112 protein-coding genes (2 of these 112 cut by a window edge) are annotated in these 115,343 nt (G+C 38.4%); 39 read left to right on the top strand and 73 right to left on the bottom strand.

Annotated elements, in window-relative coordinates; all coding sequences use genetic code 11:
* From ftsL to MUN87_RS00785, 9 genes are all read right to left on the bottom strand, one after another.
* Window positions 1–2, bottom strand: a 2-nt sliver of a protein-coding gene (gene ftsL / locus MUN87_RS00825) for a cell division protein FtsL (RefSeq protein ID WP_244744782.1). 379 nt of this gene lie to the left of the window's left edge; only 2 of the gene's 381 nt are visible here; only part of the start codon is in view: it crosses the left edge, with 2 bases visible at window positions 1–2; the stop codon falls past the left edge of the window.
* A gap of 15 nt (window positions 3–17) precedes the next feature.
* The gene (gene rsmH / locus MUN87_RS00820; protein WP_244744773.1) at window positions 18–977 is read right to left on the bottom strand and encodes a 16S rRNA (cytosine(1402)-N(4))-methyltransferase RsmH; all 960 of its coding nucleotides are present in this window, start codon (window positions 975–977) and stop codon (window positions 18–20) included.
* Window positions 978–1,000: 23 nt separating this feature from the next.
* Window positions 1,001–1,432 (bottom strand): division/cell wall cluster transcriptional repressor MraZ, encoded by a 432-nt coding sequence (gene mraZ / locus MUN87_RS00815; RefSeq protein WP_244744764.1) that lies wholly within the window; start codon window positions 1,430–1,432, stop codon window positions 1,001–1,003.
* Between the two features lie 860 nt (window positions 1,433–2,292).
* The gene (bshC, locus tag MUN87_RS00810; protein WP_244744755.1) at window positions 2,293–3,918 is read right to left on the bottom strand and encodes a bacillithiol biosynthesis cysteine-adding enzyme BshC; all 1,626 of its coding nucleotides are present in this window, start codon (window positions 3,916–3,918) and stop codon (window positions 2,293–2,295) included.
* A 95-nt stretch (window positions 3,919–4,013) separates the two neighbouring features.
* Window positions 4,014–4,409, bottom strand: coding sequence for a DUF3397 domain-containing protein (locus MUN87_RS00805; protein ID WP_244744744.1), 396 nt, complete (start codon window positions 4,407–4,409; stop codon window positions 4,014–4,016).
* Window positions 4,410–5,433: 1,024 nt separating this feature from the next.
* Complete coding sequence (locus tag MUN87_RS00800) at window positions 5,434–7,014, bottom strand: IS3 family transposase (protein ID WP_244744742.1); 1,581 nt, start codon at window positions 7,012–7,014, stop codon at window positions 5,434–5,436.
* Window positions 7,015–7,266: 252 nt separating this feature from the next.
* Window positions 7,267–7,719 carry an RsfA family transcriptional regulator gene (locus tag MUN87_RS00795; protein ID WP_244744740.1) on the bottom strand — a complete coding sequence of 151 codons (453 nt, stop codon included), beginning with the start codon at window positions 7,717–7,719 and terminating at the stop codon, window positions 7,267–7,269.
* Between the two features lie 496 nt (window positions 7,720–8,215).
* A complete protein-coding gene (gene rpmF, locus MUN87_RS00790) occupies window positions 8,216–8,389 on the bottom strand; it encodes a 50S ribosomal protein L32 (protein WP_244717802.1) in 174 nt (57 codons plus the stop codon).
* A gap of 33 nt (window positions 8,390–8,422) precedes the next feature.
* On the bottom strand, window positions 8,423–8,950 hold the full coding sequence (locus MUN87_RS00785; protein ID WP_244744739.1) for a YceD family protein: 528 nt from the start codon (window positions 8,948–8,950) through the stop codon (window positions 8,423–8,425).
* Between the two features lie 184 nt (window positions 8,951–9,134).
* Here MUN87_RS00785 and MUN87_RS00780 point away from each other — a divergent pair, with 184 nt between their 5' ends.
* Window positions 9,135–10,340, top strand: a complete 1,206-nt coding sequence (locus MUN87_RS00780) for a nucleotidyltransferase (protein ID WP_244744737.1) — start codon at window positions 9,135–9,137, stop codon at window positions 10,338–10,340.
* A 19-nt stretch (window positions 10,341–10,359) separates the two neighbouring features.
* On the opposite strand, the gene MUN87_RS00775 is transcribed toward MUN87_RS00780, so the two are convergent.
* A complete protein-coding gene (locus MUN87_RS00775) occupies window positions 10,360–11,388 on the bottom strand; it encodes a SepM family pheromone-processing serine protease (protein WP_244744735.1) in 1,029 nt (342 codons plus the stop codon).
* A gap of 142 nt (window positions 11,389–11,530) precedes the next feature.
* Between MUN87_RS00775 and spoVV the strand changes: the two genes are divergently transcribed.
* Entirely contained in the window at window positions 11,531–12,721 is a 1,191-nt protein-coding gene (gene spoVV, locus MUN87_RS00770; RefSeq protein ID WP_305037426.1) for a dipicolinic acid transporter SpoVV, read from the top strand.
* Here spoVV and coaD read toward each other — a convergent pair.
* The 7 genes from coaD to MUN87_RS00735 all read right to left on the bottom strand — a co-directional run bounded on the left by coaD (window position 12,718) and on the right by MUN87_RS00735 (window position 17,275).
* On the bottom strand, window positions 12,718–13,203 hold the full coding sequence (gene coaD, locus MUN87_RS00765; RefSeq protein WP_244744733.1) for a pantetheine-phosphate adenylyltransferase: 486 nt from the start codon (window positions 13,201–13,203) through the stop codon (window positions 12,718–12,720). The two genes, spoVV and coaD, sit on opposite strands and share 4 nt — an antisense overlap.
* Window positions 13,196–13,765, bottom strand: a complete 570-nt coding sequence (rsmD, locus tag MUN87_RS00760; RefSeq protein WP_244744724.1) for a 16S rRNA (guanine(966)-N(2))-methyltransferase RsmD — start codon at window positions 13,763–13,765, stop codon at window positions 13,196–13,198. The genes coaD and rsmD overlap by 8 nt, the downstream gene beginning before the upstream one ends.
* Window positions 13,766–14,704: 939 nt before the next feature.
* Complete coding sequence (locus MUN87_RS00755) at window positions 14,705–14,980, bottom strand: YlbG family protein (protein ID WP_244744714.1); 276 nt, start codon at window positions 14,978–14,980, stop codon at window positions 14,705–14,707.
* Window positions 14,981–15,011: 31 nt separating this feature from the next.
* Window positions 15,012–15,455: a YlbF/YmcA family competence regulator gene (locus MUN87_RS00750; RefSeq protein ID WP_244744712.1), complete on the bottom strand. Its 444-nt coding sequence runs from the start codon at window positions 15,453–15,455 to the stop codon at window positions 15,012–15,014.
* Window positions 15,456–15,516: 61 nt separating this feature from the next.
* Entirely contained in the window at window positions 15,517–15,750 is a 234-nt protein-coding gene (locus MUN87_RS00745) for a YlbE-like family protein (protein WP_244744708.1), read from the bottom strand.
* A gap of 10 nt (window positions 15,751–15,760) precedes the next feature.
* Window positions 15,761–16,165 carry a spore coat protein YlbD gene (ylbD, locus tag MUN87_RS00740; protein WP_244744706.1) on the bottom strand — a complete coding sequence of 135 codons (405 nt, stop codon included), beginning with the start codon at window positions 16,163–16,165 and terminating at the stop codon, window positions 15,761–15,763.
* 69 nt (window positions 16,166–16,234) lie between these two features.
* Window positions 16,235–17,275 carry a CAP domain-containing protein gene (locus tag MUN87_RS00735; protein WP_244744704.1) on the bottom strand — a complete coding sequence of 347 codons (1,041 nt, stop codon included), beginning with the start codon at window positions 17,273–17,275 and terminating at the stop codon, window positions 16,235–16,237.
* 153 nt (window positions 17,276–17,428) lie between these two features.
* Between MUN87_RS00735 and MUN87_RS00730 the strand changes: the two genes are divergently transcribed.
* Window positions 17,429–17,794 (top strand): YugN family protein, encoded by a 366-nt coding sequence (locus MUN87_RS00730; protein WP_244744702.1) that lies wholly within the window; start codon window positions 17,429–17,431, stop codon window positions 17,792–17,794.
* Between the two features lie 111 nt (window positions 17,795–17,905).
* The gene (ytvI, locus tag MUN87_RS00725) at window positions 17,906–18,961 is read left to right on the top strand and encodes a sporulation integral membrane protein YtvI (protein WP_244744700.1); all 1,056 of its coding nucleotides are present in this window, start codon (window positions 17,906–17,908) and stop codon (window positions 18,959–18,961) included.
* Window positions 18,962–19,971: 1,010 nt separating this feature from the next.
* On the opposite strand, the gene MUN87_RS00720 is transcribed toward ytvI, so the two are convergent.
* From MUN87_RS00720 to cyoE, 7 genes are all read right to left on the bottom strand, one after another.
* Window positions 19,972–20,427, bottom strand: a complete 456-nt coding sequence (locus MUN87_RS00720) for a DUF420 domain-containing protein (RefSeq protein WP_244744687.1) — start codon at window positions 20,425–20,427, stop codon at window positions 19,972–19,974.
* A 20-nt stretch (window positions 20,428–20,447) separates the two neighbouring features.
* Window positions 20,448–21,347 carry a cytochrome c oxidase assembly factor CtaG gene (gene ctaG / locus MUN87_RS00715; RefSeq protein ID WP_244744685.1) on the bottom strand — a complete coding sequence of 300 codons (900 nt, stop codon included), beginning with the start codon at window positions 21,345–21,347 and terminating at the stop codon, window positions 20,448–20,450.
* 172 nt (window positions 21,348–21,519) lie between these two features.
* Window positions 21,520–21,843 (bottom strand): cytochrome c oxidase subunit IVB, encoded by a 324-nt coding sequence (gene ctaF / locus MUN87_RS00710; protein ID WP_244744684.1) that lies wholly within the window; start codon window positions 21,841–21,843, stop codon window positions 21,520–21,522.
* Between the two features lie 3 nt (window positions 21,844–21,846).
* Window positions 21,847–22,467 carry a cytochrome (ubi)quinol oxidase subunit III gene (locus MUN87_RS00705; RefSeq protein ID WP_244744682.1) on the bottom strand — a complete coding sequence of 207 codons (621 nt, stop codon included), beginning with the start codon at window positions 22,465–22,467 and terminating at the stop codon, window positions 21,847–21,849.
* On the bottom strand, window positions 22,467–24,326 hold the full coding sequence (ctaD, locus tag MUN87_RS00700; RefSeq protein ID WP_244744680.1) for a cytochrome c oxidase subunit I: 1,860 nt from the start codon (window positions 24,324–24,326) through the stop codon (window positions 22,467–22,469). The genes MUN87_RS00705 and ctaD overlap by 1 nt, the downstream gene beginning before the upstream one ends.
* A gap of 17 nt (window positions 24,327–24,343) precedes the next feature.
* Window positions 24,344–25,447, bottom strand: a complete 1,104-nt coding sequence (coxB, locus tag MUN87_RS00695; protein ID WP_244744678.1) for a cytochrome c oxidase subunit II — start codon at window positions 25,445–25,447, stop codon at window positions 24,344–24,346.
* Window positions 25,448–25,531: 84 nt separating this feature from the next.
* On the bottom strand, window positions 25,532–26,467 hold the full coding sequence (gene cyoE, locus MUN87_RS00690; protein WP_244744677.1) for a heme o synthase: 936 nt from the start codon (window positions 26,465–26,467) through the stop codon (window positions 25,532–25,534).
* 385 nt (window positions 26,468–26,852) lie between these two features.
* Here cyoE and MUN87_RS00685 point away from each other — a divergent pair, with 385 nt between their 5' ends.
* Window positions 26,853–27,734 carry a COX15/CtaA family protein gene (locus MUN87_RS00685; RefSeq protein ID WP_244744666.1) on the top strand — a complete coding sequence of 294 codons (882 nt, stop codon included), beginning with the start codon at window positions 26,853–26,855 and terminating at the stop codon, window positions 27,732–27,734.
* A gap of 491 nt (window positions 27,735–28,225) precedes the next feature.
* Here the strand turns inward: MUN87_RS00685 and ftsW are convergent, their stop codons facing one another.
* On the bottom strand, window positions 28,226–29,416 hold the full coding sequence (gene ftsW / locus MUN87_RS00680) for a putative lipid II flippase FtsW (RefSeq protein WP_244744663.1): 1,191 nt from the start codon (window positions 29,414–29,416) through the stop codon (window positions 28,226–28,228).
* A 139-nt stretch (window positions 29,417–29,555) separates the two neighbouring features.
* Window positions 29,556–29,846: an Fpa/YlaN family protein gene (locus MUN87_RS00675; RefSeq protein ID WP_439649639.1), complete on the bottom strand. Its 291-nt coding sequence runs from the start codon at window positions 29,844–29,846 to the stop codon at window positions 29,556–29,558.
* A 283-nt stretch (window positions 29,847–30,129) separates the two neighbouring features.
* Between MUN87_RS00675 and MUN87_RS00670 the strand changes: the two genes are divergently transcribed.
* Both MUN87_RS00670 and MUN87_RS00665 read left to right on the top strand, forming a co-directional pair.
* Window positions 30,130–30,582, top strand: a complete 453-nt coding sequence (locus tag MUN87_RS00670; RefSeq protein ID WP_244744652.1) for a hypothetical protein — start codon at window positions 30,130–30,132, stop codon at window positions 30,580–30,582.
* 176 nt (window positions 30,583–30,758) lie between these two features.
* A complete protein-coding gene (locus MUN87_RS00665) occupies window positions 30,759–31,346 on the top strand; it encodes a YhcN/YlaJ family sporulation lipoprotein (RefSeq protein WP_244744650.1) in 588 nt (195 codons plus the stop codon).
* A 311-nt stretch (window positions 31,347–31,657) separates the two neighbouring features.
* On the opposite strand, the gene MUN87_RS00660 is transcribed toward MUN87_RS00665, so the two are convergent.
* On the bottom strand, window positions 31,658–31,918 hold the full coding sequence (locus MUN87_RS00660; protein WP_244744637.1) for a YbyB family protein: 261 nt from the start codon (window positions 31,916–31,918) through the stop codon (window positions 31,658–31,660).
* Window positions 31,919–32,056: 138 nt separating this feature from the next.
* Here MUN87_RS00660 and MUN87_RS00655 point away from each other — a divergent pair, with 138 nt between their 5' ends.
* Window positions 32,057–32,263, top strand: coding sequence for a YlaI family protein (locus MUN87_RS00655; protein ID WP_244744635.1), 207 nt, complete (start codon window positions 32,057–32,059; stop codon window positions 32,261–32,263).
* Between the two features lie 24 nt (window positions 32,264–32,287).
* On the opposite strand, the gene MUN87_RS00650 is transcribed toward MUN87_RS00655, so the two are convergent.
* On the bottom strand, window positions 32,288–32,671 hold the full coding sequence (locus MUN87_RS00650; protein ID WP_244744632.1) for a YlaH-like family protein: 384 nt from the start codon (window positions 32,669–32,671) through the stop codon (window positions 32,288–32,290).
* 117 nt (window positions 32,672–32,788) lie between these two features.
* Here MUN87_RS00650 and MUN87_RS00645 point away from each other — a divergent pair, with 117 nt between their 5' ends.
* Entirely contained in the window at window positions 32,789–32,962 is a 174-nt protein-coding gene (locus MUN87_RS00645) for a DUF5325 family protein (protein ID WP_244744629.1), read from the top strand.
* 32 nt (window positions 32,963–32,994) lie between these two features.
* On the opposite strand, the gene MUN87_RS00640 is transcribed toward MUN87_RS00645, so the two are convergent.
* Entirely contained in the window at window positions 32,995–33,798 is an 804-nt protein-coding gene (locus MUN87_RS00640) for an inositol monophosphatase family protein (protein ID WP_244744612.1), read from the bottom strand.
* 142 nt (window positions 33,799–33,940) lie between these two features.
* On the opposite strand from MUN87_RS00640, the gene MUN87_RS00635 reads away from it, so the two are divergent.
* The gene (locus MUN87_RS00635; RefSeq protein WP_244744610.1) at window positions 33,941–34,561 is read left to right on the top strand and encodes a DUF1054 domain-containing protein; all 621 of its coding nucleotides are present in this window, start codon (window positions 33,941–33,943) and stop codon (window positions 34,559–34,561) included.
* Window positions 34,562–34,606: 45 nt separating this feature from the next.
* Here MUN87_RS00635 and MUN87_RS00630 read toward each other — a convergent pair whose 3' ends face one another.
* The gene (locus tag MUN87_RS00630; protein ID WP_244744607.1) at window positions 34,607–34,876 is read right to left on the bottom strand and encodes a UPF0223 family protein; all 270 of its coding nucleotides are present in this window, start codon (window positions 34,874–34,876) and stop codon (window positions 34,607–34,609) included.
* A 145-nt stretch (window positions 34,877–35,021) separates the two neighbouring features.
* Here MUN87_RS00630 and MUN87_RS00625 point away from each other — a divergent pair, with 145 nt between their 5' ends.
* Window positions 35,022–36,491: an aminotransferase class I/II-fold pyridoxal phosphate-dependent enzyme gene (locus tag MUN87_RS00625; protein ID WP_305037455.1), complete on the top strand. Its 1,470-nt coding sequence runs from the start codon at window positions 35,022–35,024 to the stop codon at window positions 36,489–36,491.
* A gap of 108 nt (window positions 36,492–36,599) precedes the next feature.
* On the opposite strand, the gene MUN87_RS00620 is transcribed toward MUN87_RS00625, so the two are convergent.
* The 6 genes from MUN87_RS00620 to MUN87_RS00595 form a co-directional block, all read right to left on the bottom strand.
* Window positions 36,600–37,535: a polysaccharide deacetylase family protein gene (locus tag MUN87_RS00620; RefSeq protein WP_244744596.1), complete on the bottom strand. Its 936-nt coding sequence runs from the start codon at window positions 37,533–37,535 to the stop codon at window positions 36,600–36,602.
* Window positions 37,536–38,327: 792 nt separating this feature from the next.
* Window positions 38,328–39,737: a dihydrolipoyl dehydrogenase gene (lpdA, locus tag MUN87_RS00615; protein ID WP_244744593.1), complete on the bottom strand. Its 1,410-nt coding sequence runs from the start codon at window positions 39,735–39,737 to the stop codon at window positions 38,328–38,330.
* Between the two features lie 3 nt (window positions 39,738–39,740).
* The gene (locus MUN87_RS00610) at window positions 39,741–41,030 is read right to left on the bottom strand and encodes a dihydrolipoamide acetyltransferase family protein (RefSeq protein ID WP_244744583.1); all 1,290 of its coding nucleotides are present in this window, start codon (window positions 41,028–41,030) and stop codon (window positions 39,741–39,743) included.
* 30 nt (window positions 41,031–41,060) lie between these two features.
* Window positions 41,061–42,038: an alpha-ketoacid dehydrogenase subunit beta gene (locus tag MUN87_RS00605; RefSeq protein WP_244744581.1), complete on the bottom strand. Its 978-nt coding sequence runs from the start codon at window positions 42,036–42,038 to the stop codon at window positions 41,061–41,063.
* A 3-nt stretch (window positions 42,039–42,041) separates the two neighbouring features.
* Window positions 42,042–43,124 carry a pyruvate dehydrogenase (acetyl-transferring) E1 component subunit alpha gene (gene pdhA / locus MUN87_RS00600; protein WP_244744578.1) on the bottom strand — a complete coding sequence of 361 codons (1,083 nt, stop codon included), beginning with the start codon at window positions 43,122–43,124 and terminating at the stop codon, window positions 42,042–42,044.
* 787 nt (window positions 43,125–43,911) lie between these two features.
* Window positions 43,912–44,556, bottom strand: coding sequence for a YkyA family protein (locus MUN87_RS00595; protein ID WP_244744576.1), 645 nt, complete (start codon window positions 44,554–44,556; stop codon window positions 43,912–43,914).
* 170 nt (window positions 44,557–44,726) lie between these two features.
* On the opposite strand from MUN87_RS00595, the gene def reads away from it, so the two are divergent.
* Complete coding sequence (gene def / locus MUN87_RS00590; protein ID WP_244744574.1) at window positions 44,727–45,281, top strand: peptide deformylase; 555 nt, start codon at window positions 44,727–44,729, stop codon at window positions 45,279–45,281.
* A 46-nt stretch (window positions 45,282–45,327) separates the two neighbouring features.
* Here the strand turns inward: def and MUN87_RS00585 are convergent, their stop codons facing one another.
* Complete coding sequence (locus MUN87_RS00585; protein ID WP_244744555.1) at window positions 45,328–46,104, bottom strand: Cof-type HAD-IIB family hydrolase; 777 nt, start codon at window positions 46,102–46,104, stop codon at window positions 45,328–45,330.
* Between the two features lie 427 nt (window positions 46,105–46,531).
* Here MUN87_RS00585 and MUN87_RS00580 point away from each other — a divergent pair, with 427 nt between their 5' ends.
* Together MUN87_RS00580 and rnjA are read left to right on the top strand one after the other, a co-directional pair.
* Window positions 46,532–46,741, top strand: coding sequence for a DNA-dependent RNA polymerase subunit epsilon (locus MUN87_RS00580; protein ID WP_244744553.1), 210 nt, complete (start codon window positions 46,532–46,534; stop codon window positions 46,739–46,741).
* A 3-nt stretch (window positions 46,742–46,744) separates the two neighbouring features.
* Window positions 46,745–48,412 carry a ribonuclease J1 gene (rnjA, locus tag MUN87_RS00575; protein WP_244744550.1) on the top strand — a complete coding sequence of 556 codons (1,668 nt, stop codon included), beginning with the start codon at window positions 46,745–46,747 and terminating at the stop codon, window positions 48,410–48,412.
* A gap of 619 nt (window positions 48,413–49,031) precedes the next feature.
* Here rnjA and MUN87_RS00570 read toward each other — a convergent pair.
* The 3 genes from MUN87_RS00570 to MUN87_RS00560 form a co-directional block, all read right to left on the bottom strand.
* Entirely contained in the window at window positions 49,032–49,706 is a 675-nt protein-coding gene (locus MUN87_RS00570; protein WP_244717913.1) for a potassium channel family protein, read from the bottom strand.
* A gap of 90 nt (window positions 49,707–49,796) precedes the next feature.
* Window positions 49,797–51,635, bottom strand: a complete 1,839-nt coding sequence (locus MUN87_RS00565) for an ABC transporter ATP-binding protein (RefSeq protein WP_244744541.1) — start codon at window positions 51,633–51,635, stop codon at window positions 49,797–49,799.
* 18 nt (window positions 51,636–51,653) lie between these two features.
* Window positions 51,654–53,405, bottom strand: a complete 1,752-nt coding sequence (locus tag MUN87_RS00560) for an ABC transporter ATP-binding protein (protein WP_244744534.1) — start codon at window positions 53,403–53,405, stop codon at window positions 51,654–51,656.
* A gap of 167 nt (window positions 53,406–53,572) precedes the next feature.
* Here MUN87_RS00560 and MUN87_RS00555 point away from each other — a divergent pair, with 167 nt between their 5' ends.
* Window positions 53,573–54,406: a mechanosensitive ion channel family protein gene (locus tag MUN87_RS00555; protein ID WP_244744532.1), complete on the top strand. Its 834-nt coding sequence runs from the start codon at window positions 53,573–53,575 to the stop codon at window positions 54,404–54,406.
* 206 nt (window positions 54,407–54,612) lie between these two features.
* On the opposite strand, the gene MUN87_RS00550 is transcribed toward MUN87_RS00555, so the two are convergent.
* From MUN87_RS00550 to cbpB, 3 genes are all read right to left on the bottom strand, one after another.
* Window positions 54,613–55,728, bottom strand: coding sequence for an N-acetyldiaminopimelate deacetylase (locus MUN87_RS00550; protein WP_244744530.1), 1,116 nt, complete (start codon window positions 55,726–55,728; stop codon window positions 54,613–54,615).
* 958 nt (window positions 55,729–56,686) lie between these two features.
* Complete coding sequence (gene dapD, locus MUN87_RS00545; protein ID WP_305037425.1) at window positions 56,687–57,406, bottom strand: 2,3,4,5-tetrahydropyridine-2,6-dicarboxylate N-acetyltransferase; 720 nt, start codon at window positions 57,404–57,406, stop codon at window positions 56,687–56,689.
* A 69-nt stretch (window positions 57,407–57,475) separates the two neighbouring features.
* A complete protein-coding gene (gene cbpB, locus MUN87_RS00540; RefSeq protein ID WP_244744528.1) occupies window positions 57,476–57,916 on the bottom strand; it encodes a cyclic-di-AMP-binding protein CbpB in 441 nt (146 codons plus the stop codon).
* 171 nt (window positions 57,917–58,087) lie between these two features.
* On the opposite strand from cbpB, the gene MUN87_RS00535 reads away from it, so the two are divergent.
* From MUN87_RS00535 to MUN87_RS00525, 3 genes are read left to right on the top strand one after another with little or no spacing between them, the layout of a single operon-like run.
* Window positions 58,088–58,939: a metallophosphoesterase gene (locus MUN87_RS00535; RefSeq protein ID WP_244744526.1), complete on the top strand. Its 852-nt coding sequence runs from the start codon at window positions 58,088–58,090 to the stop codon at window positions 58,937–58,939.
* A gap of 16 nt (window positions 58,940–58,955) precedes the next feature.
* Window positions 58,956–59,522: an SCO family protein gene (locus MUN87_RS00530; protein ID WP_244744518.1), complete on the top strand. Its 567-nt coding sequence runs from the start codon at window positions 58,956–58,958 to the stop codon at window positions 59,520–59,522.
* A 60-nt stretch (window positions 59,523–59,582) separates the two neighbouring features.
* Entirely contained in the window at window positions 59,583–60,056 is a 474-nt protein-coding gene (locus tag MUN87_RS00525) for a YkyB family protein (RefSeq protein WP_244744516.1), read from the top strand.
* 857 nt (window positions 60,057–60,913) lie between these two features.
* On the opposite strand, the gene MUN87_RS00520 is transcribed toward MUN87_RS00525, so the two are convergent.
* Window positions 60,914–61,225 (bottom strand): hypothetical protein, encoded by a 312-nt coding sequence (locus MUN87_RS00520; RefSeq protein WP_244744513.1) that lies wholly within the window; start codon window positions 61,223–61,225, stop codon window positions 60,914–60,916.
* A gap of 110 nt (window positions 61,226–61,335) precedes the next feature.
* Here MUN87_RS00520 and MUN87_RS00515 point away from each other — a divergent pair, with 110 nt between their 5' ends.
* Window positions 61,336–62,490, top strand: a complete 1,155-nt coding sequence (locus MUN87_RS00515) for an aminotransferase A (protein WP_244744511.1) — start codon at window positions 61,336–61,338, stop codon at window positions 62,488–62,490.
* 136 nt (window positions 62,491–62,626) lie between these two features.
* On the opposite strand, the gene MUN87_RS00510 is transcribed toward MUN87_RS00515, so the two are convergent.
* The gene (locus MUN87_RS00510) at window positions 62,627–62,812 is read right to left on the bottom strand and encodes an aspartyl-phosphate phosphatase Spo0E family protein (protein ID WP_244744508.1); all 186 of its coding nucleotides are present in this window, start codon (window positions 62,810–62,812) and stop codon (window positions 62,627–62,629) included.
* Between the two features lie 828 nt (window positions 62,813–63,640).
* On the opposite strand from MUN87_RS00510, the gene MUN87_RS00505 reads away from it, so the two are divergent.
* From MUN87_RS00505 to MUN87_RS00495, 3 genes are read left to right on the top strand one after another with little or no spacing between them, the layout of a single operon-like run.
* Complete coding sequence (locus MUN87_RS00505; RefSeq protein ID WP_244744506.1) at window positions 63,641–64,798, top strand: zinc-ribbon domain-containing protein; 1,158 nt, start codon at window positions 63,641–63,643, stop codon at window positions 64,796–64,798.
* A gap of 18 nt (window positions 64,799–64,816) precedes the next feature.
* Window positions 64,817–65,950: a S1C family serine protease gene (locus MUN87_RS00500; RefSeq protein WP_244744504.1), complete on the top strand. Its 1,134-nt coding sequence runs from the start codon at window positions 64,817–64,819 to the stop codon at window positions 65,948–65,950.
* 14 nt (window positions 65,951–65,964) lie between these two features.
* Window positions 65,965–66,642, top strand: coding sequence for a hypothetical protein (locus MUN87_RS00495; RefSeq protein ID WP_244744502.1), 678 nt, complete (start codon window positions 65,965–65,967; stop codon window positions 66,640–66,642).
* Between the two features lie 744 nt (window positions 66,643–67,386).
* Here MUN87_RS00495 and MUN87_RS00490 read toward each other — a convergent pair.
* Window positions 67,387–67,836 carry a hypothetical protein gene (locus MUN87_RS00490; protein ID WP_244744500.1) on the bottom strand — a complete coding sequence of 150 codons (450 nt, stop codon included), beginning with the start codon at window positions 67,834–67,836 and terminating at the stop codon, window positions 67,387–67,389.
* 152 nt (window positions 67,837–67,988) lie between these two features.
* Here MUN87_RS00490 and MUN87_RS00485 point away from each other — a divergent pair, with 152 nt between their 5' ends.
* From MUN87_RS00485 to spoVAE, 4 genes are read left to right on the top strand one after another with little or no spacing between them, the layout of a single operon-like run.
* Window positions 67,989–68,441, top strand: a complete 453-nt coding sequence (locus tag MUN87_RS00485; protein ID WP_244744498.1) for a hypothetical protein — start codon at window positions 67,989–67,991, stop codon at window positions 68,439–68,441.
* A 14-nt stretch (window positions 68,442–68,455) separates the two neighbouring features.
* Window positions 68,456–68,893, top strand: coding sequence for a stage V sporulation protein AC (spoVAC, locus tag MUN87_RS00480; RefSeq protein WP_244744490.1), 438 nt, complete (start codon window positions 68,456–68,458; stop codon window positions 68,891–68,893).
* A 15-nt stretch (window positions 68,894–68,908) separates the two neighbouring features.
* Window positions 68,909–69,913: a stage V sporulation protein AD gene (gene spoVAD, locus MUN87_RS00475; RefSeq protein ID WP_244744483.1), complete on the top strand. Its 1,005-nt coding sequence runs from the start codon at window positions 68,909–68,911 to the stop codon at window positions 69,911–69,913.
* Between the two features lie 18 nt (window positions 69,914–69,931).
* Window positions 69,932–70,282: a stage V sporulation protein AE gene (spoVAE, locus tag MUN87_RS00470; RefSeq protein ID WP_244744461.1), complete on the top strand. Its 351-nt coding sequence runs from the start codon at window positions 69,932–69,934 to the stop codon at window positions 70,280–70,282.
* Window positions 70,283–70,607: 325 nt separating this feature from the next.
* Here spoVAE and MUN87_RS00465 read toward each other — a convergent pair whose 3' ends face one another.
* Complete coding sequence (locus tag MUN87_RS00465) at window positions 70,608–71,573, bottom strand: quinone oxidoreductase family protein (RefSeq protein WP_244744453.1); 966 nt, start codon at window positions 71,571–71,573, stop codon at window positions 70,608–70,610.
* Complete coding sequence (locus MUN87_RS00460; protein ID WP_244744451.1) at window positions 71,574–72,050, bottom strand: DUF6884 domain-containing protein; 477 nt, start codon at window positions 72,048–72,050, stop codon at window positions 71,574–71,576.
* A 671-nt stretch (window positions 72,051–72,721) separates the two neighbouring features.
* Here MUN87_RS00460 and ilvB point away from each other — a divergent pair.
* The 8 genes from ilvB (at window position 72,722) to MUN87_RS00420 (ending at window position 82,418) form a co-directional block, all read left to right on the top strand.
* The gene (gene ilvB / locus MUN87_RS00455) at window positions 72,722–74,458 is read left to right on the top strand and encodes a biosynthetic-type acetolactate synthase large subunit (protein WP_244744449.1); all 1,737 of its coding nucleotides are present in this window, start codon (window positions 72,722–72,724) and stop codon (window positions 74,456–74,458) included.
* The gene (gene ilvN / locus MUN87_RS00450) at window positions 74,455–74,979 is read left to right on the top strand and encodes an acetolactate synthase small subunit (RefSeq protein ID WP_244744439.1); all 525 of its coding nucleotides are present in this window, start codon (window positions 74,455–74,457) and stop codon (window positions 74,977–74,979) included. Before ilvB ends, ilvN begins: the two co-directional genes overlap by 4 nt.
* Window positions 74,980–75,032: 53 nt before the next feature.
* Window positions 75,033–76,064 (top strand): ketol-acid reductoisomerase, encoded by a 1,032-nt coding sequence (ilvC, locus tag MUN87_RS00445; protein WP_244744431.1) that lies wholly within the window; start codon window positions 75,033–75,035, stop codon window positions 76,062–76,064.
* Window positions 76,051–77,580, top strand: coding sequence for a 2-isopropylmalate synthase (locus MUN87_RS00440; RefSeq protein WP_244744422.1), 1,530 nt, complete (start codon window positions 76,051–76,053; stop codon window positions 77,578–77,580). Before ilvC ends, MUN87_RS00440 begins: the two co-directional genes overlap by 14 nt.
* Window positions 77,581–77,597: 17 nt before the next feature.
* Complete coding sequence (leuB, locus tag MUN87_RS00435) at window positions 77,598–78,668, top strand: 3-isopropylmalate dehydrogenase (protein WP_244744420.1); 1,071 nt, start codon at window positions 77,598–77,600, stop codon at window positions 78,666–78,668.
* Window positions 78,669–78,751: 83 nt separating this feature from the next.
* Window positions 78,752–80,170, top strand: coding sequence for a 3-isopropylmalate dehydratase large subunit (gene leuC, locus MUN87_RS00430; protein ID WP_244744418.1), 1,419 nt, complete (start codon window positions 78,752–78,754; stop codon window positions 80,168–80,170).
* A gap of 25 nt (window positions 80,171–80,195) precedes the next feature.
* Window positions 80,196–80,780: a 3-isopropylmalate dehydratase small subunit gene (leuD, locus tag MUN87_RS00425; RefSeq protein ID WP_244744415.1), complete on the top strand. Its 585-nt coding sequence runs from the start codon at window positions 80,196–80,198 to the stop codon at window positions 80,778–80,780.
* Between the two features lie 948 nt (window positions 80,781–81,728).
* A complete protein-coding gene (locus tag MUN87_RS00420) occupies window positions 81,729–82,418 on the top strand; it encodes a TraR/DksA C4-type zinc finger protein (protein ID WP_244748059.1) in 690 nt (229 codons plus the stop codon).
* A 44-nt stretch (window positions 82,419–82,462) separates the two neighbouring features.
* Here MUN87_RS00420 and MUN87_RS00415 read toward each other — a convergent pair whose 3' ends face one another.
* The 11 genes from MUN87_RS00415 to MUN87_RS00365 form a co-directional block, all read right to left on the bottom strand.
* Window positions 82,463–83,065 carry a DUF421 domain-containing protein gene (locus MUN87_RS00415; protein WP_244744413.1) on the bottom strand — a complete coding sequence of 201 codons (603 nt, stop codon included), beginning with the start codon at window positions 83,063–83,065 and terminating at the stop codon, window positions 82,463–82,465.
* Window positions 83,066–83,093: 28 nt separating this feature from the next.
* Window positions 83,094–84,122: a spore photoproduct lyase gene (gene splB, locus MUN87_RS00410; RefSeq protein ID WP_244744411.1), complete on the bottom strand. Its 1,029-nt coding sequence runs from the start codon at window positions 84,120–84,122 to the stop codon at window positions 83,094–83,096.
* Window positions 84,122–84,364 (bottom strand): transcriptional regulator SplA domain-containing protein, encoded by a 243-nt coding sequence (locus MUN87_RS00405; protein WP_244744394.1) that lies wholly within the window; start codon window positions 84,362–84,364, stop codon window positions 84,122–84,124. Before MUN87_RS00405 ends, splB begins: the two co-directional genes overlap by 1 nt.
* Before the next feature lie 943 nt (window positions 84,365–85,307).
* Complete coding sequence (gene deoC / locus MUN87_RS00400) at window positions 85,308–85,973, bottom strand: deoxyribose-phosphate aldolase (RefSeq protein ID WP_244744392.1); 666 nt, start codon at window positions 85,971–85,973, stop codon at window positions 85,308–85,310.
* A 12-nt stretch (window positions 85,974–85,985) separates the two neighbouring features.
* Window positions 85,986–86,390, bottom strand: coding sequence for a cytidine deaminase (locus MUN87_RS00395; RefSeq protein ID WP_244744389.1), 405 nt, complete (start codon window positions 86,388–86,390; stop codon window positions 85,986–85,988).
* Between the two features lie 22 nt (window positions 86,391–86,412).
* A complete protein-coding gene (locus MUN87_RS00390; RefSeq protein ID WP_244744387.1) occupies window positions 86,413–87,225 on the bottom strand; it encodes a purine-nucleoside phosphorylase in 813 nt (270 codons plus the stop codon).
* Between the two features lie 14 nt (window positions 87,226–87,239).
* The gene (gene deoB / locus MUN87_RS00385) at window positions 87,240–88,418 is read right to left on the bottom strand and encodes a phosphopentomutase (RefSeq protein WP_244744385.1); all 1,179 of its coding nucleotides are present in this window, start codon (window positions 88,416–88,418) and stop codon (window positions 87,240–87,242) included.
* A gap of 23 nt (window positions 88,419–88,441) precedes the next feature.
* A complete protein-coding gene (locus tag MUN87_RS00380; protein ID WP_244744383.1) occupies window positions 88,442–88,606 on the bottom strand; it encodes a XapX domain-containing protein in 165 nt (54 codons plus the stop codon).
* Window positions 88,607–88,671: 65 nt separating this feature from the next.
* On the bottom strand, window positions 88,672–89,973 hold the full coding sequence (locus MUN87_RS00375; protein ID WP_244744380.1) for a pyrimidine-nucleoside phosphorylase: 1,302 nt from the start codon (window positions 89,971–89,973) through the stop codon (window positions 88,672–88,674).
* Between the two features lie 90 nt (window positions 89,974–90,063).
* Entirely contained in the window at window positions 90,064–91,260 is a 1,197-nt protein-coding gene (locus MUN87_RS00370) for a NupC/NupG family nucleoside CNT transporter (RefSeq protein WP_244744378.1), read from the bottom strand.
* A gap of 255 nt (window positions 91,261–91,515) precedes the next feature.
* Complete coding sequence (locus tag MUN87_RS00365) at window positions 91,516–92,241, bottom strand: GntR family transcriptional regulator (protein ID WP_244744376.1); 726 nt, start codon at window positions 92,239–92,241, stop codon at window positions 91,516–91,518.
* Between the two features lie 228 nt (window positions 92,242–92,469).
* Here MUN87_RS00365 and htpG point away from each other — a divergent pair, with 228 nt between their 5' ends.
* The 3 genes from htpG (at window position 92,470) to MUN87_RS00350 (ending at window position 96,806) form a co-directional block, all read left to right on the top strand.
* Window positions 92,470–94,350: a molecular chaperone HtpG gene (gene htpG, locus MUN87_RS00360; RefSeq protein WP_244744374.1), complete on the top strand. Its 1,881-nt coding sequence runs from the start codon at window positions 92,470–92,472 to the stop codon at window positions 94,348–94,350.
* 321 nt (window positions 94,351–94,671) lie between these two features.
* On the top strand, window positions 94,672–96,609 hold the full coding sequence (locus MUN87_RS00355; RefSeq protein WP_244744371.1) for an aconitate hydratase: 1,938 nt from the start codon (window positions 94,672–94,674) through the stop codon (window positions 96,607–96,609).
* A gap of 20 nt (window positions 96,610–96,629) precedes the next feature.
* Window positions 96,630–96,806 (top strand): hypothetical protein, encoded by a 177-nt coding sequence (locus tag MUN87_RS00350; protein ID WP_244744369.1) that lies wholly within the window; start codon window positions 96,630–96,632, stop codon window positions 96,804–96,806.
* Window positions 96,807–96,911: 105 nt separating this feature from the next.
* On the opposite strand, the gene MUN87_RS00345 is transcribed toward MUN87_RS00350, so the two are convergent.
* From MUN87_RS00345 to MUN87_RS00305, 9 genes are all read right to left on the bottom strand, one after another.
* Window positions 96,912–97,952 carry a lactonase family protein gene (locus MUN87_RS00345; RefSeq protein WP_244744367.1) on the bottom strand — a complete coding sequence of 347 codons (1,041 nt, stop codon included), beginning with the start codon at window positions 97,950–97,952 and terminating at the stop codon, window positions 96,912–96,914.
* Between the two features lie 102 nt (window positions 97,953–98,054).
* Window positions 98,055–98,153 carry a DUF3918 family protein gene (locus MUN87_RS00340; protein ID WP_244744365.1) on the bottom strand — a complete coding sequence of 33 codons (99 nt, stop codon included), beginning with the start codon at window positions 98,151–98,153 and terminating at the stop codon, window positions 98,055–98,057.
* A gap of 74 nt (window positions 98,154–98,227) precedes the next feature.
* On the bottom strand, window positions 98,228–98,485 hold the full coding sequence (locus tag MUN87_RS00335; RefSeq protein WP_244744357.1) for a hypothetical protein: 258 nt from the start codon (window positions 98,483–98,485) through the stop codon (window positions 98,228–98,230).
* Window positions 98,486–98,557: 72 nt separating this feature from the next.
* A complete protein-coding gene (locus MUN87_RS00330; protein ID WP_244744355.1) occupies window positions 98,558–99,094 on the bottom strand; it encodes an RNA polymerase sigma factor in 537 nt (178 codons plus the stop codon).
* Between the two features lie 42 nt (window positions 99,095–99,136).
* A complete protein-coding gene (locus MUN87_RS00325; protein ID WP_244744353.1) occupies window positions 99,137–100,846 on the bottom strand; it encodes a hypothetical protein in 1,710 nt (569 codons plus the stop codon).
* Window positions 100,821–101,720 carry an ABC transporter ATP-binding protein gene (locus MUN87_RS00320; protein ID WP_244744351.1) on the bottom strand — a complete coding sequence of 300 codons (900 nt, stop codon included), beginning with the start codon at window positions 101,718–101,720 and terminating at the stop codon, window positions 100,821–100,823. Before MUN87_RS00320 ends, MUN87_RS00325 begins: the two co-directional genes overlap by 26 nt.
* Window positions 101,695–102,099 carry a GntR family transcriptional regulator gene (locus MUN87_RS00315; protein WP_244744349.1) on the bottom strand — a complete coding sequence of 135 codons (405 nt, stop codon included), beginning with the start codon at window positions 102,097–102,099 and terminating at the stop codon, window positions 101,695–101,697. The genes MUN87_RS00320 and MUN87_RS00315 overlap by 26 nt, the downstream gene beginning before the upstream one ends.
* Before the next feature lie 1,178 nt (window positions 102,100–103,277).
* A complete protein-coding gene (ltrA, locus tag MUN87_RS00310) occupies window positions 103,278–104,573 on the bottom strand; it encodes a group II intron reverse transcriptase/maturase (RefSeq protein ID WP_244744339.1) in 1,296 nt (431 codons plus the stop codon).
* Between the two features lie 595 nt (window positions 104,574–105,168).
* A complete protein-coding gene (locus MUN87_RS00305) occupies window positions 105,169–105,777 on the bottom strand; it encodes an alpha/beta hydrolase (protein ID WP_244744337.1) in 609 nt (202 codons plus the stop codon).
* Between the two features lie 156 nt (window positions 105,778–105,933).
* Here MUN87_RS00305 and MUN87_RS00300 point away from each other — a divergent pair, with 156 nt between their 5' ends.
* Window positions 105,934–106,548, top strand: coding sequence for an NAD(P)-binding protein (locus MUN87_RS00300; RefSeq protein ID WP_244744335.1), 615 nt, complete (start codon window positions 105,934–105,936; stop codon window positions 106,546–106,548).
* 856 nt (window positions 106,549–107,404) lie between these two features.
* Here the strand turns inward: MUN87_RS00300 and MUN87_RS00295 are convergent.
* The 5 genes from MUN87_RS00295 to nirB (MUN87_RS00275) all read right to left on the bottom strand — a co-directional run bounded on the left by MUN87_RS00295 (window position 107,405) and on the right by nirB (MUN87_RS00275) (window position 113,589).
* Complete coding sequence (locus MUN87_RS00295) at window positions 107,405–108,454, bottom strand: anthranilate phosphoribosyltransferase (RefSeq protein ID WP_244744334.1); 1,050 nt, start codon at window positions 108,452–108,454, stop codon at window positions 107,405–107,407.
* Complete coding sequence (locus MUN87_RS00290; protein WP_244744332.1) at window positions 108,426–109,193, bottom strand: sirohydrochlorin chelatase; 768 nt, start codon at window positions 109,191–109,193, stop codon at window positions 108,426–108,428. Before MUN87_RS00290 ends, MUN87_RS00295 begins: the two co-directional genes overlap by 29 nt.
* Window positions 109,194–109,205: 12 nt before the next feature.
* Window positions 109,206–109,982: a uroporphyrinogen-III C-methyltransferase gene (gene cobA / locus MUN87_RS00285; protein ID WP_244744330.1), complete on the bottom strand. Its 777-nt coding sequence runs from the start codon at window positions 109,980–109,982 to the stop codon at window positions 109,206–109,208.
* Window positions 109,983–110,842: 860 nt separating this feature from the next.
* Window positions 110,843–111,172, bottom strand: a complete 330-nt coding sequence (nirD, locus tag MUN87_RS00280; RefSeq protein WP_244744327.1) for a nitrite reductase small subunit NirD — start codon at window positions 111,170–111,172, stop codon at window positions 110,843–110,845.
* Window positions 111,173–111,189: 17 nt separating this feature from the next.
* Complete coding sequence (gene nirB, locus MUN87_RS00275) at window positions 111,190–113,589, bottom strand: nitrite reductase large subunit NirB (protein WP_244744325.1); 2,400 nt, start codon at window positions 113,587–113,589, stop codon at window positions 111,190–111,192.
* Window positions 113,590–113,825: 236 nt separating this feature from the next.
* Between nirB (MUN87_RS00275) and nirB (MUN87_RS00270) the strand changes: the two genes are divergently transcribed.
* Window positions 113,826–115,343 carry the 5' portion of a nitrite reductase large subunit NirB gene (gene nirB, locus MUN87_RS00270; protein WP_244744318.1) on the top strand. Its footprint extends 819 nt past the window's final position, so the window shows 1,518 of its 2,337 coding nt (coding positions 1–1,518); it begins with the start codon at window positions 113,826–113,828; its stop codon lies beyond the right edge, outside the window.

The raw sequence follows: 115,343 nt of genomic DNA, 5'->3' as shown, positions 1-115,343 counted from the left end.
ATCGTTTTTCCACCCTTCTAATGATTATTTTCTTCTTTATCTTCTTTTACTTTTTCAACTATTCTAAGTTTCGCTGATCTCGAACGTCTGTTTTCATCGAGTTCCTCTTGTGAAGGTAACAATGGTTTTCTGTTCACCAGTTTAAATGCCGGTTGAAATTCCTCAGGTATAATCGGAATGTTCTTCGGAACTTCTTTACTTGAGCTCCATTTTTTAAAAGTTTGTTTACAAATACGGTCCTCTAAAGAATGGAAAGTAATAACAGAAATTCTACCTCCTATTGATAAGAGGTTGCCTGCCTGGTTCAAGGCATCTTCAAATACTTGCAATTCATCATTTACTGCGATTCGGATAGCTTGAAAAATACGTTTGGCAGGATGTCCGCCCTTTCTTCGGGCAGGAGCCGGTATAGCTTCTTTGATTATCTCGACTAATTCGTAAGTTGTTTTGATCGGGGATTCCATACGGTGAGCTTCTATTTTACGTGCAATTTGCTTCGAAAATTTTTCTTCACCATATTGAAAGAAAATCCTTACTAAATCTCCATATGACCAATGATTGACAACGTCATATGCTGATATATCACCACTTTGATTCATACGCATATCTAACGGTGCATCATGTTGATAACTAAAACCTCGTTCACCTCGATCTAGTTGTGGCGAGGAGACTCCTAAATCAAACAGCACGCCATCGACTCGATCAATCTGCAATTGCTGCAATTCTTCTTCCAAATAGCGAAAATTCTGTTGCACAAACGTAATCTTATCTTGATATTCGCTCAGTCTGTCTTTTGCAGCTGTTATGGCGTCCTCATCCTGGTCAAATGCAATCAAACGCCCAGCATCACTTAGTTGCTTTACTATGTATTCAGAGTGGCCGCCGCCACCTAAAGTACAATCCACGTAAATACCGTTCGGATCAACATTAAGACCATTGACGGTTTCTTCTTTTAATACCGTATAATGTCCAAACATGGAGTTACTCCTCTCTTGGTGTCTTATAAATCAAAATCCATCATGTTTTCTGCAATTTCAGCAAACGATTCTTCTGATACATCGACAAATTCATTCCATTTTTCTTCTGCCCAGAACTCTACTCGGTTAGATACACCGATTACTGCACATTCCTTTTCAATACCTGCATACTTACGTAATGGGGCAGGTATATTTATTCTTCCCTGCTTGTCCAGTTCACATTCAACTGCACCTGAAAAGAAAAATCTGGTGAATGCACGGGCATCTTTTTTCGTTAATGGTAATTTTTTGAGTTTTTCTTCAAGCTGGTGCCATTCGTCCATCGGGTATGCAAACAAACATTGATCTAAACCACGGGTAACAACAAATTGATCTCCCAGATTCTCTCTGAACTTGGAAGGAACAATAATACGCCCTTTTGTATCAATGTTATGCTGATATTCTCCCATGAACATACCATAGCACCCACCTTCTATCCTTATCCTACCACATTCCCCACTTTCCTCCACTAAAACTTCAAAAAAATAACCATTTTTTAAGAAAGCGCGTGATATCACGGTTTACAGCGGCCTTTGCCACATCATTCGATAACCAATTCACACGGTTTTTTCCTAGAAAAATAGGGTTCCGATTAAGAAAAAGTGACGAAAGTGGTGGGAAGTGGTACATGTGGAATAAGATACTCGGTAGCACAAATTTACAGCAAACGGGCCTCAATTAGAAAACCCTGGAATAACCCGCCCCGTCCTAATTAATTTTTACAAACACCTATAATATGGATTATGTAAACTAGCGGCTTAGTGGTGATTTTGAAATATTATGTATGGTATGATACCGCTCCGCTGATGTATAGCTCGACAGCTAGGATATGAAGCATTATCTGCAAGATTCACAGCATAATTGATGAAATACATTGCCTAGCACAACTTCTATTTGCTGTTACATACGTTGTAGCACTTCCCTAAAGCGCAGGAAATAGGCGGAGGCTCCCGTGGAATCAGCGCGAGCTGAAGATCCATTTAGTTTGTGCCTGTGTCCGCAAGTATCGCTTCGAAGTGAGCTTCCTCGGCACAAGGCAGCAAAGATGCTGTTCATATAGTAGCCTGCCCACAGGAGGCGGAGCCTATTTCTGGACCTTTACAAAAGCAGATAAGATATATCAAAATGACCATTCTGATATACAGCCTAAGTTAACATAATCCATATTATAAAAACCTACTTTCCTATTTAGCGTGATTACTTCTATGAGTGTACGTATATACTTTCTTTTCTTATAAAAAAAGACAATCGGCTTTTTCACCGATTGTCTTATTGTTTATACATATACGATATAATGTTGTTCTTTCCAATCAAAAGGATAATGATTAATTTCATGAAGCCAATCGAATCCGTTCTGATTGATGAAATAGATAATATTCCACATTCGCTCTTGCAGCCCACCTTCTGGTTTTAAATGAAGCTGGATATAATCAAATTCTTGCAAGTTAAATTGATGTTTTTTGGACAGCTCTTGATTCAACCTATTTGTTAATTCGTCCACTCGATTTAATAGTAACTGCTCATTTTTTTCTGCGTATTGCTGTACATCGTTGGACATTGCCTTTGCAGCACCTTGAATTGGCTGATGCCCTTGCGAGATCATTTGCTTCAATTGTTCTGTCATTTCCGTAATGGGCACATGCTGCTGAGCAGCTAACCAATTTTGTTTGTAGGACTGTACTCCTCCATTAATCGCAGAAGTTGTAGCAATATTATATTTTTTAAGCAGCTTCTCAACACGTTCTTCTACTAAAGTCAATGACACTCTCGGCAGTACCGGAGGCATGGTTAGAGAAATGCTGTGAAAAGCTTTTTTCAATAACGACCAGTATGCTGCTTCACTTGGACCCGCAAAAAAAGCCAACGTAGGGAAAACCATTTCCTGCATCAAGGGTCTCGTCACGACATTGTTGCTCAATCGTTCTGGTTCTTTTTCCGCTATGTGCAATAATTGTTCCGTTGAATACTTACATTCTCCGTTTTTTCCAACCCATATATCTTCATCAGCTTTCTGCAAAAGGACTCTGTCGCCACGCTCTACAATAAACAAATGCGCGTCTTGCTCACCTGTATCCACGCTTACATGATAGCCTTGCGCTCTCATCGATTGTAACGAATGATATGCATAGCGACTTATGTCTTTCTGATTATTTATAATATCTTGAAAGTACGGAGTTTCTAACTTTCGCAATTTCGGATTCCCCGAATCAACCAGTATAATGCCAGTATCCTCAAATAATTCATGTATAAAAGATGCGAAAAAATCAACAAATGTTAGTGATTGATCAAGTTTATACTCCAGGCTCTGGTAAAGCTTTTTCGTATAGGCGGTTTCACGAAGGGCTCTGAATGTAGTTTTTAACCAGTCTCGCGCAGTTTCTTTGTCAAGCGTACGACTTGATACCGAGACTTTCTCGTTCAAAGGATTAGCAATCGGGAATTTATGTAATTTCGTTGCTTCTGGCAAAAACAAATGATTAACCTCATCAAAATCATGATCTTCACCGGCAATCCAGAACACGGGTAACACTGGAACATTCAATTGTTCTTCTTGTTCTTTGGCAAACGCTACTATCGATATGATCTTATTGATGGTATATAAAGGTCCTGTTAGTATCCCTGCTTGCTGTCCACCAATGACCACAACACTTTCTGGATCTTTTAGCTTTTCTATGTTCTGACTTGTTAAAGCAGATGCAGACCATGCGTGGTTCATATCCTTTAACAAGTCAGAAAGAACCTCTCTTTGAAATGAACGTTCCTTCAAGTCAACGAGACGTTGTCCGTATACATTATTATCATACGGATTATAATCAAAATGATCTAATAATTCTTTCACACCATTTTGATAATCAGATATAAATTTATTTTGAAAATCGAGTCTATGGGATTCGATGCGCATTACTGAACTGCTCCTTTATTTATCAATATATACAATAGTAATCCACTAGTATTGTACATAAAGCAAGCGATAAAAGCACATAATTTGTTTATGACCTAGGACAGATCAATAAATACGACACTAATTTGATAAAATAAACCATAACAGATAGATATGATATGTAAGACGAAAAATAATAAAAAAGTCGACTTCCAAAATCGTTTACAAACTTGACGAAAGACAATATCCGTATATTTTCTCCAATGAATAAAGACACATATCATCAGAATAGCGATAAGAATAAGTGCTATGTATGCGATAGGATTCACTGAAAAAATAGAATAAACAATAGCTGCAACAGAACCAACATATAAGATGGTGGTTGAATCAATTGCAAAATGAAAGGAGAATTTCCGTTTTTTAACTAGCCTGTAGGTCAATAAGTATACAAACAAAGTTATGGCCGTGGGCAATGTTACCATTAATGCAAATAAATAATAAAAGCCTTCCACCAAAATCACCCCTTTCGACTCAGTACCCGCGCAATTTTCTGTTACTTTTGGTTTGTTCCTTTATATTATATAGGACTTTTTCACTCATGCAAGCCCCTATATGAAAATTCTCTTTATAATGTGCTGTATCCTATTTCCCGATTAACGAGGTATTAAAACTAGTGTTATGGAACAAAGGGGCAAGCGCCCGTTTAGAGACGTAGCGAGTGGAGCGAATCAACTGAGATAAAGGAATCACGGTGAGCTTGCGAATCGATGATGACTTATCGTAGGGCGATTTCGCGAAGTCGCCTAGTCTCTGGGCGTTGGAGCCGGACGTGGCCGTTTCTGTCAGCGAACATCATATAGCCCAAAATTTATACTTTCTTGACTCATAAGAAAAGCCAGGCAAAACCCGCCCGGTCCCAATCGAAATAAATTATATACAACTACCTATAATATGGACTAGATAAACTTAGGCTGTATATCAGAATGGTCATTTTGATATCGTTTATCTGCTTAGCAAAGCTCCGGAAATAGGCTCCGCGTCCTGTGGGCACGGCTTCAGCTAGGCTAATACTTGAAAAGCTTCTTTGCTGCCTTGCGCCGAGGAAGCCCACTTCGAAGCGATACTTGCAGACACAGGCACAAATATAATGGATCTTCAGCTCGCGCTGATTCCACGGGAGTCTCCGCCTATTTCCTACGCTAAAGGGAAGTACTACAACGTTCGGAACAGCTAGAAGCAATGGTTCTAGGCATTATGTTATTCAAAAGCTGATATTTATTGTGCATTCAATATTCTAGCAATTCCAGAATTTGTAGAGCCAAAATCCTAGCGTAGGCCAACCACGGAGACTCCCGCGGGATCAGGCAGGTGCTGGAGATCCACAACGTCTGCACCTGCGTCTACTAGTAACACTTCGAAGTAGGCTTCCTCGGTGCAAGGCAGCAGAGAAGTGATTCTTGTAGTAGCCTAGCTTCAGCCGTGCCCCGCAGGACGTGGACCTCCCCCTGTCAAGTAAACAACTAAAATAATAAAAGACTAAGCTACTGTATTTTCAAAACATTCCATCGGGGTATAACCATTTAATGTTAGTTGTAAACGTTCATAATTGTAAAAGTGAATATACTCCATAATGGCTTGTACTAATTGAGAAAAGGTTTGATATTCTTGTTGATGTAGATAATATTTTTCGCATTTTAATGAACTCCAAAAGCCCTCCATCGGTCCATTATCAATACATTTCCCTGGACGCGACATACTATGTTGTAGTCCTGCATTCTCCACGATTCGTTTAAATCCATACGAGGTATATTGTACGCCTCGATCCGTGTGAATGAGAGGGTGCTCGCCGTCTGATAACTCGTTTAAAGCCTCAATCAACGTATCAAATACCAATTCATTGTTATTCGCTCTTCTTATCTTAAATGCCACAATTCGGTTTTCGTTTAAATCTAATATGGCGCTTAAATAAGCTTTGTTCCCTTTTCCGTACTTAAATTCTGTCACATCTGTTAACCATTTCTCATTCGGCTTATCTGCGTGAAACTCGCGATTTAAGATATTCGCTGCTGTGTGCTCAGGTCTTGATGGTATATAGGATCTGGTTTTTCGTCGTATAACTGCTTTTATCCCTTCAATATCCATTAATCGATAGATACGCTTGTGATTGATCGGATGCTCAAATTTTCTTTTTAACTCGCTAGTCATTCGCAGATAACCAATTGCTTGATCCCATTCATCGTACAACTTACGTATCTCTTGTAACAATTCTCGATTAAACTGATCTTCCTCTGTATCTTCTCGGATTAGCCACCTGTGATAGGCACCACGATTAACCCCTGCCACCTCACACAATAGACAAATCGAAAAGGCCGTTTCTTTTTGTAGTTGTTGAATCACCTGATAGAGATGCTCATGACGTACTCTAGTTATCGTCGTGACCACCTCCTCTCCTAGCTCGTCCCACTTTTTTAAGAAAGCCACCTCTGCACGCAATCTTTCATTTTCCTTATCTTTTTCTCGATTTTCACGCTTTAGTTTCTCCTCTTTCGTTAAATCAGCCCATGATTTTGGTTTTCCACGTCGATCCTGAAGTCCATCCCAGCCTTTAGCTTCAAATTTCCGTATCCATTGATATACCTGTTGATAAGAAACACCATACATGTCAGCGGTGTATTGGTAATCCTTATCATGATATAACGCAAATTTCACGATTTCAATGCGTTCTGTCATCGCTGTTGGTCGTCTTTTAACCGTCATAGAGAATCCCCTTTCTTCAGCACGTGCTTGTCTCTCCCTATACCGATTATACTTTTTCAACCAATTCCTTAAAACCGATGCATCTGATATATCATGCATTTCTGTCACTTCTCGAACTGAATAGTTCCCAGATAAATAATCTCGGATGGCTTTACGTTTCCGTTCCTTCGAATAATATTGAATCTCGCCTTGTTTATTTAAACCTTGTTTTCCTTCTTTTTCTACGATTTTGGCCCATTTCTTAACGGTAGAATGATGCACACCGTATTTTTTCGTCATCTTCTCCAACACACGGCCTTCATTTTTATATTCTTGAACCACTTTCCATTTGAATTCTGTTGAATAATATGGACGTCCCACAATTTGTTTCCTCCCTTTAACAGTTTATTTTTTTTATTTAAGCTGTCTACCCTAAAGGGAGGTTATCAACGCGAAGTGGTTGGACGGAGCGGTATTCTAGCACATTAAATATCTCAATATGGATGCTTAGTTAAATCCATATTACAGGAATCAGCCTCCTGTTCAATATGATTACTGCTGTGACGGCACTTTTATGCTTTTTCGACTTATAAAAAAACCTCATCAAATCGATGAGGTTTCTTCGCGTATGAATTATGATTGCTTTAGTTTTTCCATCGCATGATATACGGAATCAGTAAAACTTTTATATTTCGTAATAGACTCTCTTAATTGTTGATTTTCCGCGATCATCGATTGCAATTCTTCCTGATGGCTATTATCCTGATAAAATTTTTGCAACTGCTCTAATGTTTGGATTACTTCATGAATATTGGGCTGCTCTTGTGATGACATATTCACGTTCTTTTGAGTTGTAAATGTAATTTTTTTTCTGTTTTGTTTGGCTAAGTGAATGGCTTCTTCATATTGCTTACGTAATGTTGCATTCCAACGAAATCCGCAAGCTGCAGCAGTTCGCGATAATTGCTTGCCCACTTCTTTAAATGCTTCCAATTGTGTATTTCCTTCTCGGATAAACCGTAATACTGTTTCTGCAAGCAATACATCTTCATCACTTGACCAGGCATCCTGACGATTTCCTTGCACAGCTCCACCTCCTCTATTCTTGATATAATGTATGCGAATAATAGAAGAGATAGACATATTGTTTTTATGAAAAAAAGACTATCGCAAACTTCAGCCATTTCATTCGTTCCTGCCACTTGCTATTTTACTAGTAAGGTTGTCTTATCCTTTAAGTTTATCTAATACGATTTATGTAATGCTAGTTCTGTATAATGTTGTGGTAATTTTGATATGTTAATAGTACTTAGCAAAGCTCCTGAAAATTGCTCCGCGTCCTATGGGCACGTCGATCGGTAAGCACTTGAAACATTTCAAAATGACCCCTGATCAGTATTGCTTATTTAAAATATTGGTATCCACCTCTTCTGCTAGCGAAGACTGTAGACTTTCTTATACTTGGTACATTCAACATTTTCACTACCTTGCATTATGTATTATAAAATTTTCCTATCGCATAAACAAAAAAATAGTGCAGGAGATCTCTTCTCCTGCACTATTGGCTGTACAACATATCTAATTATTGTTCTACTACTTGTTTGCCATCATATTGTCCACATGATTTACAAACATGGTGTGGTTTTGTTAGTTCACCACAGTTAGAACATTCTACCATTCCTGGTACGTGTAATTTTTTATGAGTACGACGTTGGTTTTTTACCTTTTTTGAAGTTCTTTGCTTAGGTACTGCCATCCGTTACACCTCCTTTAAAAGAGAAGTAAAGATTTACTCTTTACTGTTATCCTCATTACTATTGTCATCTAATAAAGATTTTAGCTTTTCAAGGCGAGGATCCACTTTCTCAGATTGTTCTTGTTCTGTTACAAGTGTCCATCCGTTGCCTTCAGTCAGTGTGTTTGCGTCCAGTTTATCCTGATCTGCAAATACTCTGATAGGCATTTCTAATAATACATTTTCCTTGATAAATGGCGTTAAGTCAAGTACTTCCCCATTTACTAAATGCACTTCCTCTTCCTGATGGTAGTAAGTGGTAGTAAATGATTCGATAGCATGGACAGCGAAATTGTACGGTACATCTACCAAAGTCCGGGCACAAGGTAGAATCATCGTTCCTTTAATTTGAAAATCACAGGTAATATCCTCACCGTCCACTCTAGCAGTGCCCTCCACTAGAACCGGATCAATTCGACGAATATCATTTTCTAAATCAGCCAGATCAGAAATGTCTACCTCTTCCTGGAAAGAAACGGGTTCTCCCTGCGATTGTTTTAATTTTTGGATAAATAATTTCATTACATTCACCTCAAGGCAACAAGAAATATTTTAAAAGGAATTTAGCTTTTTGTCAATATATTTTCTTTACACTGACAACTTTTATTGATCTATATGATATACTACGGTTGATCATACAGTTATATTTAACATTTACCTCAACAATCATTCGATAAAACATAAAATGTGAACAAAGGAGGTCGCTATGAAAAGCTGTGGACTAATCGTAGAATATAACCCTTATCATAACGGACATCATTATCACTTTCAACAGGCAAAAGAAATTACTGGGGCAGATTGCGTCATTGCAGTAATGAGCGGGAACTTCCTACAAAGAGGCGAACCTGCATTGACCGATAAATTCTCGAGAGCAAGAATCGCAGTAGAACAAGGCATAGATTTAGTCGTAGAACTCCCTTACTTTTACGCTGTTCAACACAGTGAACTATTTGCCAAAGGGGCCATTCAAATTCTAAACAGTTTACAGGCGGATGCCGTTTGTTTTGGTAGTGAGCATGGTCAGATTGATGAATTTAAACAACTGTATCAAACTATTAGGCACCGTCAGCATGACTACCAGGAAACCGTAAAAGTTGCATTACAGGAAGGACTTTCTTATCCGAAAGCGAACGAGATAGCTTTTTATCAAGTCAGTGATCAACAGGTATCGCTCGACTTTACCAAACCTAATAATATGTTGGGTTATCAATATGTGAAGAATATTTATGATCTTAACAGTTCGATCAAACCTGTAACGATAACGCGGGTTCAGAATAATTATCATGACATTGAAATTAACGATTCGATTGCAAGCGCCACTAGTATCAGACAAGCATTACTGTATAATGAAAACTCTATTGATAATGCCGTTCCCTTTTTCACGAATCAGGTAATAGCACAATACAAAAATGAGCATGAAAGATGGCATCATTGGCAAGCCTACTTTCCACTATTAAAATATCGTGTATTAACAATGACCACAGCTGAATTGCAAGCAATCCATGGTATAAAAGAGGGAATTGAAAATCGTATTGTAGAAACTGCAAAATTAGCCAGTACGTTTCAGCATTGGATGGAGCTGCTAAAAACGAAACGCTATACTTGGACAAGTTTACAGAGAATCTTCACCCATATTCTGACCAATTCACAGAAGTCTGAAATAGAGAGCCTGTTATCCGATCATCATCCAAAGGGCTTTCGTATCCTAGCAATGTCTAAACAGGGGCAGGAATATTTACGATACAAAAAGAAATCGATCGATATACCTTGGTTTACTAGTAATAAACCACCCTATCCCTATCATTTAATGGATGAACGAATTGACCATGCGTACTACAGCATCTTGCCAGTTAATTCTCAACAACATTTAGCTAAACAACCTTATTCGCGACCAATTATAAAAGACGCCTAACAAAAGGCGTCTTTTTCTATTATGATAATTCTTCTAAATATGATACGGCTTCTTCAAACGTATCGACCGGGACGACTTTCATATCTGTACCAATCTCTTCCGCCACTCGTTTGGCTACCTGATAATTTGAATCTTCGCTGTCATTTTCATTAGGCGCAAAAAAGATGTCACAGCCAGAACGGTCCGCAGCTACGACTTTCTTATCAATTCCGCCGATTCTGCCAACATTTCCGTCGTAATCAATTTCACCAGTTCCAGCAACTTGATAGCCTTTGGTTAAATCTTCATCTGTTAACTGGTCATAGATTTCAAGTGAAAACATTAATCCAGCACTCGGGCCACCAATATCTCCACTTGAGAAATTCACTTCCGGAGACACCGCTACGCTTCTGTTAGTTACGAGCTGGATGCCGATACCAGGTTTACCATCTAGCGCTTCTAAAGCTTGAAGGGTGATGTCCTTTTCCAATGTTTCGTCATTACGTTTTATCGTAACGTGAATTTGGTCACCGTTGTTTTTTGATTTTACATATTCAATTAAATCATTGGCTTCTTTTATAGCATTTCCGTCTATTTCTGTAATCTCATCACCTGTTTTAAGTTTTCCATCCGCTGGCATGTCAGGTACTACAGACACAACATAAACACCGTCATAATCAATCGTAATCTTCTCTCCTGCCGCTTGATATGCTACTACCATAGACGCTTCCTGTGAGCTCTCCATCATTAATAACTGAATTTGATGATATTCCTCATTCGTCATTCCCTCCTGCAATACATCTTCGATCGGGAGAATGTCGTTATAATCTCTAAATTTTGCCATGATATATTGAAAAGGTGTAGCCTGTCCTCCCCGGATTGTAACCAGGTGCATATCTCCATCTCCTTCACTGTCTTCGGCACCATCTACCTGCACGACTGGATTTAAAGGGTCTGCATTACCTGGGCTGTGAATATAATAAGGCAGTTGATAACTGAATAAAAAAAAGATGGCGATAACGGCCACTATAAACCCTATAATTCTTAATTTTGATTTTGATCGATACATATCATCCCTACTTTCCGGTTTCTTGTCATAATCTTTGTATACTATTGCGTATATTTTACTAATACACGAGTTTTAAAACACTACATATTTTACTACTCAAACTATTAAAGGTACAGAAAAGTGCTATAAAGGAGTGCAAATTTTGAAGCAGAAACTCTACTCCATTATGTATGCATCACTAATTGTTTTATTAGCCGTTATGATAATCAGCTTTCCACAAGTTGTATTAAAAGCAAGCCAGCGAGGATTGGAAGTGTGGTCAAATGTGGTTTTCCCTTCCCTGCTTCCCTTCTTTATTGTAGCAGAATTGTTAATTGCTTTTGGAGTTGTACATTTTATCGGGGTTTTATTCGAGCCGGTCATGCGGCCATTATTTAATGTTCCGGGTGTAGGAGGTTTTGTTTGGACAATGGGAATGGCTAGCGGTTATCCTTCCGGAGCAAAATTTACAGCAAGATTAAGACAGGAGAATCAATTAAGCCAAACAGAAGCAGAACGACTGGTTTCATTTACGAACGCTTCCAATCCATTATTTATTATCGGTGCTGTTTCCATTGGTTTTTTTCATAATCAACAACTGGGAATATTATTAGCCATTACCCATTATACGAGTAACTTTCTTGTTGGGATCTGTATGCGGTTCTATAAATATAACGAACGAGAGAAATTTAAACTGCAGCACCTTTCTTTCCGTAAAGCATTTGCTCATTTACATCGAGCACGTCTGAAAGAAAACAAACCTCTAGGAAAAATATTAGGTGATGCGGTCCAGCATTCTATTCAGACTTTACTCATTATCGGCGGTTTTATTATTTTATTTTCCGTTTTAACGGAAATATTAAGACAAGTTCACGTAGCTGATATTTTAGCAAGCGGATTAGCTTATATCCTTCAACTGCTACATTTACCTGTTGAAATGGCTCTCCCATTAATGACCGGGTTCTTTGAAATTACAATAGGAGCAAACGAAGTATCTGCTACTGATACGTCATTGCTAATCCAGGCAATTATTGTTTCCATCATTCTTGCATTTAACGGTTTTTCTGTACAAGCCCAGGTTGCTAGTATTCTGGCCGAGACCGATATCCGGTTTGCTCCTTATTTCTTTGCACGCTTGTTACACACCGTAATTGCCAGTATCACGGTGATTATACTCTATGTACCCTTATATAAGAATCAAGTTGCTTCACAAGAACCTGCAATGACAGCTTTTTCTCAATTTGTTGTTCAACCTGCTGAAAAAGCCTATCTCGCATTTGGTCATATTGGGTTTATGATTACTTTCTGTGGCTTGTTCGTATATTTAATACTCTTATTAAATAATAAGCGTTAGAGATGTTTATATTTGTTTCGCAGAGCCTCTTCTACTACTGTAGGTACTAGGTCTGATACACTCGCATCATATTTGGCTACTTCTTTAATCATACTGGAACTTAAAAAAGAATATTGATTGTTTGTCATCATAAAAAACGTCTCAATTTCTTCATTTAATTTTCGGTTCATCGAAGTAATTTGCATTTCATACTCAAAGTCTGTTACTGCCCGAAGTCCTCTCAAGACGGCTTGGGCATTTTTTCTTTTGGCATAATCCATTAATAAGCCACTGCAGGCATCAACAGACACATTTTCAATATCTTCGGTCGCTTTCTGTAACAGTTCCACGCGTTCTTCGACTGTAAATAACGGTTGCTTTGACTGATTATTAAAAACGGCAACAATCACTTCGTCGAATACTTTTGCTCCTCTTCTGATAATATCTAAATGTCCGTTGGTTACTGGGTCGAAGCTTCCTGGACAGATAGCCAATCTACTCATCTTCATTCACACCTTTTCTCAGAATCGTTATTTGCGTTGTGTTGTTATAAGTTTCACTTTTCATTACATGATAGCCAGAGGGAATATTCCCTAATTCCGTTTTAGGATCATGTTCACATATAATGAGTCCGTGTTCTTCCATTATATCCAATTCTGTTATCGTCTTTAACAACTTTTGATAAGATACCTTATGATAAGGTGGATCCAGAAAAATGAGATTAAATGAAAGTTCTCTTTTTTTGATTGCTTTCAATGCACGAAAAGCATCATTGCGATATATTTCTACTTTATTCTGTAAATGAAGATGGTTGATGTTCTGATGAATAACAGAAATCGCTTTTGGCTGAATATCGACCAGAATCGCTCGATCAATACCTCTGCTGATCGATTCAATCGCCAATGCTCCACTGCCGGCAAATAAATCTAAACAAGTACCCCCTTCAAAGAATGGCCCAATCATCTGAAACAAAGATTCCTTTATTTTATCGCCTGTTGGGCGGGTTAACTGATTCGGTACCGGCTGGATTCTGTTACCCTTTAAATCTCCAGCAATTACTCTCAAACGCTTTCCCCTCTTTTCGTTAATTAAATCTACCTTACTATAGCACGAATAGAAACAAATTCTCAAATTCATAAGTATAAAAATAATCAGATATGTACAAACTTTAATTAAAGCAACAGAATATGGTTGCTTTTAATTCGGAGAAGACTTACATTTCCCCATAAGTTCTTCCTCCGGTTTCTCCTCTCCCTTTATCTTTTTATTTTCTTGTGTCAAGAAAATAAAAAGAGCCTGCAGTTAAGGTAACTGCAGGTTTTTTTTATAAGTAAAGAAAGTATATAAGTACAGTCGTAGAAGTAATCATACTGAATAGGAAGATGGGTTCCTATAATATGGATTATGTAAACTAGCCATCACTAGCCAAGCATCCATTTTGAGATATTTAATATGCTGGGATACCGCTTCAGCCAACCACTCCGCGTCCTGCGGGGCACGGCTGAAGCTAACTTTGTGAAGAAGGTCGCTTCACAAAGTGGATCTCCAGCACCTGCATAATCCCGCGGGAGTCTACGTGGTTGGCCTCCGCTGATGTATAGCTCCACAATTTATGCGGCAGCTAGGATATGAAGCACTATCTGCAAGATTTACACCATAATTGATGAAATACATTGCTAAGCACCACTGCTTCTAGCTGTTCCAATCGTTGTAGTACTTCCCATAAGCGTAGGAAATATGCGGAGACTCCCGTGGAATCAGCGCGAGCTGAAGATCCACTTGTTAAAGAAAATTCTTTTCTTTAACAAGTTAGCTGAAGCCGTGCCCACAGGACGCGGAGCATATTTCCGGAGCTTTGCTAAGCAGATAATCTATATCAAAATGACCATTTGGCAATACAGTCTTTGTTAACATAATCCATATTATAGGAACCCTTCATGTTCAAATAAGATTATTGCTGTGACTGATAAAAAACCCGAGCTAACTATATAGCCCGGATTTTGGTTAAATTCCCATTTTATAATCGTACTCTTTCTCTTTGTCGACGACTTTGCTTTCGAAGTCAGTCTTGATATATGGCTTATAAGATGGTTCTGCTTTGGTTACATAAGATAATTTTAACAACGACTCGTATGTATCGTCGAATCGTTCCTGATCCACATAAATCATCGCATATTTTAATTTCTTGGATACATGAATCATATGCCCGTATCTTTTAAGATGCTTTACATGCTTCATTTGATGGAACCATACAATTATGCCTTGTCTTTTGGTAATCAATGCTTTTAGCCTCCTTCATACCAGGCTCTAGCTATGAAGCCTTACAGCCACAGCCTCCTCCACCAGAACCACAGCCACAGCCGCCATCTGTTAGAGCTGCTCCATCCATTGGAACCTTCACTTTATCACTTACACTAAACGCTACTAACTGACTGATTTCATCTAGCAGTTTTTGCAGGTTGGTTTCTGCTAATTTATATGTCGCAATCGTATCATGCATATCCATTTCCCGTTTGACAACACGGATTTCCTTCATGATTTTACTATAGTCCGGATGGTATCTGCCGAAACGTTCCACCTCATCATACGATTCTTTCATGTTGTTGAATTGGTTTATTAAATGCTGTGCCTCCTGGTCATTTTCCATCCGCTGCTTCGCTTGATCAAACTCCTGCTTCACATCCGAATCGAGCACCATTTGGCCCAATGCTTCAGATTTATCTAAAAGGTCAATAACTTCCAAATTTGCAAACACGATATTACACCTCCATACTAACATCATATCAAGTTTCTGGAAAAATGAAAAGAGGCAGGTTCTAATCGTTCCAAGAACCTGCCATTTGCATCAACATTCTGATCATTTGAATATTTTGCTGTGTTCGCGCTAAACGTTGCGGTACTGTCTTTCCGTAAAATTGTTTTGCTTCTTTTTCCATTTCGCTCACACGCTCAGGATTTCTTGTTAAATATCGATACCAATCCGGATTTAATCGGATAAAACGCCATAAATCGCTTCGCTGTTGAATATAGCGATAGGTTTCAGGCTCCATAGCATCCCTCCTAATCCTTTGGATGAAAGAAGAATTGATCAGAGGACTGACCTGTGCCTGATTGATTTTTACTTCTGAACTGCTTAAACTGCCCGATTAAAGTCAAAACATTGTCGATTGCACCATTTAAATCATTAATATGGGTTTCCACTTTATTGATATCAAGTTCTTCAATATGTTTCCACACTTTTTGATACAATTGATTGCTTGTCGACTCCTCTTCGCTATTCTCGCTATCCTTCTTCACCTTTTTCTGATAGTTTTTCCACGATGGATCATCATCACCTAGCAGCATATATTGTTCATAGGCTTCCTGCATCGTCATGTTCCCTTGCCTTACTTGTTTTAGTAACAATGGGTGGTCTTGAATAAACAGTTTAAATTGTTGCACAGAAGGGTTAGAAGAATTCTTCATATTCTGCACTCCTCTCACACAACGTAACTATTGTAATATATGCGTTTGTACCGATCCGTGTGCCATTGACTACTTTTCGATAAAATTTTGTGTATAGAAGGATTGATACACACCAACACCTAAATGGGTATATTCTTCTTTAAGCAATGCATCACGATGGCCCTCACTATTAAGCCATCCGTGTATAACAGCAGGAGCGTCAACATAATGTGCAGCAATATTTTCTCCAGCTGATTTATAGTATGCATCTGCGGCTACTAATCGTTCTTGCAATCCATCGCCATTTAAACTGTAATGAGAAAAATAATTTTCTTTTTGCATGTCCTCGCTATGCGTCTTAGCAGCAACTGCGGCATGTTCATCCCATTCCAAAGTAGCAAGTTGATGATGTTTCCGGATGATATTGGTTAAATCAAATATTTGTTGCTCTAATCCTTTTTCCATTGTTATTCTTTCTTCTTCATCAGGTTCTTGTATCTCTTCCAGCTCTCCCCAATAATAAAGTTCATACGGTTTCATCATTTCCAGGACTTCCTTATTCAATACTCGGATACCTGCTAGTTTTTCTGTGTATAAGTCAATATAAAGCTGAGCATATACATTGTCATTCAATTTTATGACTGGTCTTTCCTTCAAATCATTTTCGGTTAGTTGGAATCGAATCTGATCAAATTCTATCTCTTTTTCAAAAGGATATAACTCCTTTATTTCTTCTGCTGTTTGACCAATTTTAATCGGTTGAAAATCTAACTCGTCTGAATTCGAATACATACTGACCAATTGCTCGTCTTTAACAGCAACCTGAATGTACGTATTCTCTGATTGATATATCCACCATTCGAATCCATATACGGAAGGGTCCTTGCGGTCGGGTTCTCCGTATTTCTCAGTGAAATTGCTAATATCTCTATTTAGTAATTTCCATAATGCATGCTGTTGGACAATGAGACTGTGGTCTTCAGCAAATTGCACCTTCTCACTTTTTACTTGTTTCGTCTTTTGGTGATACAACACCATTTTTTCTGGCTCATTTTGTAGGTTAACATAAAGAATACTCGCTAAAACTATTAAAGATATGGCGGCAATAAAGATAATTACTTTTACTTTCATTTTAATTCACCTACTATTTACTCGGATTTATTACAATATATGCTGCTCTATTTTTTTCATGAAAGTTTTTAATAGGGAATGTCTAATTTAATTGCATCTTTCTCCAATTCATACTATTATAGGTTTAGTGATATTTTTAGATGAGGTGAAAGTATGAAGATTACAGACACAGGATTTGAAGATGTAGTTGTAGATTTGAAACCATTAGATCATGTAATGGAAAATGCTAATTTTATCCGCGCAGGGCAGTGGGATTATGAACGTGTAACATATGATTATAAAATCGGCTCTCCGGAAACAAATGTTACGTATTACATAAGAGTGCAAGGGTATGCACTAGAAGGTGATGTAGATCGTGGTGACGCTGTGATCAAATTATTAACACCATTGATTGGAAAGCATTATTATCCTACCGGTATCGAGTACGGTGAAAAAGAATCCTTTCCTACTACAACATTAGAGAGAGCGTCTAAACTATTAAAAAGTGCAAAAGCTAATTTGGAACCGTTTATAAAGTAAGGATCCCCGTACATATGAAAACGGCTGTATAACGGATGCAGCCGTTTTTCATCAGCCTTCCCTAGTAGCATCATCTCGTTGTTTTTAGAAAGGAGACAGATTTGTAATTAAATGAAAAATCCCAACAAAAAGAACATAAAACTAATTTTTATTATCTTATTGATACTGGTAGCTGCATATTTTGTTCTACCTGTTTCACTCCCGATCATAATAGCCTTCATTACCGCTTTAATGCTAAACCCTTTAGTTAGAGGCATTATAAAAAAACTTAAATTAAACCGACAGCTAGCAGTTACGATTGTGTTTATTTTGTTCATTCTTGTCATCAGTACTATTGGTACTTATGCTGTAGCGAAAATTATCGGTCAAGTCGTCAGTTTTACGGAAAATATCCCAACTTACATAAAACAAATCAATAACCAATTAACAGAATGGGAATCTGACCTAGATCATGTTACACAAGATTTACCGGAACAACTAGTGACACAAGTAAAAACACAAATAGAAACAACTACTATCGATTTAGGCAACAACCTTCGAGAAAAACTAAATATTGATAAAGTTGCTAATGCATTAAGTAAGGTACCTGAATATTTAGTTAGTCTTATCGTCTATCTGATCGCTTTATTTATGTTTATGCTTGAAATTCCTCGATTAAAAGCGATCGGATACAGTCATTTAAAAGAAACTACTGCAAAAAAAGTGAAATTTATGAATGATCGATTGTCTTACGTTATTCTTGGATTTTTTAAAGCACAGTTTCTAGTAAGTATTATCATATTTATAGTATCTTTGATCGGATTGTACATCATTGTACCGGAATATGCCCTAATTATGTCGTTAATCATATGGATTATCGATTTTATACCTATTATTGGTTCCATAGCAATACTAGGACCATGGGCTCTCTATTTGCTAATTATGGGTGACCTGTTTGTCGGTGGTCAATTAGCAATCCTGGCCATTATTCTATTAGCAATTCGACGAACAGTAGAACCGAAAGTAATGGGTAAACAAATTGGATTATCTCCACTTGCCACTTTAATATCCATGTATATTGGACTTAAGCTACTGGGTATTCTAGGATTCATTGTTGGACCTTTACTCGTCATTGCTTTCAACTCCGCTAAAGAAGCTGAGATTTTTAAGACTAATTTTAAAATTTAAATTAAAGAAGACTATCACTTGTTAGGTGGTAGTCTTTTTTTTGAGGCAAGAAAGTATAAATTTTAGGCTATATGATGTTCGCTGACAGAAACGGCCATGTCCGGCTCCAGCGCCCAGAGACTAGGCGACTTCGCGAAATCGCCCTACGATAAGTCATCATCGATTCGCAAGCTCACCGTGATTCCTTTATCTCAGTTGATTCACTCCACTCGCTACGTCTCAAAACGGGCGCTTGCGCCTTTGTTCATATGGATAATGTTAAGATATGCTGTATTGCAAAATGATCATTTTGATAGATTTTATTTGCTTAGCAAATCTCCATCTCTACCATGTTTTTTACCAGCCATCGCCACGAAATTTACCACTTGGCGTCTATGCGTTTACCAAAAGAAAACCGTTGTTAAAGCACAAAAGCCTAATTCTTATTATTTTGCTCTAAAGAATTAGGCTTTTGATCATTTGCAATGACCGATTATATAATTTTCATTATTTGTTGAACCGTAGGGATATACTGCGAAGTAACAGGATGTGTGCTCTTAAACCTTGAGACCATTTTGAAACGTTCTTAGTGTTATGATACCGCTCCGTCCAACCACTCCGCGTCCTGTGGAACGCGGAGCATATTTCCGGAGCTTTGATAAGCACAATAAAAATGTCATAATCACCAAATGGAAACACAATTTTACAGCATTAGATAGATTCTTACTTAGCATAAAATAGATACACCGCCAAATTGTCATTACTGCGCAGTATGTTCTACTACGTAATCTAACATAGACATAGCACTATGTGCATAATTGAACTTGGAAGGTGCGAATTCCTAGCACATAAATAAAGTATGACTTCAATCAGTGGGGGTATTACGGACGGTTAGCACTGTGATAAATAAATCATTTCAAAATAATCCCTCCTCTTCTGTCAGTTAACATAATTGGTACTATAGGAGCCTTCTTTTAAATATTAGTGATTGAACAAGCACAAAAAAAGACTGAGCGGTTGCTCAGTCTTTTTTATGTACCTAAAATTGCCTTTATTAAACTAGTTGTTTTGCCACCGTCATAGATGACGTATAGCAATAGATAAACCGCAACACCTGTGATTGCTGTAAAAAACCATATAATACTTGTTACAGGGCCTATTTTTTGGTGCTTCGTGATATTTCGTTTAAAAGCTAAAACAAGGGTAATCACTCCAAAAACCGCTCCTGTTGTGGCGAGGAAAATATGAAATATTAAGAAAATCGTATAGTAAAGCTTAATATCATCCGGCCCGCCAAAGCTGGTATTGCCGATAAACACCGTACGTGACATATAGATAATGAAAAACGTCAATGCACTATAGGCAGCAGCAATCATTACTTTTCGATGTTGCTTGTATTTCTTTTTTATTACGAGACGCCATCCAATTGCCACTAGAATTGCACTCAAAATAATAAAAAAGGTACTAAGCGTTGGTAACAAATGCATTCCAACCAATCCTTCCCAAATTATATTTGTCCTGTGTGATGGTTGCTAGGTAATGGATCCACTTTATCTGCACCACTTCTAAACCACGGAAAGAAAATTTTGGCTAAAATACTTCCGAAAATGATTTCTTGAGTTATTTTCATTACGATGCCACCAAGTTGTTGATCCTCCACTATTCCTAGTGGTGAAAACATTTCCGGACCATTGATAGATAAACCACTTAGACCGGTTAGTACATCTCCAGGTACACATAAAGAAAGAGCTTGTACCCAACTGCCCCCGGCACCATATGTCGCATATAAGCTGTCTGTCGCAAATATGATCAATGCACAGGCAGGTGTAATCAAAATTCCATTCGCACAAATATAACCAATTTTCAGTAATGGCTGCATCGTATCCATTTCCTTAAGAGGCGTATAAATAGGCCACCACATAAGGAATGCTGCCAATAATATGGTTAACGAAATAGACGTATGTGCAACATCATTTGCTTTAGCAAAATCAAAAATGACTGGAATATGATAGAAAGAAAATAACCCATTAAATACTAGTAAAGAGATAAGCGGTTTGGTTAACAGTCTTAATACACTGCTTAAACCCGGTATATTAAATACTTTTCGCCAAAACCATGCTGGTATTCCCCGAATCATTAGAATCGGAAATAACAAATAATACAATGCCATCTGAATCATATGAGATGTAAACATGATGTGTGACAATAAATCAATCGGAGACCCTTTGATAACATACAATAAGGCAATACCTGTATAGAAAAGGGTTATTTGTCTTCGATTTGCTTTCTTGTCATCATTTCGTCTTACAAACAGCCAAAAATATAATACGGCCAGTAAAACAATAAAAAGTAAATAATATGGACTCCATAATGCTCTGAACCCAAAAATCTGTATGTCTTGCCACATATTGAGATCACTCCATTTTTTATCCTTGCAACTTACATTTATTATATCGGACTTCTATCAGTCATAAAACAAAGTCGAGCATTTTTTTTCAACAATTTAATGAACAATTCGTTATCATTCCATATTGTTAAAAAAGCTTGAAAGGTACTCTGGTACCCTTCAAGCTTTGACATTACCACCAAACAAGAACAACTAATGCAAGAATTGTTAGAAATGCAGCAAATACACCGCCATAAAACATTAATGCTGGGAGCTCATGGCCTTTGTGGCTCATATGCATGAAGTAATACAATTGAAAGCCAACTTGAATAGCTGCTAATACTAAAATGACCGGGATGACAAATAATCGATCCAGCTCTGCCAACACCATTGCAAAAGAAATAAGTGTGAAAACAATCATTAAAGCGAATGTGATTACTTGCTGTTTCATTTCTTCTTTACGTTTCTGCTTTTCGTAATCAAATTGCTGACTTGTTTCTGATACTTTGTCTGTCATTGTTTACAGCACCCCCATCAGATAAACTACTGTGAAGATAAATACCCAAACAACATCGATGAAGTGCCAGTATAAACTAGCAATGTAAAACTTAGGTGCATTGTACAGGTTCAAGCCACGTTTAGCATTACGAACCATTAGCGAGATAAACCATAATAGACCAAACACTACGTGCCCACCATGGAATCCAACAAGTGTGTAAAAGGCTGAACCAAATGCTGATGAGCGCATCGTAAATTCATACTCATGAATATAATGATTAAACTCATACAACTCAAAGCACAAGAATCCGAGACCAAGTGCAACGGTAATTCCAAGCCATACCATCATCTTCTTGAAATCATTGTTTTTCATATGATACATCGCATATACACTTGTTAAGGAACTAGTCAGAAGAAGCATCGTCATAATAAATACCAATTCAAGACCAAATAACTCTTCTGAACTTTTTCCACCGTTTGTTGAGTCATTCAATGCTAAATATGTCCCGAACAAACTGGCAAATAAAACGGACTCACCACCAAGGAAGAACCAAAAACCGATGAATTTATTTTTCCCTTCCAAGGTCGCTTTCTCAGGATTATGAGGCATATGCTTCGGATTTAGTACATCGTGTTCACTCATTATTCCTCAGCCTCCTTCTGTAAGTCTTCCTTGTGGATATGATATCCGATATCGTCCTTCACGGAACGAGTTAACATCGCACCTAAGGCGATACCCATACCGATAAAAATTAAAGTTAACCATGATAAATCATGTTTTTGATAAATAAAACCAAAGCCAGCAATAAATAATCCGACTGAAATGACAAATGGCAAGAAAGAATTATTTGGCATGTGGATATCGCCAATCGGTTCTGCAGGTGTCATTCCTTTACGTCCTTCTGTTTTCTCAACCCAAAGCGGATCCAAACCACGTACTAATGGTAACTGTTTAAAGTTATAAAATGGTGGTGGTGAAGGAATAGCCCACTCCAATGTACGTGCATCCCAAGGATCACCGCCAACTCTTTCGTTTTTCATAGTAGTTTTTACAATATTGATTAAAAGGAAGATCGTACCGACACCCATTAAAAAGGCGCCAATTGTACTTACTAAGTTACCTAAGTCTAATCCTTGATTTTCTAAATACGTCCAATAACGTCTAGGCATACCCATTAATCCTAGGAAATGCTGAATAAAGAACGTCAAATGGAAACCGATGAAGAAAAACCAGAATGTAATTTTTCCAAGCTTATCATCTAAGATAGTACCAAACATTTTTGGCCACCAGTAATGTAAGCCAGCTAACAAGGCAAATACTACCCCACCAACGATTACATAGTGGAAGTGCGCGACTACGAAATACGTATCGTGGAACTGATAGTCAGCAGAAGCCGCTGCAACCATAACCCCAGTCATACCACCAAGTGTAAAGGTTGGAATAAAGCCTAATGCCCAAAGCATTGGCGTATTGATCTCAATAGAGCCACCCCAAAGTGTAAACAACCAGTTAAAGATTTTAATACCGGTTGGAACAGCGATTGCCATAGTGGCAACTGCAAATATTGAGTTAGCTGCTGGACCCATACCTACTGTAAACATGTGGTGCGCCCACACCATAAATCCTAAGAAACCGATAAGTACAGTTGCAAATACCATTGCTGTATAACCAAACAAACGTTTTTTAGAGAAAGTAGAAATAATTTCACTAAAGACACCAAATGCTGGTAATGCCAGAATGTATACTTCCGGGTGACCAAATATCCAGAATAAGTGTTGCCAGATTACGGCATTCCCACCCATATTTGCTTCGAAAAATCCTGCACCAAACAAACGATCAAACATCATTAGGAATAAACCGACAGTCAATGCTGGAAAGGCGAATAGGATAAGTGCGCTTGCCACAAATGCTGTCCATGTGAATAGAGGCATACGCATATAAGTCATTCCTGGTGCACGCATATTAACAATCGTTACTAAGAAGTTAATACCACCCATTAGCGTACCTGCACCCGAAATTTGCAGACCTAATACGTAATAGTCTACCCCTTCACCTGGAGAAGTAGTAGACAGTGGTGCATAAGCTGTCCAGCCAGCATCTGCAGCTCCACCTGTAAACCAACCTACGTTCAGCATAATTCCCCCGAAAAGGAATAACCAGAAGCCTAAGGAATTCAAAAATGGAAACGCAACATCACGAGCTCCTATTTGTAACGGTACAACAGCATTCATAAATGCAAATATGAGCGGCATTGCTGCCAAGAAAATCATCGTGGTACCGTGCATCGTAATTAATTCATTATAGAAACCTGCACTTACAAAATCGTTCATCGGCTGCACTAATTGCCATCTAATAGCTAATGCTTCTAATCCACCAACAAGGAAGAAAAAACCACCAGCAATTAAATACATAATAGCAATCTTCTTATGGTCTACCGTTGTTAAATAGTCCCATAATGTAGCGCCGAAGCTCTTCTTGTTCGTAGCTACCAATGTACTCAATTTAAATAAACCTCCCTTTAGTTACCCTGTCCTTCTTGTTCTCTAAAATCTTTCACACTATCTACTGGTTCGTCAGTAGCTTTTAATTCCATGAGGAAATCAGCAATTTTCTCAACATCTTCTTCACTAATTGTACTCATACCCTCATCGTCTAAATATTCTGCATCCATCATACCGTTACCTGGTTTTATTTCTCCAGGATTCATGATCCAATCAACCAACGCTTCTTTACTGTAATGTTCTATACCAGCAATCATCGTGCGATTATCGAAATCAGCCAGGTTCGGAGCGATAACCGGATTGGTTGCACTCGCATCAATGGCATGACAGCTAATACAATTATTATTGAACAGCTGCTGTCCTTCCTGAGCCGATGCAGATTGTGCAGTGTATTCAGGATCGGTATTTTTCATTCCATCGATCCACTGATCATATTCTTCTTGACTGACTACTACGATTTTAAAGTCCATCAATGAGTGTGAATCCCCGCAAAACTCGGTACATTTACCCCAATACACACCTTCTTCAAATGCTTGAATGTACATCGTGTTTTCGTTTTCAGGACTAACATCCATCTTACCTGAAATAGATGGTACCCAAAATGCGTGAATAACGTCACCTGATAGCATGTTCAGATAAACTTTCTGATCTACTGGAATATAAAGTTCCTGACTTGTTTGAACTTCTTCATTTGCATATTCGAAATTCCACCAGAACTGCATACCTTTAACGTTTACATTAATACTGTCTTCTTTTTCACCTTCATCAGCTAAATCATATGTACTAGCAATTGTAGGCACTGCGATAATAATTAAAAGCAGAATTGGAATAACTGTCCAAACTACCTCCAACGTTTTGTTCCCTTCTGTTTGCACAGGAATTTGATCTTCTTGTCCTTTTTTACGGCGGAATTTTAATACTACATAAATGTAGATTGCCATAACAACAATAAAGACAACAATCATAACGAGTATTGAAATAATAATGACATTAAAGGATTGCTCTGCCCCATACCCTTTAGGTACTAACGCTGTTAAATTATCCTTACCACATGCTGTAAGCACCATGACTAAAAAGGAAAAAATGGACAAAGTTCGGATTTTTCCCATCCAATCTTTCATGTTTGACCCTCTCTTTCTTTTGTAAGCTTAGTATTATTTAGAAAAACTTGAAAAATTCAAGTTAGACTGACAATTTTTTCTTCATTATAACAAATTACTTGGAAAAGTTATAATAATCATCGAAAGAAATACGATAGTCAAATATAGTAATGAATAGATAAACATTTGATTTGACCATTTTTTGTCATCTTTCATATATAACCCTTTTATCGATAGGGCCAGCCAACCGATATTTAATAGCGTTGCTAAAATAACAAAAATTAATCCTATTTCGTGTAACAAAAATGGGATCGGTAATAAACAGATAATATAAACCAGCATTTGGCGTTTGGTTATCTTTACACCATATACAACTGGTAACATAGGAATATTGGCGTTGCGGTATTCATCCTCTTTCTTCATGGCAATTGCTAGAAAGTGTGGTGTTTGCCAAATAAAGATTAACAAAAACAAAATCCAGGCTACACCGTGAAGATCAGGATCAACAGCAGACCAGCCGATTAACGGCGGAACAGCTCCCGACAAACTGCCAATTGCAGTGTTAATAGTATATTTCCGTTTAGACCAGATCGTATACAGCACTACGTAACTAAACCAACCAATAAAACCGAAAATTGCGGTTTGGACAGACGCAAGAGATAAAATTAATATACCGATTACAGATAGCGCTACCCCAATAATTAAGACGTGCGTTATGTATATCGAACCTGTCACGGTTGGCCGATTTCTTGTACGTTTCATTACTTGATCAATATCACGATCATAATAATTATTAATGACGCACCCGCCAGCGATAACAAAAGCAGTCCCAACAAGTGTTACCAATAAGAGATGCCAATAGTTTAAAAAGGAGGTATTAGTATAATATAAGGCTAACCAAAATCCTGCAAAAGCAGTCATCGTATTCGAATTAATGATACCAACTTTCATTACAGATTTAAGTTCGGACCATTTGTACCAATACTCATTCGTCTGTGAAGATAAAATCGATTCCTGCGTTGTAAATTCTATTTTATCCATCTATTGTTGTACCCTCCTTTCTAACTTTTTCAAATTTTGCATAACGCGAAGTTTACTGGTTTTTTAACCAAGTAAATACAATTTTTTATCAAACAATGATATTGTACCATGTATTTGCATGCTTCGCTATTTAAGTTCCAGAATGATTTGAAAATGTGACATTTCTGTGAACGTTTGTGACAAAATCAAACTTATCGACACGAAAGTATATTAATTTGTTATAATAGACAAGATTTTGATTAGGAATCAGCCAACATCCACCCTATTTATTTCTAGCATAATACATAATTATTTTGCAAGCGTTTTTTGGGAAAACTTGAAAAAACATTCATGCTACTTTTAAATAGAATGGAAACTTCTATGGTTAGACGAGGTGTACCAAAATATGAAATTTTTAAAAATGTTATCGGTCCTTTCCACTTTAGTAATGATATTCGTGTTAATCGGTGGAGCTTTAGTGACGAAGACAGGATCAGGAATGGGCTGTGGCGCCAATTGGCCATTCTGTTATGGTGATTGGTCGTTAGAAATGTTTATTGAATTAAGTCATAGGGTTGTTTCGGCCGGCGCCGGTTTTCTCGTATTACTACTATCTATTTTATCTTGGCGTAAGATTGGCCACATTCGTGAAACAAAATTTTTAGCCTTTGTGTCGATATTTTTTCTCGTGCTCCAAGGCTTAATTGGAGCTGCGGCAGTAGTATGGTCACAATCCGATTTTGTATTAGCTCTGCATTTCGGGATATCACTTATTTCGTTTGCGGCAGTATTGTTATTAACACTGCTTATCTTTGAAATTGATCATAAATTTGACGCTGATTCCCTTACGATAAGTGCTAAATATCGTAAGCAGTTTCTCTGGTTAGCTCTTTACCTAATGTTCGTTGTTTATTCGGGAGCTTTAGTGAGGCATATTGACTCGAGCCTAGCCTGCCCGGACTGGCCAATGTGTGTAAATAACCAGCCTTTTAACTTTGATTTTCATCTGGGCCAATGGGTGCAAATGGGGCATCGGTTACTTGCTGGCATAGCATTTGTTTGGACTTGGATTCTGTTCTTTACCATTAAACGTGATTACCCGTCCAGTCGTGTTATGTATAACGGATGGAAGATCAACACGATCTTGATTACAATACAAGTTTTGCTCGGCGCACTAATTATATTCACAGTTGGAAATCTCTTTGTTGCCCTATTACACGCCTTAGTACTCAGCTTATATTTCGGTATATTATGTTATTTCTTACTATTATCGTACCGAAGCTTATAGAATATACCAAAAATCGGGTTTTGTTCATTCATGCCCGGTTTTGTTATGGCAAAAAATAATTTTCTTTTCATTGCCTTATGTAAATCTACTGGAGTGAATTTGCTAGCAAAACTGATTACATAAATAATAATGAAGTAGAAGGTTACTGCGCAGTAAAAAGACTTTAGCGATGAGATCATTTTGAAATAGATAATGTGCTGAGATATCGCTCCGTCCAACCACTCCACGTCCTGCGGGGCCTATTTCCAGAGCTTTGCTTAGTATATTAAAAATGTCAAAATGATCCACTCGGAATAAAGAGTTCTCCTGATTATTAGATTCCTGCTTTGTCGCTATCTGAATTAAAGTTACTTCACAGTATATCCATACTTCACATAAAAAGCCGAACATTACACGACTCTTGATTGATGAGAATTCGTGTTATGTTCGGCTTTGCATTAGCTAAGATTCTTTCGTCTCAGCATCTTTGTCATATAAGTCCCATCCCTATTTCAAGATGAGAAATTTCTTTTGAATCTTTTTGTTACTGGACTTGCTTTCGTTTCTTCACTTTCTGTTAAGACGGTTTCTTCACTAAAACGCTGATAATTAACATGACGGGCAATATTATTTAATATCCCCATAGAAAATAGTAATACCAGTAAGGAAGAGCCACCATAACTGACAAATGGTAACGTAACACCTGTAATAGGTAATAAACCGGAGATCGCACCTAAGTTAATACAGGCCTGGATTCCAACCATAGAGGATATTCCTATCGCTAACAGGCTCCCAAAAGGGTTTTCGCATTTCTTTGCAATAAATAGTCCTCTTAAGACAATGACGCTAAGCGCTGCAAGGACAAACAGGACACCAAATGCACCTAATTCTTCTGCAACGACCGCCATTATAAAATCACTTTCTGCCTGCGTTAAATAGCCAAGCTTTTGAATACCTTGTCCAATTCCCAGACCGGATACTCCACCGGTACCAATGGCTATGTAAGATTGTATCAATTGATATCCACTATCATCTGGATCTTCAAACGGTTGATAAGCACCAGTGAATCGAGAAATCTTTTCATCCGTTGACATTTGTACACCTACTGCAACTAATACGAGCAAACCAATAAGCATCAGCAAGGACAAGTGCTTGAACTTAATTCCTGAACTGAATATGATCGTGCAGGCAATAGCGAAGACAATCGCTGCAGTCCCCACATCCGGCTGCATAATAATTAATCCAAGTAATGCACAAGTAATCACTAGTGGTGGTAATACCCCTTTAAAGAAATCACCGATATAAGCTAATTTTTTAGTGTAAATAGAGGATAGGTAGATAATCAAGCCTATTTTCACAAATTCAGCGGGCTGAATGGAAAAAGGTCCGATTATAATCCATGATTTGGATGAATTAAGCGTCGCCCCCATAAATTCAACGGCGAATAATGCCAGAAACATAATCAGAACAATCCATTTGGAAAGCTTCTGATAAAACGTATATTTAAAATAGCTGGCAAACACAAATACTACCAAGCCCAGAACGAGCCATATCCCTTGTTTTAGTGCCATATAGTAGGCTGGATCATCCTTCATAACCGATGTGACCATACTCGCACTGTAAATCATCACAATACCAAAGCACGCCAGTACAATTGGTGACAGCATTAACAGAAAATCAAATGTTTTCTTTTTTTGTTTCATAAACAGATACCTCGGAATCTAGTATATTGTTCAAACTTATTCTATCATAATATCATGTATGATTAATATAGGACATTATAAATAGGAGAAGCAAGCTAGTAAAACAAAAACCTTGCCTATGATGGGGCAAAGTTTTCAGTTATCGTCTATAATGTTGTTGTGACGCCTCATGCAGTACATTCAGCTGCTTTTCCAGATTATCTAAGAGCACTTTACCATCCTCTTCCCTAATCAGTTCCAGGCGGACAGCGAAATCTATTTCTTTTGATAAACCAAACATTTGTGTATCAAGTACTTCTTCATATAAAGGGCACTGTGGCATCGTTAAGTTATCTATTTGAACTTTAATTAATTGCAATATTTTATCCGCATCAGCCTTCAAAATTGCATAGGCTTGCTCTTCTTTACTTACAGCCACTTCAGGTATCAACTCAAATCCCCTCCGTATTCATACTTCTATTAGTAATAATACCTTGATCCTAGCAAAAATGCAAGATAGGACACTAGTTAACAAGTTTAATATTATGTATATGTACGAGCAAGATGAATATTTATATAAGATTTTGTAATGATCGGTTCATTTCCTTTATAAAACAGTCAGATCCTATCGTAATTTTTGATCCCTTTGTTTCTATCCGCACCTTGATAAATGCATTTTCTCCAATTGTCTGCTATCCTTAATAGTAACGCAACAATGAATGAGGTGAGAATGAGTGATTATACAAATTAAAGGAAAAGTAAAGTACCCGATTACGTTAGATCCGAGTGTCTGGATTTTTGATGACAGAAAAGTAAAGTTAGAGAATGCGTTTTCGGAAACGTCTGAGGAAGAAAATAAGGTAGAATCAGGAAGTAAATTAAATAAGCCCCCTGTGAATCACAGTGTAAAAAAATACAATAAAAAAGAATTGTTGGCTTATTCGTATGTTATGCCTATTCGTGAATTTGTGGAAAATGCCGAAATAAATGAAAGCGCCACGCAAGTAAATATCATTACAACGGAGGATACATATACTATTTCTGCGGAAACTTTATTAGCTTCGTTTTTATTGTTCTCTATTGATGGCAAACAGATTAAAGAAGACGGTCCTGCCCATTTGTATTATGGTGATGGGTCCAATCAGGAAAACCCTGTAAAAGCTATTCAAGCAATAGAATTTATCTAAAAGCCTTCAGTCAAAATCAGATGTAAAAGTACTGATTGGTTATCAAGCAATATTTTTTAATTTCAGACGTTTTGTCAAAACAGCAGTAAAAAACTTTTGAACCCTTCTTTTTTTCTCATGAGTATATTTTTTTGAATTAGACAAAAAATATACATAGGAAAAGGAGGGTTTTAAAAATGAAATATCTGATTTTTATCTGTTTCAGCCTCGTTTTACTTGGTTGTCAACAAGATGTACAAGATAACGATTTAGCTCAAAATACAGATGATCTTGGTGCTGTTCAAGTTAAAAACTCTGATCCAACGCCTAGCGATGATATGGATAATCAGGAAAAAGCGCAATATTTAGCAAATATAGCGAGCCAAGTTCCGAATGTCAATGATGCAACCGCCTTGATAACGAACCGTGGGGTGATCGTCAGTATTGATGTAGATGAAGATCTTGATCGTTCTCGGGTTGGTACAATTAAATATGCCGTTCTCGAAGCGTTAGAACACGATCCATACGGTAGAAAAGCTATAATCATTGCAGATGCTGATGTATTTAAACGACTACAGGCAATGGGAGAAAAAATACAAGAGGGCCATCCTATTGAGGCATTTACCGAAGAGATAGCAAATATTACCGGTCGCTGGATGCCTGAACTACCGTTAAATGAAAAGCAAACGGAAAACATCGATCAGAATAAACAGATTATGGAAGACCAAGAAAAACAGGAAATGGAAGAAATTAATGATGAACAATCCAATCATCAGAAGGATTAATATATGCAAGCCAGCGACTGAGCGGCATCGACTGAGATAAAGGAATCACGGTGAGCAAGTGATGCCGATGCAGGAAGTCGCCTAGATTACGGGCGCTGAAGCTGGACACGGCTGTTCCTGTCAAAAAGTGTACGAATCTAAAAAATTTAAACTTTCTATACTCATCAGAAAAACTCGACATTCGCCTCGTCTATTAGCGAGTGTCGAATTTTTTATTCTAAATTCACTACGTCACGCTAACATTTTTGCAGTTAAAAAGAAGCACCCTGCACGCCACAGTGCAGGGTGTTTCTTTTATTGAAAACGACCTCTTATTGTTTTACTTTATTATAATAATCGACGCCAAACTGAGATCCTTCTGCAACCATATCTGCATTTTCTAATTGATCTTTACCAGGATCACCAGCTTCCTCAATCGGTAAGTCCGTATTTTCTGTATTCAAATAATCTTTAACACCTGACCATTTATCCATGAGCATTGTCCGCTTATCCTTATCCATTAACATATAAGAAATAGTAGCTACTCCAGCTGCTGCACCAACCATCCCGATCATATTTCGTTTTTGCATCATTATCATCCTTTCGTGTATTCTTAGTATAGCTATACCCTTAGTATCACCAGTCAAACATTTATTATGACCTATGGTAAATACCAAATTTATGTTACAATTATAGTAATGAAATTATTTTCATGACTTAGAGGTGAGACAATGCGAGTAAAATGTGTCATATGTGATAAAATAAATAAAATAGATAACGATTGCCCACAAGCCAAAAAATTGCGCAACCGCCTAATCCACACTTACCTATGTCCAGAGTGTGATAAACGAATAGAAGAAAATACAATGAAGCGGCATAAAACAGGAAATTTTAAATTATACCGAAAAAAAGAAGTACAAGACCAGTATTTATCCTAATTATAAAAAAAGCTGAACAATTGCTCATTGTTCAGCTTTTTTTTGATTATTATGTTTTCGTTCTTGAAATAACCTTAATCGATAAACCCCCATGACCACAGCTATGATAAATAAACTTTCAGCCAGTGGTAAGTTTAAGCCAAAAATTAAAGTTAAAAAGAACATACCAACAAATAATAAAATATAGATGATGAATGATTGTAGAGGTGATAATTTCTTGGCAAATCCAAATTTATAAGCTAATATTGCCAGAACAACTACGGTCAAGTACAAGAAGAAAAAACCTCTAATTATACTAGCCATTTCTGTTTCATTTGCTATATTAACCTGCCCACCCAGATCCTTCATAAAAAAATCCGCAACTGGCCATAAATTATTCGGTACCTCTATTACAGTTCCTGATTGCATATGTAACCTCCAAAAATATACATTCAAACAAATCTATTATACTTTAAACGACAGATAAATACAATTTCATAATAAATTATGATATGCTGTTTATAGCGATATTTTAATTGAGGTGACATGATGAAATTCCAGCTATCCAAATTTTTACTAGCGTTAACAGTAATCTTGTGCTTCAGCGCAGCTGGTGTCGGCATTGCGTTAAGAAGTGCTTGGTTTATTCTAATTGCCCTATTAGCAGGGTTTGCAGTGATGGGCTTTGGTATATCCTTAAAGAAACGAGAAGCAAGTTAACATACTAGCATTTATTCACTGCTAGTATGTTTTTATTTTAATTCAATGTAATCAGACAATAGCCGCTCTGTAATCTGATTATTACAAGTCAGAATCGTGTTTTTCTCCAGCAAATTTACCGGCTGTTGGTTGGCTTGCATGGTGACCCCACCAACTTCGTTTACAAGAATCATACCCGCAGCAAAATCCCAAGGTGCCAGTCGCATGGTTAAGTAGGCATCAATAATCCCTTCAGCTACGAAGGCAAATTCTAATGCGGCAGAACCATATGACCTCGCGCCTCTGCTATCAAGCACTAACTGCTGTACCTTTTGTTCATTAATTCTTTGATTTTTACAAGCTAATGAGCTATTCATCGCGATAATGCTCGTTTCTAGCGTGACATCTTTACTTAGAGATGGCAACCGCTTATCGTCTTTAAACGCCCCTTCCCCTCTCTTCGCACTATATAATACGTCTTCCATAACATTATAAATGAGACCAATTTCACCAACACCTTCAAAGAAAATGCCTATGGATATAGCAAAATTACGTTTCTGATGGACAAAATTCATCGTTCCATCAATTGGATCAATAATCCACACTGTTCCGTCTAAATTCTCTATTTTGTCACCATATCCTTCTTCCCCTACAATCTTATGGTCCGGGTATGTATTCCGAATCTGTTGAGCAAAATATTGTTCAGTAGAACGATCCACTTCTGTAACCAAGTCATTTGCGTTAGATTTTGTATCAATTTGATACTGATCATCTATCTGATTACGAATAGAAGCACCTGCTTCGTAAATCCAACTTGTTGCATGTTTATATATTTCTTGTCGAAGGGCTGTATTCATAAGCCATCCTCCATTCCAAATAATGTACTTCTATTTTAGCAAATTTTCTGTGTATTTAAAAACCTAGTGTATTCCTTTGCAATTACATAATAATTAGTATAAACTAATAATGATAATAATTAGAATAGAAAGGTGAAAATTTATGACGTTCCGTGGATTTAGCAAAACAGATTTTGCAACATTTCAATTAGAAGGTCTTGAAGAAAGAATGGAAGCAATACAAGACCGTATTCAGCCAAAGTTTAGATATATATACGAAGCGATAGAAGAAGATTTAAGGTCGATAGCCGGGCATGATATGCACCTCCATATCGCCAGACATGCAAGACGAACCGTAAATCCACCAAAAGACACGTGGTCAGCCTATTGTCATGATAAAAGAGGATATAAGAAACATCCACATTTCCAAGTAGGATTATGGGACGACCATGTATTTATTTGGTTAGCCTTTATTTATGAGTTGCCCCACAAACAACAAATAGCTGAGAAATTCTTACAGGAGATAACGGATATCGAAAATACTGTACCAGATCATTTTGATATTTCGCTTGATCATATGAAAAACGAAGCAGCCAAACTTAGTGAAGTTGATTTACAAGATGGTTTAGAACGATTCAAAAAAGTAAAAAAAGGTGAATTCCTAATTGGCAGACGTATCGATGCTAATGATCCATTGCTTCAGGATGGTGATGCGTTTATAGAAACAGTTCGTGATACAATCCATACGCTTGCACCACTTTATCGTTCGTCCATGAATGTATAGAAAAAGCAGAACCCCTCTGTGCTCCTGCACTTGAGGGGTTAGTCTTTACATTTTAATGGTATCCTGATTACCAAGATCTTTCGCTTTTTTAATGACACGAAAAGGTGTATATCCTGACTGCTTTTCAAATTGCTTATCTAATTGTTTCTCTTCACTTTTTGAAGGAACAATTTGCTTATAACGATTATACGCTGCTACCAGATCTTGTTTTTGAACACCTTTTTCATATGCTTTTTCAATTAAGGAAAAATAATTGACGACATCTACAATTTCTTCTGTCGTCCAGGTTTCATCAATAGGATAACTGTAATTCATTACAAACACCTCTTTATTAGCTTCGTTCGTATTTTAACATGTACGTTAAGGAAAGTATAGCTAAATAGCTAGCTATTCATCGTTTGATTTGCTATAATACCTTGTGCTTTCAATTTCAACCGGTAAAGGAGTTTCGATGACAGGCATGAATCAATTAGATACACCACTTTTTAGTGGATTAATACAACATATTAGAAACAATCCTGCAGCTTTTCATATTCCAGGTCATAAAGGCGGCAAAGGTATTGACCCTGAATTCCTTGAGTTCATTGGTCCTAATGCTTTAGCTATCGACTTAATTAATATCGAACCTTTAGACGATCTGCATCATCCTAAAGGAATGATAAAAGATGCACAAGATTTAGCGGCAAAAGCCTTTGGTGCTGATCATACTTTCTTCTCTGTTCAAGGAACCAGTGGTGCGATTATGACGATGATCTTAAGTGTTTGTGAACCTGGTGATAAAATTATTGTACCTAGAAATATTCATAAATCGGTGACTTCAGCTTTAATTTTTTCAGGAGCAATTCCAATCTTTATCCACCCTGAAATTGATCATCAGCTTGGTATTTCACACGGTATTACTCCAAATGCCGTTAGCAAAGCATTGCATGCACATCCTGATGCAAAAGCAGTATTAGTTATTAATCCTACTTATTTCGGTATTTCAGCTGATCTTAAGGAAATTGTTCGAATATCACACGATCATCACATACCTGTTCTCGTCGATGAAGCGCATGGTGTACATATTCATTTTCATGAGAAGCTTCCACTGTCTGCTATGCAAGCAGGTGCTGATATGGCTGCTACTAGTGTTCATAAATTAGGTGGCTCCATGACGCAAAGCTCTGTCTTAAATGTCAGAGAAGGACTTATCAATCATGAAAGAGTACAAACTGTCATGTCCATGTTAACAACCACATCGACTTCTTATATATTGCTTGCTTCATTAGATGTTGCAAGGAAGAGATTATATCAGTATGGCAAACAGTTGTTACACGACGTTCTCCATTTAGCTGCGTATACAAGGAACAGCATAAATCAAATGGAGAACCTTTATTGTCCCGGTGAAGAAATTTTAGGAACAGTGGCAACCTATGATTTTGATCCGACTAAGATCATTATATCGGTAAAAGATTTAGGTATTACCGGACATGATGCAGAAGTCTGGTTACGGAATCATTACAACATTGAAGTAGAACTATCGGACATGTACAATATTTTATGCATTTTAACTACTGCTGATACCGAAGAAGATGTCAATTATTTATTACAAGCATTATCTGCTTTAACAAAGTCTTTTAGTCAGACAGCAAATGAACGGGCAGTACATGTTTCGATTCCTGAAATTCCGCTCTTAGCCGTAAGTCCGCGAGAAGCATTCTATGCGGATTATGAAATTATACCACTTGCTGAATCAGCAGGCAGAATAAGTGCGGAGTCAATCATGATCTACCCACCAGGGATTCCAATCTTTATCCCAGGTGAAATCATTTCAGAAGACAATTTAGCGTATATATTCAAAAATGTTGCATCGGGGCTACCTGTTCAAGGCTTGCAGGATGAAACGCTAACTACTATTCGAGTGTTAAAAGAACGCGTTGCATTTAAATAGTTCATAGCATTATAGTAATTTCTCACACACTTTTACCCATCTTCATTACTTTTATATGACAAAAACGGTTCTGATATATAGCATTTGCTAATCAGAACCGTTTTATTGTTATTCCGGTAATTGAATTGTTTCTGGATCTGCCATTTCATATCCTTTGTCACGTAAACCTGTCACAATATCTTTTAGTGCTGCTGCTGTCCAATCTCTATCATGCATTAAGAGAATAGCACCAGGTTTTAGCAAAGAATAATCAATGTCTATTTCCGGAGCTTCACCAGATACCATCGCCTTCGTCAATTTTTCCTGATCCATGTATGGTTCAAAATAGTCGTAACCGTAAGTCCAATTCATTAATAACATACCTTGTTCTTTTACATATTGCTTGGCAAAATCCGTATTGTCACCATGAGGAGCTCTAAAGAATTTAGGTTTCTCTCCAATGATTTCTTCTATTAATTGGCTCAGTTCAAGAATTTCTGTTTTCTGCTTTTCTTCTTTCACCACTGATAACTGTTGATGATTATATGTATGGTTCCCTATTGTAAATCCCATTTCATAAATTTGTTTTAATTCATTCTTTCCTTCCTCTGATTCAAGAAAATGACCATTGACAAAAAAGATAGCGGGAGCATCCAATTCTTTCAAAGTTTTAGCCATTTCCACCGCATGTTCTTCTGGTACGTCATCAATAGTGAGCAACACTACTTTTTCATTAGTACTTTCTTTAATTGGCTCTAAGCTCCAATTATCTGTTATTCTATAAAGAGTTTCTTTTGGCTGTTCTTCTTCTTTTTCTACTTCCTCAGTATCTTCACTTGTACTTTCTGAGTTGCTTTCATTTTCATCAGTAGCTTCCTCATTTGAGGTTTGTTGCGAGTCATCTTCGGTATCATCACCGTTAGCGCTATCTGATTGATTCCCTGCCTCGACAGCTTGGTCTTCTCCCTCTTCATTTTCACTACTTGTCTGATTTTGATCATCACCACAAGCTACGATAAATAGCAATAAACCGAATAGCATAATTGTTATGTATTTTTTTAACACATTTTGTTCCTCCTTTAACATAGTGATTGTCCACTCCTTTATTCTAACCCAAAAAGCACCTGGGATTGAACCGAAATGTTTAGTTTTACAAAAATAAGGAAAATAGTATGAGGTAATCCCGCCCAGTCCTAATTAACTTAATTAATAAACCACTTCTTATAATATGGATTATGTCAACAAAGGCTGTATTGCAGAATGATCATTTTGATATATTTTATCTGCTTAGCAAAGCTCCAGAAATAGGCTCCGCGTCCTGTGGGCACGGCTTCAGCTAACTTAGAAAAGAAAATTCTTTTCTTCCCTAAGTGGATCTTCAGCTCGCGCTGATTCCACGGGAGTCTCCGCCTATTTCCTACGCTTTAGGGAAGTTCTACAACCATTAAAATAGCTATAAGCAGTTGTGCTAGGTATTATAAATCATCAAAAACGGTGGCTAATCCATGCAGGTAACGGTCCATATCCTTCCTGTCAAATTAGTTGTAGAGCATCATACTAGCGCAGGCCAACCACGTAGACTCCCGCGGGACAGGCAGGCGCTGAAGATCCACTTTGTGAAGCGCCCTTCTTCACAAAGTTAGCTTCAGCCGTGCCCCGCAGGACGCGAAGTGGTTGGCTGGAGCGGTGTCATAGCACACATAATATTTCAAAATCACCACTAAGCTGCTAGTTAACATAATCCATATTATAGGAACTAAACTTCATGTTCAATATTTTACTGCTGTGACTGCACTTTTTTCCTTTCTTGGCTCATAAAAAAGAGCCTGCAACATTGCAGACTCTTTTCATTTTTATTTATTTGGTAATATGGATTGGTGTACCCATTGCAACTTCCGCTGCTTCCATTGTGATTTCACCTAATGTAGGGTGAGCATGGATTGTTAAAGCTAAGTCTTCAACTGTCATACCAGCTTCGATTGCAAGACCAACTTCAGCAACCATATCACTAGCATTTGGACCAGCAATTTGACCACCGATAATTAATCCGTCATTTTTGCGAGTGATCAGTTTAAGGAAACCTTCACCAGCATTTAAGGAAAGTGCACGACCATTAGCTGCGAATGGGAATTTAGAAGCTGCTACATCATAACCAGCTTCTTTCGCCTCTTCCTCATTGTAACCTACTGTTGCTAATTCCGGATCAGAGAAAACTACTGCTGGAATAGCTAGATAGTCGATTACAGAATTTTCACCAGCGATAACTTCTGCTGCAACTTTACCTTCGTAAGATGCTTTGTGCGCAAGTGGAGGTCCAGCTACAATATCACCAATTGCAAAAATGCTATCAACATTTGTTCGGCACTGATCGTCGATATTGATTAGACCTTTGTCCGTCATATCAATACCAACTTGCTCAAGACCTAATTCATCTGTATTTGGCTTACGACCAACTGTTACTAATACATAATCCGCGTCAACCGTTTCTTCCTTACCATTGGCTTCATATGATACTTTCACGCCATCTTTCGTTTCTTCTACACCTTTAGCCATTGCTTCAGTTACAATAGTAACGCCTTTGCTCTTAAGCTTTTTCTTCACAAGGGCACTCATTTGTTTTTCGAATCCACCAAGAATATCTTTCATACCTTCAAGAATCGTTACTTCTGTACCGAAGTTAGCATATGCAGTACCTAACTCTGTACCTACATATCCACCACCGATTACAACAAGCTTCTTAGGAATATCTTTTAGATTAAGAGCGCCTGTTGAATCAAGGACACGATCAGAGTATTTGAAAGTTGGTAACTCAATTGGACGAGAACCTGTTGCAATAATACAATGCTTGAATGTGTAAGTTTGTGAATTTTTGTCATCCATTACCTTCACAGTATTTTTGTCAACAAAGTAAACTTCGCCTTGTACAAGATCGATTTTGTTGGCTTTTAATAAACCAGATACACCACCGGTTAATTTATTGACAACAGTACCTTTCCATTCTTGTACTTTTGAGAAATCTACTGAAACATTTTCAGTTTTGATTCCTAATGCTTCATCACCATGGGCATGTTCTGCTTTGTGACTAGCTTCAATTAAGGCTTTTGAAGGAATACAGCCTACGTTTAAACATACGCCACCTACATTACCTTTTTCTACAACTGTTACTTTTTGACCTGTCTGTGCAGCACGAATTGCGGCAACATATCCCCCAGGTCCTGCTCCAACTACAAGCGTATCTAATTCAACTGGAAAATCTCCAACTACCATTTATTACCCCTCCATCATAATTAATTGTGGGTCTGCTAATAGACGTTTGATTTGATTCATTGCCATTTGTGCTGTAGCACCATCAACAATACGGTGATCGAAGCTTAATGATAATGCAAGTACAGGTGCTACGACAATTTCACCATCACGAACAACCGGTTTTTCAGCAATACGACCAATACCTAGAATAGCTGCTTCCGGGTAATTAATTACAGGTGTAAACCATTGTCCACCAGCTGATCCGATGTTAGAAATAGTACAAGATGCACCTTTCATTTCATTCGGAGCAAGTTTCCCTTCTCTTGCTTTACCAGCTAATTCATTAATTTCACTAGAGATACCGAAAATGGATTTAGCATCTGCATTTTTTACTACTGGTACTAACAGACCTTTTTCTGTATCTGCAGCAATACCAATATTATAGTAATGTTTGCTGACGATTTCATCTGTTTCATCATCAATAGATGCATTTAAAATTGGATATTTGTTTAAAGCAGAAACTAATGCTTTTACTACATATGGTAAATAAGTAAGTTTTACATCTTGTTCTGCTGCAACTGGTTTAAACTTCTTACGGTGTGCAACTAACTCTGTTACATCGATTTCATCATGTAATGTAACGTGTGGCGCTTTATGTTTAGAATTAACCATTGCATTTGCGATTGCTTTACGAATACCACTCATTTTCTCACGAGTTTCAGGGAATTCTCCTGCTGGAGCTGCCGCTGATTGAGAAGATTGAGCTGCATCTGTTGATTCTGCTGCTGATTCTTGTGTATCAGCTTTTTGACCACCATTTAAGAAGGCGTCAATATCGTCTCTTAATACACGGTTATTTTTACCTGAGCCTTGGACTTCTGCAATATCCACATTGTTATCACGAGCATATTTACGAACAGAAGGCATCGCAATAACGCGGTTGTTTTCATCCTTAGCTGCTGGCTTTTGTTTTGTTTCACTGTCTGAGCTTGTATCTTTTTCTTCTTTTGCTTCTTCTTTAGGTGCTTCTTCCTTCTGTGAGTCATTATCATCAGAAGCCCCTTCATCTTCATAACCTTCAGCATCGATGGTAATGATTGTTTCACCAACTGTCGCTACAGAGCCTTCATCGAAATGAACCTCTTTAACCGTTCCGTCAACTGGAGATGGAATTTCCACGACAGCTTTGTCATTTTGCACTTCACAAATAACGTCGTCTTCTTTAATTTCTTCCCCAGCTTTTACAAACCACTTTACAATTTCACCTTCATGGATACCTTCACCAATGTCAGGCAATTTAAATTCAAAAGCCATTCAAATGACCTCCCGTCTCGTAATATTGTTTTAGAAATTGATGACTTTGTTTACTTTTTCGATAATATCGTTATAGTTTGGTAACCAAACTTCTTCTGCTTGTGTGAAAGCATATACTGTATCAGGAGCAGCAACTGTTAAGATCGGTGCTTCTAAGTGTAAAATTGCACGCTCTTGAATTTGAGCTACAACATAAGAAGCCATACCAGCTTGACGTTGTGCCTCTTGAACAAATACTACACGATTGGTTTTCTCAACAGATTTTATGATCGTCTCGAAATCAATTGGCATTACAGTTCGCAAGTCGATAACTTCTGCATCGATACCGTCTTTTTCTAGTTCTTCTGCTGCTTTAAGTGAAGATTGTACCATTGCACCGTAAGCAATTAATGTTACGTCGTTACCTTCACGTTTAATATTCGCTTTTCCTAATTCAAGCGTATACTCATCTTCAGGTACTTCTTCACGGAAAGAACGATATAGCTTCATGTGCTCTAAGAACACAACTGGGTCGTTATCGCGAATAGATTGAATTAATAAACCTTTTGCATCATACGGGCCAGAAGGAATAACTACCTTCATACCTGGCTGTTGCGCAATAAGTCCTTCTAATGAATCCGCGTGAAGTTCAGGCGTATGAACCCCGCCACCAAATGGTGAACGAATTGTCACCGGTGCATTCATTGTGTTACCAGAACGATAACGCAAACGTGCCATCTGACCGTTAATAGCATCCATAGCTTCGTATACGAAACCGAAGAATTGGATCTCAGGTACCGGACGGAAGCCTTGTGTAGCAAGTCCAAGTGAGATACCTGCAATGCCTGACTCTGCTAGCGGCGTATCAAATACACGGTCTTCACCGAATTCGTCCTGAAGTCCTTCCGTAGCACGGAATACCCCACCATTTTGACCAACGTCTTCACCGTATACAAGTACATTTTCATCATTTTTCAGTTCTGTTCTTAATGCATCAGTAATTGCTTGGATCATTGTCATTTGAGCCATGATTTACTTCGACTCCTTTGCTTTAAATTCTTCCATTTGTTCCTGCAAGTGAGCTGGAAGTTCTTCATACATGTTACCGATAAGATCCGTCACTTTTTGTTTTGGTTGTTCATCGGTTTTCTTAATTGCTGCTTTAATTTCTTCTTTTGCTTTATCGATTACTTCGTTTTCTTCTTCTTCAGACCATAAGCCTTTTTCTTCTAAGAATTTACGGAAACGAACGATTGGGTCTTTCTTCTCCCATTCGCTATCCATATCTTCGGTACGATAACGAGTTGGATCGTCACCAGCCATAGTGTGTGGACCATAGCGATATGTTAAAGTTTCGATTAATGTCGGACCTTCACCGTTGATTGCACGTTCTCTTGCTTCTTGCGTTGCAGCATAAACAGCAAGCACGTCCATTCCATCAACTTGAATACCTTCGATACCAGCAGCAACTGCTTTTTGTGCTAGTGTCTCAGCAGCAGTTTGTTTCTCAACTGGAACTGAAATTGCAAATTTATTATTTTGCACAACAAAAATAGCTGGAGCTTGATAAGCACCTGCAAAGTTAATACCTTCATAGAAGTCACCTTGGGAAGTACCACCATCACCTGTATAAGTAATCGCAACAGATTTGCTGCCGCGTTTTTTCATACCTAGTGCTACACCAGCTGCTTGTGTATACTGTGCACCAATAATAATTTGTGGACTTAATGCATTAACACCTTCTGGCATTTGGTTTCCATGATAATGACCACGGGAGAATAAGAATGCTTGGTATAGCGGAAGGCCATGCCAAATCAATTGTGGAACATCACGATACCCAGGTAAAATAAAATCTTCTTTCTCCAGAGCAAATTGTGTCCCTAGTTGAGAAGCCTCTTGTCCTGCAGTTGGTGCATAGAAACCTAAACGACCTTGACGGTTTAATGCAATAGAACGCTGATCAAGAATTCTTGTATACACCATACGATACATAATTTCTTTTAAATCTTCATCTGAGAGTTCAGGCATAGCATCTTCGTTAACGATCTTGCCGTCTTCATTCAGAATTTGAAACGTTTGGAACTGTTCTTCAATATTTTCAATTGTACGTTTCAACAGAATTCACCTCTTCCTTTCTCAATACCTAATTTAATTTATCAAAATTAGCTTTCCCAAAAGATTAAAAAATCTGTACCAAAGTCATTATTAATGCTTTACCCTTTTCGATCAATATTTAATCAGCTTATGTAATTAAAAACTGTTACATAAGATCCGGTAATTAATATTGGTACAATTTTGGCTCATATACAGTTTAGCTTATTGAAAGCAGTTGGTCAAACACTTTGCAATAATTAATAATATTTTCCTCAAGAACTATACAGGATGCTTTACCGCTAAAATGTAAGCGGTTTACATTGATCTGTTTCATTTTCTTTTAGCATCTGTACTATAAATTGTTTATTAAATAAGCGCATAAATCAACAATTAATTCATCTATTAAGATACATCGTTACTTCCATAACCAGGAAAAACCGTGCTATTAAATCGCACTAAATTCTAATTTACATATTATGAGAAGCCATTTCACGTAATTAAGCAAGAATACGTTTCACTTCTGCTAGATGTGTAAAGACATTTTTGAGCATTTTAGAGAAACCAGGCATATCCCGCCCGGACCTAATGACTTAATTAATAAACAACTTGCTATAATATGGATTATGTCTAGCCATTGCTAGCAGAGCATCCATATTGAGATATTTAATGTGCTAGAATACCGCTGGTTTTCACCTTTATATACGTTGCAGCAATAAGCACTAGTGCTTCGCATTAACCTCAATAATTCTCAGTTGGGACTGTACCTTTCATTCTTGACAAATAAAAAAGCCTTCGGAGTCCGAAAGCTTTACTCATATACTACATTTAATTCGACTGCATCATAAAAATTCTGTTTTAATTGATTGTATGTATCCGTTAATTCGTTAAAATTAGTATTGTGCTCCATAACTTTATCGTAAGATTGATTTACCGTTTCGATTTGACTACGGAGGTCTTCTTCTTTTAAATCTTCTTTCTTAAACAATTCGTATAATTTCTGATCTTGTTCCAATGAACTCACATATGCATCATGTAACTGCTGATAAGCTTCGTAGCGTTGTTCCATCGTATCTACAAGCTCTTGTGCTACTTTTTTCGGTTCTTCGTCTAAATCTTCTACATACTCTTTTACTTTTGTAAATTCTTCTTCTGCTTTGTTCATACTATCCAATTCTGTTTGTAACAATTGCTTACGTTCTTCAATGGTAGCAATTGCTTGATCTGATAGTGACGTAATTTTGTCCATTTCATCAGCTGACAGTTCGATGATTTGATTATACAAATCCTGTTCTTCCTGCTCCAAGGCTGAGAAAGGCTCTTGCTGTTCTGCGAATGGCTGCTCTAATTCTACTGTCTGTTCAAGGTGTTCGTACATGTCATTAGCAACTGAGTCTCCACTGCATCCTGCTAAAAACAATACAAGCAAGAAAGTAGCCAGTAATAATCTCCTCATATTCCCGAAATCCTCCTAAAAACAACATCATTGTTTAATAAGTCAATTCATTATAACATAAAATTACATATCATTTGTATAATTCTAAGAAATGAATATGCGAATTCTATATTTTTTATGCATTTTTCGATATGATAGTAATTACGAATATGATGAAAAGGAGCAATGCAATGATTACTATGGATGACATCGTCAGAGAAGGTAACCCGATCCTGACGAAATCAGCAGAAGAAGTAGCTTTACCCCCAACAAAAGAAGAAAAGGAAACGTTAGAAGAAATGCTGCAGTTCCTTCAGAACAGTCAGGACGATGAAATAGCAGAAAAATACGGATTGCGTGCAGGTGTTGGGTTAGCTGCACCACAGATCGGTATTTCAAAACGGATGATGGCCGTTCATTTTCAAGATTTCGATGAGAATGAATATAGCTATGGCCTGTTTAATCCCAAAATTGTAAGCCACTCTGTTGCGCTTACGTTTTTATCTGGTGGTGAAGGATGTTTATCAGTAGATAGAGAGGTCCCAGGTTATGTTCCTCGTTATCAAAAAATAACGGTAAAAGCAACAGATTTAGAAGGAAACGAAATCAAAATCAAATTAAGAGGCTATGCGGCGATTGTATTTCAGCATGAGATAGACCACTTAAACGGAGTCATGTTTTATGATCACATTAATAAACAGGATCCATTCTTTGTACCTGAGAATGCCAAAGCATGCGACCAGTAAAATAAGTAAACCCCGGTTCCGAACATTCAGAGACCGGGGTTTTTTATTATTTGATCAGTGAAAGCTTCCTCATCGCTTTACTTAAACCATCCTGATCAACATCGTCTGTCACAAGACTTGCTACATCTTTCACTTCCTGCACACCGTTACCCATGGCAACACCTGTGTGTACAGCGTCAATCATTTCTAAATCATTTAATCCATCACCAAATGCATACGTATCTTCCCAATCAATATTTAAGGCTTCGATGCATTCCTTGATTCCATTTGCTTTAGAACCGATACCAGGCAAGACATCACAAGAGAATGGATGCCATCTTACAAAGCGCAGATCGGGAAAATCAGCTTCATATTGAAACTGTTCCTCTGCTTCATTAAATACCAGTACCTGATAGATAGGATTATCTTGATAGTATTCAGTATCGACTAGCGGATGATCTAATTTAAGGCTTCCCATACTTTCAATAATATGAGGGTGGTCACTTACTGAAGAACGCATATCATCAACACTTTGGTATACAAGTGGATGGCCTTTCTTCACACTATAATTAGTTAATTCCGATAACAATTTATCTGAAATCGGATTCTGATAAATAACTTCTCCATTATGCACAGCATACTGTCCATTAAAGCTGATGTACGTATTTAGATTCAATTCTTTTAAAATATCCTGGATCATAAAAGGCGCTCGACCTGTAGCAATCGAAACAATAATACCTGATTCCTGAAGTTCAGCAATTGCAGCTTTTGAAGCTGGCGGTATTTGTTTGTCGTGGTCAAGGATGGTGCCGTCAATATCCAGGAACACAATTTTCTGTCCCAAAGTCATTCTCCTTTATTTTTATTTCTACACAAACACGCATCATTATATCATGAATAAAGTGAATAAGTATAATATTGAAAGTCAAAACTAAATAAAAGAACTAGCTGTAAGTATCATGAAAAACGGGTTTGGTTGAAAATATTTCATTTTTCTTAGCTTTTTTGTTTCAATATTTAGCAAATCATACTATACTATATAGTAATAGGGATTGGATCGGTTCGTTGAACACATGCTTTGCTTGTCTTTTCTATAATGCATAGGAAGGAGTTGGCAACACTTATGTTAAAACGTTTAAGAGAAAAATTAAAACGGCGCATGCGGGAAGTTTTACGGAAAAAACGTATACCAACTACAATAAATCGTTCTAGAGATTTTCAAAAGAATTCAAACAAACCATAGAATTGAAACATTACAAAGGAGAGATAACATGATCTATAAAGTACTATATCAAGAAAACGCTGCTGAAATACCTGTACGTGAACATACAAAAAGTCTGTATATCGAAGCGTCTTCTGAAAGAAAAGTAAGAGAATCGTTAAAAGATAAACAAATAAACATTGAATTTATCCAATTATTGAATGAGGCACATTTAAACTATGAACAACAATCACCTTTTTACAAATTGGAGCAAGCTTAACGTATGAAATTTGTAAAAAATGATCAGACTGCAGTTTTTGCATTAGGTGGTTTAGGTGAAATTGGGAAAAACACGTACGGTGTTCAATTTCAGGACGAAATCATCTTAATTGATGCAGGTATCAAATTCCCTGAAGATGAGTTATTGGGAATTGATTATGTAATACCTGACTACACCTACCTTGTGCAAAATCAGGACAAGATAAAAGGATTATTTATCACTCATGGTCACGAAGACCATATCGGTGGTATTCCTTATTTACTTCGCGAGATAAATGTGCCTATCTATGCAGGTAAATTAGCAATGGGACTAATTCGAAATAAATTGGATGAACATGGTCTTCTTCGTAAGGCAAAATTACACACTTATCAAGAAGATGATATTTTTAAATTCAGAAAAACAGCTGTGTCGTTCTTTAGAACAACGCACAGTATTCCCGATTCCTATGGTATTGTTGTGAAAACCCCTCCTGGTAACGTTGTGCATACCGGAGACTTTAAATTTGATTTTACACCGGTCGGAGAACCAGCCAACTTATCAAGAATGGCTGAAATCGGTAAAGAGGGTGTACTATGTCTGTTATCAGATAGTACAAACAGTGAAGTTCCCGGATTTACGTTATCTGAACGAGTAGTTGGTGACAGTATTAATGATATTTTCTCTAGAGTCGATGGCAGATTAATATTTGCTACGTTCGCATCCAATATTCACCGCTTGCAACAAGTCGTGGAAGCCGCCGTTAAACATAACCGTAAAATTGCCGTATTCGGCCGCAGTATGGAAGGTGCCATAAAAATAGGACAAGAACTTGGCTATATTCGTGCGCCAAAAAATACGTTTATTGAAGCACACCAAATTAATCAGCTTCCAGCTAACGAGGTGACCATCCTATGTACTGGTTCTCAAGGGGAACCAATGGCGGCATTATCAAGAATTGCTAATGGTACACACCGTCAAATTCAAATTATACCTGGTGACACGGTTGTATTCTCTTCTTCACCAATCCCTGGGAATACGCTAAGTGTCAGCCGAATTATCAATCAATTATATCGTGCAGGTGCAGAAGTCATTCACGGACCATTAAATGATATTCATACATCTGGCCACGGTGGACAACAAGAACAAAAATTAATGCTGCGTTTAATTAAACCTAAGTATTTTATGCCGATTCACGGGGAATATCGTATGTTGAAAGAACATACGAAACTGGCTGACAGTTGTGACATCCCGTTCAAAAACAGCTTTATCATGGATAATGGTGAAGTATTAGCATTAGGGAAAGATCACGCTGCAATTGCAGGAAAGATTCCTTCCGGTTCTGTCTATGTTGATGGCAGCGGTATTGGAGATATTGGTAATATCGTATTACGCGATCGACGAATCCTTTCTGAAGAAGGGCTTGTCATCGTCGTGGTCAGCATCAATATGAAGGAATTCCAAATCGCTTCCGGTCCGGATATTATTTCACGAGGTTTCGTGTATATGAGAGAATCCGAAGACTTAATTAACGAAGCGCAAAAGCTTGTGTCTAATCATTTGAACAAAGTTATGGAGCGTCGCACAACGCAATGGTCTGAGATTAAAAACGAAATCACCGATACCATCGCTCCATTCTTATACGACAAAACCAAAAGACGTCCAATGATCTTACCTATTATCATGGAAGTATAATATGAAGAGCAGTGAATTTAATTCACTGCTCTTTTTTGGTACTTATACTATGAATTATGTAATGCTTCCTTGCTGCCTTGTACCGAGGAAGCTTACTTCGGAGCAATGCTTGCAGACACAGGCACAAACAAAGTGGATCTTCAGCTCATACTGATCCCACGGGAGTCTCCGCCTATTTCCTACGTTTTAGAGAAGTTCTGCAATGGATGTAACACGTGCTAGGCACTGAAATTCATCAATTAAGGTGTAAATCTTGCAGATAGTGCTTTATATCCTAGCTGTCACATAAATTGTGGAGCTATAAATCAGCGTAGGTCAACCACGTAGACTCCCGCGGAACAGGCAGGTGCTGAAGATCCACTTTGTGAAGTGGTCTTCTTCACAAAGTTAGCTTCAGCCGTGCCCCGCAGGACGCGAAGTGGTTGGACGGAGCGGTATCCAAGCAGATGAGATATTTCAAAATGGCTACTAAGCTGTTAGTTAACATAATCCATTTTAAAGGAACCAAACTTCCAATTCAGCCTGATTACTTCTATGACTATACTTATATACTTTCTATACTTGTGATAAAAAATCCGGGATGTTACTCCCGGATTTTTTTACAATGAATAGATTAAGCTCAATCGTCTTCTACGACCAATTGTTTTTCGAATCTGGAGATGTCTTTATCTGCACCAATGACAATCAAAATATCGTCTTTTTCGATGTGTTGTGTTGCCATAGGTGAAACATTGATTCCTTTTTCGTCTGCCTCTTTAATGGCTACAACGTTACAACCGTATTGTGCACGGATATCAAGATCTATTAATGTCTTACCATGCATTTTCTCTCCCGCTTTTACCTCGACTATGCTGTGATCATCTGATAATTCAAGGTGATCAAGAATATTTGTGGAAATAATACTGTGGGCAATACGTTTCCCCATATCGCGCTCAGGATGCACAACATGATCTGCTCCAATCTTATTCAACACTTTTTCGTGATAATCGTTTTGTGCTTTTACTGTAATTTTCTTAATACCCAATTCTTTTAACATTAGTGTGGTCAAGATGCTTGCCTGAATGTCATCGCCAATGGCAACAATCACATGATCGATATTACGTATCCCCAATTCCTTTAACACATTCTCATCGGTAGTATCTGCAATAACTGCATGGGCAGCTATATTTCTAAATTCATTCACTTTATCTTCCTGCAAGTCGATCGCCAGCACATCCATTCCCTCCGCACTTAGTTCCCGGCAAATACTGCCGCCAAATCGACCTAATCCTATCACAGCAAATTCGCGTTTCATTAAGATTCCTCCAAGCTATGTAATCATACCTATTTTACCATACCAAATGAAAAAGAAAACCAGAAATGACTCTGGTTTTCTCCGTTCGCTTTATAAGGCATCTAACATTTCAAATTGTGATTTTACAAGGTCATAATATTCCCCACCATGTTTCATTAATTCATCATGGTTACCTTGCTCAAGAATCTTTCCATGTTCGAGTACAATAATGTTATCTGCTTCTCTGATCGTAGACAAGCGGTGAGCAATCATTATCGCGGTCCTGCCCTGTAATAACCGTTTTAGCGCTGTTTGAATCATGACCTCTGTTTCTGTATCAATACTTGCCGTTGCTTCATCCAGAATTAATATACGAGGATCTGCAAGTAATGCTCTGGCAAATGATAATAATTGTCTCTCACCTGCCGATAAGATGTTTCCTCGTTCCTCTACTTCTGTTTCATAGCCATTATTCAATCTTTTAATAAAATCATCTGCACCTACAACACGAGCTGCTTCCTTCACTTCTTCATCACTTGCGTCAGGACGACCAAAGCGAATGTTTTCCATTATTGTACCGGAGAAAATAAACGTATCTTGCAGTACAACGGAAATATTTGTCCGCAAACTGTCTAGTCTCATATCACGCAGGTCATGGCCATCGATTTTAACAGACCCTTGTGTTGGATCATAAAAACGACTGATTAAATTCGCGATTGTTGTTTTACCTGAACCAGTATGCCCAACTAGAGCGACCGTTTGGCCTGGCTTCATTTCCAAGGAAATCTCATGTAACGCGATTCGATCCTCATTATAGGCAAATTGTACATGATCAAAGACAATATGCCCTTTCATATCCTTGAATGTCTGTGCATTTTCTTTTTCTTTTACATTTGGTTGCTCATCCAGAAATTCGAATATTCGCTCTGAAGATGCCATTGCTACTAATAATTGATTATATATTTGACCAAGACGAGAGATTGGTTCCCAAAACATCCCTAAATAGAACGCGAAGGAAACAAAGATACCGATTTGAATACTGCCGTTAATAATTAGGTGTGCCCCGTAAGATATGAGAATAACCGTTCCGATTGCATTGCTCATTTCGACGAAAGGCCCAAAGTAGGCACTTTTTTTCATGGCAACACGTTCTTTTTCATAGTTATCACCATTGACACCATCGAAAAATTCCGTATTCTCTTTTTCCTGTGAAAACGACTGTGTAATCCGAATCCCTTGCATACTTTCGTTCAGGTGGGAGTTCAGACGTGATTTCTGGATACGTACATCTTGCCACGAACGTCGGATCGTACGTCTAAGCTTTGTTGAAATAAAGAACATGATAGGCAAAATAATTAATACTGCCAAAGCTAAAGGCGGACTAAGAACAAATAACATAACAATAATCCCTGTAAGCAGGACGATATCCATCAATAAATTAATAATCCCATTTGTAAACAGTTCCTGCAAGGAGTTCACATCATTCAGAATCCTTACTAGAATAGAACCAGCTGAACGGGAATCGAAGAAATTATGCGATAAACGTTGTACATGAGAGAATAGACTTTTTCGCAAATCGTGAATAACACGCTGTCCGAGAATATTCACCCATTTAATCCTGTATTTGTTTGCTATAAAACTGACAAGGTATAGAACAGAAATACCTATGATCAGATATGTAAGCAAACTGACATTTTGTTCTGTGATAGCTTTATCAATAACCCAGGTACCGATAATAACAGGTACGACAAGGCGTACTATTGTAGAAATCAGCATTACCGCAATCGCAGCAGGCATTAATGTTTTAACATACGGTTTTAAATAGTTTAACAGACGCAACATCTGCTTCCAGTTAAAAGGCTTTTCTACTGCCTGATCCAGCGGGTAGTAAAAGCGGTTCAAATGAGGACTTTTCTTTTTCGATTGATTTGCAGATATAGATTTCGCCATTTTCCTTCCTCCTTTTCTTTATTTAGTTGATTGTAACACCGTTTCTCGGTCTTGATATTGTATATCATAGATTCGACGATAAGCTCCATTTTGATGAATAAGTTGATCATGCGTTCCTCTTTCTACTATTTCACCTTCGTCTAATACAATAATTTCATCTGCGTGCTTCAATGAAGAAATTCGATGTGCGATAATAAAGGTCGTTCTGTCATCCATTACTTCTTTTAATGCTTTTTGAATGTTGAACTCTGTTTCCATATCAACAGCTGAGGTAGCATCATCCAGCACGAGGATGGAAGGATCGATCAAAATCGCACGTGCAATAGCAATCCGCTGCTTCTGACCACCGGAAAGACCCATACCCCGCTCTCCAAGTAATGTATCATAACCTTTTGGCATCTCCATTATAAAGTCATGAGCCTGTGCTCGTTTTGCTGCTGCAATAATCTCATCCATTGTTGCATCAGGATTTCCGTAAGAAATGTTTTCTTTAATCGTAGTAGAAAATAAGAACGATTCCTGTAATACAAAGCCGATATGCTTTCGCAATGATTGAAGCGTATAAGATGACGTAGGTCTGCCATCAACAAGAACCTCACCCTGATCTGGTTCATAAAATCTGGTGATCAGCTGGGTAATACTCGTCTTCCCTGCACCCGTAGGACCGATTAGCCCAATTACTTTTCCTTCTGGTGCGTCAAATGAAATATTTTTTAGTGCCGCATCATCATCCTCGATATAGGTTAATGACACGTTTTTAAACGTCACATGTCCCTGAATTTGTTCGGCTAATAGTGGATCTTCATCTTCCACAATATCTTCTCTTGCTTCTAAAATCTCTAACAATCGTTCTCCTGACGCTTTTGCCTGGGAGAATTGGTTTACGATAAAACCTAAGTGCATTAACGGCCCTAATATATAGGTAACTAAACTGAAGAAGGCAACTAATTCACCGAGCTGTAACGAACCATTAATAACCAAGTATCCCCCGTAAATCAATAGTGCTACCATCGAAATATTCCCGATGAATTCCATCAAAGGAAAATAACGCGACCAAATATTTGACGTAAAAATATTCACTTCTTTATAATTGGCATTATTCTTTGTAAAACGGTCGATTTCAAAATCTTCCTTGGATAGCGATTTAACTGTATTCATCCCACTGACATTTTCTTGTATTCTTGTGTTCAATCGTCCTAAAGATTTACGGACATTACGGAAAGCCGGATGAACTTTCTTATCGAATCGATAGACAACGATGGCTAAAAAAGGCATTGCGGCCATCGTAACTAATGCTAATGGTACAGAATAGAAGAACATGACACATAAAGCAATTGTGATTAATAAAGTGACTCGAATCAATTCTCTAAAACCTGCTGCCAGGAAAAACTTAAATCCTTCCACATCCATTGTAAGCCTTGACATTAAATCTCCTGTTCTAGCGTTGTCATAATAAGTGAACGAAAGCCTTTGCAATTTCTTATATAATGCATCGCGTAAAACATACACAGATTTAATTCCGAATAAGTCCCCTAAATACTGTTGCAGAAAATTAGCTATCCCTTTTATAATCATTAACCCAATAAACGTCACCGATAAAATCGGTATAAGCTGGTACTCCTGTCCTCTTACAACGTCATCAATCGTTTTCTGCAGAATGATCGGATAAGCGAGAGTAATAGCTGTAACGATTACAACGAATAATACGGACAGAAGAAAGAACCTTCGAAACGGCCAATAAAACTGTTTCAACTTCTTAAAGATTTCCATTTAGTTTGCACCCCCTAATTTTTTACGTATGTATAAATATAACGGCATCCGAAATAAATTTCCACCTTTTCGACTCAATTTCTTAAATTATTTTTTAGTTTTATCATTTGAATGTTGAGGTATGTATACTATATGATAGAAATATTCACATAAAAAGGAGGCATAACATGTTTGAAGATGGACTAGCATTGGATTGGGGCTACATATTAGACACTGTCATCGGATTTGGAATTCAGATTATTATTCTGATTTTAGCTATGATGATAGTTAAACCAATTGGAAAAAAAATCATCTCTGCAAGCATAAGAAAATCAAGTTCAAAACAAAGGGTATCAGAAGCAAGAATACAAACATTAGAGAAATTATTACTTAACGTATTTTCATATGTGTTAATATTTGTATTCGTCGTCATGTTCTTTGCAATTATCGGATTAGATATTGCTCCACTAATAGCAGGTGCAGGTGTTGTCGGCCTTGCTATTGGTTTTGGTGCACAAGGATTAGTCAGTGACATTGTAACTGGTTTTTTCATTCTATTAGAAAAACAAGTCGATGTTGGAGACTATGTTACGACAGCTGGATATGGCGGTATAGTAGAAGAAGTTGGCTTAAGAACCACACAAATTCGCGGGTTTGATGGCACGCTTCATTTTGTACCGAACCGTGAAATTTCTGGTGTCAGTAACCACTCCAGAGGAAATATGCGTGCACTAGTTGATATTGGTATCAGCTATGATGACAATATCGATGAAGCAATGTCTGTATTACAAGGAGTATGCCAGGAATTCGAATCTGATCCACGCTTTGCAGAAGGACCTGATGTATTAGGTGTACAGGCTTTCGGTTCAAGCGAGGTAGTATTACGAATTATTGGTAAAACCCTGAACATGGAACAATTTGGTGCAGAACGTGATATTCGCAAACGTATTAAAGAAGCATTTGACGCTAATAATATCGAAATCCCATTTCCACATCAAGTTTATATTCAAAAAGATAAGTAATAAAAACTCCGGGCCATTAACGCTCGGAGTTTTTACATTCATTTAATTAGTTTCCACTTTTCCCTATCATTTAGATCCTCAGTCAGCTCTTTTAAATTGTTTCAGAGAAAAACAATCGTTACTATATAACTTAAAATGACTGTTAACCATTTATAAATAGATTAGGTAGACTAGCTATGTAATTATGGCACAGCTAACTGACTTTTTTATAATGCCCTCATCATAGCCGTTACAGCTTTTACCCCAACTTCGATTGCATCTTCATCTGGATTAAGTTGACTGTGATGTAATCCGTACGGTGAATTTACTCCTAACCAGAACATGAACCCTGGTATTTCTTTTAAGAAATAACCAAAATCCTCACCGGTCATCGCAGCATTTGCTTCTTTAAATGAAATTCCTTCTGCCTCCACTACTTTAGTAAACAAGTCTACAAAGGTTTGATCATTACTAACTTGATAATAATTAGCCCCATAGTCCACATCAATTTGACAGTCATAAGCTAATTCAAATCCTTTGATGGCGCGCTCCAATTCCTGCTTGATTGTAATCATGGTTTCAGGTTGCAGGGTTCGAATAGTCCCTTCCAAACGAGCTGTTTCAGCGATAATATTCTGGACCGTCCCAGCTGTCATCTTCCCGATCGTTATCACACCACTGTCAAGCGGATCCACTTTTCTTGAAATAATTTGCTGGATCTGTGTCACGAACGTACTGGCAGTAACTATCATATCTTTCGTCAAGTGTGGATAGGCAGCATGTCCACCCTTTCCGGTGAAATCCATGAACAGTTCACTCGTATTGGCGAACAGTAAGCCTGTTCTGCTAGAAACTGTGCCGACTGGCAAATCTGGTGCAATATGCAGGGCAAAAATACTATCAACATCAAATTGTTGGAAGACGTCAGATTTCAAGATTGGATCTGCCCCACCCGGTCCTTCCTCTGCTGGCTGAAAAATAAACAACACATTATCATCGATTGGATTAGCGCTGATATGATCCAGGGCGCCGAGCGCAATGGTCATATGAATATCATGTCCACATGCATGCATTCGATCTGTATGTGTTGAAGCAAATGGCAGTCCGGTGTTTTCCGTAATTGGCAAGCCGTCAATGTCGGTACGGTAAGCCATTGTTTTCGTTGGATTTGTTCCCTTAACCAATACAAATAACCCTGTTTCCCACTTTGTAATGGTAATATTCTCTCGATTAAACTGCTCAATTGTATCTATTAAAAAGGCTTGCGTTTTGAATTCCTTAAAACCTAATTCAGGTATTTGATGTAATTCTCTTCTAATATTTAATAGCTGATCGCGCTCCATAATATACTCCTCTTCTATTTTCACTATGCATAGAATCGCTGCATTAACAGTGAGTGCTGTAGTTATTATACCTTAGTACAAACTAAATTTTCACTACGTCAAGCTTATTCATTGCTACTTTCTTCTAACACACTAGAAAAACCGGACATAACTCTTCGGTCCTAATTGATGTAATTTATATACAATTTCCTATAATATGGATTATGTAAACTAGCCGCTTTATGCTTAGTGGTAATTTTGAAATGATTCATGTGCTGGGATACCGCTCCGTTCAACCACTCCGCGTCCTGCGGGGCACGGCTGAAGCTAGGCTACTACACGAATCACTTCTTTGCTGCCTTGCACCGAGGAAGCTTACTTCGAAGCGTTACTAGAAGACGCAGGTGCAGACGTTGTGGATCTTCAGCGCCTGCCTGTCCCGCGGGAGTCTCCGTGGTTAGCCTACGCTAGGATAGGGGCTCTACAACTAATGTAAGATTTACCATGTAGATTGCCATCCAAAAGCAACAATTAACAATTGCATTGCGAATGATGGAGATTTGATGCTTAGCACTGCTGCTTTTAATTGTCACTAGTGGTGTAGTGCTTCCTTTAAGCGTAGGAAATAGGCGGAGACTCCTCATGCCTCAGCGCGAGCTGAAGATCCACTTCATTTGTGCCTGTGTCTGCAAGCATTGCTTCGAAGTGGGCTTCCTCGGCACAAGGCAGCAAAGATGCTGTTCAAGTAGTAGCCTAGCTGAAGCCGTTCCACAGGACGCGGAGCCAATTTACAGAGCTTTGCTAAGCACATATTTCTCAATCAAAATTGCCACATCTACATACAATTCTATTTGACATAATCCACATTATAAGAACCCATTTTCTTGTTCTTCACTGATTCCTTCTATGTGACAGTACGTTAATACTTGCTTACTCGTTAAAACAAGGCAGGATCCTGGCGATCCTGCCTTGTTTTTACTTAATCATCCAATTTGCGAAGTGCTTCCATGATTTCAGTTTTTGCTTTTGTTTGATCATCAATCTCTTTGATCACTTTAGCTGGCGTGCCAGCTACAACTGTATTTGGCGGTACATCTTTCGTTACAACAGCTCCAGCTGCTACAACTGCTCCTTCTCCTACACGTACCCCTTCTAATACTACTGCATTGGCTCCAATTACAACGCCATCTTCAATAACAACTGGTTGAGCAGAAGGTGGTTCAATAACTCCTGCTAATACAGCACCGGCGCCGACATGACAGTTTTTACCTACTGTAGCACGACCTCCAAGTGAAGCATTCATATCAATCATGGTTCCTTCACCAATGACAGAACCAATATTAATCATCGCACCAAACATGATAACAGCGCCATCGCCAATTTCTACTTGCTCACGAATAATTGCTCCCGGCTCGATACGTGCATTGATATCTTTCATATCTAATAACGGGATTGCTGAATTGCGACGATCATTTTCTACTACGTAGTCTGTGATTTGATCACTGTATGTATCAAGCAGTGCTTTTACCTCTTTCCATTCACCAAAAATAACACCATTCGTTTCATTTAAGAATGTTTGCACGGAACCTGTTGCTTCTACAGACGCTAGATCAGTTCCTTTCACATACACTTTTACAGGTGTGGATTTTGTACTGTTTGAAATAAATGAAATTATTTCATGTGCATCCATTTGCTTCATTGATTAGTCCTCCATTAAATTGTTGTCTTTATAAATGTAACAAAACAATAACCTCTTTAACAAGTAATATTATTTTGTTGTATACATGGATTTATTCACTTCTTTTAATATGGCACGTCTTGTCAGGATTCCAAGAAAATAACCTTGCTCATCTGTCACACAAGCAAAGGCATGATTAATAACCACTTTCAGACAGGTGAGAAAATCCGTATCCTCTGTCAAAGTTGGCTGATCCTTTTGCATAACAGCTTCTACTTTAATTTCCGCTAATCGTTCCATCTCAAATCGTTCCATGCCCATTACGCTTTTTAAGATTGGTGTTTTCGCAATTGTACCTTTAAATTTGTATTCTAAGTCTAAAACGGGAACTGACGAATAACCTGATTCGACTAACACAAGCAGTGCATGCTCGATTGGATTCCCTTCTTGTACATGCGCTACCTTCTCAGCCGGGATCATTAAATCCCCTACCGTCAAATCAGTTAGCGTTTTCCTTAACACACTAGACATATGGGACACTCCTTTTTGTTTTAGTGAAGGAGCTATTATGACATCACTTTTCTATTTTAACATATTTTTTAAAAATTTGTGTAATCTAATGTCTCGATATCATATCTGTTATACTCCATGCTATAATAAGTAATGATCGTTCGTTAGTAAAGAAAGGGTATATGAAATAATATGAAGCGAAGAACTTTTTTAAAACGTTTATTTGGCAGTTTCGTCGCGATGTTCGGGCTTGGTGGCGGAACTTATTATTACGCTCGGGAAGTGGAAACAAGTATGCTGGATGTTCATTATGTGACGGTGCCGAACCTCAAAATTTCTAAATCGTTTGAAGGCTATCGCATTTTACAATTTTCGGATACACATATTGGTTTTCAATATTCACTGGATCAATTAGAGAAATTAGTTGTCAAGATCAACCAGGAAGCGCCTGACCTTGTCGTCTTTACCGGTGATTTGGTTGATAATCCACGTCTTTATAAGATCTCTGACAGATTAATACAGATATTACAAAAGATAAATGCAAAAGATGGAAAACTGTGGATTTACGGAAATCATGATCACGGTGGGTACGGAACAGATATCATAAAAGAGGTATTTGATAAGTCAGGGTTTGAATTGTTGCAGAATGGACACAGACAAATCCAAAAGAATGATGCTATGATAAATGTTGCAGGTGTTGACGATGTCCTATTAGGATCACCAGATTTAGCGCAGGCAATGAAAGGATTGAATGATACATATTTTACTATCTTGCTTGCTCACGAACCTGATTATGCCGATATCGCAAAAGATTATCCAATCGATGTACAACTGTCTGGTCATAGTCATGGTGGACAAGTTCAACTGCCATTTATCGGGTATATTTATACGCCACACCTTGCTGAAAAATATGTAGAAGGTCATTATCAGGTTGGCGAAACACCAATGCAATTATATGTCAGTCGGGGACTCGGCACTACCAGGTTACCTTACCGTTTCTTGTGTAAACCTGAAATGACAATTTATCAATTAAAACAAATGTAAGACAGGAGTGATTAGGATGAAAAAAACGTTGCTGGTGTCACTGGCACTGCTCTTTATTTTAGTTGGATGCGGTAACAAATATGAAGGTGATTTTTCGTACGAAGTTCAAAACTTTACATTCACTGATCAAGACGGTGAAAGTTTTTCAAAAAGTGATTTAGAAGGAAAATTTTGGATAGCCGATATGATATTCACTAATTGCGAGACGGTTTGTCCACCTATGACAGCTAATATGGCACGATTGCAAAAACAATTAGACGATGCCGGAATTGATGCAGAGCTAGTTTCTTTCAGTGTAGATCCAACCAATGATTCTCCTGAAGTTTTGAAAGATTATATTTCGGAGCGTGGTGGAACCTTTGACAATTGGCACGCATTAACTGGCTATACAGACGATGAGATTAAAAGCTTTACAGAAAATTCTTTCAAAGCTTTCGTAGAAAATCCTGAGAATGATGACCAGGTTATTCATTCTACTACCTTTTATCTTGTATCACCGGATGGTAATGCTATTAAAGGGTACAATGGACAAAAAGCGGATAATATGAAAAAAATAGTTGAAGATATCCAATCAATGAATTAAAGTGAAAAGTAGAAGAGTTCGCTCTTCTGCTTTTTATTATGAAGAAAGGAAGGTGAATATATGGAAGATCAACATACAGAAATCAATAAAATAGGCCAAGCCCTTTTTATTGTGAACCGCCATGCTAAAACAGCGCTTGATCCCACACAATTATACCAGTTAAAAAATGAAACAATGAAAAAACTCTTATCAGAAAAAAAAGCAATTAAAGTAGGACTGCATTTTTCCAATAATCCTAAACAAAGCAGACAGCATTCTGTCCTTCTTGTTCAAGTTGGAAACTATTATTTTCACATGCCTCCATCCAAAGATGATATGCAGGCTCTGAAGCATTTAGGAAAGCTCGATGAATCCTATCGAAACCCTAAACCTTCCCTGTCGCTGACAAATGCAAAGAAAACATTACTAGTCTATTTGGATTGGTCAGTAAAAGCAACTAAGCAGAAGCAAGCCAAGCCTAAACCAAAATACTCACCATTTACGAATTCCCCTTCTTCTCTGTCTCCTTTTTATCATAAGCGAAAAAGGTGGTAATTCACCTATTTATTCAAACCGCGCTAAGAGGCTGATGCAATGCTAGCCTCTTAGCACGGTCATCCTTTCACTTAAGAAAAATCGGGCATAAACCGCCCGGTCCTAGTTGACTTAATTAATAAACAACTTCCTATAGTATGGATTATGTCAACTAAGGCTATATGGCAAAACGGTCATTTTGAAATATTTTATCTGCGTTGCAAAGCTCCGGAAATAGGCTCCGCGTCCTGTGGGCACGGCTTCAGCTAGGCTACTGCTTGAACAGCATCTTTGCTGCCTTGTGCCGAGGAAGCCCACTTCGAAGCAATACAGGCACAAATAAAATGGATCTTCAGCTCGCGCTGATTCCACGGGAGTCTCCGCCTATTTCCTACGCTTGAGGGAAGTGCTACAAATTATGTAACAGCAAAAAGCAGTCGTGCTAGGAATGTATCTCATCAATTATGGTGTAAATCTTGCAGATAGTGCTTCATATCCTAGCTGTCGCATAAATTGTGGAGCTATACATCAGCGTAGGCCAACCACGGAGACTCCCGCGGGATTGTGCAGGTGCTGAAGATCCACTTTGTGAAGTGCTCTTCTTCACAAAGTTAGCTTCAGCCGTGCCCCGCAGGACGCGGAGTGGTTGGACGAAGCGGTATCCCAGCACATTAAATATCTCAACATGGGTGCTCGGCTAGCAATGGGTAGTTTACATAATCCATATTATAGGAACCCATCTTCCTATTCAGCATGATTACTTCTATGACTGCACTTATATACTTTCTTTGCTTATAAGAACGAAACTTCCTATTCAATTTTACTGCTATTATTACGCTTATATGCTTTCCTGACTAATTACAAATACCTCTTGTCCATTATCTTATAAACGATATCGCTCGTTTCACACTTAATACAATGGAAAAAATAACTACCGCATACAGAAAATATTTCCAATCGTTTGCTGATGTAAATCTAGTCATAATTAAACACATTAACAGAATGACGAATAAATAAGTGATAAAAGCATTCCATTCTAAAGCCATCACAAACCGCACAAATGGTTTTAACAGAAAATAAAGACCAATAAGTCCAAGTACAACGTATACAACTAAGCGCGCTTCTGCTTGCATAGTTAATAGTATATAATCGGATCCGCTCACTATCTTATTCCATAACTCTTTTAGCATTTTGTATCTCTCCCTTTCAATTTATGATAAAATAATGCTAGTTTTGATAATTAGTACTATTATCTCCAAGCTTTTTGCTAGTTATAATAGAAATATCGGGAGGTAACAAGATGGAAGCATCTATAAATCGTAAAGTTAAGGATATTGAGATATCAGGAATCAGGAAATTTTTCAACATGGTCGCTGATAAATCAGACATTTTGTCTCTAACAATTGGTCAGCCGGATTTCCCTACTCCTGAACATGTAAAAGCCAAAACGAAAGAAGCAATCGACCATAATAAAACTACCTATACACATAATGCTGGTATTTTGCCATTAAGACAGGCTATTTCGTCCTTTGTTAAAAAGAGATATCAATTGGAATATAACGCTAATGAAGAGGTTATTGTGACTGCAGGAGCTTCTCAAGCAATTGATGTTTGCTTACGTACAATTGTAGAAAATGGGGATGAAGTCATACTACCTGGACCTGTTTATCCAGGCTATGAACCACTCGTCAAGCTAGCAGGAGGCGTCCCTCGTTACGTTGATACACGTGCAACTCAATTTAAAATGACGGCAGAAGCAATTGAAAATGCGATAACTGACAAGACAAAAGCTATTATCATACCTTATCCATCGAATCCGACCGGTGTCACATTAACTGAGAAAGAGCTAGGTGACATTGCTGCAGTTATTAAGAAGCATCAGCTTTTTATGATTGCAGATGAAATTTACAGCGAATTAGTTTATGAGACAAGTCATTTTTCTATTGGAAGGTTTGAAGAAATTCGCGATCAGGTAATCATTATTAATGGCGTGTCGAAATCACACTCGATGACTGGATACCGTATTGGATATATTCTCGCAGCTGACTGGTTATGTAAGCATATGCTTAAGGTTCACCAATATAATGTCTCTTGTGCGTCATCCATCAGTCAGTATGGTGCATTGGAAGCTATCCAGAACGGGATGAACGATCCTGTTGAAATGAAAAAAACGTACCAGAAGCGTCGAGATTATGTTTATCATAGACTCAAATCCATGAATCTAGCTTCTTACAAACCAGAGGGCGGATTTTACTATTTTATTGACATTCGTCATCTTGGAAGTACATCGTTTGAAGTTGCTTTACGATTAGTGGAGGAAGCAAAAGTGGCATTAGTACCTGGCAGTGCATTTTCCGAATATGGAGAAGGATATCTTCGCCTATCCTATGCTTACGATATGGATACATTAGAAGAAGGATTAAACAGAATCGAACGAATCATAACTAGACAATAACGTTACTTATTGAAACAGAATACCATTCTTCACCTTCATAAAATAAGCGTTCGTATGTTCTAGATATGATCTTTGATTGCGTGGTATAAAATCGTTATGCAGCAATGAATCGGATACGGAAAAACACCAGAATCGGTTAGTCCTGGTGTTTTTTTTCATCTTGTTTGCGCTTGTACATTTCATAATCATTAAGTAACTCATCAAGCTCTTGACTAATATGTATGGATTCCTTACTTGTAATTCCTTTTTTGAGAGCAACATCGGTCATCTCTTTACGTAATTTCTCAATCTTACTAATTAAACTCATTGGATATACTGACATTTTTACCGTGTTACCCCCTATTTTGGTTCATTGTTATACAACATTTATCGTAAGCGTTATTGATTATCGCAAATAATTTTACCAAAGTAAAGCAAACCGCAAAATAAGACAAATCTTTTAAAATTTGCCACCGTTTTCCCCACAAAAAACAGGACCATTCGACATAGTTTTCCAAAATAATTACTAGGATTATCGATGTGGTTCTATCTGATAAGAGGTAATAAGTACTATTGTTCCTGCACAACTATTCTCCATAGTGTTAGCATTGCAGTTACCTCATACCTTTATTGCTTATAATTAATGCGTGTTTTATTTGAGTTGTTTATTGGTTAAAATGGAGGATCTTCAGCTGTTATATAACGCACTAGTGGCATAGAGCAGGAAAGTATAAGTAGTTATTACGTTGTATTTTAAAAATACTCGTCTTTCGTGAGTGCCGAATTTTTTCGTATACTCTGCAGATTATAATCTTTTCACTGCGTCAATCTGCTTCAGCGTTATAATTTTATCTCTCTTTGTAGAACAAAAACCTCAATAGTACTTGTGCTATTGAGGTTCATCAAGTCTGGTCATTATTTAACGCGATCAAAGATACTATATCCTATACATCCGATTAAGATCACAAAGCAAACGATACCAAACAATTCTGTTTCTCCCATCATTCACACCTCATTTTCAAGATACTACTTTCTCTAGTATACCTCACCTGTTCATTTTAATAAAGAAAAATTTACTAAAATTTCTTCTAGTTAACTTAAAGTTAACAGCTTGATCATGCTATAATAGAAGCGTTCGATTTATTTGATTTTGGAAGGCGAGGAATTATTTTTGTCATATTGTCCAAATTGTGGAAGTCAAGTCCAGGAAATAGAGACATTCTGTGTATCCTGCGGCAAAAAACTTCCTGAAGATATACTAAAAAGAAAAAGACCAGTTAAACCATCCAGGAAATGGTGGTTTTTACCTGTTCTATCATTAGTAATAGCCTGTTTAATCATGGGATCTGTATATGTCTTTCAACGCTATCAGACGAATAAAGCATTATCCTATTTTAATGAAGCAGAAGAAATGGCTCAGATTGGTGATTACAATCAAGCTTCTACGCTTATAAATGATGCACTGGAATATAAAGAGTATTTTCCTGCAGCTGAACAAGTAGACTCTTTCCTAAAAGTTGCTATTCAAACTGAGGATACGTTCAAGCAAGTCAAAACAAGTAATGACGAGCATGACTTTCAGCAATCTTTTGATAGCCTGCAACAATCAGAAGAAGCGCTTCAGCAATTTAACGGTGACCTGGTCGATCAATTAATGGAACAGAATCTGCTGATGAAAAATCAGACTATGCTCGCACAGGCAACTTATCAGCTAAATAATGATCCTTCTATGGATGAATTAAAAACATTACTCTGGGAAATTGAGGATATTTCAGAAGATCAGGCAGCTGAAGTAAAAAGTCAAATTACCGAGAAGCTAGTCTCGATGACATATGAAAAGGCAACCGCACGCTTAGATGATCTGCAATTTTCAAAAGCTTTACTTGTAATAGATGACACGATGAAAGTTATCGAAAGCTCAGAACAGCTGGAAAGTTTAAAGACGACCATCAACAAAGAAAAAACAGCTTTTGAATCTGCTCAAGAAGAAAGAATTGAACAAGCATTAACTGCTTTTGAAGAAGAACAGGAAGTAAATGAAAGTCATGCCATCGAATTAAAAGATATTCAATTACAAAAAGATAACAATACGTGGAAAGTCACTGGTGAGTTAAAAAGTGTAGCAACTGTACCGATTCATTCCATCTTAGTTAAATATACCGTTAATGATGAAGAGGAAAATGCTCTCGTCGATAATGAAGTGTATGTGTTCCCTGAAACCTTATATCCAAATGAGGTCGGAAAGTTTGAATTCACTCATTACGACATGGAATCAGAGGCTAATCAGCTCACACCAAAAGTGGAAGAAATCACTTGGTATTTAAACTAACGATTCGGAGGGCTAATAATGTTTAAATATAGAAAATATATTCCAATTACTTTAACTGTTTTGATCTTGCTAGCAGCAATCATTACCTCTTTCTATTTGGTCATCAATTGGAATAATCAGCCATTACAAGTCAACAATACACTGGCCGCCAGTATTAAAAATAATGATAGTGACACCAGCTTAAAGAATATCATACATCAATCACAAAAATCGGTCGTTCAGATTGAAAGCACCATAGACGTCACTACGAAAACAGGATCTGGTTTTTTGATTAATAATAATGGAGATATTATTACAAATGCACATGTAGTAAAAGATGCTGATTCTATTGTGGTGAAATTATCGAACACTCGTGAATATCCCGCCGCCATCGTAGGGATTGGTGAAGAGCAAGATTTTGCCGTTATTCGAATACCTGATATTAACGATCTTGAACCAATCCCACTGGATACGAATCAGTCCATAGATATTGGCGATGAGATTATGGCAATAGGGAGTCCGATGGGGATACAAAATAGTGTATCATTAGGTTTAATTGTCGGTACAGATCGTTCTTTTACCATTAATGATTACCAATATGATGAGGTTTACCAAATTTCCGCAAATATTACTCATGGCAATAGTGGTGGACCACTCATTTTACGTAGTACTGGTAAGGTAATCGGTATTAATTCAGCAGGAATATCTGATACCGACATCGGATTCAGTATACCGATTACTCAAGTAGCAGCGAAGGTTAGCGAATGGACCAGCAATGTGAAAGAAGACGAATTAAACTATCTTTCACCCCTTAATCAGCAAGTAGATAAAGAAAAGCTTGAAGAGAACGTCAATTACGTCGCCGATTACTTCTTTGATAATATCGCATTACGAGATTACGTGAATGCCTATTCTCTGCTTGGCAGTCAGTATCAGGGTCAAACAAGCTATACAGCATTTCGCCAATCATTTCAGAATATGATTGATCTAAAAGTAGAAAAGAAATCCATTAAAAATATCGAAAATGAACAAGCAGAAATGGAAATTAACGTTAAGACCACAGTTCGCAATAATAATTATGAAGAAACAGAAAAATCGATGGTATATAACATGACCATTGGCTATGAGAATGATCAGCTTAAAATTTTACAACTTGATAAAGCAAATGAATGAGATGGGGTGCTCTATTGAAATATACCATTACTATTCTTCTCCTATTATTCCTGCTATCTTGCAGTCACAATGAAACGAATGAAACAATGATCACTAATGATAAAGAAATGGAGAATACTGAACAATCATTTACGGAAGAAACGAATATCGAAAATACACCAGCAGAAGAAGAGAATCGAGAACTGGAATTTGTTTTGGAACAGGAGACTGTCACGTTAAATACAGAAAATATTCCAATACTAAAAGAATACCTATCCGTCATGCCATATCAGCAACAAGACGTAGCTGATATGGCATTGCAAAAATTAGAAATAGAGGGGCTCTACCTTCTCTCTTTTAATTGTAATGATACGACATGTTCCTATTTATTACTTGATCGCAATGAACCAAATCGATCTTTTTTACTTGATGATCTGGTACTAATAGAAGAGATACTTCCTTCACCTGAACAGAATCACTTTCTCTTTCTATTTAAACAATCTGACACAGAACAATATACTGTATTTAATATAGAAGATTGGAAAGTCCTCGACCCCCAACCGAAATTAACAGAGACCAAAGAAATTACAGAGGCAGCCTGGTTGGATGAAGAAACGTTTGATATCTTCTACCATACTCCTGAAAATCAAGAAACGCTTCAGCAAACGATATCTTTACTTAGTGATGGTGCTGTGGGATATGAAGATAATTAATTAAGAAAAACCGGGCATAACCCACCCGGTCCTCATTGACTTAATTAATAAACAACTTCCTATAATATGGATTATGTCAACAAAGACTGTATTGCCAAATGGTCATTTTGATATCGTTTATCTGCTTAGCAAAGCTCCGGAAATAGGCTCCGCGTCCTGTGGGCACGGCTTCAGCTAACTTGGTAAAGAAAATTCTTTTCTTTACCAAGTGGATCTTCAGCTCGCGCTGATTCCACGGGAGTCTCCGCATATTTCCTACGCTTAAGGGAAGTGCTACAATGCATGGAACAGCAAAAAGCAGTGGTTCTAGGCATTTTTCAATAACTATTATTTATGCATACAATCAATATGCTAGCTCTACCAAAAATTGTAGAAGCCCAATTCTAGCGTAGGCCAACCACGGAGACTCCCGCGGAACAGGCAGGCGCTGAAGATCCACTTTGTGATGCGCTCTTCTTCACAAAGTTAGCTTCAGCCGTGCCCCGCAGGACGCGAAGTGGTTGGACAGAGCGGTATTCTAGCACATTAAATATCTCAATATGGATGCTTAGCTAGTAATGCTTAGTTAACATAATCCATATTATAGGAACTCAACTTCATGTTCAATATAATTACTGCTATGACCGTATTCTTATACTTGGTACATACTAAATTTTCACTACGTCGAACTTCTTCATTGCTAAAATTTTATACTTTCCTACCGTATAAACTTAAAGCGAGCGTCCTCAGGCGCTCGCTTTTTAATTATTCAAATATTAACGTTTCTTTTGTTTTAATATCTACCCTCTCCCCTTCGATATAGAATTGGGTATGAATATAAATGGTATGCTTTCCTTTTTCCAAAGTGTCAAACAGCAAGGTTGGCTGCGGATAGTATTGGTAATCAGCGTTCAGCTGTTTGGTGACCGGGCTACCTGTAAATGTCGGATTATCAGCATCAATCGTCACTTGAGTCAAAGGAGAGCGGTGTTCAATTACAAGTGACGCTTCACCTGTATACTGTAACGAACGTAACACTTGAAATCCTTCCTCTAACGGCTCAATTCTAATATGTACGATAAAATCCTTATATTGTTCCTCCAGTTTAACGGTTTCTGCAAGGACAGATTTTTGAAAGACGCCTGTAATAAACAGCATGAAGGCTGCAATACAAGCGATTACAACAATAGTGATTGTAAATCGTTTCCACACCACTTTCCCGACCTCCTCCACTCTTTCCCCTTATTATATATAGACGATTAGGTATGCCATTTTGTTTCATTTCATTTTAAAAATGCATATTTTTTTCAAAATTCTACAAGATATGTATAAGCTTGATTTCATATACGGAAGGAAGAAAAAAAGAGATGAAGAAAGCACTATACATCATGATTTTATTCATTGCAATGCTTGTTGCCTGTAATAATCAGGAACCTTCTGCTCAAGAAGATATCCAATCAGATATTACACAAATAAGCTCTAACACTCCAAATGCCAATCAAAATAATACAATCTCCACAAAGGTCAAAGATTTTATGGATAATCAGACTGATGACGTTGCATCCTACAAAGCAATACATATTAACGATGAACTGTTTGTAGCATTTACAGCGACACCTTTCAAACAGGCAATTGAGCAAAATATAGAAAAAAAACTAAAGAAAAGATTAAAAGAGCTCACCGGATTGAAAGACGTTTTTGTTACTTCTGATCAGAAATTCCATATCGAATTAACAAAGATTGAAAATGAACAGTTAACAAAGAAAGAAATAGAAAAAAGGTTAGATAAATTAAAAAAACTTGCTAAAGACAGTGCATAACGGAGGAATGAAAAATGAAAGAACCACATTTATATAAAGATTATGAAAAAAGTAAAGAACCGAAACGTCCTGTATTAAAAAATTGCATTAAAGCCTTTTTAGTTGGTGGCTTCATTTGTTTGATCGGTCAAGCAATATCAACGTTTTACATGTATTTTTTTAATTTCACCGAACAAACTGTCGGCAATCCCACTGTTGCAACATTAATTTTTATAACAATGCTGCTTACAGGATTTGGCGTATATGACCGATTTGCTCAATTTGCTGGTGCTGGTACAGCCGTTCCTGTTACCGGCTTTGGCAATGCTGTTATATCTGCTGCAATTGAACATCGAACAGAGGGCTTTGTACAGGGTGTCGGCGGAAACATGTTTAAGCTTGCTGGTTCCGTTATTTTATTCGGTGTTTTTTCTGCATTTATTATTGCATTAATTAAAACAATTTTTTCTTAATTGGAGTGGCGCGATATGATTACTGGTAAACAAACATGGTTATTTGATACACCTCCCACTATTATCTCAACAGGTGTAGTTGGAGGGCCTTTTGAAGAGCAAGGTAATATTCCGAATGACTTTGATTATTTTTACTCTGATCAATGGATGGACGAAAAATCATTTGAACTGGCACATCAGCATATGATCGAAGATGCTTGTCATTATGCTGTCGAGAAAGCAAATTTGGATCTAAGTGATATTCAGTTTTTTCTTCATGGTGATCTTATCAATCAATTGACTCCATCCAATTTTGCAGCTCGGGGCCTGGCGATTCCTTATCTTGGATTGTTTAATGCCTGTGCTACTTCTATGGAGGGATTAGCTCTATCTGCTTTAATTATGAGTCAAATGCAAGCTGAGTATGTGATTACTGGTGCAGCAAGTCATAATTCTGCTGTCGAGCGCCAATTTCGTTACCCGACTGAATATGGCAGCCAAAAGCCTGACTCCTCGCAATGGACTGTAACAGGTGCAGGCGTAGCTATTTTAGCCAAAAATGGTGCAGGTCCAAAGGTAACGTCAGCTACGATCGGCAAAGTCATTGACCGGCAGTTAAAGGATCCATTTAATATGGGTGGAGCTATGGCACCTGCAGCGTATGATACCATCACCCAGCACTTAAAGGATCGCAATATTACTGCAGATTATTACGACTATATTATCACAGGTGATTTGGCCAAATATGGACGAGATATTTGTCTAGACTTATTGTCAAAGGATAATTATCAAATACAGGAAAGTAAGTTTATTGACTGCGGATTGACGGTTTACAAACCGAATCAGCCTGTCTTCGCTGGTGGTAGTGGTCCTGCATGTTCTGCAGTAGTAACTTACGGCCATTTTGTTAAAAAACTCATGCAAGGAGAATGTAACAAAATCCTCGTAGTAGCGACCGGAGCCTTACTTTCTCCATTAACCGTTCAGCAAAAGCAGACAATACCTTGTATTGCTCATGCTGTTTCAATTGAAAATGTTTAAGGATCGAGGTGAAGATAAATGGTATTTCTTTGGGCATTTCTCGTAGGAGGACTGATTTGTGTAATTGGTCAGTTATTATTCGATGTAGCTAAATTGACACCTGGTCATACATTAAGCATTCTAGTAGTAGCAGGTGCTATTTTGGATGGCTTCGGCTTATATGAGTCACTAATAGATTTTGCCGGCGCAGGTGCAACCGTTCCAATCACAAGCTTTGGAAACTCTCTCGTGCATGGAGCCCTTGCTGAAGCGGAAAAACACGGGATCATTGGAGTTGTAACAGGAATGTTTGAAGTTACAAGTGCCGGTATCTCCTCTGCAATTATATTTGGTATGATCGGCGCAATCTTCTTCAAGGCAAAAGGATAATAGAGTGAGATCAATGATTGAATGTCATTTTGTTGCAAGCCATTTTTTGAATTGAGATACGGACGAGATTGGTTTTGTGCAAAAATCTGATTAAGGTTGGAGCTGCTTCGGGTATTTGCTTCCATCGTAATCTTTCTTACAACTGAAGATATCCCTTTTTCGAGTATTGTTTTAAAGCACAAGCATTCTTCTTACTACAGCCGCTATTAACATCGCTGTAAAATGTATTAAAAACACCAGCTGATATAAACTGTTTAACTGTACCATTACTTCCTTTCATTACTAAAAAAAAGGTTCCGATCAATAAGTTGACCGGAACCTTTTTTTACATTGTTATATAAACTTTACCTAGCTGTTGCTGTGATGCAAGATAAGAAAAAGCTTCGTCGATTTCATCTAAGCAATATCCTCTGTCCAGAATTGGCTTTAATTTATTGACTTCGCAGAAATGAAGTAAATCTCGAAATTCTTCCCTGCTCCCCATCGTTGAACCTAGCATTTTATACTGTCCATAGAAAAATTGGCGAAGATTAAAAGTAAATTGATCGTCCGTCGAAGATCCAAAGGTCACCAGACGACCACCTTTCTTCAGAACTTCTAAGGACCTGTTGAATGTCGCGCCACCAATACTCTCAATTACCAGATCTATTTGTTCACCTTCAAGCGCACTTCCCCAATCTTCGCTCGTTAGCAGTCCTTTATCATATCCTAACTGACGAGCCTTCTCTAACTTTTCTTCATCCCTAGACGTAGTAATGACTCGTGCACCTGCAGCCTTGGCCATTTGAATAATAAAAGTGGTCACTCCACCTCCTGCGCCGGGAATAAACAATGTGTCCCCTTTTTTCAAATTTCCTTGAGTGAATAATGCCCGGTATCCAGTTAGTGCGGATAATGCAAAAACACCTGCCTCTTCCCAGCTCATGTGAGACGGCTTCACTTCAATAAAATCCTCTGAAATTAACAGGTATTCAGCAAAAGTTCCATCCAGAATTTTGAAAGATGAAGGAGGTGCATCAGCATTGTTATACCAGTTTAAGCTCGGGTTGAAAATCACTTCATCTCCAAGTTGAAATCGTGATACGTTATCCCCTATCGCCTCTACAACACCAGCCCCGTCGGAACCTAGCAGATAAGCTTGCTCCTGGGAACCAATTCGTTCTTTCATTTTTAAGTCGCGATGATTTAAACCTGCTGTTATTACACGTACCAGAACCTGTCCTTCTTCAGGTTCTCTTACTGGATGTTCCAATAATTGTTGTTCTGCGTTTTTTACGACATATGCTTTCATTTACTCATCTCCTATACCTTTATCGTGAAGGGGTGAATTTGTTGCAATACTATTTTTTAACCACTTTTGTATATGTCCGATTCCTTTGGCACCATGCAAAGGATATTGTATACGTTCTGCTTTGACAAAAACTTCTTCCAGGTAAGGTTGATATTTTTTACCAGTCAAAGCAATTATATCGTCATACGATTGCAAGTGTTTCTCTTTAAACTGACGTTGTAAAGTTGAAACGCTCACTACACGAGGATCATTTTTCCGAAATGTGAGGTCATAATTATCAGGAACTGTATCGTTCGGCAGTAGCAAGCCATGCTTTCCTGATATGATCACCCAGTCTCCATCAAAATGATCGACATATTGACGACATAATTGATGAAGCACCCCAATATATGCGTTTTTTGCCTTTACAGCTCCCGATTCAGGTTCTTTGTCCCAAATTTTCTTTTTGCCACAGGGAATGATAAATAATTGCGTCATGACCTTCTCTCCTATCTCATTGTCATATTATACAAAATCGAAGCTGACAGTGTAAAATAATTTAAAATTATCCCCTTGATGCAATCCGAATCAGCACAAGAATGTAACCGTTTCCTACGAAATTATAAATGTTTGAAATATCAGAAAGTTTGCAAAAAACGGTTGACCAAATCGGATTTTGGTTGTATGATTGTCGTCAATCAGATATTTTAGAAAATTACTTATTTTTAAAAAATCTGTGGACAGAATAGTATCAATCGTATAGTATAAAATATAACAAGATAAATAGAAAAACGTTGACGGGAACAAAGGATTTGGAACCGGTATTCAAAGAGAGCCAAGGCTGGTGGGAACTTGGTAATACCCCCTTTTCCGATTACTCATCCCAGAGTGTTGTGTCGAAAAGTATTTCTTAGTAAGCACAACCAGGTGTACACTACACCTGTTATCAAATGGAAGCTGCTTTTTGTCAGCTTCATAAGACAATATTCGCGAGAATGTTGTGAATCAGGGTGGTACCGTGAAAAGAAAGGCCTTTTCTCCCTTGTTTATTGCTATTTAAACTAGCATAAGCAAGGAAGGATTGGCCTTTTTTCTATCTATAAAGAAAATAAGACTCACTATATAAAAGAGTTGGTTTTTATTAAATCTTACATTTAGGAGGGATTGGAATGGAAAGAACACATAAGCAAGACCCGCAGGCAGCCACTGAAAGAAAAGAACCCAGAACAGGTGCTGATCTACTAGTCGAATCGTTGATCAACGAAGGTGTTGAAACATTATTCGGCTATCCTGGCGGAGCTGCATTACCTATCTTTGATGCTTTGTATAAAGCACAAAATGCCTTTGATCAAATTCTTGCACGACATGAACAAGGTTCTATACATGCAGCGGAAGGCTATGCCAGAGTCTCAGGTAAACCAGGAGTTGTCGTAGCAACGTCAGGACCAGGTGCAACGAATTTAGTTACCGGGATTGCTGATGCGATGATTGATTCACTGCCAATGATCATCATTACTGGTCAAGTTGCTCAGGGTGTCATCGGAACGGATGCTTTTCAAGAAGTTGATGTAATGGGTGTTACAACCCCAATTACAAAACACAACTACCAAGTACGAGATGTTAAACAATTACCTCGGATTATCCGAGAGGCATTCCATATTGCAACAACAGGCCGACCAGGACCAGTACTGATTGATATGCCGAAAGATATTTCTGGAGAGATTATCGAAGAAAGTTTCTCTCCAAACATCGAATTAGATTTACCTGGTTATCAGCCGAATACAAAACCGAATCCACTTCAAACGAAGAAATTGGCTGATGCCATCAGTAACGCAAAAAAACCTGTCCTATTAACAGGTGCTGGCATTTTGTTCGCGAAAGCATCAGAGGAAGTGTTGGAATTTGCTGAAAAGTATTCTATTCCAGTCACTTCTACCCTATTAGGATTAGGTGCTTTCCCTGGTAATCACCCATTATTCATGGGAATGGCCGGAATGCACGGAACATACACTGCAAACACCGCGTTGTATGAATGTGATTTGTTAATCAATATTGGAGCGCGATTTGATGATCGGTTAACTGGAAAATTATCTTCCTTCGCACCAAATGCTACGGTCGCGCACATTGATATCGACCCTGCAGAAATTGGCAAAAATGTACCTGCTGATATACCGATTGTTGGCGATGCAAAAGCAGCATTAATCAGGTTATTGACTCATGAAATCACCCAGCCGGAACATGATGACTGGCTAGTACGCATTCATGAGAACAAAGAAAATTTCCCATTATGGTTCAATAAACCAGACCAGGATATGATTGGTCAATGGGTTATCAAGCAAGTACATGAAGCAACCGATGGTAATGCAATCGTGACAACTGACGTTGGACAGCACCAAATGTGGACAGCTCAATTCTATACGTTCAACAAACCGGACAAATGGGTATCATCAGGTGGATTAGGGACAATGGGCTTTGGCTTCCCTGCCGCGATTGGTGCACAACTTGCAAAACCTGATGAAACGGTCGTAGCAATTGTTGGAGACGGTGGTTTCCAAATGACATTACAGGAATTGTCCATCTTACAAGAAAAGGGATTACCTGTAAAAGTCATCATTGTCAATAATCAAGCATTAGGAATGGTTAGACAATGGCAAGAGAAATTCTACTCCGAAAGATATTCACAGTCCATTTTCAGCATTCAGCCTGATTTTGTTAAACTCGCTGAATCATACAACGTGAAAGGATTACAGGTGAAAACACAAGAAGAATTTATCAAGGCTATCCCAGAAATATTTGATTATGAAGGGCCTGTCGTTGTAGATGCACGCGTATTACAACAGGAGAATGTATTCCCAATGATTGCACCTGGTACAGGATTAAATGAAATGATCGGGGTGAAACCATGAAACGAATCATAACAGCCACTGTCAGAAACCGCAGCGGTGTGCTCAATCGGGTAACCAGTTTACTTCAACGTCGCCAGTTTAATATCGAAAGCATCTCCGTTGGCAGAACCGAAACAGAAGGCATGAGCAAAATGACTTTTGTGGTGGATGTAGAAGATTTTCAAAAATTAGAACAAGTAACAAAACAGCTGAACAAACAGATTGATGTCATTAAAGTATCTGATATTACCGATAAAGCCATTGTCGCCAGAGAACTGGCACTGATAAAAATAGTCAGCAACAGTCAGCTTCGTGCAGAAGTACAGGGGATTATTGAACCATTCCGTGCTTCTATAATCGATGTGAGTAAAGACAGCTTATCGATTCAAGTTACCGGAAAGCCGGAAAAAATTGAAGCATTGATCGAACTGTTGCGTCCATATGGCATCAAAGAATTAGCAAGAACTGGTGTCACAGCATTCGCCAGAGGCCAACAGCCCAGCATACAAGATGGCAGCAGTTATTCTTCATTACTAGGCTAATAATAATTAAATTATTATATAGAAAAAACAAATTTTGAGAGGATGTAGTAAAGATGACAAAAGTACTTTATAACAACAATATTAATGAAGAGGTTTTACAATCTAAGAAAATTGCAATTATCGGTTACGGTTCTCAAGGCCATGCCCACGCACTAAACTTAAAGGAAAGTGGTTTTGATGTAGTAGTTGGGCTTCGTCAAGGTCGTTCATGGGATAAAGCAGTTGAAGATGGCGTTGATGTTAAATCAGTTGCTGAAGCATCACAAGAAGCAGACGTTATCATGATTCTTCTTCCGGATGAATATCAGCCATCTATATATAAAGATGCGATTGAGCCAAATTTAGAAGCAGGAAATGCGCTTGTATTCGCACACGGTTTTAACATTCACTTTAATCAAATCGTACCTCCTGCCGATGTAGATGTATTCTTGGTAGCACCAAAAGGGCCTGGACACTTAGTACGCAGAACATATGAAGAAGGTGCTGGTGTACCTGCACTTTACGGTATCTTCCAGGATGCAACTGGTCAAGCGACTGACGTTGCACTTGCTTATGCTAAAGGAATTGGCGCAGGTCGCGCAGGAATTCTTCAAACGACATTCCAGGAAGAAACGGAAACAGATCTATTCGGTGAGCAAGCTGTACTTTGCGGTGGTACTTCCGCACTTGTAAAAGCTGGTTTTGAAACATTAGTAGAAGCAGGATATCAACCAGAAGTTGCCTACTTCGAATGTTTACACGAATTAAAACTTATTGTAGATCTTCTTTATGAAGGTGGACTTGAAAACATGCGTCACTCCATTTCCGATACAGCAGAGTGGGGAGATTTCATGTCTGGTCCAAGAATTGTAGACGAAGATACGAAAGCACGTATGAAAGATGTTCTTTCTGATATCCAAACAGGTAAATTTGCACAAGGATGGATCTTGGAAAATCAGGCAAATCGTCCACGTTATTCTGCGATCAAAACAGCTGAAAGCCAACATCAAATTGAGAAGGTAGGTAGAGAACTGCGTGAATTAATGCCATTTGTTAAGCAAAAGGCAATTAATAAAAAGGAAGTGGTCTCTAATGACACAAATTAAGATTTTTGACACCACTTTGCGTGATGGTGAACAATCACCAGGTGTCAATTTGAATCAACTAGAAAAATTAGAGCTTGCGAAACAATTAGAACGCTTTGGAGTAGATATAATGGAAGCAGGATTTCCTGCTTCCTCCAAAGGAGATTTCGATGCGGTAAAGAAAATTGCCGACACGGTGAAGAATGTATCCGTAGCAGGCTTAGCACGTGCAGTTAAGTCAGATATTGACGCATGCAGGGACGCTTTAAAAAATGCTGTTCACCCTAGATTGCATGTTTTTATTGCCACCTCCCCTATTCACATGGAATATAAATTAAAGAAAACACCAGATGAAGTCATCGAAACCGCGGTTGAAATGGTCACATACGGTAAACAATTTTTTGACCATGTCGAATGGTCCGCTGAGGATGCTTCCCGCTCTGACCTTGACTTTCTGGCAAAGATTATCGAGAAAGTAATTGATGCTGGTGCAACCGTCATTAACTTGCCTGATACAGTAGGTTATACCATGCCACGTGAATACGGCGCTATGTTTAAATATATCAAAGAAAATGTTCCGAATATTGATAAAGTCGATCTGTCCTGTCACTGTCATGATGACTTAGGAATGGCGTTAGCCAACTCTTTTGCTGCAGTGGAGAACGGAGCCACTCAAGTGGAAGGAACCATAAATGGTATTGGCGAACGTGCTGGAAACGCATCGCTAGAAGAATTTGCCGTTGCCTTAAAAATCCGCAATGATTATTATCCTTATCATACCCAAATTGTACTAAATGAAACGAAACGAACCAGTGACATGGTGAGCAAATTTACTGGAATGACGGTGCCCGGTAATAAAGCCGTGGTCGGCCGTAACGCCTTTGCCCATGAATCAGGTATTCACCAGGACGGCGTACTAAAAAACGCAGAAACGTACGAGATCATTACACCAGAATTAGTCGGTGTCCATTCTAATAATTTAGTGTTAGGTAAACACTCTGGACGCCACGCTTTTACAGATAAAATTAAACAATTAGGATATGACCTGCCTGAAGAGAAATTAAAAGAAGCGTTCAAAGCATTTAAGCTATTGACAGATCGAAAAAAAGAAGTAACGGATGATGATCTGTTCGCTATTCTTACCGATATCCAAACAGATACTTCGAATGTGAGACGTTATCAATTACGTCATTTTCAAGTACAATATGGTTCGAATGATCAGCCAAGCGCCTCTATTTCTCTTTCCACTCCAGATGGTGAAACCATTGAAAATACCAGTACAGGTTCTGGTAGTGTGGAAGCTCTGTATAACACGTTAGACCAGATTGTAACAGAAGATACGCATCTTACCGACTTTCAATTGAATTCTATTGGTCAAGGTCGCGATGCGCTTGCCGAGGTTCATGTCAGTTTGACCGTTGATGGCCGTACAGTCAGTGGTCGCGGCTCTGCTCAAGATGTTCTGGAAGCTGCCGTGCAAGCTTATATAAACGGAGTCAATCGTGCTATTTATCAACAAAAAAGCAATTTAGTCTGATGCAGGAGGTTAGTCCATTGAGTCATAACATTGTCTTGCTTCCTGGTGACGGTATTGGAGCAGAAGTCATTTACGCTGCCAAAGATGTACTGGAAGCAATAAGTAAAAAATATAACAGAACATTTCAATTTTCATCTTATGATATAGGAGGAGTTGCCATTGATCAGCATGGTACTCCCCTACCCGATGAAACAGTCGAAGCTTGTAAACAGGCAGATGCCGTTTTGTTAGGTGCAGTCGGCGGTCCTAAATGGGATAATAACCCATCTGATTTACGACCGGAAAGAGGCTTATTAGGCATTCGCAAAGCACTTGATTTATACGCCAACCTTCGTCCTGTCAAAGGCTTCCCCAAATTGTTACACGCTTCTCCACTGAAAGAAGAAATTATACAAGGAAGTGATTTGCTGATTGTCAGAGAACTGACAGGTGGTTTATATTTTGGTCAGCCTAGTGAACGAATCGATAATGGCAATGCAGTAGTCGATACACTGTCGTATACAAAAAGAGAGATGGAACGAATTATTGACAAAGCATTTCAAAGTGCTGCATTACGTAACAAACACCTAACATCAGTTGATAAAGCAAACGTGTTGGAATCTAGTAAATTATGGCGTGAAATTGTAGAAGAAAAGAAATCGGAATACCCTGATATTACAGTTGAACATGTGTTAGTTGATGCTGCTGCAATGAAGCTGATCACTAATCCGACACAATTCGATGTAATCGTAACGGAAAATATGTTTGGTGATATCTTAAGTGATGAAGCTTCCGTGCTAACAGGGTCACTGGGAATGTTACCTTCTGCCAGCCTTGCAGAGGATGGTGTTGGTTTATATGAACCCGCCCACGGATCTGCACCAGATATCGCTGGTCAAGGTATCGCCAATCCAGTTGCCATGATTTTATCTTCAGCCATGATGCTTCGTTATTCTTTCGACATGAACCAGGAAGCAAATGAGATTGAAGTTGCTGTTGAATCAGTTCTTAATCAGAACTATCACACGGCAGATTTAAAAAATGAGCATGGCACTCTAGTAAATACGTCTGAAATGACAGATTTAATTGTGAAGGCAATTAACCAATAATGCTAAAACTTGTGAAGAAGTAGTATTTTTTATACTTCTTCCCTCTTTTAGCACCACATTATGCATGTAAGGAGTGAAAAAAGATGAGAAAGCCAAAAACAATTATCGAAAAGATTTGGGAAAAACACATCGTTCATCATGAAGCAGGTAAACCGGATCTTTTATATATTGACTTACATTTGGTTCATGAGGTTACCTCTCCTCAAGCTTTTGAAGGATTAAGAATGAACAACCGAAAAGTACGCCGACCTGATCGTACATTTGCCACTATGGATCACAACGTACCTACTATTCATCGTAATGTCATCAAGGATGAAGTTTCCAAAACACAAATGGAAACATTAAAAGCCAACTGTGATGAGTTCGGTGTACCTTTAGCAGATATCCATCATCCGGATCAAGGTATCGTACACGTTATCGGTCCGGAGTTAGGATTAACACAACCTGGAAAAACGATTGTTTGTGGTGACAGTCACACATCTACACACGGAGCTTTCGGAGCTCTTGCCTTTGGTATCGGTACTAGTGAAGTGGAACATGTGCTAGCTACTCAATCCATTTGGCAGCAAAAGCCAAAAACGTTGAATGTGAAAGTTAACGGCAAGTTGGGTACAGGTGTTACTGCAAAGGATTTAATTCTGGCAATCATCGGCAAGTTTGGTGTAAAGTTTGGTACTGGATATGTACTGGAATATACTGGGGAAGCAATCCGTGACCTTTCCATGGAAGGCCGTATGACCATTTGTAATATGTCGATTGAAGCTGGCGCTCGTGCCGGATTAATTAGTCCGGATGATACAACTGTTGAATTTCTTCGCGGCAAACGTCATGTACCGCAAGGAGAAGCCTTTGATCAGCTTGCAGAAGAGTGGAAAGCATTAGCTAGTGATGATGGTGCTGTTTACGATGAACAAGTAGAGATCGATGCAAATGAAATCGAGCCTCAAGTAACTTGGGGTACGAATCCTGGTATGTGTATCCCTGTCAGCGCCAACGTACCAACCGTTGATGAAGGAAAAAATGCCAATGACAAAGAAGAAATCAAACGTGCTCTAGAATATATGGGATTAACTGGTGGAGAGCCCATTTCATCTGTACCTGTTGAACATGTTTTCATCGGTTCTTGTACTAACTCCCGCCTTGCAGACTTAAAAAAAGCGTCTGAAATTGTGAAAGGTCAACAAGTAAATCCTAACGTACGTGCTATTGTTGTACCAGGTTCTCACAGCGTCAAAGCCCAAGCAGAAAAAGAAGGCATTGACATCATTTTCAAAGAAGCAGGATTTGAATGGCGTGATGCCGGTTGCAGCATGTGCCTGGCAATGAATGATGACGTCGTACCTGAAGGTGAGCGTTGTGCATCTACGTCCAACCGTAACTTTGAAGGCCGTCAAGGTACAGGTGCTCGTACTCACCTTGTTAGTCCTGAAATGGCTGCTGCCGCGGCAATCAAAGGGCATTTTGTTGACGTTCGTCATTTAGAAGTTCCAACACCAAGCTAACAAATAAAAAAGGGGGTAACAATTGATGGAACCAATTCGTAAACATGAAGGACTTGTCTTTCCTCTAAACAGAGCAAATGTGGATACAGATCAAATTATTCCGAAACAATTTTTGAAGCGTATTTCTCGTCAAGGGTTTGGCCAGTTCGTTTTCTATAATTGGCGATTTGATTCAAAAGGTGATTTACGCGACGACTTCTCTTTAAACCAGTCAAAATATGAAGGAACGTCTATTTTAGTCGCTGGTGAGAATTTCGGCTGCGGCTCCTCCCGTGAGCATGCACCTTGGGCTTTGCAGGATTATGGATTTAGAGTAATTATTGCACCAAGTTATGCTGATATTTTTTATAACAATTGTACTAAAAACGGTATTCTTCCGGTCAAATTAACGGAAGATGAAGTGCACACACTTATCAATAATGCTGAAGCAGCACAATATCATCTTACAGTGGATCTTGAATCCAAAAAAGTATATGATAATCAAGGCTTTGAAGCATCGTTCGATCTAGATGATTACAAACGCGAAATGCTGCTTAATGGCTGGGACGAAATTGCCGTCACCCTAACCCACGCAGATAAAATCGATCAATTTGAAACAGCAAGAGACTAATCGAAAAGCTGACTTTCTAATAAGGAAGTTAGCTTTTTTTATCAGTCAAAAAAGCATATAAGTGCAGTTACAGCAGTAATCATATTCAACATGAAGATGAGTTCCTATAATATGGATTATGTAAACTAGCAGCTTAGTGGTCATTTTGAAAAAATATGTGTGGTATGATACCGCTCCGTCCAACCACTCGCGTCCTGCGGGGCACGGCTGGAGCTAACTTTGTGAAGAAGAACGCTTCACAAAGTGGATCTCCAGCACCTGCACAATCCCGCGGGAGTCTCCGTGGTTGGCCTCCGCTGATGTATAGCTCCACAATTTATTCGACAGCTAGGATATGAAGCACTATCTGCAAGATTCACACCATAATTGATGAGATACATTCCTAGCACGACTGCTTTTTGCTGTTACATAATTTGTAGCACTTCCTTCAAGCGTAGGAAATAGGCGGAGACTCCCGTGGAATCAGCGCGAGCTGTAGATCCAGTTCATTTGTGCCTGTGTCTGCATGCATTGCTTCGAAGTAAGCTTCCTCGCCACAAGGCAGCAAAGAAGCATTTTCAAGTAGTAGCCTAGCTGAAGCTGTGCTCACAGGACGCGGAGCCTATTTCCGGAGCTTTGCTATGCACATAATAACTATCAAAATAGCCACAAAGTGAAACAGCTCCAGTTAATATAATTCATATTATAGGTAGTTGGATATAATTTAATCAATTAGGACCGGGCGGGTTATGCACGGTTTTTTCTTATTAGCATGGGCTCTTATAATAGAGATTACGTCATGTAGCACCACCTTTGTGATGTCAATATAAGTTGTTTGGCTTTAAATATTTTATCTTAATTGTAGTTTCTCTCCTCTCTTTCACATTATTCACTTCCGTTACCAGAATCCTCATCTGTGGATCAGGCGAGTTATGGACATACTAAGCTCGTAAGGAGGTGCTTGAAGTGATGAATCATGAACTACTTCAGCTGTGCCAGGAAGAATTATTCCAGAGGAAACAATCTTTGCAGCAACACATTTCCGATCATTTTAACCTGGAACAGTCTCAACGTGAATCAACGTCTGAGCTGTCAAATTATGATAACCATCCAGCCGATTCAGGCTCTGAATTATATGAGCGAGAAAAAGATATAGCACTGAATGAACATGAGAAGCAAGAACTGGAAGATATCGAACGTGCTTTGCAAGCGATCAATAATAAAACGTATGGACAGTGTGAAGTTTGCCACAGAGCAATTGATCAAGAACGCTTAGCAGCAATGCCAACGACTCTACGCTGCAAAACACACGCAGAACAGCATATTGATAATCATCGACCGGTAGAAGAAGATCTGCTCCACTCTCATGTCGATGAACAAGAGTTGGAAAACAATGATTACACCATGTACGATGGCGAAGATGCCTGGCAAGATGTTGAGCAATATGGTTCTTCAGATGGTGTATCTGATTTTTATGATACTGAAAAAGATTACTCGCATATGTATTATCAATCAGAGGAACTGGTTGGCAGTGTTGAAGAACTTGAAGGCTTTCTCTTAGCTGGTCTAGATGGAAAATATATTGGCGTCAATGAGGCACATGAAAAATATGAAGACTATTTAGATGAAAATAACGTCAATTCCATTATGTATGATTAACCAAGGAAGTAGGACCTGCCATTCGGCATGGTCCTACTTTGTATTTACTGCAGTTTTTTCGGAATTGCAGTCTGATGTTTCTTATCTGCAACTTCCTTAAAAATATCTTCTTTTTTATTTTGTGGTGGTTGTTGCTTAAAGGATGGATCTAACTTCTGGACTTCTTCTATTAGTAACTTCATATCTGCCTTTGTCACAGGTTGTGCATCCGGTTTTAGGAGGCAGCCTAATTTTCCATTCGGTTCAATAGTTGCCCACTCTACATCGCTTATTTTATTAATATTTTGCTGACGAAGCATCATCTCTAACAAATCCACCGTAAGCCTGTATCGTTTTAAGTTTTTTTCATTTAGTTGCCCATTCTCAATCAATATCGCTGACTTGCCTGTAATAAATGTTTCAAATGCATCTGATTTTAATTGTATAAATTCCATAACAATTAAAGTAAGTATTAAGACAGCACTAACAGCAAATGTAATCCAAATATTTTTTCCGGAGACCGGCTGGATAAGTAAAGAACCAATTGCAATCATTAACACTGTCTGTGTCAGCGTCATTTGAGAGATGGACTTTCTCCCTGCTAGTCGTAAAAGCAGCGAGCCAAGTGCAATTATTAATACTGCCTTCCAAATCCAATCAAATTCCACTTAAAACACCCTTTCTGCAGCTATGCATCTACGTAAAATATTCCAGCTTAGCATTCGGAAAGAATTGTTTCATGTAATCAAAAAGATGTTCCTTGATTTCTTCTTCCTCATCCTTTTGATAAATATATTTCACCATTCCGTATTTTCCCCATTTATTCCTTCTTTTCTCCTCATCCAACTCAAGCTTCGTCATCGGATAATTTTTTTGAATTACTCGTTTCGCAGATTTCGTAAATCGATGCTGAATAAATTCGAAGGTAATATCATTCTTTGCATCTTCAGGTAACTCTTTATCGAGACGTTCAAACATGTGATAATAGCCTTCTTTCCATCCCTCATGTAAATAAATAGGTGCTACAATAAAACCTAATGGATAGCCTGCCCGAGCCACTTTCCCCGCCGCTTCTATTCGCTTAGTCAGCGGAGAAGTGCCTGGTTCAAAGTATTTAATTACATAATCTGCATTAATACTAAAACGAAACCTCGTTTTCCCATTGTGTTCGGCATCTAATAAATGGTCAACATGATGAAATTTGGTGACAAATCGTAGTTTGCCAAGTTCTGATTTTCCAAAAAATTCAATCGTTCGTTTTAAGGAATGGGTTAAATGATCAATGCCTACTACATCAGACGTACACGATGCTTCAAATCTTGTTTCTTCTGGTGCACGTTCTTCCATATATGTTGTAGCAGCTTCTAATATCTCCTCGACATTTACATACGTACGAATATATGGTTTACTTCCCATTGTCGTTTGTAAATAACAATAATGGCAATGTCCCATACAGCCAGTCGCTAAGGGAATAGCGTATTCTGCTGAAGGCTTTGGTGTATCAAATTTTAATGTTTTACGAATTCCCACAACTAAGGTGGATTTTGCAACACGGTATTTTTGAAAATCGTTATCACCCGGCAGATTTCGAACTTGGTTATGTGATGTTGTATACCTAATTTCTACATCTTCTTTCTCGAATTTTTCTTTAAGTTCAGCACCTAAAGGATAGTCCAAAGCTTTCGGTTCAAAGTATACAAGTTGGGGTCGAAAAGGTCTTACCATCAGATTTCGCCTCCAGAAACATCACCAAAATAATACTGATAGGCATTTTCTGCTTCCTCTGCACTCTGAAATACTGCCATTTCATCACTTATAGGATAATACGTTTCGTAAAGAAATACTGCGAGACCACCATTCGGATCTTCTGGATTTTTAACTACAGCCGCTTCTTGTACATTCGCTACATTTTGCGTATGTGGGTTTCGATAAAACACATATACTATGTCGCCTGCTTGATAATGCATACGTCACATCCTTTCTATCTGATAGGATGGAATAGGATGGCTGAAATTATGTATCCGAACCTGTTCCCCACAAGACAAACTAAGAATCAAGCTTCAGCTTGAGTAGAATTGCTTCTTGAGCTTCATTGTTCTTATTTTAGAAAAAACAGGGAATTTTACCTGGTCCTAACTAACAAAATAATATACAACTACTTATAAAATGGATTATGTTAACTGGAGCTGTTTCACTTTGTGGCTATTTTGATAGTTATTATGTGCATAGCAAAGCTCCGGAAATAGGCTCCGCGTCCTGTGGGCACGGATTCAGTTAGGATACTACTTGAACAGCTTCTTTGCTGCCTTGTGCCGAGGAAGCTCACTTCGAAGCGATACTTGCAGACACAGGCACAAATGAAATGGATCTTCAGCTCGCGCTGATTCCACGGGAGTCTCCGCCTATTTCCTATGCTTGAGGGAAGTCCTACAACTTATGTAACAGCAAAAAGCAGTCGTGCTAGGCAATGTATTTCATCAATTAAGGTGTAAATCTTGCAGACAATGCTTCATATCCTAGCTGTCGCATAAATTGTGGAGCTATACATCAGCGGAGGCCAACCACATAGACTCCCGCGGGACAAGCAGGTGCTGGAGATCCACAACGTCTGCACCTGCGTCTACTAGTAAAGCTTCGACGTAGGCTTCCTCGGTGCAAGGCAGCAGAGAAGTATTTCGGGTAGTAGCTTAGTTTCAGCCGGGCCCCGCAAGACGCGGAGTGGTTGGCCGAAGCGGTATCCCAGCACATTAAATATCTCAATATGGATGCTTGGCAGCGATGGCTGACATAATCCATATTATAAGAACTCAACTTCATGTTAAAAATATGATTACTGTTGTGGCTGTACTTTCTTGTCTGAGTACAAAAAGAGGGAGACAGTTGTTTCAAACTGTCTCCCTCAGTGCTTCATTAATAATCACTATCGCTCTCTTCATCATTTACAATCGCTACACTTGCGCTTGCTCCGATTCGGGACGCGCCTGCTGTAACCATTGCTTCGGCGGTTTCGGTGTCACGGATGCCTCCTGATGCTTTGACACCGACGTTAGGACCAACTGTTTTTCTCATTAAAGCAATATCTTCTTTCGTCGCCCCACCTGTGGAGAAACCAGTAGATGTCTTTACATAATCTGCTCCAGCCGTAATTGCTAAACGACATGCTATTTCTTTTTCTTCATCTGTTAACAGACATGTTTCGATAATGACTTTTACTAGTGCTTTTTCACCTGCTGCTTGCACGACGGCTTCGATATCTTGTTTGACAGCATCATGTTGTCCATCTTTTAGAGCACCAATATTGATGACCATATCCACCTCTGTTGCACCTTTTTCTACTGCGTATTTTGCTTCAAAAGCTTTTACAGCTGAGGCTGTTGCTCCTAAAGGAAATCCAATTACCGTACATACCTTAACTTCTGAGCCTTTTAATAATTCATTACTGTACGCTACCCATGTAGGATTCACACAGACAGAATAAAAACCATATTCTCTTGCTTCGTTACACAATACTTCTATTTGCTCTCTGGTCGTGTCGGGCTTTAAAGCCGTATGATCGATTTTATTTGCTAATTTCATTTCTCATCCTCCTTATTCTTTAGCACGGGACATATCATTGGCGATAAACGCACCAGGTAATAAGGCGCGAACCGTTGTCTCTTCCGTATTCCCTTGCATATTTGTAAGTATTACTTTCATATCTGGATCACAAAGCTCGGCAAGAACCTGGCGACAAGCGCCACATGGTGAAACTGGACGCTCTGTATCTGCCACAACGGCCATCATCTTAAAGTTTTTGGATCCCGTTGCATAAGCATGGAACAATGCTGTTCTTTCACCACAGTTACACATAGAATAGGCAGCATTTTCGATGTTACACCCGTGAAAAATAGTTCCCTGTTCGTCCAGCAATGCTGCTCCTACTTTAAAGTTAGAATAAGGCACATATGCTTTTTCTCTAGCCTTCTTTGCCTCTTCGATTAATTTCGCTTCCATTCCCGGTTCCTCCTTATATTTTTTAGCCAATATCTTCAATCAGCTGTTTGACAAATTGTAAAAAGGATTCCCGTACTTTCTCAGTTGTTTCTATTACCTCATCATGGGTTAACGGCTGATCCAATATTCCTGCTGCCATATTGGAAATACAGGAGATACCGACACAACGAATACCAGCTTGTCTTGCTACTGTTACCTCTGGAACAGTTGACATCCCAACAGCATCTCCACCTAATATATCAAGCATCTTAATTTCAGCTGGTGTTTCATAACTCGGACCTGTGTTCCAGACATAGACGCCTTCTTTTAGCGGAATGGATAACTGCTGTGCTGCTTTTCTAGCGATTGTTTGTAATTCACGGTCATAAGCAGTCGACATATCAGGAAAACGAACGCCATGTTGTTCGACATTTTCTCCAATCAAAGGGTTCTGCCCAGTATTGTTAATATGATCTGTAATTAACATTAAATCACCAGGTTCCAGGTCTCGATTCACCCCACCTGCCGCATTGGTTACCAACAGTTTTTCAATGCCAAGTTCTTTCATTACACGTACTGGAAATGTCACTGCATCTAGTCCGTAGCCTTCATAATAATGAAAGCGACCTTGCATAGCAATCACATCTACACCTTGCAATTCACCAATTACTAATTGACCGGCATGTCCTTCCACTGTGGAAACAGGGAAGCCTGGAATCTCCTGATATTTTATTTTAATCGGATTTTTGATTTCATCTGCAAGCATGCCCAATCCAGATCCTAGAATTAATCCAACTGTCGGTCGATCTGTGAGTTTATGTTGTAAATATACTGTTGCCTCTTGTAGTTGATTCAATGAATGACCCTCCCTTATTTTATGTCCTTTAGAAAACTTTTCCCGTTTACAGGTAATGTTACACCAAAATTATCTGCAATGGTAGCACCAATGTCTGCAAATGTATCTCTAATCGCTAGCTGTTTTCCTTCTGTTATTTGGTTATGATAGACGAGCAATGGTACGTATTCTCTTGTATGATCTGTACCATGGTGTACCGGATCATTGCCGTGATCTGCTGTAATGATAAACAAATCATCTTCTTGTAATTTGGCCAGCATTTCTGGTAACCGTCGATCGAAAGCTTCTAACGCTTCCCCATAGCCTTGCGGATCACGACGATGACCATACTTTGCATCAAAATCGACTAAATTAAGAAAATTTAGACCATGAAAATCATCGTCCATTGATTGAATGAATTTTTCCATTCCATCGTCATTATCTTTTGTCCTAATGGAAGAGGTAACCCCTTCTCCATCATAAATATCAGAGATCTTACCTAATGCGACAACATCGTAGGATGCATCTGCTAGTTCATTCATAACTGTCCTGCCAAAAGGTTTCAAAGCATAATCATGTCGATTGGAAGTTCGTTCAAAATGACCGACTTCTCCAACAAAAGGTCTAGCGATGACTCTGCCAATCATATACGTTTCATTCATCGTTAAAGCCCGCGCTGTTTCACATATTTCATAAAGCTCTTTCAAAGGAATAACTGCTTCATGCGCACAAATTTGCAAAACGGAATCCGCAGAAGTGTAAACGATAAGATCTCCCGTCTTTACATGATGTTCCCCTAGTTCTTCGATAATTTCTGTCCCAGACGCCGGTTTGTTTCCAATAATTTTTCTACCTGTTTTTGCTTCCAGGGTTTGGATTAAATCATCTGGAAACCCGTCAGGAAAGGTTTGAAACGGTTGTTCAATGTGCAACCCCATCATTTCCCAATGACCTGTCATCGTATCTTTTCCATTAGATGCTTCCTGCATTTTTGTAAAATGGGCCATTGGTTTGGCTGATTGCTCAATTCCTTTGATTTTTCGGATGTTACTCAAACCTAGTTGACCAATATTCGGCATATTCAATCCATTCATGTGGGCTGCAATATGTCCTAACGTATCCGCTCCACTATCATTAAATTGCTCTGCATCAGGTGCTTCGCCAATTCCGACAGAATCTAATACAATTAAAAATACTCGTTTAAAAGGTTTCAAATTTCAATCTCCTCTCACCATAATTAAAGGAAGGATTTTATCCATTCTGCAATTTGCCCTCCGAAATAAATACCAAATATTCCTAACACACCTGTCAGAACAGGCGGTGCAGGTAAAGGTAATTTCAAAAATTTAAATACGATACCGACGATGACACCGGCAAGTAGACTTAACAAAATTGCTTTCATGATGTCCTCCTTATTGTACTGCTTCTAAGGTTGGATGTCCAACCTCTTCTGCATGTCATTAGCCTTTATTTAATTATATCGTATATAAGTGGTGCATTTTTATACGCTTCATTCTTAATCTGATACGCCTGCACAACTTTATCCTTCACCTCATTTATATTCTGGTGATTACTGTGGATCGTTACCAGCGTGTCTCCAACCTTTACTTCATCGCCTAATTTCTTTTGTAATACGACACCTACCGCCAAATCAATTTGAGAATCTTTCGTTAAGCGTCCAGCTCCTAGCATACTTGCAGCTACTCCTATCTCATCAGCTGAAATGTGATGAACAATACCTGCTGCTTGTGCTTTAATTTCTGTTATATAGGCTGCAGTTGGTAATTGGTCTGGATGATCGATAACGGAAGCATCACCGCCTTGGGAGCTGACAAATGTCTTCAATTTCTCCATTGCTTTGCCTGATTGAATGGCATCTGTTAACATCTCTCTCGCTTGCTCAATAGATGTTGCTTTTTTTGCTAAATAGACCATCTGACTGCCCAAAGTAAGGCACAATTCTTCTAAGTCTTTGGGACCTTTACCCTGTAATGTTTCAATAGCTTCTTTCACTTCCAATGCATTGCCTACAGCAAATCCAAGAGGCTGATTCATATCAGAAATAACAGCGATCGTTTCACGCCCTGCTCCATTACCAATGTCAACCATCGCCTTTGCTAATGCTTTAGCATCCTCCAGTTCTGTCATGAAAGCACCTGAACCTGTTTTGACATCTAATACAATTGCATCTGCCCCTGCTGCAATTTTTTTACTCATAATGGAACTCGCGATCAACGGAATTGAATTGACTGTAGCCGTAACATCACGTAATCCATAAAGTTTTTTGTCAGCAGGAGTTAAATTACCGCTTTGTCCAACTACTGCAACATTTTGTTCATTCACTAACTGATTAAATTGATTTCCTGTCAATTCGACTTGAAACCCTTCAATTGATTCTAACTTGTCGATTGTACCACCTGTATGCCCTAGTCCTCTTCCTGACATCTTGGCAACCGGCACGCCAACAGACGCAACTAACGGCGCTAATATTAATGTAGTCGTATCACCAACTCCGCCTGTAGAATGCTTATCCACCTTGATTCCATGAATATCCGATAAATCGATCTGATCTCCGGATTCTACCATAGCCATCGTTAAATGAACTCTTTCTTCCGTTGTCATCCCTTGAAAATACAGTGCCATTGCCATAGCTGACATTTGATAGTCAGGAATTTCCTCTTTCGTATAACCATCTATCATGAAGTTTATTTCTTCTTGTGTTAATTCTTTACCATCACGTTTTTTAGCGATAAGATCTACCATTCTCATTAACTATCTTCCTTTCCAAATGAAAAATTGGCTTTGCACCAATAGTGGTGAAAGCCTTAGATATATAGTGTACAGGCTCTGTCCTATCTTTTAGAAGAACATACCTGCAACAGCTGCACTTAATAGTGAAGCCAACATTCCCGCGACTACCGCCTTTAGTCCAAGTTTTGCAATGTCTTTACGTCTATTCGGTGCTAAACCTCCAAGTCCGCCGAGCAATATCGCCATTGAACTTAAATTAGCAAACCCACACAGTGCGAAGCTTATTACTAAATTCGTTTTGTCAGATAAGTTAGCCATTTCTGGTGCAAATGATGCATAGGCGACAAATTCATTTAATACAAGTTTTTGCCCGATAAAACCACCAGCCGTGATTGCTTCATTCCATGGCACACCAACAGCAAAGGCAACAGGAGCAAATACATAGCCAAGAATTAATTCTAATGTTATATCACCGAATATTCCGAGAATCCCATTGATTAATGCAATTAACGCGATAAAAGCTAATAGCATCGCACCTACATTTAATGCCAGCTTCAGACCATCTGAGGCACCCTTAGCTGCTGCATCGATAACGTTAACTGACTCATTATCTTTTTCCATTTCCAAATTATCTGTCGTCACAGACTCCTCAGTTTCCGGCATCATCATTTTTGCCATTATTAAACCGGCAGGTGCTGCCATAAAACTGGCTGCAAGTAAATACTCCAGAGGCACTCCTAATAATGAATATCCAACTAATACGGATCCTGCAACAGATGCAAGTCCTCCTGTCATGACAGCAAACAATTCCGATTGTGTCATTTTGTTTAAAAACGGTCTTACTACTAATGGTGCTTCGGTCTGACCGACAAAAATATTAGCGGCTGCTGACATCGATTCTGACTTGCTCGTGCCTAGCAATTTCGATAAACCACCACCAAGGATTTTAATAATCCATTGCATAATCCCTAAATAATACAAGACAGAAATAAGGGACGAAAAGAATATAATGATCGGCAAAACATGCAAAGCAAAGATCGATCCAAATTCGTCACTGTTTGCTAATGAACCGAACAGAAAACTGATTCCTTCATTGGCATAATTAATAATATCCTGAACACGTAATGTAAACCACTTTAATGCTGTTTGTCCCGTTTCCCACTTTAATACGACAAATGCAAAGAAAATTTGGATTATTAATCCTCCCAAAATCGTGCGGATATTAATCGCTTTCCTTTTTGATGATAAGAGAAACGCAATCCCCAAGATGACTGCGATACCTGCTATTCCCCACAAAAAATGCATGCGGTGTTCCCCTTCCTATTTTTAATGATTGGACGTCCAACAACTACACGTTAAAATGAAAACCCTTTCCAATCGGGTTCGAAATCATTATAAAGGTTAGACGTCCTACAAGTCAATCACTTTTTGATATCCAATAATTGCATTTGACATAATCCATGTTATGGGAACCGAACCTATCTTCTTGTTCAACATTGATTACTTCAATGACTGTACTTTTCTTACTACCTAAAAAAACCACTCCCCTTTAGGAATGGTTTAAAATAAACGCTTACGAAATACACTAAAACTAACTTGATCAGAGCGAAAGAAGTTAAGTGAATATAAAATCGGATGATCGTTCAAATCATAATGTATTTGTTTCAAAATGAGCAAAGGCTGATTTTTTTCACTCCGAAGAATTTTAGAAATTTCTTCATGGTAACCGATCGTCTTTATTTCTGCTTTCGCATAGCTTATCGTGATATTCTTTTTTTCTTGTAAGGATTGCAACATGGACTGTTCATCCAATTGATAATCTTCACCTACTAATGACAATGGAATTTTATCAATACAATATACCAGTGGCTCATTATCTGCTGTTCTTACCCGTTTAACTAAGTATACTTGATCATCTTCTTCTATCTGCAACTCCCTTTTGTCTTCACTGTGGGCCTCGGTTGCACCATGAAATAACATTTCCGTACCGGGGTCTTTTCCTTCTCTTTTAATAAAATCAGTGATACTGAAAAGCTCCTCAATTCCCCCTGAGAAGGCAGGCTTTTTATTGATGAAAGTGCCGATTCCATGGCGTCGTATAATGATATTTTCTTCTTCTAAAATACGAAGCGCTTCCCTTAATGTATTACGAGAGACGTTTAACTGCTTAGCCAGCTCCATTTCTGATGGTAATCGCTCCCCTGCTTCTAATTCTCCTTCGTTAATTTTTGTTTTTATTTGCTCAATTACATGTATGTAACGTGGCGTCTGATAATCAAATGCCATCCAATCCCCCCTGTTTGTTTATACGAACAACTGATGCCATAATTATATGATAGCATAAATGCAGAAAAATTCTGATACTTTACTTAAAATAAGGGATCAGACAACGGAAGTCAAATTGTGATAAAGCTTGACAGGTCAGTGCTTTTGTGATATTTATAGTGTGTTAGCACTCTTGCATCATGAGTGCTAAATTACATACGTACGATGAATAAAGGGAGGAAACGAAACATGGAGAAAAAACAATTTCAGGCCGAATCCAAACGCTTGCTTGAAATGATGGTACATTCTATCTATTCTCAAAAAGAAATCTTTTTACGCGAGTTAATTTCAAATGCAAGTGATGCGATTGATAAGATCTATTATAAAGCTTTAACTGATGATAGTATTTCATTTAACCAAGATGACTATTACATTCGAGTCGAAGCAAATAAAGATAAGCGCACTCTTACTGTAACAGATACTGGTATCGGGATGACGAAAGAAGAAATTGAAGAGAATCTTGGTACAATTGCTAAGAGCGGTTCTTTAGCATTCAAAAATGAAATCGAAATGAAAGACGGACAGGAAATTATCGGCCAATTTGGTGTCGGGTTTTACTCTTCCTTTATGGTAGCAGACAACGTTACAGTTTATACACGTGCCCTTCACAGTGACGAAGGATACAAATGGGTTTCCGATGGTGTAGATGGTTATACCATTGAACCATTTGACAAAAAAGATGTTGGTACAGAAATTGTCATTGAATTGAAGCAAAACGAGGACGAAGAAAATTATGATGAGTATCTGGAAGAATACAAACTAAAATCAATCATAAAAAAATACTCAGACTTTATCCGCTATCCGATCAAAATGGATGTAACGGAACAAAAACCAAAAGAAGATAATGAAGATGAATTAGTAGAAGTGACGGAAGAACAAACCGTTAACAGCATGATCCCGATTTGGCGTAAAAATAAACAAGAACTTACAGATGAGGATTACGAAAGCTTCTATCAAGAGAAACACTTTGGCTTTGATCAGCCACTCAGCCATCTGCATATTAGTGTAGACGGGATGGTTCGCTTCCAGTCGATCCTTTATATTCCGAAGCAGCCTCCGTTTAACTATTATTCTCAAGACTTTGAAAAAGGCTTAGAACTCTATTCAAACGGTGTGCTGATCATGGACAAGTGTGCTGATTTGTTACCAGATCATTTCAGTTTTGTCCGTGGTATTGTTGACTCTGAAGATTTATCCCTTAATATTTCCAGAGAAATATTACAACAAGATCGTCAGGTAAATCTTATTGCAAAAAATTTAGAGAAAAAAATCAAGAATCATTTACAAAGCATGTTGAAAAATGATCGTGAAAAATATGAAACATTCTTCGATGCTTTCGGACGCCAATTAAAATATGGTGCCTATGCTGATTTCGGTGCCAATAAAGACAAGTTAAAAGACTTACTACTTTTCTATTCTTCTACAGAAGAGAAACTGGTAACATTGAAGGAATACCGCGACCGCATGCCAGAAGATCAGGAACATATTTATTACGCGACAGGAGAATCACACGCGCGTATTGAAAAATTACCGCAAACAGAAATGGTCAAAGATAAAGGCTACGAAATCCTCTATTTCACAGATGAAGTAGACGAATTTGTTATCAAAATGTTAATGAATTACGATGAAAAAGAGTTCAAAAATGTATCCAGTGGTGATTTAGATCTAGAAGATGAAGAAACGAAAAAAGAAGCAGAGAAACAAAAAGAAGAACATAAAGATTTATTATCAGAAATGAAAGAAATCCTTGGCGACAAAGTAAAAGACGTCAAGCTCTCTACCCGATTAAAGTCCCATCCTGTATGTTTATCTGCTGATGGTGATGTATCAATCGAAATGGAAAAAGTGTTAAGTCAGATGCCTGACAACCAAAACATTCAAGCATCAAAAGTATTAGAAATTAATAACAAACACGACATTTTCCAAGCGTTAGTTAATGCACACCAAGCTGATAAAGATAAAGTAAAACTTTATACGAATATTTTATATAACCAGGCATTATTGATTGAAGGGCTGCCAATCGAAGACCCGGTGGCATTGACAAACGATATGTGCAAAGTAATGGTCTAACAGTGAAAACAGGAGGCATACAGTGCCTCCTGTTTTTTTGTCAGTCAGGAGAGTATATAAGTGCAGCCCACAGCAGTGATTATATTGAATATGAAGTGGAGTTCGTATAAACGGCGTCTGACTTGGCGGCTTCTTTTCCAGACCCATATTGTTAAACATAACTATGCTTGATAACTCCCCCCACTCCGAAGTTTAAGGTAACTGAAGCCGATTGATATCTCCTTCCCAATCAAATTAAAACGTTTATTAATTAATTTTTGTGAAATATTACATTATAGACAAAGTTTCATTTAGCGGAATGTTATAGAGGAGGAAATCAATGTGAAACAGAATGTCGCTCAAAAATTAATTGAACAGCATCTTGTCTCCGGTAATATGCAAGTTGGAGAAGAAATTGGGTTAAAAATTGATCAAACGTTAACACAAGATGCTACGGGTACCATGGTCATGTTGGAACTAGAGGCAATGGGCATTGATCGCGTAAAAACCGAGGCTTCTGCTCAATACGTAGATCATAATTTAATTCAAGAAGACTTCCGGAATGCTGATGATCACTTATTCTTACGAAGTGCTGCCAGAAAATTTGGAATCTACTATAGCAGACCTGGAAATGGCGTCAGTCACCCTGTCCATATGCAGCAATTAGCAAAGCCGGGTAAAACCTTATTAGGATCTGACAGTCATACTTGTGCGAACGGTTGTATGGGTATGCTGGCCATCGGTGCTGGCGGAATTGACGTTGCAATGGCAATGGCTGGTGAACCATATTATGTAAAAATGCCTGAGATCATGGGCGTTAAGCTAACTGGAAAAGTCCCAGATTGGGTAAGCGCTAAAGATGTCATTCTTGAATTGTTACGCCGCTATGACGTTAAAGGTGGTGTTGGTAAGATCATTGAATATTATGGACCTGGTGTAAAAAAACTTACAGCAATGGACCGGCATGTTATTGCAAACATGGGAGCTGAGTTAGGTGCAACTGCCACTGTCTTCCCTTCTGACAAGGAAATTAAAAAATTCTTAAAACAACAAGGTCGTGAAGATGACTGGGTGGAATTAAAAGCAGATAGAAATGCAAAATATGATATAGACGAGCATATTGATTTATCAAAGTTAGAACCATTAATCGCTACACCTTCCAGTCCTGGGAATGTTGTGCCCGTATCAGAAGTAGCTGGTGAAACCATTTACCAGTCTTATATTGGTTCATCTGCCAACCCAGGATACCGAGATTTTGCAATTGCCAGTGAAATTGTTAAAGGAAAACAAATTGCTCCTGGGACCTCTCTCGACATTAATCCAACTTCTCGACAATTGTTAGAACAGTTGGTTGAAAATGGACACATTGCAAATCTCTTATCAGCAGGGGCAAGAATGCATCAGGCAGGTTGTAATGGCTGTATCGGAATGGGACAAGCACCTGCAACAGGCAGAAATAGTTTGCGGACAACACCACGTAATTTCCCGGGACGTTCTGGTACCAAAGAGGACAGTGTCTTCCTTTGTAGCCCGGAAACAGCTGCGGCGTCAGCTCTACACGGAAAAATTACTGATCCAAGAACGTTAGAAATGGATTATCCTGCTATTAAAGAGCCGAAAAAGTTCGCAACAGAAGGCATGCTGGAAGCACCTGCAAGACCGGATGATAAGGTCGAACTGGAAAAAGGTCCAAATATTACATCCATTCCAGACTTTGAACCAATCAAAGATAATTTCGACCTACCTATCTTGTTAAAAATGAGTGACAATATCTCCACTGATGAAATTCTCGCAGGTGGATCCAGAGTATTACCTTATCGCAGTAACATCCAGAGAATCAGTACTTTTGCCTTCGAAATCGTCGACGAAAATTATTATGAGCTTGCCATGAAAAAGCGTGATAATGGTGGACATATGATCACTGCCGGTGTCAATTATGGACAGGGGTCCAGCAGGGAACATGCTGCATTAGCACCTCGTTATTTAGGGTTAAAAGTCGTATTGGTAAAAGATTTTGCCAGAATACATCTGCAAAACCTGATCAACTTCGGTATACTCCCGTTAACTTTTGTAGATGAATCAGACTTCGACCTGATTTCAGAAAATGACATCCTGGAGTTCCGAAACATTCATGAAACGATTCAAACGAACAACACATTCACGATTCATGTAAAAGGTAAAGATCAGCCGATCGAAGTCCGCCATGACTTAACGAAACGTCATATCGATATTATTCTTCAAGGTGGTATTATCAATTGGATTAAACAAAAACAAAACTAATACAGAAAGGAAGTACAACGATGGGTTCACAACATATGAAATGCAAAGCATGCGACGGAACGGGACTATTAATGGATGATGAAGAATGGCGTTATACGTGTTCCATTTGTCATGGTGATGGCTTTATCTCACGCTATGAATCGAAAGAAAATCAAGATTTACTTGATGTTGATTTGAATAATCGAACGTTAAAATAAGGAAGAAGCAAACCGGGCATTAATCCGCCCGGTCCTTGTGGTTACACTTATATACTTTTTTGACTGATAAAACCCGGATAGTTGCTATACTATCCGGGTTATTATTTACTGGTGTAAAAACTTCAGACAAACTGCTTCTGGCGCTTTTACATCTTTTTGGACTAGAGATAATGTACCCTTCTCCCTATCTCTTTCGAATAAGACCAGTGTACCTGATTCCTGATTGGATGCTACAATGAATTGCTCAGAAGGATCGAGGACAAAATCACGCGGCCAGTCCCCTTCCGTATTCGTCCATTCCACTAATCCTACCGTATAATCATCTTTTACTTGGAAGACCGTGATCGAGTTATGGCCTCTGTTGCCCACATAAACAAATTTGCCATCTGAAGATAGGTACACAGCACTCCCCTGGCTGTTTTCGGTAAAGTCATCAGGTAATGTAGAGATATATTGTATCTCTTCAAACGATCCCGCTTGCTCATCATAAGATAATACAATTACTTCATTACTTAGTTCTGTCATAACGTACGCATAGTTACCATTAGGATGAAAGGCAATATGACGAGGACCACTTCCTGCTTTTGTTTTTAATTCTTGCACTTTTTTTAGTTCTCCATCAACAGGCTGGTAAGTTGTTATCGAATCTGTTCCTAAATCAACCACAACCACATATTTCTCATCAGGTGTATAACCAGCATAATGTAAATGAGGTTTTTCCTGTCTTTCATGCGGTCCTTCTCCTGCATGTTCCACAGCTGCAGGTTTCTGAAGAGAACCATCTTTATTGGTTTGAAAAGCTTCTGCTAGCTTTGTATGATAATTTGCAGCTACGACCAGCTTATTCTCACTGTCTACGCTGACATGACAAGGTGCTGAACCAGGCGTTGCCTGACTGTTTAATGGTTGAAGTGTTCCTTTGTCATCCGTGATTTTATAGGCTGTTACCCCACCTTGATCTCCCTCTTTTGATACTGCATAAACATATTGATTGTCTTGACTGACCGTTAAGTATGTAGGATTATCCAGTGATGCAGCTGGGACAACATCAATCAATTTCTTCTGATCCGTATCTAATGTGAAACGATATACGCCTTCACTGTCTTTTTTTGTATAAGAACCGATATAACCTATGTATTGCGCCATACATGTATCATTCCTTTCTTTTTGAATATTTGCTCTTCTTCATTATAGCAAATAACAAAAATGAAAGAAAACCTGGCAACTTTCCTACCAGGTTTTCCATTCTTATGACATAGTTTTATTTTTTTTCATTTGATAATAGGCATACGCACCGATGCCGATTGAAGCTAGCATGGGAAGCATTCTGTTTCCAGTCATTTTCATTGGGACCCCTCCATTCGATGGTACCTTTCTATTTTGTACGAATCGTGAGGTAATACCCGTGAATATTTCAACCTTTACTGGAACTTACTACCGACAAAAAGAAAGAATAAAATAAACAAACCGATAGTAAATGGTAAAGCACCAATTAAGCTTAAGCTCATACCATTATAGCCGCCAACTACTTCATTCCCTACCAGGTAGATAGCAACTCCTCCTGCACAACTAAGGAACCCCCACCAGTATGGGAGTTTCTTCCACAGACTGTAGAAGACACCGATTACAAACAGGCATAAAAATATCCATGGCAGCACAACATATATAACAAAACTCATCTTCTTCATCCTTTAACGATCATTACTACTTCCATTATAAACCTTTTTACAAAAAGAAAAAACCAGAAACATTTATGCTCCTGATTTTAAAGTACTCTCTGTCTGAACATGATATGAATTTTTTATTAGATTTCTCGTCCTGAACACTCCCATTTTAACCGCAGAGTGACTGATATTAAGCTGTTTTGCGATTTGTTCATCGTCTAGATTCATTTGGTACTTCATCCGAAAAACGGGCAGTAATTTTTTATTATGGACAAGCTGTTCCAGGTATTCGAAGGTGAATTTCCAGTCAAGTTCATCATCTACCGCTTTAACTGAGCATCGTTCCAGGTGTTCTAAAGAATTGGCTTCATCTGTTAGGAGTGATTCCTTTCTTCGTTTTTCCTTACGTAGAAGATCGATCGCACTGCGGGATGTAATCGTCCGAAGCCACGACCCTAACGTCTCGATTCGTTCTAATTTCAACTGATGCTTAAAAACCTTTATCCACGACTCCTGCACTGCATCTTCTGCCATTTGAGTGTCCTTCACAATTTTTAATGCTGTATAATACATCATCGAATGAAATTGATTAACAAGCTCATTAAATATCTCATTGTTATCCATTAACCTACCCTCCCTACTGGTGGTTCTCTACCATACTTATTTTTAATTAAACCATCTCGCCAGGTTCTCTTCTTTCAAGACTTGCATTGTCTCGTCATATGCTTCATGTACAGGCATGTAATAATAGCTATCTGTTCCATCATCAAATTGTATCGTTCTTGAATCGTATCTATAGCTTTCTAAAATTTCCTTATACGAAGCATTCAAATAGTCTGTTCTCAATGCTTCTACAATTTTGCGAATGGTTTCCTGATCCTTTACTACCTCACTCCCCTCTATTCCGTGAACAGATATTTCTTTAAAGACTTTATCTTCTTCGTACAGCCATGAAAAGTTAGCTTGTTTGTATGCATCTGATTTTAAGATAGGAATGATAAATGGGTCCAGTTCAGTACGATCGGGAATGATATACTCTCTTGTTATTTCGTTTCCATTCGTTAAATAATAAGTAATTTGGGTTGTGACTGTATCATTAGTAAAATGAATATTTTGTTCATTAATACCAATTTGATCTGAAATGATTTTTTCGTGAAGTGAAATTACTTGCGATTTTAACGCTTCATCCATTATATTTGGCTGTTTTACACGGTCACCTTCAAAGTAAGTAAAGCCCTCATAACCACTGGAGAAGTAAATCCCTTCAATATCTTCTTGCTCCGGAATTTTAGTCTCATATCCATACCAGTCTAACACTATGGAGAGCAGTACGATCATCGAAATCCCCGAATAAATTGCGAGTCCTCTCCACTTGTTAAAGACACGCCACGATTTCTGAATCAGCATCTCTGCCAAAAAATAACCGAGTAATGCCCCTAAAATGTAGCCAAATATACTCCACTCTATTGTGTGTTGCTGATTCATCCCGAAATATACACCGCCAAGCAGCATAAAACAGATGGTTACACCAAATTTAAAAATCGGCTTAATAATGGAAAACGCCAATGTTTGACTGGCCGATTCGGTTTGTCGGTATCGATACAACATAAATGATAGTCCTATACATATAACGGATAGTGGCCAGTAATACCAGGTTACAATACCTTCTGCATAATTCATCGTCAATTGAATGACCCAATAGAATGGCGAAAATAATACAAATAATCCTAGCAAATTTGCATTTTGCTCACTGAAGCCAAAAAGCAACATGTCGAGATTGTACAAGATAAGCATCGAAATGCCGTAAGGAAACAATAAAAAGATATAAGTTAAACCGCCTTGCACAACAGAAATGCCCGTTAACATACCGATTAAATAACTAAAAGAATAGAAAAATAAATTACACATTATTGTATAATACAGCCAGCTAGCGATATCTATTGGCTGATACATGTAATTAACATCGACCATACCATGAAGGATCCACATTAGACATGCAATCAATAATAATGGCAACAAAACGTTAGTAATACCAATAAGATACTGATGAATGAATAAGCTGGAACGTTTAATAGGAAGACTATGCATAAAGTCTGCAGAACCTTTTACTTGTAAATATCTGCATGCAAAGATGCCGGCAATTACTGGTACAGTAACTAACAGGACAAGCTGTATCTCTCCATTAATGAAAAATAAATCTTGTGCATTATTTTGATAATAGCCAATCATTTCACTGTCTTCATTTGATTTCTCCATCAATATTCTTAACGGTATTAATAAAAGCAATATGACAAAGTAGGCAAGACCAATCCATCCTGTAGAACGAAAGCCTTGCTTCCAAATTTCTTTTTTAAAGTATGATGTTTTCGATAGCATAACCTGCCCCCTCCATTTCATAAATAAATATTTCCTCGAGAGTTAACGTCAACATATCGAAGATGACTGGAGACATACTGCTAATTTGATTTTCTACATACTGATATTCGCCTTTAATAATAAATACATAGACACTTCCGCGTTTTTCCTGATAGAGTATATCCATGTTTGCAAACAATTCCTTATCCACTTCCTGCTTAAAAGCTATTTGCACCTTGTGAATATCTGCTTTTAAATCGTCCAAACCCTTTTGCAATAATAAAGCGCCCTTATGTAAGATACCTACTTCATCACAGATATCTTCCACTTCTTTTAAGTTATGTGAAGAAACCAGCACTGTCATCTCTCGCTCTGCGACATCCTGAATAATCCATGATTTGATTTTTCTGCGAATAACTGGATCCAGTCCATCAAATGGTTCATCTAAAATCAAATAATCAGGCATGGCACATAGCGCTAGCCAGAAAGCAACCTGACGTTGCATCCCTTTGGAAAAACGCTGAATTTTTTGTTTAGGATCGAGTTCCAGTACTTGCTGAAGCTGTTCAAATCGTTGCTGGTTCCAGCTTGAATACAAATTTTGATAAAAACTCGCCATTTGGTTCACCGTATAATGTGAAAAGAAATATAACGAATCGGGAAGAAAAATAATTCGGTCCTTCAGCTCAATATTTTCAAACACAGTTTTTCTTTCTATATGAATAGCACCTTCCTGTTGTTTCATGATTCCTGCAATAATCTTAAGCAGTGTCGTTTTGCCAGCCCCATTTGAACCAAGTAATCCATAAACAGAACCTTTTGCAATTTGAAGACTTACGTTATCAACGACCTTGTCCTTTTCGAACTTTTTAATCACGTTCTGAACTTGAATCATTTATATCCCCCCGCATCGTCTGATCGACTTCTTTGATCAATTGATCTATTTCTGAAATGGATATCCCTAAAAATAGCGCTTCCGCAATTTGTTTCCTTAATTGGTCTTTTACTTGCTTCACTTCAGCAGTATTGTCTGTCATCATCATATGATTCACGAAACTCCCCTTCCCTTTTACAGAATAGATAAAGCCTTGTGTCTCGAGTTCACGGTATGCTTTTTGAATCGTGTTAGGATTAATCGACAACTGCTGAGCAAGCATGCGGACTGAAGGCAGTTTCTCATCTTGTTTCAAAATATCATTGATAATCAGTTGTTTTAATTTATCTACCAATTGTTCGTATATTGGCATTCGGCTGCGCAAATCCAGTTCAAACATGGCACCCTCCCTTTCTACTGTATTACACTGTATGATCTGTATTAACTGTATTAGTATATTTAGTACAGTTTAATTATATGACATATTTTGAAAAAAGCAAGACTTCATTTCATATTTAGTCCAAATTAACAATTCAACTTAAAGAATAAGAATATAATAAAGTTGCCTATAATACGGATTATGTAGCAGTTTTGTGGTAATTTTGCAATATTTCGTCTGCTTAGACACCGCCCCGCGTCCGGCGGGATAATTTTTAGGAGCTTTGCAAAGTCAATATAATCTATTAAAATTACTGCAATATCTGACAGTTCTACTCTACATAATCCGTATTATAGGCACCGCACTTCTTTTTGAGCTTGAAATTCTCCTTTATGTCTTGCTTTCGTATACTTGCTACATTTTATATTTTCACTGCACCGAGCTACTTTATTGTTAATCGACTAAGAAAAACCGGGCATAACCCACCCGGTCCTAATTGACTTAATTAATAAACAACTTCCTATAATATGGATTATGTCAGCCATTGCTAGCCAAGCATCCATATTGAGATATTTAATGTGCTAGAATACCGCTCTGTCCAACCACTCCGCGTCCTGCGGGAGTCTCCGTGGTTGGCCTACGCTAGAATTGGGACTCTACAATTTTTGGTAGAGCTAGCATATTGATCGTTTGCATATAATAGCTATCGAAAAATGATTAGAACAACTGCTTTTAGCTGTTCCATATGATGTAGCACTTCCCTAAAGCTTAGGAAATAGGCGGAGACTCCCGTGGAATCAGCGCGAGCTGAAGATCCACTTATGAAAGAAAAGAATTTTCTTTCATAAGTTAGCTGAAGCCGTGCCCACAGGACGCGGATCCTATTTCCGGAGCTTTTCTAAGCAGATAAAATATATCAAAATGATCATTCTGCAATACAGACTTTGTTTACATAATCCATATTATAGGAACTCAGCTTCATGTTCAAAATGATTACTGCTGTTACTGTACTTATATACTTTCTTGTAGAGTAGAAAACAGGAATTGGATATTGTCTTCTGTCCTCGGGTTTCAGGGTGTTCCACCTTACTAAGCCAGACTGAAAGGTAGTATCCTCCTCCTATTTCCCCTCATCAAACCGTACGTGAAGTTTTCCTTCATACGGCTTTCCGACGTTCTTCTTCCTTTGGCTTTACGGGTTATATAGCCAGTTTCACTAGTTTGTAACTTACTTCTTTGGCTGTTTCTTGCAGATAACCATGCTTATACCGCCTATTCTTCTTGTTGTTACGAAAGATGTTTAGTCGCTGTAATACATACCAATCAATTCGATTTAACCATCTTTTGGACATTGGAGAGAGTTGATAGTAATTCTTAAATCCTTGTAATTTGCGATTTAAGCCTTCTATTAATTCTTCCATGTCTACATGTAATTTAAAACGTGGTGATGTATATTCTTTTATTTTCTTTCGCATCTTCTTCATCGCTTTCTTACTAGGAATATGATGCATGAAATAGAAAACGTGACCGCCTTTCTTCCGTACAGGAAACTTTCGATGATGAAAACCTAAGAAATCAAACCCTTCATTATCATCCCAGATATTGACAAGCTTTGATTTGCCTTCGTGTAACGTTAAATCCAGTTTCTTCATGATTCCTTGAATCACACGTATACTCCCTAGTGCTTGTTGCTTGGTTTTACACATAATGACAAAATCGTCCGCATATCGAATCAGCGTTCCCAAATGACCAAACTGCTTTTCCCATATCGTGTCCATGACATTTAGGCAAACATTAGATAGTAATGGTGAAATGACCCCGCCTTGCGGAGCACCCCATTCCGATTCTTGTAACGAACCGTCTTCCATAATACCTGCTTTTAACCATTTACGGACTAACTTGAGAATTCTCCGGTCACTTATACGCTGTTCTACCAATTTCATCAACTTTTCATGATTGATGTTGTCAAAGTAACCTTGGATGTCGACGTCTAACACCCAATAGCTTCGTTTACTCTCTTTGCGAATTTTCGCAATCGCTTGATGAGCATTTCGCTTTGGACGAAACCCATACGAACTTTCTTTAAAGTCCGCCTCAAAAATGGGTTCGATTACAATCTTCATTGCCATTTGTGCAACCCTGTCCTTCACCGTTGGGATGCCTAGTGGTCGTTTCTTTCCATCATCTTTCGGTATATAGGTTCGTAGCACGGGTTGAGGCTGATAGTCTTTCTCTTTCAATTCCACGTAGAGCTCATTCAAGAACTTCTTTTCTCCATAATCACTGATATCTTCCAGTGTTTGTTGATCGACCCCGCTACCTCCTCTATTTTCTCTCACTCTTCGCCATGCTTCCCATAGGATATCAGGTCGATGCATCTTATCATATAACGCATGGAACCGCCGTGTCTTACTTCCCTTGGCACAAAGGTATAATGTTCGTTGAAGTTGTCGAGCTTTTACATTATTGGTGTAGTTAGCTATTTTAGCATTCACTCACTCTTACCTCCTTAAAACATATGAACGAAGTAGGGAATTGGCTTCTGCCGTCCTTCCCTTCAGCCACGTTGTGTTGTCATGGCTTTCTTCGGTACTATAACCCCCTCCGACTTCCTCTCAGCCCATCCACCATTTCACATTACGCTTATAGGTTTTTGTTTTACTTCTTCTCTGAAGTGACCGAGGAGGATATCCCCAGTTCCGTTAACTACTTTCTTAACATGTCGATCTCCATACCCCGAGGGATTCTTTGGTGTTGTCTATCCAAGTTCTTTACACCTTCCATGGTCTTCACCTATGAGCAAGAGGCTAGACTTCCCTTGTTCCTCTTAGAGGGTTGTAATTGTCGAGGCTACAAGATTCACTTTATGTTACGACCTGCTAAGTTGCTCGCACTCCCTAAAGAGTTACTTTGTCACGAGGCTTCAACCTTAGGATTTCTCCACCAGTTGCTCGTCAGCTACCGAGCGTCTTGGCACTTACTCGTATTGGACTTTCACCAACTAGCAATTAACGGCTTGCTGGGCACGCTACTCATAAAAAAAAAAAAAAAAGCTGTGCATTTAATCTGATATGCACAGCTTCTTCTCTATTATTTAAATTTTCTCTGATACCACTCTCTTGCGGCTTCTGCTTCGGTTTGGGTTAGCTGGTGTCCGTTATTTTCCCAGTGTACTTCTACATCTGCACCGTTCGCTTGCAGAATCGTTTCTAAATCTTGTGATTCCTGTTCTGTACATAATGGATCATTTCTGCCTGCAGTAATCAAGACGTTCACACTGGCAAGCTCCGGTAATTCTATACCTCTTCTAGGAACCATGGGATGATGTAATACCGCAGCCGTAAGGGCGTCCTGGTAATGGAACAACAGACTTGCTGCAATGTTAGCACCATTCGAATAACCTGCTGCAATCACATAATTGCGATCAAATCCGTATTCCTGGGCTGCTTCATCGATAAATTGATACAATTCTTTCGTTCGTTCGATAAGATCTTCCTCGTCAAACACACCTTCTGCCAAGCGCTTAAAAAAACGTGGCATCCCATTTTCGAGTACATTGCCACGCACACTTAACACATTTGCTTCTGAATCTATAATGTCAGCTAACGGTAATAAATCCTGTTCCGTTCCACCTGTTCCATGCAATAGTAATATGGTGGGGCCTGTTAGGCTTTTTCCCTCTTTAAAAATATGTTTCATGCCTACACCCTTTCTCTTTTATCTCAAATTCGAAACATTTTCTTTATCCTAGTGTAAAAAATAGTAATGATATCTGTCAAGTAAGCTTGCCCACTCTCCCTAAGCATACTACAATAAGAAGTACGAGCGATAGTAATAAATATTGGAGTGTAGCGCATGAGGCAATTTTCCCCTCTGTTTGTGAATTTAAACAATAAAAAAATCGTCATCATAGGTGGTGGACAAGTCGCACTTCGAAGGCTGAAGCACTTGCTTCCCTATTACCAGAAAATCACAGTGGTAAGTCCGTCAGTAACTGCTGAATTGCATCAATTAATTAAAAGGTATCAAATAGATTGGCTGAAGGAAAAATGTAAATTTCAACACTTCCAGAATGCCGACTTAATCATCATTGCAACCAATGATGAAGCAATCAACCAATACATAGTCGATCATGCACCTTCCCATTCTTGGATTAACGCCAGTCATCGCTCAGAAGATGGCAATGTACAATTCCCTATTACGCTAACCAGAGGGAAACTGCAAATTGCCATTTCAACAGGAGGAGCAAGTCCCATACTTGCGAAAAAAATAAAACATGCAATCGAGCAGGAAATTCCTGATCAATATGAACAGTATGTTGACTTTCTATATCAGGCAAGAAAATTACTAAAACAGCAAGAGTTAACACCTCAGCTAAAAAAACAATTGTTGTCACAACTGATAGAAGACCCCATCTACGACAAAAAAGAACAGCAAACATGGCTGCATAAGCAAAGAAACAGGTCTTAAACCTTCCACTCGTAACTAGCTATAATATGGATTATGTTAGTGTTTATTTTGAAATACAGTCTTAGCATAATCCATATTAAAAGAACCCATGTTCAGCTTGATCACTTCTATGACAGTACATATATAATCCCGCTGCTTATAGGAAAAACCGGGCATAAACCACCTGATCCTTATTGACTTAATTAGTAAACAACTTCCTATAATATGGATTATGTAAACAAAGCCTGTATTGCAGAATGATCATTTTGATATATTTTATCTGCTTAGAAAAGCTCCGGAAATAGGCTCCGCGTCCTGTGGGCACGGCTTCAGCTAGGCTACTACTTGAAAATACTTCTTTGCTGCCTTGTGCCGAGGAAGCTTACTTCGAAGCAATGCTTGCAGACACAGGCACAAATGAAGTGGATCTTCAGCTCGCGCTGATTCCACGGGAGTCTCCGCCTATTTCCTACGCTTTAGGGAAATGCTACATCATATGGAACAGCTAAAAGCAGTGGTTCTAGTCATTTTTCGATAGCTATTATATGCATACGATCAATATGCTAGCTCTTACAAAAATTGCAGAGTCCCAATTCTAGCGTAGGCCAACCACGGAGACTCCCGCGGGATCAGGCAGGTGCTGGAGATCCACTTTGTGAAGCGACCTTCTTCACAAAGTTAGCTTCAGCCGTGCCCCGCAGGACGCGGAATGGTTGGCTGAAGCGGTATCCCAGCATATTAAATATCTCAAAATGGATGCTTGGCTAGTGATGGATAGTTTACATAATCCATATTATAGGAACTCAGCTTCATGTTCAAAATGGTTACTGCTGTGACTGCACTTTTCTTGACTGAACAAAAAGGACAAATATGAGGTTTAACTCACCTCACATTTGTCTTTTTGCAATTGCTGTAATTTTTCCATCGCCTTACCCGATTTTATCTGTTGATCGGCCAGCTCAATACCTTCTTCAATTGAATTGGTTACTTTGAATAAATAATAGCGCAACCCGGCATTTAATAGAATCTGATAATAATAATATTGATGTTCCGGTAATGCTTCCCCAGCAAAGACAGAACGTACAATAGCTGCCTGCTCTTCTGCAGACAATTTTACTGATTTATCATAATCCTCCGAATACAGACCATAGTCCTTTGGCTTTACTGAGAAGGATTCCAAACCATCTGGTGTCCAATCAAATACAAAACTGTTTCGATGGACAGGCACATCTTCTGATCCTTCTAAACCTTGCACAAGAAAAACATGGTCATAATCAAGTTGTTTGAACACATGTGCAAGATTGTTGATTGCAGTACGGTGAAAGGCTCCTAGCATAACATTTCGCGCTTGTGCAATATTGACTAGTTTTTCCACGGTATTAAACAACGTCCGCACACCAATTTCTTTACGAATCGACCGAATACTTGCGAGTGGCAAGCAATATTTTTCGGTATCTGCAAAAGCAAAACGATGTTGTGCAAATCGTGCTTCATTGGTGGCTTTGTCGGTATCAGATGCTAAGCCAAGTGCTTTGATGACTTCTTTCAAGGATGTACCGTATTTCGGTGGTAACGTATCACTTGCCGAAAGAAAAGCAGGAATTCCATGCTCTGCTAACAAAATCGAAACAGGAATGGTAGCAGCAAATGAATTACGGCCATTATAAGGACCGACAAAATCAATTGTTTGTTGCTGCATTTCTTTTGATAGTTCAAAGCGATCCGCATGCTTTTGGAGCGTATGAATAAACGCTAGTAATTCTTCAGGCGTCTCCATTTTTATACGTTCCGCAACCAAATAGGCGGCAATTTGGGCATCTGTTGCCTGGTTTGTCAGCATTGTTTCCGCAATTTCGACTGTTTCTTCATACGGTAAATCTTTTGAACCCTTCTTACCTCTAGCTACTTCTTTCAGCCATTGTTGCATCCGTACTCGCTCCTTCTCTTACTTCTAGTACTCTTTCTGTTAAAATATCCACAATTATTGAATGATGACCGAGATAATCCGTAAGTAATATTTCCTGACCTGTTTCGAGTTCAAATGTTTTCACGTAATCTTTAATTCCTCGATCGAGCAGACCGGTAAACAAGATATAAGGTAACACTAATACTGATTTTCCTTGTTGAACCTTATCTGCTAAAAAAGGTTCAAATTTGGGTTCACTGGCTGCTAAAAAACATTTTTCAATTCGATTGGCAGGAAACCGATGACGAAGCATTTCAGCTAAGGTCTCTGTATCCCCCACTGCTTGCTGATCACTGCTTCCCCTCCCGACAAGTAATATATCATAAGTTGCTGGATCGTCGGTGCAAGCATAAATGCGATCAACTAAAATATCAATCATTTTCGGTTCAACTTCAATCGCACGTCCATAATGTACAGAAAGCTCCGGATATCTTGCCTGTTCCCGCTCAATCATCGCAGGAATATCTTTTTTTGCATGACCAGCCGTCAATAATAAAATCGGCATAATATAAAGTTCTGTCGCACCCTGCTCCACCGCATTATCAACTGCTTGTGCCAATGTCGGGTCCTGCAGTTCTAAGAAACATGTTTCCTGAATAGGGACATTCACACGTTCCTTAACCTTTTCGATTAGATCAATAGATTCTTTCTTTGATTCTGTTAATCTGCTTCCGTGACAAATATAAATAACAGCTTCCACTTGTGCTCACTCCTATAATGCAGTTGAAATTGGCCTTATCTCCTGAAAGCTTTCTTTTAAAGATTGCAGCCTTTCACCAACTTTGACAACCTCACCTATTACAATCATAGCAGGATTTTGAATTTGATGCTTTTCTACTTGTTCTATGATCGTTTGTAACGTACCACTAACCTTCTTCTGATTAGCAGTCGTACCTTCCTGGATAATTGCTATGGGCGTTGAAGCTGGCAAACCATGGCTCATTAATTGGTCAGTAATATATTCAAGATTACTCATCCCCATGTATATCGCAATGGTATCAACGGATTTGGCGAGGTATTCCCATTTAATTTCAGAAGGTTCACCGTCTTTACAATGACCGGTAACAACAGCAAATGAACGTCCCAATTCGCGATGCGTTACGGGGATATCCGCATATGCCGGTGCCGCTATACCAGCCGTTATTCCTGGCACAATCTCGTAATCAATCCCGTTCTTTACTAATGCTTCCGCTTCTTCCGCTCCTCTTCCGAAAACAAAAGGATCTCCTCCCTTTAATCGTACTACATTCTTCCCTTTCTTACCATATTTAACGAGTAAATGGTTGATCGTATCTTGTTTCATCAAGTGTAATTTCGGTAATTTTCCACAGTATATTAAATCTGCCTCTTTTTTTGCTTCTTGTAAAATTTGCGGATTGACTAAACGATCGTATAAAATCACATCTGCCTGTTGAATCGCTTTTAATGCTTTTACAGTGATCAAATCAGGATCTCCAGGACCTGCTCCAACCAAATATACTTTTCCCATTTGTTATCCCCCTTTTAGAATTGCCCCGATCCATTATTCTATTAATATAATAGAAAACGATTGTCATAACAGAATTATATTTGCTAGAAATGAAAAATTACAGTACCAATCTCTATTACCACGGTATTCAAATAATACAGATATGAAGCATACTACGCAGCAATCCATTCGTTTAACCATGAGATTATTTTGACATACATTATGTGCTGGGATACCGCTCTGTCCAACCACTCCGCGTCCTGCCGGGCACTACTGGAGCTAGGCAACTACATGAATTACTTCACTGCTGCCTTGAACCGAGAAAGCCTACTTCGAAGCGTTACTAGTAGACGCAGGTGCAGACAAAGTGGATCTCCAGCACCTGCACAATCCCGCGGGAGTCTCCGTGGTTGGCCTATGCTAGGATGGAGCTTTACAACTGATGTAACAAGAAGGATATGGACCGCTATCTGCATGGATTAACCATTTTGATGATTTATAATGTCTAGCACCACTGCTTTTAGCTCCGCCATTCGTTGTAGCACTTCCCATAAGCGTAGGAAATAGGCGAAGACTCCCGTGGAATCAGCGCGAGCTGAAGATCCATTTATGAAAGAAAAGTATTTTCTTTCATAAGTTAGCTGAAGCCGTGCCCACAGGACGCGGAGCCTATTTCCGGAGCTTTTATTAGCACATAAAACATTTCAAAATCGCCACGTTCATATACAGCTCTGTTAAGTTTTGCACAAACTTACTTCGCAGTATATCCATACAGTGAAGGAGAAAAGCCGAACATAACTGGAATCATTTATTACTGGATTTCTTGTTATGTTCGCCTTCTCCTTTGGCTGAAAACTGTTTTCCTCAGTTTCTTCCGCACTTTATTTATCCGTTATTTCAACGTACACTTTATCATCTTCTATTGTTGTTCGATAGGTTTGAACACAGCCTTCATCAGGGGCTTGGACCAATCCATCCGAGACATTAATTTTCCAATCGTGTAACGGACAAAAAACATGTTCTCCGCTTACCATTCCTTCTGACAGTACGCCGCCTCGATGGGGGCATTTGTTTTCAATTGCTTTGACTTTACCGTTCGACAGTCGAAATACCGCTAATTCTTTATCGTCAACAACTACTGCTTTACCAAGGCTGACTGGCAAATCCTCATAATTGCCAATTAACACTTTACCTACCGTTCGTTGTTCCATTTTGTTTCCCCCATCCATTATTTAGCTGTTACTTTCTGGTATAAGTCTTTTAAAGTTGTTTCACTTTCTAATACATTGCTCCATGGCTCCTGATAAACAGAAAGTGCTTGATCCATTCTTGCATTTAACTCGGAACGTAATTGATCGTCGTTAACAATTTCTTGTACATGTTCAATACCTACACGTTCTACGTAATGAGACGTTCTTTCTAGGTAACTAGCATTCTCACGATAATATTGCAGAAAGGCAGCCGTATATTCTAATACCTCCTGCTGCGTTTTTACTTTCACTAAAAGTTCCGCTTTTCGCAGATCGGTACCACCATTTCCACCGACATAAACTTCCCAGACACCATCTAACCCGACAACACCTACATCTTTAATGCCACCTTCTGCACAATTACGCGGACAGGCTGATACACCCATTTTCACTTTGTGAGGGGTATTTAACCCTTCGAATTTTTTCTCTAACTGAATTCCCATCCCTGTAGAATCCTGCGTTCCAAATCGGCAAAACTCTGCACCGACACATGTTTTTACGGTACGAACTGACTTACCGTATGCATATCCTGAAGGCATACCTAAATCTTTCCACACATCTGGTAAATCTTCTTTTTTAACACCTAGTAAGTCTATACGTTGACCACCCGTTAATTTAATCATACCGACCTCATATTTTTCTGCTACATCGGCAATAGTTCTTAAATCTTCTGCATTTGTTACACCACCATACATTCTTGGCACAACGGAATATGTTCCATCTTTTTGAATGTTAGCGTGCAGACGTTCATTGACAAAGCGTGACTCTCTCTCATCTTCATGTTCTTCTGGATAAACCATACCTAAATAATAATTAAGCGCTGGTTTACATTTGGAGCAGCCTTCTTCCGTTTTCCATTCTAAGACGTTCATGACTTCTTTTGAATGGGTTAATCCTTTCTCTCTAATCTCTGCCACTACTTCATCTCGAGTTAAATCGGTACACGCACAGATCGATTCTTTCGTATCTGCTTCATATTCATCACCAAGCGTATCCGTTAATAAATCGGAGACAAGATTCTTACAAGTACCGCAAGAACGAGATGCATTTGTTTTGCCTTTTACTTGCTCTACTGTAGTTAAGCCATCGTTTTTAATCGCATTAACGATTGTCCCTTTAGAGACACCGTTACAGCCACAAATAATTTCTTCATCACTCATAGCGGCAACAATACTTTCACCATCATCGCTTGCCTGTTGACTTTCAAGATACTCTTGAACATTGGCACCTTTTTTTATCAGACTCAGTAATTTTGTTCCTTCTTTTGTATCACCGAAAAGAACCGCACCTGTTAATTTGTCATCCTGGACCAAAATTTTCTTATACGTATTTTGCCATTCATCAAATACTTTAATTGATTTGGAGTCCGCTGTTTCATTGATTAATCCGGTAGAGAAGACATCAACACCAGATACCTTAAGTTGCGTAGATAAAACAGATCCTTTATAGCCCTGATGGTTCATACCACATATATGTTTTGCTAATGCTTGGCCTTGCTCATATAAAGGAGCAACTAATCCATACACCATTTCTCGGTGTTCAGCACATTCCCCTACAGCATAAATATTGGGAACATTCGTCTCCATATGATCGTTAACAATGATACCGCGATTAACGTCAACACCAGATTCCTGTGCCAATGCTACATTCGGCTTAATTCCAACCGCCATCACAACTAAATCAGCTGGAATTGCGCCACCATCTTTAAATTTCAATCCCGTTACCCTTTTTTTACCGGTAATTTCGGAAGTTTGTTTTTCTAGATAAAAATTCATACCCTGTGACTCTAATTCTTTTTGGAGTAATTCTGCAGCTGCACGATCAAGCTGTCGTTCCATTAAATAATCAGAGATATGGATTACATCGACTTCCATGCCTAAATTCAATAAGCCTCTTGCCGCTTCTAATCCTAACAAACCACCACCAATTACTGCAGCACGTTTGTAATGGTTGGAAGCATCAATCATTTTTTCACAATCTTCAATATCACGGAATGCAGTCACGCCTTCTTTATCTGCACCTGGCAACGGCAGCATAAAAGGATTGGAACCTGTGGCAATAATTAGGTAATCATAAGCTGTTTCCTTCCCCTTATCGGTATACACCACCTGGTTTTCTTTATCTATTTTCGTTACCGTTTCTCCTGGATAAAGTAATATACCATTGTCTTCGTACCATTGCCATTCATTTAACGTAATATCTTTAATTTCCGTATCCCCTTGCAATACTTTCGAAAGCTGTATCCGATTGTAATTCGGGTAAGGTTCTTTACCAAAGACCGTAATATCAAATTGGTCTGGTAATAACTGAAGAATTTCTTCGATTGCGCGAATACCTGCCATCCCATTACCTATTAGTACTAGTTTTTTCTTTGCCATTTGTGAATCCCCCAATTCGGAAATTTATCTTAAACTCATCGTAATGCTATTAATTTCCACCTTCCACGAGTTTGTTAAATTTTCTGACATATTATTTTGTGCATCCAAAATACACCTTTTCTAAAAAGGTCGTTACATTTTCTTACATATACAAAGACATGTCATAAAACCCCATGATACGCTTCGTGTAGTGATAAATCGTTCGTTGTAACGCAAAACTGGGGGGAACAATCGATATGAAAAAGCAAAAGCTGGTCTTGATCGGAAATGGTATGGCAGGACTAAAAACGATCGAGCACCTGCTGCAAGAAAATGCTTCCTTATATGATATTACAATATTCGGCTCTGAACCATATACCAATTACAGTCGCATCATGTTATCTTCTGTGTTGCAAGGAGATACAACTTTTGATGACATTACAATACATGATTGGAAATGGTACGAAGAAAACGAAATTACGTTATATCCAAATGAAACAGTTTTAGAGATCAATAGAAAAGAACAATTTGTTTTAACAGATAAGAATAGAAAAGAATATTATGATCGCCTGATAATCGCAACCGGATCAAATCCGTTCATTTTACCTCTTCCTGGTGCGAATAAAGAAGGGGTAATGGCATTTCGTACAATAGATGACTGTAAGAAGATGATAAAAACAAGCAAAACATATAAGAAAGCAGCCGTCATTGGCGGTGGGTTATTAGGACTTGAAGCTGCTCGAGGACTACTTAACTTAGGAATGGAAGTTGATGTTATCCATTTAGCTGATCAGCTCTTAAATAATCAATTGGATCAAACCGCAGGAATAATGCTGAAAGAGGAGCTTGAAGCACAGGGTATGCAATTTTTGTTAGGAAAAGACACAGCAGAAATCTATGGTGATGCCCGTGCAGAAGGACTGCTTTTTAAAGATGGTACGTCGATTGAAGCTGACTTAGTGGTTATGGCAGTCGGGATAAAACCAAATATCTCATTAGCTAAAGAGACCGGTTTAGAAATCAATCGCGGAATTGTCGTTGATCAATATTTACGAACAAATGATGCACATATCTTCGCAGTTGGTGAATGCGCGGAACACAACGGCATTGTATATGGACTGGTTAAACCGTTATATGAGCAGGCTGATATCCTGGCAAAACAGTTAACAAAAAAAGAAGGAATATATCAAGGTTCTACTGTCTATACACAATTAAAAATTTCGGGTATTGATTTGTTCTCTGTCGGGCAAATCAAAGATACAGAACAAACGAAATCAATCTATGGATACGATGAAATAAATGGCACTTATCAAAAAGTGTTATTCGAGCAGGATAAAGCAGTGGGCGCTGTATTATATGGGGATACTTCACTAAGTGGAAGTTTATTGGATATCATCCGAAAGCGGAAGTATGTACCAGATCATCAAAAAAACTCCCTTCTGCAGCCGGTCAATATCAATGAATCATACGCAGCTACATTGCCACGAAATGAAAATATTTGTACATGTAACAGCGTCTCGAAATCGTGCATAATCGAACAAGTCGTTTCAAAAGATCTCCAAACTGTAGAAGATGTCAAATCCTGTACGAAAGCATCCAGTTCATGCGGTGGATGTAAACCTGTAGTTCAGGAGTTACTAGATTATATTCATAGTGATTATTTCCATGAGACCGTACAAGATAATCGTTTCTGTACTTGCACAACACATACCGAAGATGAAATTGTAAGTGAGATTCAGCACAAAAACCTGACTTCTATTTCGATGATATTTCAA

The organism is Gracilibacillus salinarum (assembly GCF_022919575.1).
In the GTDB taxonomy this organism is placed as follows: Bacteria; Bacillota; Bacilli; order Bacillales; family Amphibacillaceae; genus Gracilibacillus; species Gracilibacillus salinarum.
The sequence above is the reverse complement of the archived record's forward strand: the minus strand, read 5'-3'. Positions and strand labels throughout refer to the sequence as shown.

Excerpts from the sequence above, each read along its gene's own strand:
- cbpB (WP_244744528.1), bottom strand. The coding sequence starts at position 57,916 with ATGTCTAGTGTGTTAAGGAAAACGCTAACTGATTTGACGGTAGGGGAT.
- MUN87_RS00735 (WP_244744704.1), bottom strand. The coding sequence starts at position 17,275 with ATGAAAGTAAAAGTAATTATCTTTATTGCCGCCATATCTTTAATAGTT.
- MUN87_RS00320 (WP_244744351.1), bottom strand. The coding sequence starts at position 101,720 with ATGATTCAAGTTCAGAACGTGATTAAAAAGTTCGAAAAGGACAAGGTC.
- MUN87_RS00595 (WP_244744576.1), bottom strand. The coding sequence starts at position 44,556 with ATGAGGAGATTATTACTGGCTACTTTCTTGCTTGTATTGTTTTTAGCA.
- ilvB (WP_244744449.1), top strand. The coding sequence starts at position 72,722 with ATGGAAAGAACACATAAGCAAGACCCGCAGGCAGCCACTGAAAGAAAA.
- MUN87_RS00570 (WP_244717913.1), bottom strand. The coding sequence starts at position 49,706 with ATGAAACGCGAATTTGCTGTGATAGGATTAGGTCGATTTGGCGGCAGT.
- leuD (WP_244744415.1), top strand. The coding sequence starts at position 80,196 with ATGGAACCAATTCGTAAACATGAAGGACTTGTCTTTCCTCTAAACAGA.
- MUN87_RS00350 (WP_244744369.1), top strand. The coding sequence starts at position 96,630 with ATGGGTTCACAACATATGAAATGCAAAGCATGCGACGGAACGGGACTA.
- mraZ (WP_244744764.1), bottom strand. The coding sequence starts at position 1,432 with ATGTTCATGGGAGAATATCAGCATAACATTGATACAAAAGGGCGTATT.
- MUN87_RS00375 (WP_244744380.1), bottom strand. The coding sequence starts at position 89,973 with ATGAGAATGGTAGATCTTATCGCTAAAAAACGTGATGGTAAAGAATTA.
- lpdA (WP_244744593.1), bottom strand. The coding sequence starts at position 39,737 with ATGGTAGTTGGAGATTTTCCAGTTGAATTAGATACGCTTGTAGTTGGA.
- MUN87_RS00685 (WP_244744666.1), top strand. The coding sequence starts at position 26,853 with ATGAAATTTTTAAAAATGTTATCGGTCCTTTCCACTTTAGTAATGATA.
- MUN87_RS00730 (WP_244744702.1), top strand. The coding sequence starts at position 17,429 with ATGAAGATTACAGACACAGGATTTGAAGATGTAGTTGTAGATTTGAAA.
- MUN87_RS00720 (WP_244744687.1), bottom strand. The coding sequence starts at position 20,427 with ATGCATTTGTTACCAACGCTTAGTACCTTTTTTATTATTTTGAGTGCA.
- MUN87_RS00305 (WP_244744337.1), bottom strand. The coding sequence starts at position 105,777 with ATGAAACATATTTTTAAAGAGGGAAAAAGCCTAACAGGCCCCACCATA.
- MUN87_RS00560 (WP_244744534.1), bottom strand. The coding sequence starts at position 53,405 with ATGGAAATCTTTAAGAAGTTGAAACAGTTTTATTGGCCGTTTCGAAGG.
- MUN87_RS00515 (WP_244744511.1), top strand. The coding sequence starts at position 61,336 with ATGGAAGCATCTATAAATCGTAAAGTTAAGGATATTGAGATATCAGGA.
- MUN87_RS00520 (WP_244744513.1), bottom strand. The coding sequence starts at position 61,225 with ATGCTAAAAGAGTTATGGAATAAGATAGTGAGCGGATCCGATTATATA.
- MUN87_RS00440 (WP_244744422.1), top strand. The coding sequence starts at position 76,051 with ATGACACAAATTAAGATTTTTGACACCACTTTGCGTGATGGTGAACAA.
- MUN87_RS00325 (WP_244744353.1), bottom strand. The coding sequence starts at position 100,846 with ATGCTATCGAAAACATCATACTTTAAAAAAGAAATTTGGAAGCAAGGC.
- rsmH (WP_244744773.1), bottom strand. The coding sequence starts at position 977 with ATGTTTGGACATTATACGGTATTAAAAGAAGAAACCGTCAATGGTCTT.
- spoVAE (WP_244744461.1), top strand. The coding sequence starts at position 69,932 with ATGGTATTTCTTTGGGCATTTCTCGTAGGAGGACTGATTTGTGTAATT.
- MUN87_RS00315 (WP_244744349.1), bottom strand. The coding sequence starts at position 102,099 with ATGTTTGAACTGGATTTGCGCAGCCGAATGCCAATATACGAACAATTG.
- MUN87_RS00395 (WP_244744389.1), bottom strand. The coding sequence starts at position 86,390 with ATGGAAGCGAAATTAATCGAAGAGGCAAAGAAGGCTAGAGAAAAAGCA.
- MUN87_RS00645 (WP_244744629.1), top strand. The coding sequence starts at position 32,789 with ATGATGAAATTCCAGCTATCCAAATTTTTACTAGCGTTAACAGTAATC.
- cyoE (WP_244744677.1), bottom strand. The coding sequence starts at position 26,467 with ATGGATAAAATAGAATTTACAACGCAGGAATCGATTTTATCTTCACAG.
- MUN87_RS00605 (WP_244744581.1), bottom strand. The coding sequence starts at position 42,038 with ATGGCTCAAATGACAATGATCCAAGCAATTACTGATGCATTAAGAACA.
- MUN87_RS00580 (WP_244744553.1), top strand. The coding sequence starts at position 46,532 with ATGATCTATAAAGTACTATATCAAGAAAACGCTGCTGAAATACCTGTA.
- nirB (WP_244744325.1), bottom strand. The coding sequence starts at position 113,589 with ATGGCAAAGAAAAAACTAGTACTAATAGGTAATGGGATGGCAGGTATT.
- spoVAD (WP_244744483.1), top strand. The coding sequence starts at position 68,909 with ATGATTACTGGTAAACAAACATGGTTATTTGATACACCTCCCACTATT.
- MUN87_RS00405 (WP_244744394.1), bottom strand. The coding sequence starts at position 84,364 with ATGCATTATCAAGCAGGCGACATAGTATATGTGTTTTATCGAAACCCA.
- MUN87_RS00630 (WP_244744607.1), bottom strand. The coding sequence starts at position 34,876 with ATGAATTACAGTTATCCTATTGATGAAACCTGGACGACAGAAGAAATT.
- MUN87_RS00565 (WP_244744541.1), bottom strand. The coding sequence starts at position 51,635 with ATGGCGAAATCTATATCTGCAAATCAATCGAAAAAGAAAAGTCCTCAT.
- spoVAC (WP_244744490.1), top strand. The coding sequence starts at position 68,456 with ATGAAAGAACCACATTTATATAAAGATTATGAAAAAAGTAAAGAACCG.
- MUN87_RS00775 (WP_244744735.1), bottom strand. The coding sequence starts at position 11,388 with ATGTATCGATCAAAATCAAAATTAAGAATTATAGGGTTTATAGTGGCC.
- MUN87_RS00650 (WP_244744632.1), bottom strand. The coding sequence starts at position 32,671 with ATGCAATCAGGAACTGTAATAGAGGTACCGAATAATTTATGGCCAGTT.
- ytvI (WP_244744700.1), top strand. The coding sequence starts at position 17,906 with ATGAAAAATCCCAACAAAAAGAACATAAAACTAATTTTTATTATCTTA.
- MUN87_RS00655 (WP_244744635.1), top strand. The coding sequence starts at position 32,057 with ATGCGAGTAAAATGTGTCATATGTGATAAAATAAATAAAATAGATAAC.
- MUN87_RS00780 (WP_244744737.1), top strand. The coding sequence starts at position 9,135 with ATGAAAAGCTGTGGACTAATCGTAGAATATAACCCTTATCATAACGGA.
- ctaG (WP_244744685.1), bottom strand. The coding sequence starts at position 21,347 with ATGTGGCAAGACATACAGATTTTTGGGTTCAGAGCATTATGGAGTCCA.
- leuC (WP_244744418.1), top strand. The coding sequence starts at position 78,752 with ATGAGAAAGCCAAAAACAATTATCGAAAAGATTTGGGAAAAACACATC.
- rpmF (WP_244717802.1), bottom strand. The coding sequence starts at position 8,389 with ATGGCAGTACCTAAGCAAAGAACTTCAAAAAAGGTAAAAAACCAACGT.
- MUN87_RS00510 (WP_244744508.1), bottom strand. The coding sequence starts at position 62,812 with ATGTCAGTATATCCAATGAGTTTAATTAGTAAGATTGAGAAATTACGT.
- MUN87_RS00610 (WP_244744583.1), bottom strand. The coding sequence starts at position 41,030 with ATGGCTTTTGAATTTAAATTGCCTGACATTGGTGAAGGTATCCATGAA.
- htpG (WP_244744374.1), top strand. The coding sequence starts at position 92,470 with ATGGAGAAAAAACAATTTCAGGCCGAATCCAAACGCTTGCTTGAAATG.
- MUN87_RS00335 (WP_244744357.1), bottom strand. The coding sequence starts at position 98,485 with ATGAGTTTTGTTATATATGTTGTGCTGCCATGGATATTTTTATGCCTG.
- MUN87_RS00625 (WP_305037455.1), top strand. The coding sequence starts at position 35,022 with ATGAATCAATTAGATACACCACTTTTTAGTGGATTAATACAACATATT.
- ylbD (WP_244744706.1), bottom strand. The coding sequence starts at position 16,165 with ATGAAGAATTCTTCTAACCCTTCTGTGCAACAATTTAAACTGTTTATT.
- MUN87_RS00460 (WP_244744451.1), bottom strand. The coding sequence starts at position 72,050 with ATGACGCAATTATTTATCATTCCCTGTGGCAAAAAGAAAATTTGGGAC.
- splB (WP_244744411.1), bottom strand. The coding sequence starts at position 84,122 with ATGGTAAGACCTTTTCGACCCCAACTTGTATACTTTGAACCGAAAGCT.
- MUN87_RS00535 (WP_244744526.1), top strand. The coding sequence starts at position 58,088 with ATGAAGCGAAGAACTTTTTTAAAACGTTTATTTGGCAGTTTCGTCGCG.
- coaD (WP_244744733.1), bottom strand. The coding sequence starts at position 13,203 with ATGAGTAGATTGGCTATCTGTCCAGGAAGCTTCGACCCAGTAACCAAC.
- ftsW (WP_244744663.1), bottom strand. The coding sequence starts at position 29,416 with ATGAAACAAAAAAAGAAAACATTTGATTTTCTGTTAATGCTGTCACCA.
- MUN87_RS00380 (WP_244744383.1), bottom strand. The coding sequence starts at position 88,606 with ATGAAAGCAATTTTGTTAAGTCTACTTGCCGGTGTCATCGTCGGTATC.
- def (WP_244744574.1), top strand. The coding sequence starts at position 44,727 with ATGATTACTATGGATGACATCGTCAGAGAAGGTAACCCGATCCTGACG.
- MUN87_RS00745 (WP_244744708.1), bottom strand. The coding sequence starts at position 15,750 with ATGGAGCCTGAAACCTATCGCTATATTCAACAGCGAAGCGATTTATGG.
- coxB (WP_244744678.1), bottom strand. The coding sequence starts at position 25,447 with ATGAAAGATTGGATGGGAAAAATCCGAACTTTGTCCATTTTTTCCTTT.
- MUN87_RS00640 (WP_244744612.1), bottom strand. The coding sequence starts at position 33,798 with ATGAATACAGCCCTTCGACAAGAAATATATAAACATGCAACAAGTTGG.
- MUN87_RS00465 (WP_244744453.1), bottom strand. The coding sequence starts at position 71,573 with ATGAAAGCATATGTCGTAAAAAACGCAGAACAACAATTATTGGAACAT.
- deoC (WP_244744392.1), bottom strand. The coding sequence starts at position 85,973 with ATGAAATTAGCAAATAAAATCGATCATACGGCTTTAAAGCCCGACACG.
- MUN87_RS00665 (WP_244744650.1), top strand. The coding sequence starts at position 30,759 with ATGAAATATCTGATTTTTATCTGTTTCAGCCTCGTTTTACTTGGTTGT.
- dapD (WP_305037425.1), bottom strand. The coding sequence starts at position 57,406 with ATGAAGCAAATGGATGCACATGAAATAATTTCATTTATTTCAAACAGT.
- nirD (WP_244744327.1), bottom strand. The coding sequence starts at position 111,172 with ATGGAACAACGAACGGTAGGTAAAGTGTTAATTGGCAATTATGAGGAT.
- MUN87_RS00500 (WP_244744504.1), top strand. The coding sequence starts at position 64,817 with ATGTTTAAATATAGAAAATATATTCCAATTACTTTAACTGTTTTGATC.
- MUN87_RS00365 (WP_244744376.1), bottom strand. The coding sequence starts at position 92,241 with ATGGCATTTGATTATCAGACGCCACGTTACATACATGTAATTGAGCAA.
- MUN87_RS00635 (WP_244744610.1), top strand. The coding sequence starts at position 33,941 with ATGACGTTCCGTGGATTTAGCAAAACAGATTTTGCAACATTTCAATTA.
- ctaF (WP_244744684.1), bottom strand. The coding sequence starts at position 21,843 with ATGACAGACAAAGTATCAGAAACAAGTCAGCAATTTGATTACGAAAAG.
- MUN87_RS00705 (WP_244744682.1), bottom strand. The coding sequence starts at position 22,467 with ATGAGTGAACACGATGTACTAAATCCGAAGCATATGCCTCATAATCCT.
- ilvN (WP_244744439.1), top strand. The coding sequence starts at position 74,455 with ATGAAACGAATCATAACAGCCACTGTCAGAAACCGCAGCGGTGTGCTC.
- MUN87_RS00420 (WP_244748059.1), top strand. The coding sequence starts at position 81,729 with ATGAATCATGAACTACTTCAGCTGTGCCAGGAAGAATTATTCCAGAGG.
- MUN87_RS00330 (WP_244744355.1), bottom strand. The coding sequence starts at position 99,094 with ATGGATAACAATGAGATATTTAATGAGCTTGTTAATCAATTTCATTCG.
- MUN87_RS00340 (WP_244744365.1), bottom strand. The coding sequence starts at position 98,153 with ATGAAAATGACTGGAAACAGAATGCTTCCCATGCTAGCTTCAATCGGC.
- MUN87_RS00555 (WP_244744532.1), top strand. The coding sequence starts at position 53,573 with ATGTTTGAAGATGGACTAGCATTGGATTGGGGCTACATATTAGACACT.
- MUN87_RS00525 (WP_244744516.1), top strand. The coding sequence starts at position 59,583 with ATGGAAGATCAACATACAGAAATCAATAAAATAGGCCAAGCCCTTTTT.
- MUN87_RS00550 (WP_244744530.1), bottom strand. The coding sequence starts at position 55,728 with ATGGAGCGCGATCAGCTATTAAATATTAGAAGAGAATTACATCAAATA.
- MUN87_RS00345 (WP_244744367.1), bottom strand. The coding sequence starts at position 97,952 with ATGGCGCAATACATAGGTTATATCGGTTCTTATACAAAAAAAGACAGT.
- bshC (WP_244744755.1), bottom strand. The coding sequence starts at position 3,918 with ATGCGCATCGAATCCCATAGACTCGATTTTCAAAATAAATTTATATCT.
- cobA (WP_244744330.1), bottom strand. The coding sequence starts at position 109,982 with ATGGGAAAAGTATATTTGGTTGGAGCAGGTCCTGGAGATCCTGATTTG.
- MUN87_RS00370 (WP_244744378.1), bottom strand. The coding sequence starts at position 91,260 with ATGCATTTTTTGTGGGGAATAGCAGGTATCGCAGTCATCTTGGGGATT.
- rnjA (WP_244744550.1), top strand. The coding sequence starts at position 46,745 with ATGAAATTTGTAAAAAATGATCAGACTGCAGTTTTTGCATTAGGTGGT.
- MUN87_RS00300 (WP_244744335.1), top strand. The coding sequence starts at position 105,934 with ATGAGGCAATTTTCCCCTCTGTTTGTGAATTTAAACAATAAAAAAATC.
- MUN87_RS00785 (WP_244744739.1), bottom strand. The coding sequence starts at position 8,950 with ATGAAATTATTTATCCAAAAATTAAAACAATCGCAGGGAGAACCCGTT.
- ilvC (WP_244744431.1), top strand. The coding sequence starts at position 75,033 with ATGACAAAAGTACTTTATAACAACAATATTAATGAAGAGGTTTTACAA.
- MUN87_RS00660 (WP_244744637.1), bottom strand. The coding sequence starts at position 31,918 with ATGATGCAAAAACGAAATATGATCGGGATGGTTGGTGCAGCAGCTGGA.
- MUN87_RS00295 (WP_244744334.1), bottom strand. The coding sequence starts at position 108,454 with ATGCAACAATGGCTGAAAGAAGTAGCTAGAGGTAAGAAGGGTTCAAAA.
- MUN87_RS00485 (WP_244744498.1), top strand. The coding sequence starts at position 67,989 with ATGAAGAAAGCACTATACATCATGATTTTATTCATTGCAATGCTTGTT.
- MUN87_RS00530 (WP_244744518.1), top strand. The coding sequence starts at position 58,956 with ATGAAAAAAACGTTGCTGGTGTCACTGGCACTGCTCTTTATTTTAGTT.